Annotated in this window: 114 protein-coding genes and 3 tRNA genes (1 of these 117 running past the window's edge); 41 read left to right on the top strand and 76 right to left on the bottom strand. The window is 42.0% G+C overall.

The features are described 5' to 3' along the window. A protein-coding gene (locus Q4492_RS11475) for a PQQ-dependent methanol/ethanol family dehydrogenase (RefSeq protein ID WP_303418033.1) crosses the window boundary here: on the bottom strand, positions 1–59 show its beginning. 1,768 nt of this gene lie to the left of the window's left edge; only the first 59 of its 1,827 coding nucleotides appear in the window; the start codon lies at positions 57–59; the stop codon falls past the left edge of the window. A gap of 757 nt (positions 60–816) precedes the next feature. On the opposite strand from Q4492_RS11475, the gene pedF reads away from it, so the two are divergent. From pedF to Q4492_RS11450, 5 genes are all read left to right on the top strand, one after another. After that, entirely contained in the window at positions 817–1,260 is a 444-nt protein-coding gene (gene pedF, locus Q4492_RS11470) for a cytochrome c-550 PedF (RefSeq protein ID WP_303418032.1), read from the top strand. Continuing rightward, complete coding sequence (locus Q4492_RS11465; protein ID WP_303418030.1) at positions 1,253–2,173, top strand: ABC transporter substrate-binding protein; 921 nt, start codon at positions 1,253–1,255, stop codon at positions 2,171–2,173. Before pedF ends, Q4492_RS11465 begins: the two co-directional genes overlap by 8 nt. Positions 2,174–2,227: 54 nt before the next feature. Continuing rightward, positions 2,228–2,977, top strand: coding sequence for a quinoprotein dehydrogenase-associated SoxYZ-like carrier (locus tag Q4492_RS11460; RefSeq protein WP_303418028.1), 750 nt, complete (start codon positions 2,228–2,230; stop codon positions 2,975–2,977). A gap of 18 nt (positions 2,978–2,995) precedes the next feature. Next, positions 2,996–3,919, top strand: a complete 924-nt coding sequence (locus Q4492_RS11455) for a quinoprotein relay system zinc metallohydrolase 1 (protein ID WP_303418025.1) — start codon at positions 2,996–2,998, stop codon at positions 3,917–3,919. Between the two features lie 297 nt (positions 3,920–4,216). Beyond that, positions 4,217–5,965, top strand: a complete 1,749-nt coding sequence (locus Q4492_RS11450; protein WP_303418023.1) for a PQQ-dependent methanol/ethanol family dehydrogenase — start codon at positions 4,217–4,219, stop codon at positions 5,963–5,965. A gap of 261 nt (positions 5,966–6,226) precedes the next feature. Here Q4492_RS11450 and Q4492_RS11445 read toward each other — a convergent pair whose 3' ends face one another. Together Q4492_RS11445 and Q4492_RS11440 are read right to left on the bottom strand one after the other, a co-directional pair. Further along, on the bottom strand, positions 6,227–6,886 hold the full coding sequence (locus Q4492_RS11445) for a putative 2OG-Fe(II) oxygenase (RefSeq protein ID WP_303418020.1): 660 nt from the start codon (positions 6,884–6,886) through the stop codon (positions 6,227–6,229). A 139-nt stretch (positions 6,887–7,025) separates the two neighbouring features. Further along, on the bottom strand, positions 7,026–7,829 hold the full coding sequence (locus Q4492_RS11440) for an FRG domain-containing protein (protein WP_303418019.1): 804 nt from the start codon (positions 7,827–7,829) through the stop codon (positions 7,026–7,028). A 376-nt stretch (positions 7,830–8,205) separates the two neighbouring features. Between Q4492_RS11440 and Q4492_RS11435 the strand changes: the two genes are divergently transcribed. The 3 genes from Q4492_RS11435 (at position 8,206) to Q4492_RS11425 (ending at position 10,674) form a co-directional block, all read left to right on the top strand. Then, a complete protein-coding gene (locus Q4492_RS11435) occupies positions 8,206–9,726 on the top strand; it encodes an aldehyde dehydrogenase family protein (RefSeq protein WP_303418017.1) in 1,521 nt (506 codons plus the stop codon). A 208-nt stretch (positions 9,727–9,934) separates the two neighbouring features. Further along, complete coding sequence (locus Q4492_RS11430) at positions 9,935–10,231, top strand: hypothetical protein (RefSeq protein ID WP_303418016.1); 297 nt, start codon at positions 9,935–9,937, stop codon at positions 10,229–10,231. Positions 10,232–10,242: 11 nt separating this feature from the next. Then, positions 10,243–10,674, top strand: a complete 432-nt coding sequence (locus Q4492_RS11425) for a hypothetical protein (protein ID WP_303418014.1) — start codon at positions 10,243–10,245, stop codon at positions 10,672–10,674. Positions 10,675–10,701: 27 nt separating this feature from the next. Here the strand turns inward: Q4492_RS11425 and Q4492_RS11420 are convergent, their stop codons facing one another. Together Q4492_RS11420 and Q4492_RS11415 are read right to left on the bottom strand one after the other, a co-directional pair. Beyond that, positions 10,702–12,102, bottom strand: a complete 1,401-nt coding sequence (locus Q4492_RS11420; RefSeq protein WP_303418012.1) for an FAD-binding oxidoreductase — start codon at positions 12,100–12,102, stop codon at positions 10,702–10,704. A gap of 189 nt (positions 12,103–12,291) precedes the next feature. Continuing rightward, positions 12,292–13,071, bottom strand: coding sequence for a hypothetical protein (locus Q4492_RS11415; RefSeq protein ID WP_303418010.1), 780 nt, complete (start codon positions 13,069–13,071; stop codon positions 12,292–12,294). Positions 13,072–13,191: 120 nt separating this feature from the next. Here Q4492_RS11415 and Q4492_RS11410 point away from each other — a divergent pair, with 120 nt between their 5' ends. Next, positions 13,192–13,581: a YkgJ family cysteine cluster protein gene (locus tag Q4492_RS11410; protein WP_303418008.1), complete on the top strand. Its 390-nt coding sequence runs from the start codon at positions 13,192–13,194 to the stop codon at positions 13,579–13,581. Positions 13,582–13,595: 14 nt separating this feature from the next. Beyond that, positions 13,596–14,246 (top strand): glutathione S-transferase, encoded by a 651-nt coding sequence (locus Q4492_RS11405; protein ID WP_303418006.1) that lies wholly within the window; start codon positions 13,596–13,598, stop codon positions 14,244–14,246. Between the two features lie 80 nt (positions 14,247–14,326). On the opposite strand, the gene Q4492_RS11400 is transcribed toward Q4492_RS11405, so the two are convergent. Beyond that, on the bottom strand, positions 14,327–15,127 hold the full coding sequence (locus Q4492_RS11400) for an ion transporter (protein WP_303418004.1): 801 nt from the start codon (positions 15,125–15,127) through the stop codon (positions 14,327–14,329). A gap of 131 nt (positions 15,128–15,258) precedes the next feature. Next, the gene (gene rarD / locus Q4492_RS11395; RefSeq protein ID WP_303418002.1) at positions 15,259–16,167 is read right to left on the bottom strand and encodes an EamA family transporter RarD; all 909 of its coding nucleotides are present in this window, start codon (positions 16,165–16,167) and stop codon (positions 15,259–15,261) included. 289 nt (positions 16,168–16,456) lie between these two features. Between rarD and Q4492_RS11390 the strand changes: the two genes are divergently transcribed. Together Q4492_RS11390 and Q4492_RS11385 are read left to right on the top strand one after the other, a co-directional pair. Next, positions 16,457–17,365, top strand: coding sequence for a hypothetical protein (locus Q4492_RS11390; protein WP_303418000.1), 909 nt, complete (start codon positions 16,457–16,459; stop codon positions 17,363–17,365). A 286-nt stretch (positions 17,366–17,651) separates the two neighbouring features. Further along, a complete protein-coding gene (locus tag Q4492_RS11385; protein ID WP_303417999.1) occupies positions 17,652–17,846 on the top strand; it encodes a hypothetical protein in 195 nt (64 codons plus the stop codon). A gap of 130 nt (positions 17,847–17,976) precedes the next feature. On the opposite strand, the gene Q4492_RS11380 is transcribed toward Q4492_RS11385, so the two are convergent. Next, positions 17,977–19,248 (bottom strand): DEAD/DEAH box helicase, encoded by a 1,272-nt coding sequence (locus Q4492_RS11380; protein ID WP_303417998.1) that lies wholly within the window; start codon positions 19,246–19,248, stop codon positions 17,977–17,979. A gap of 188 nt (positions 19,249–19,436) precedes the next feature. Between Q4492_RS11380 and Q4492_RS11375 the strand changes: the two genes are divergently transcribed. Next, positions 19,437–19,760: a hypothetical protein gene (locus Q4492_RS11375; protein WP_303417997.1), complete on the top strand. Its 324-nt coding sequence runs from the start codon at positions 19,437–19,439 to the stop codon at positions 19,758–19,760. Between the two features lie 481 nt (positions 19,761–20,241). Here Q4492_RS11375 and Q4492_RS11370 read toward each other — a convergent pair whose 3' ends face one another. From Q4492_RS11370 to Q4492_RS11355, 4 genes are all read right to left on the bottom strand, one after another. After that, on the bottom strand, positions 20,242–20,952 hold the full coding sequence (locus tag Q4492_RS11370; protein WP_303417995.1) for a mobilization protein MobD: 711 nt from the start codon (positions 20,950–20,952) through the stop codon (positions 20,242–20,244). Between the two features lie 360 nt (positions 20,953–21,312). Beyond that, entirely contained in the window at positions 21,313–23,241 is a 1,929-nt protein-coding gene (locus tag Q4492_RS11365; RefSeq protein WP_303417993.1) for a sensor histidine kinase, read from the bottom strand. Further along, the gene (locus Q4492_RS11360) at positions 23,238–25,451 is read right to left on the bottom strand and encodes an EAL domain-containing protein (protein WP_303417991.1); all 2,214 of its coding nucleotides are present in this window, start codon (positions 25,449–25,451) and stop codon (positions 23,238–23,240) included. Before Q4492_RS11360 ends, Q4492_RS11365 begins: the two co-directional genes overlap by 4 nt. Before the next feature lie 417 nt (positions 25,452–25,868). Then, entirely contained in the window at positions 25,869–26,111 is a 243-nt protein-coding gene (locus Q4492_RS11355; protein WP_303417989.1) for a hypothetical protein, read from the bottom strand. A gap of 90 nt (positions 26,112–26,201) precedes the next feature. Here Q4492_RS11355 and Q4492_RS11350 point away from each other — a divergent pair, with 90 nt between their 5' ends. The 6 genes from Q4492_RS11350 to Q4492_RS11325 all read left to right on the top strand — a co-directional run bounded on the left by Q4492_RS11350 (position 26,202) and on the right by Q4492_RS11325 (position 36,796). Then, a complete protein-coding gene (locus tag Q4492_RS11350) occupies positions 26,202–27,119 on the top strand; it encodes a LysR family transcriptional regulator (protein WP_303417987.1) in 918 nt (305 codons plus the stop codon). 303 nt (positions 27,120–27,422) lie between these two features. Next, a complete protein-coding gene (locus Q4492_RS11345) occupies positions 27,423–29,786 on the top strand; it encodes a class I SAM-dependent DNA methyltransferase (RefSeq protein WP_303417985.1) in 2,364 nt (787 codons plus the stop codon). Further along, entirely contained in the window at positions 29,786–31,156 is a 1,371-nt protein-coding gene (locus Q4492_RS11340; protein ID WP_303417983.1) for a restriction endonuclease subunit S, read from the top strand. Before Q4492_RS11345 ends, Q4492_RS11340 begins: the two co-directional genes overlap by 1 nt. Further along, positions 31,153–32,994: a DUF262 domain-containing protein gene (locus Q4492_RS11335; RefSeq protein ID WP_303417981.1), complete on the top strand. Its 1,842-nt coding sequence runs from the start codon at positions 31,153–31,155 to the stop codon at positions 32,992–32,994. The genes Q4492_RS11340 and Q4492_RS11335 overlap by 4 nt, the downstream gene beginning before the upstream one ends. Further along, positions 32,991–36,260 (top strand): type I restriction endonuclease subunit R, encoded by a 3,270-nt coding sequence (locus Q4492_RS11330; RefSeq protein WP_303417979.1) that lies wholly within the window; start codon positions 32,991–32,993, stop codon positions 36,258–36,260. Before Q4492_RS11335 ends, Q4492_RS11330 begins: the two co-directional genes overlap by 4 nt. A 221-nt stretch (positions 36,261–36,481) precedes the next feature. Beyond that, positions 36,482–36,796, top strand: a complete 315-nt coding sequence (locus Q4492_RS11325) for a restriction endonuclease (protein WP_303418082.1) — start codon at positions 36,482–36,484, stop codon at positions 36,794–36,796. Positions 36,797–37,305: 509 nt separating this feature from the next. Here Q4492_RS11325 and Q4492_RS11320 read toward each other — a convergent pair. From Q4492_RS11320 to Q4492_RS11305, 4 genes are all read right to left on the bottom strand, one after another. After that, complete coding sequence (locus Q4492_RS11320) at positions 37,306–37,587, bottom strand: hypothetical protein (protein ID WP_303417977.1); 282 nt, start codon at positions 37,585–37,587, stop codon at positions 37,306–37,308. A 30-nt stretch (positions 37,588–37,617) separates the two neighbouring features. Beyond that, positions 37,618–38,292, bottom strand: a complete 675-nt coding sequence (locus Q4492_RS11315; protein WP_303417976.1) for a response regulator transcription factor — start codon at positions 38,290–38,292, stop codon at positions 37,618–37,620. Between the two features lie 105 nt (positions 38,293–38,397). Beyond that, positions 38,398–38,847 (bottom strand): response regulator, encoded by a 450-nt coding sequence (locus Q4492_RS11310; RefSeq protein WP_303417974.1) that lies wholly within the window; start codon positions 38,845–38,847, stop codon positions 38,398–38,400. Positions 38,848–38,937: 90 nt separating this feature from the next. Beyond that, positions 38,938–39,639: a DNA-binding protein gene (locus tag Q4492_RS11305; RefSeq protein WP_303417972.1), complete on the bottom strand. Its 702-nt coding sequence runs from the start codon at positions 39,637–39,639 to the stop codon at positions 38,938–38,940. Between the two features lie 137 nt (positions 39,640–39,776). Between Q4492_RS11305 and gap the strand changes: the two genes are divergently transcribed. Beyond that, positions 39,777–40,790, top strand: a complete 1,014-nt coding sequence (gene gap, locus Q4492_RS11300) for a type I glyceraldehyde-3-phosphate dehydrogenase (RefSeq protein WP_303417971.1) — start codon at positions 39,777–39,779, stop codon at positions 40,788–40,790. 70 nt (positions 40,791–40,860) lie between these two features. Here the strand turns inward: gap and Q4492_RS11295 are convergent, their stop codons facing one another. The 9 genes from Q4492_RS11295 to Q4492_RS11255 all read right to left on the bottom strand — a co-directional run bounded on the left by Q4492_RS11295 (position 40,861) and on the right by Q4492_RS11255 (position 46,022). Continuing rightward, on the bottom strand, positions 40,861–41,343 hold the full coding sequence (locus Q4492_RS11295; protein ID WP_303417969.1) for a hypothetical protein: 483 nt from the start codon (positions 41,341–41,343) through the stop codon (positions 40,861–40,863). 410 nt (positions 41,344–41,753) lie between these two features. Next, complete coding sequence (locus tag Q4492_RS11290) at positions 41,754–42,332, bottom strand: AAA family ATPase (RefSeq protein WP_303417967.1); 579 nt, start codon at positions 42,330–42,332, stop codon at positions 41,754–41,756. Beyond that, a complete protein-coding gene (locus tag Q4492_RS11285) occupies positions 42,325–42,744 on the bottom strand; it encodes a hypothetical protein (RefSeq protein WP_303417965.1) in 420 nt (139 codons plus the stop codon). The genes Q4492_RS11290 and Q4492_RS11285 overlap by 8 nt, the downstream gene beginning before the upstream one ends. Before the next feature lie 217 nt (positions 42,745–42,961). Beyond that, positions 42,962–43,048, bottom strand: a tRNA-Leu gene (locus Q4492_RS11280). A 9-nt stretch (positions 43,049–43,057) separates the two neighbouring features. Then, positions 43,058–43,131, bottom strand: a tRNA-Cys gene (locus Q4492_RS11275). Positions 43,132–43,152: 21 nt separating this feature from the next. Beyond that, positions 43,153–43,227, bottom strand: a tRNA-Gly gene (locus tag Q4492_RS11270). A 90-nt stretch (positions 43,228–43,317) separates the two neighbouring features. Then, positions 43,318–43,866 (bottom strand): CDP-diacylglycerol--glycerol-3-phosphate 3-phosphatidyltransferase, encoded by a 549-nt coding sequence (pgsA, locus tag Q4492_RS11265; RefSeq protein WP_303417963.1) that lies wholly within the window; start codon positions 43,864–43,866, stop codon positions 43,318–43,320. A gap of 6 nt (positions 43,867–43,872) precedes the next feature. After that, entirely contained in the window at positions 43,873–45,714 is a 1,842-nt protein-coding gene (gene uvrC / locus Q4492_RS11260) for an excinuclease ABC subunit UvrC (protein ID WP_303417962.1), read from the bottom strand. 2 nt (positions 45,715–45,716) lie between these two features. Further along, positions 45,717–46,022: an excinuclease ABC subunit C gene (locus tag Q4492_RS11255; protein ID WP_303417960.1), complete on the bottom strand. Its 306-nt coding sequence runs from the start codon at positions 46,020–46,022 to the stop codon at positions 45,717–45,719. Between the two features lie 77 nt (positions 46,023–46,099). Between Q4492_RS11255 and Q4492_RS11250 the strand changes: the two genes are divergently transcribed. Then, positions 46,100–46,909 (top strand): DUF1853 family protein, encoded by an 810-nt coding sequence (locus tag Q4492_RS11250; protein ID WP_303417958.1) that lies wholly within the window; start codon positions 46,100–46,102, stop codon positions 46,907–46,909. 70 nt (positions 46,910–46,979) lie between these two features. On the opposite strand, the gene Q4492_RS11245 is transcribed toward Q4492_RS11250, so the two are convergent. Together Q4492_RS11245 and Q4492_RS11240 are read right to left on the bottom strand one after the other, a co-directional pair. Further along, a complete protein-coding gene (locus Q4492_RS11245; protein ID WP_269454613.1) occupies positions 46,980–47,111 on the bottom strand; it encodes a hypothetical protein in 132 nt (43 codons plus the stop codon). Between the two features lie 114 nt (positions 47,112–47,225). After that, positions 47,226–48,095: an NAD(P)-dependent oxidoreductase gene (locus Q4492_RS11240; protein ID WP_303417956.1), complete on the bottom strand. Its 870-nt coding sequence runs from the start codon at positions 48,093–48,095 to the stop codon at positions 47,226–47,228. 251 nt (positions 48,096–48,346) lie between these two features. On the opposite strand from Q4492_RS11240, the gene Q4492_RS11235 reads away from it, so the two are divergent. Next, a complete protein-coding gene (locus tag Q4492_RS11235; protein ID WP_303417955.1) occupies positions 48,347–48,850 on the top strand; it encodes a TlpA disulfide reductase family protein in 504 nt (167 codons plus the stop codon). A 73-nt stretch (positions 48,851–48,923) separates the two neighbouring features. On the opposite strand, the gene Q4492_RS11230 is transcribed toward Q4492_RS11235, so the two are convergent. The 4 genes from Q4492_RS11230 to Q4492_RS11215 form a co-directional block, all read right to left on the bottom strand. After that, a complete protein-coding gene (locus Q4492_RS11230; protein WP_303417953.1) occupies positions 48,924–50,105 on the bottom strand; it encodes an alanine--glyoxylate aminotransferase family protein in 1,182 nt (393 codons plus the stop codon). 57 nt (positions 50,106–50,162) lie between these two features. Beyond that, on the bottom strand, positions 50,163–50,915 hold the full coding sequence (gene mtnN, locus Q4492_RS11225) for a 5'-methylthioadenosine/S-adenosylhomocysteine nucleosidase (RefSeq protein ID WP_303417951.1): 753 nt from the start codon (positions 50,913–50,915) through the stop codon (positions 50,163–50,165). Positions 50,916–51,013: 98 nt separating this feature from the next. Then, positions 51,014–52,036, bottom strand: a complete 1,023-nt coding sequence (locus Q4492_RS11220) for a thioredoxin fold domain-containing protein (RefSeq protein WP_303417949.1) — start codon at positions 52,034–52,036, stop codon at positions 51,014–51,016. Positions 52,037–52,073: 37 nt separating this feature from the next. Next, positions 52,074–52,826 (bottom strand): pseudouridine synthase, encoded by a 753-nt coding sequence (locus tag Q4492_RS11215; protein ID WP_303417947.1) that lies wholly within the window; start codon positions 52,824–52,826, stop codon positions 52,074–52,076. A 129-nt stretch (positions 52,827–52,955) separates the two neighbouring features. Between Q4492_RS11215 and Q4492_RS11210 the strand changes: the two genes are divergently transcribed. The 6 genes from Q4492_RS11210 to Q4492_RS11185 all read left to right on the top strand — a co-directional run bounded on the left by Q4492_RS11210 (position 52,956) and on the right by Q4492_RS11185 (position 55,909). Next, entirely contained in the window at positions 52,956–53,636 is a 681-nt protein-coding gene (locus Q4492_RS11210; protein ID WP_067864803.1) for a Bax inhibitor-1/YccA family protein, read from the top strand. A 111-nt stretch (positions 53,637–53,747) separates the two neighbouring features. Continuing rightward, positions 53,748–54,140, top strand: coding sequence for a sulfurtransferase complex subunit TusD (gene tusD / locus Q4492_RS11205; protein ID WP_303417945.1), 393 nt, complete (start codon positions 53,748–53,750; stop codon positions 54,138–54,140). A gap of 3 nt (positions 54,141–54,143) precedes the next feature. Further along, positions 54,144–54,509 carry a sulfurtransferase complex subunit TusC gene (gene tusC / locus Q4492_RS11200; RefSeq protein ID WP_303417942.1) on the top strand — a complete coding sequence of 122 codons (366 nt, stop codon included), beginning with the start codon at positions 54,144–54,146 and terminating at the stop codon, positions 54,507–54,509. A 2-nt stretch (positions 54,510–54,511) separates the two neighbouring features. Continuing rightward, positions 54,512–54,811, top strand: a complete 300-nt coding sequence (gene tusB, locus Q4492_RS11195) for a sulfurtransferase complex subunit TusB (RefSeq protein ID WP_303417940.1) — start codon at positions 54,512–54,514, stop codon at positions 54,809–54,811. A gap of 3 nt (positions 54,812–54,814) precedes the next feature. Then, entirely contained in the window at positions 54,815–55,126 is a 312-nt protein-coding gene (locus Q4492_RS11190) for a TusE/DsrC/DsvC family sulfur relay protein (protein WP_303417938.1), read from the top strand. Positions 55,127–55,345: 219 nt separating this feature from the next. Further along, complete coding sequence (locus Q4492_RS11185) at positions 55,346–55,909, top strand: chemotaxis protein CheW (protein ID WP_303417936.1); 564 nt, start codon at positions 55,346–55,348, stop codon at positions 55,907–55,909. A gap of 43 nt (positions 55,910–55,952) precedes the next feature. Here Q4492_RS11185 and Q4492_RS11180 read toward each other — a convergent pair whose 3' ends face one another. The 16 genes from Q4492_RS11180 to Q4492_RS11105 all read right to left on the bottom strand — a co-directional run bounded on the left by Q4492_RS11180 (position 55,953) and on the right by Q4492_RS11105 (position 68,629). Next, positions 55,953–56,360 (bottom strand): secondary thiamine-phosphate synthase enzyme YjbQ, encoded by a 408-nt coding sequence (locus Q4492_RS11180; RefSeq protein ID WP_303417934.1) that lies wholly within the window; start codon positions 56,358–56,360, stop codon positions 55,953–55,955. Positions 56,361–56,430: 70 nt separating this feature from the next. Next, positions 56,431–57,531, bottom strand: a complete 1,101-nt coding sequence (locus tag Q4492_RS11175) for a malate dehydrogenase (RefSeq protein ID WP_303417932.1) — start codon at positions 57,529–57,531, stop codon at positions 56,431–56,433. Between the two features lie 159 nt (positions 57,532–57,690). Next, positions 57,691–58,590, bottom strand: a complete 900-nt coding sequence (locus Q4492_RS11170; protein WP_303417930.1) for a radical SAM protein — start codon at positions 58,588–58,590, stop codon at positions 57,691–57,693. Position 58,591: 1 nt separating this feature from the next. Further along, on the bottom strand, positions 58,592–59,371 hold the full coding sequence (locus Q4492_RS11165; RefSeq protein ID WP_303417928.1) for a TatD family hydrolase: 780 nt from the start codon (positions 59,369–59,371) through the stop codon (positions 58,592–58,594). 12 nt (positions 59,372–59,383) lie between these two features. Beyond that, positions 59,384–59,734, bottom strand: coding sequence for a PilZ domain-containing protein (locus Q4492_RS11160; protein ID WP_303417926.1), 351 nt, complete (start codon positions 59,732–59,734; stop codon positions 59,384–59,386). 14 nt (positions 59,735–59,748) lie between these two features. Then, positions 59,749–60,744 carry a DNA polymerase III subunit delta' gene (locus Q4492_RS11155; RefSeq protein ID WP_303417924.1) on the bottom strand — a complete coding sequence of 332 codons (996 nt, stop codon included), beginning with the start codon at positions 60,742–60,744 and terminating at the stop codon, positions 59,749–59,751. A gap of 4 nt (positions 60,745–60,748) precedes the next feature. Continuing rightward, positions 60,749–61,384 (bottom strand): dTMP kinase, encoded by a 636-nt coding sequence (gene tmk, locus Q4492_RS11150; protein ID WP_303417922.1) that lies wholly within the window; start codon positions 61,382–61,384, stop codon positions 60,749–60,751. Positions 61,385–61,401: 17 nt separating this feature from the next. Then, positions 61,402–62,427 carry an endolytic transglycosylase MltG gene (gene mltG / locus Q4492_RS11145; RefSeq protein WP_303417920.1) on the bottom strand — a complete coding sequence of 342 codons (1,026 nt, stop codon included), beginning with the start codon at positions 62,425–62,427 and terminating at the stop codon, positions 61,402–61,404. Positions 62,428–62,472: 45 nt separating this feature from the next. Further along, positions 62,473–63,291, bottom strand: a complete 819-nt coding sequence (pabC, locus tag Q4492_RS11140; RefSeq protein ID WP_303417918.1) for an aminodeoxychorismate lyase — start codon at positions 63,289–63,291, stop codon at positions 62,473–62,475. Positions 63,292–63,309: 18 nt separating this feature from the next. Next, on the bottom strand, positions 63,310–64,548 hold the full coding sequence (fabF, locus tag Q4492_RS11135) for a beta-ketoacyl-ACP synthase II (RefSeq protein ID WP_303417916.1): 1,239 nt from the start codon (positions 64,546–64,548) through the stop codon (positions 63,310–63,312). Between the two features lie 109 nt (positions 64,549–64,657). Further along, a complete protein-coding gene (acpP, locus tag Q4492_RS11130; protein ID WP_067864849.1) occupies positions 64,658–64,891 on the bottom strand; it encodes an acyl carrier protein in 234 nt (77 codons plus the stop codon). Positions 64,892–65,071: 180 nt separating this feature from the next. Continuing rightward, entirely contained in the window at positions 65,072–65,815 is a 744-nt protein-coding gene (gene fabG, locus Q4492_RS11125; RefSeq protein WP_303417912.1) for a 3-oxoacyl-ACP reductase FabG, read from the bottom strand. Between the two features lie 24 nt (positions 65,816–65,839). Continuing rightward, the gene (gene fabD / locus Q4492_RS11120; RefSeq protein WP_303417910.1) at positions 65,840–66,772 is read right to left on the bottom strand and encodes an ACP S-malonyltransferase; all 933 of its coding nucleotides are present in this window, start codon (positions 66,770–66,772) and stop codon (positions 65,840–65,842) included. A gap of 116 nt (positions 66,773–66,888) precedes the next feature. Further along, positions 66,889–67,905, bottom strand: a complete 1,017-nt coding sequence (gene plsX / locus Q4492_RS11115; protein WP_303417908.1) for a phosphate acyltransferase PlsX — start codon at positions 67,903–67,905, stop codon at positions 66,889–66,891. Between the two features lie 2 nt (positions 67,906–67,907). Continuing rightward, a complete protein-coding gene (rpmF, locus tag Q4492_RS11110; protein WP_067986107.1) occupies positions 67,908–68,087 on the bottom strand; it encodes a 50S ribosomal protein L32 in 180 nt (59 codons plus the stop codon). A gap of 23 nt (positions 68,088–68,110) precedes the next feature. Continuing rightward, positions 68,111–68,629, bottom strand: coding sequence for a YceD family protein (locus Q4492_RS11105; protein WP_303417905.1), 519 nt, complete (start codon positions 68,627–68,629; stop codon positions 68,111–68,113). 111 nt (positions 68,630–68,740) lie between these two features. Here Q4492_RS11105 and Q4492_RS11100 point away from each other — a divergent pair, with 111 nt between their 5' ends. After that, positions 68,741–69,319 carry a nucleoside triphosphate pyrophosphatase gene (locus tag Q4492_RS11100; RefSeq protein ID WP_303417903.1) on the top strand — a complete coding sequence of 193 codons (579 nt, stop codon included), beginning with the start codon at positions 68,741–68,743 and terminating at the stop codon, positions 69,317–69,319. 82 nt (positions 69,320–69,401) lie between these two features. On the opposite strand, the gene sppA is transcribed toward Q4492_RS11100, so the two are convergent. Next, positions 69,402–70,394, bottom strand: coding sequence for a signal peptide peptidase SppA (gene sppA, locus Q4492_RS11095; protein ID WP_303418079.1), 993 nt, complete (start codon positions 70,392–70,394; stop codon positions 69,402–69,404). Between the two features lie 99 nt (positions 70,395–70,493). Continuing rightward, entirely contained in the window at positions 70,494–71,153 is a 660-nt protein-coding gene (locus Q4492_RS11090; protein WP_303417901.1) for an HAD-IA family hydrolase, read from the bottom strand. Between the two features lie 155 nt (positions 71,154–71,308). On the opposite strand from Q4492_RS11090, the gene Q4492_RS11085 reads away from it, so the two are divergent. Then, the gene (locus Q4492_RS11085; protein WP_303417899.1) at positions 71,309–71,740 is read left to right on the top strand and encodes an Rrf2 family transcriptional regulator; all 432 of its coding nucleotides are present in this window, start codon (positions 71,309–71,311) and stop codon (positions 71,738–71,740) included. A 125-nt stretch (positions 71,741–71,865) separates the two neighbouring features. On the opposite strand, the gene rraA is transcribed toward Q4492_RS11085, so the two are convergent. Both rraA and Q4492_RS11075 read right to left on the bottom strand, forming a co-directional pair. Then, positions 71,866–72,357 carry a ribonuclease E activity regulator RraA gene (rraA, locus tag Q4492_RS11080; protein WP_303417897.1) on the bottom strand — a complete coding sequence of 164 codons (492 nt, stop codon included), beginning with the start codon at positions 72,355–72,357 and terminating at the stop codon, positions 71,866–71,868. A 502-nt stretch (positions 72,358–72,859) separates the two neighbouring features. Then, entirely contained in the window at positions 72,860–75,931 is a 3,072-nt protein-coding gene (locus Q4492_RS11075; protein WP_303417895.1) for an FAD-binding and (Fe-S)-binding domain-containing protein, read from the bottom strand. 150 nt (positions 75,932–76,081) lie between these two features. Here Q4492_RS11075 and Q4492_RS11070 point away from each other — a divergent pair, with 150 nt between their 5' ends. Beyond that, complete coding sequence (locus Q4492_RS11070) at positions 76,082–77,029, top strand: LysR family transcriptional regulator (protein ID WP_303417893.1); 948 nt, start codon at positions 76,082–76,084, stop codon at positions 77,027–77,029. 5 nt (positions 77,030–77,034) lie between these two features. On the opposite strand, the gene Q4492_RS11065 is transcribed toward Q4492_RS11070, so the two are convergent. Beyond that, entirely contained in the window at positions 77,035–77,889 is an 855-nt protein-coding gene (locus Q4492_RS11065) for a PA4780 family RIO1-like protein kinase (protein WP_303417891.1), read from the bottom strand. Between the two features lie 169 nt (positions 77,890–78,058). Here Q4492_RS11065 and Q4492_RS11060 point away from each other — a divergent pair, with 169 nt between their 5' ends. From Q4492_RS11060 to rrtA, 4 genes are all read left to right on the top strand, one after another. Beyond that, positions 78,059–78,790 (top strand): helix-turn-helix transcriptional regulator, encoded by a 732-nt coding sequence (locus Q4492_RS11060; RefSeq protein WP_303417889.1) that lies wholly within the window; start codon positions 78,059–78,061, stop codon positions 78,788–78,790. 185 nt (positions 78,791–78,975) lie between these two features. Beyond that, positions 78,976–80,925 carry a bifunctional diguanylate cyclase/phosphodiesterase gene (locus Q4492_RS11055; RefSeq protein WP_303417887.1) on the top strand — a complete coding sequence of 650 codons (1,950 nt, stop codon included), beginning with the start codon at positions 78,976–78,978 and terminating at the stop codon, positions 80,923–80,925. 140 nt (positions 80,926–81,065) lie between these two features. Then, complete coding sequence (locus Q4492_RS11050) at positions 81,066–83,285, top strand: VIT and VWA domain-containing protein (RefSeq protein ID WP_303417885.1); 2,220 nt, start codon at positions 81,066–81,068, stop codon at positions 83,283–83,285. 18 nt (positions 83,286–83,303) lie between these two features. Beyond that, complete coding sequence (rrtA, locus tag Q4492_RS11045) at positions 83,304–83,933, top strand: rhombosortase (RefSeq protein WP_303417883.1); 630 nt, start codon at positions 83,304–83,306, stop codon at positions 83,931–83,933. A gap of 148 nt (positions 83,934–84,081) precedes the next feature. Here rrtA and ppsA read toward each other — a convergent pair whose 3' ends face one another. Next, positions 84,082–86,445, bottom strand: coding sequence for a phosphoenolpyruvate synthase (ppsA, locus tag Q4492_RS11040; protein ID WP_303417881.1), 2,364 nt, complete (start codon positions 86,443–86,445; stop codon positions 84,082–84,084). Between the two features lie 341 nt (positions 86,446–86,786). Here ppsA and Q4492_RS11035 point away from each other — a divergent pair, with 341 nt between their 5' ends. Then, entirely contained in the window at positions 86,787–87,605 is an 819-nt protein-coding gene (locus Q4492_RS11035; protein ID WP_303418077.1) for a pyruvate, water dikinase regulatory protein, read from the top strand. On the opposite strand, the gene Q4492_RS11030 is transcribed toward Q4492_RS11035, so the two are convergent. From Q4492_RS11030 to Q4492_RS10985, 10 genes are all read right to left on the bottom strand, one after another. Beyond that, a complete protein-coding gene (locus Q4492_RS11030; protein ID WP_303417880.1) occupies positions 87,602–88,957 on the bottom strand; it encodes a B-box zinc finger protein in 1,356 nt (451 codons plus the stop codon). The genes Q4492_RS11035 and Q4492_RS11030 overlap by 4 nt on opposite strands. A gap of 97 nt (positions 88,958–89,054) precedes the next feature. Then, positions 89,055–90,491, bottom strand: a complete 1,437-nt coding sequence (locus Q4492_RS11025) for a rhomboid family intramembrane serine protease (RefSeq protein WP_303417878.1) — start codon at positions 90,489–90,491, stop codon at positions 89,055–89,057. A gap of 277 nt (positions 90,492–90,768) precedes the next feature. Continuing rightward, positions 90,769–91,179 (bottom strand): MoaF N-terminal domain-containing protein, encoded by a 411-nt coding sequence (locus Q4492_RS11020; RefSeq protein ID WP_303417876.1) that lies wholly within the window; start codon positions 91,177–91,179, stop codon positions 90,769–90,771. 5 nt (positions 91,180–91,184) lie between these two features. Further along, entirely contained in the window at positions 91,185–91,352 is a 168-nt protein-coding gene (locus tag Q4492_RS11015; RefSeq protein ID WP_303417874.1) for a hypothetical protein, read from the bottom strand. Positions 91,353–91,416: 64 nt separating this feature from the next. Then, positions 91,417–91,755, bottom strand: coding sequence for a DUF413 domain-containing protein (gene maoP, locus Q4492_RS11010; RefSeq protein ID WP_303417872.1), 339 nt, complete (start codon positions 91,753–91,755; stop codon positions 91,417–91,419). Between the two features lie 200 nt (positions 91,756–91,955). Beyond that, on the bottom strand, positions 91,956–92,174 hold the full coding sequence (locus tag Q4492_RS11005; RefSeq protein ID WP_303417870.1) for a TIGR02450 family Trp-rich protein: 219 nt from the start codon (positions 92,172–92,174) through the stop codon (positions 91,956–91,958). 89 nt (positions 92,175–92,263) lie between these two features. Beyond that, positions 92,264–93,709 carry a deoxyribodipyrimidine photo-lyase gene (locus Q4492_RS11000; protein WP_303417868.1) on the bottom strand — a complete coding sequence of 482 codons (1,446 nt, stop codon included), beginning with the start codon at positions 93,707–93,709 and terminating at the stop codon, positions 92,264–92,266. A gap of 61 nt (positions 93,710–93,770) precedes the next feature. Continuing rightward, the gene (locus Q4492_RS10995; RefSeq protein ID WP_303417866.1) at positions 93,771–94,736 is read right to left on the bottom strand and encodes a DUF523 and DUF1722 domain-containing protein; all 966 of its coding nucleotides are present in this window, start codon (positions 94,734–94,736) and stop codon (positions 93,771–93,773) included. A 43-nt stretch (positions 94,737–94,779) separates the two neighbouring features. Continuing rightward, entirely contained in the window at positions 94,780–95,460 is a 681-nt protein-coding gene (locus tag Q4492_RS10990) for a ChrR family anti-sigma-E factor (RefSeq protein WP_303417864.1), read from the bottom strand. Then, positions 95,457–96,068, bottom strand: a complete 612-nt coding sequence (locus tag Q4492_RS10985) for a sigma-70 family RNA polymerase sigma factor (protein ID WP_303417862.1) — start codon at positions 96,066–96,068, stop codon at positions 95,457–95,459. Before Q4492_RS10985 ends, Q4492_RS10990 begins: the two co-directional genes overlap by 4 nt. Positions 96,069–96,205: 137 nt before the next feature. Here Q4492_RS10985 and Q4492_RS10980 point away from each other — a divergent pair, with 137 nt between their 5' ends. The 3 genes from Q4492_RS10980 to Q4492_RS10970 are packed head-to-tail and all read left to right on the top strand — an operon-like array spanning position 96,206 to position 99,606. Next, the gene (locus Q4492_RS10980) at positions 96,206–97,579 is read left to right on the top strand and encodes an NAD(P)/FAD-dependent oxidoreductase (RefSeq protein ID WP_303417861.1); all 1,374 of its coding nucleotides are present in this window, start codon (positions 96,206–96,208) and stop codon (positions 97,577–97,579) included. Further along, entirely contained in the window at positions 97,572–98,381 is an 810-nt protein-coding gene (locus tag Q4492_RS10975) for a DUF1365 domain-containing protein (RefSeq protein ID WP_303417859.1), read from the top strand. The genes Q4492_RS10980 and Q4492_RS10975 overlap by 8 nt, the downstream gene beginning before the upstream one ends. Next, positions 98,368–99,606 (top strand): cyclopropane-fatty-acyl-phospholipid synthase family protein, encoded by a 1,239-nt coding sequence (locus Q4492_RS10970; protein WP_303417857.1) that lies wholly within the window; start codon positions 98,368–98,370, stop codon positions 99,604–99,606. Before Q4492_RS10975 ends, Q4492_RS10970 begins: the two co-directional genes overlap by 14 nt. A 112-nt stretch (positions 99,607–99,718) precedes the next feature. On the opposite strand, the gene Q4492_RS10965 is transcribed toward Q4492_RS10970, so the two are convergent. The 6 genes from Q4492_RS10965 to Q4492_RS10940 form a co-directional block, all read right to left on the bottom strand. Further along, on the bottom strand, positions 99,719–100,630 hold the full coding sequence (locus Q4492_RS10965) for a diguanylate cyclase (protein WP_303417855.1): 912 nt from the start codon (positions 100,628–100,630) through the stop codon (positions 99,719–99,721). A 133-nt stretch (positions 100,631–100,763) separates the two neighbouring features. Next, entirely contained in the window at positions 100,764–101,051 is a 288-nt protein-coding gene (locus Q4492_RS10960) for a putative quinol monooxygenase (protein WP_303417853.1), read from the bottom strand. Between the two features lie 280 nt (positions 101,052–101,331). Continuing rightward, entirely contained in the window at positions 101,332–102,339 is a 1,008-nt protein-coding gene (locus Q4492_RS10955; protein ID WP_303417851.1) for a zinc-binding dehydrogenase, read from the bottom strand. Positions 102,340–102,377: 38 nt separating this feature from the next. After that, positions 102,378–103,781: a TolC family protein gene (locus Q4492_RS10950; protein ID WP_303417849.1), complete on the bottom strand. Its 1,404-nt coding sequence runs from the start codon at positions 103,779–103,781 to the stop codon at positions 102,378–102,380. After that, on the bottom strand, positions 103,774–106,938 hold the full coding sequence (locus Q4492_RS10945) for an efflux RND transporter permease subunit (protein WP_303417847.1): 3,165 nt from the start codon (positions 106,936–106,938) through the stop codon (positions 103,774–103,776). Before Q4492_RS10945 ends, Q4492_RS10950 begins: the two co-directional genes overlap by 8 nt. A gap of 13 nt (positions 106,939–106,951) precedes the next feature. Then, positions 106,952–108,133, bottom strand: a complete 1,182-nt coding sequence (locus tag Q4492_RS10940) for an efflux RND transporter periplasmic adaptor subunit (RefSeq protein WP_303417845.1) — start codon at positions 108,131–108,133, stop codon at positions 106,952–106,954. 122 nt (positions 108,134–108,255) lie between these two features. Between Q4492_RS10940 and Q4492_RS10935 the strand changes: the two genes are divergently transcribed. Then, positions 108,256–109,197 carry a LysR family transcriptional regulator gene (locus Q4492_RS10935; RefSeq protein ID WP_303417843.1) on the top strand — a complete coding sequence of 314 codons (942 nt, stop codon included), beginning with the start codon at positions 108,256–108,258 and terminating at the stop codon, positions 109,195–109,197. Between the two features lie 28 nt (positions 109,198–109,225). Here the strand turns inward: Q4492_RS10935 and Q4492_RS10930 are convergent, their stop codons facing one another. Beyond that, positions 109,226–110,239: a methyltransferase gene (locus Q4492_RS10930; RefSeq protein ID WP_303417841.1), complete on the bottom strand. Its 1,014-nt coding sequence runs from the start codon at positions 110,237–110,239 to the stop codon at positions 109,226–109,228. A gap of 722 nt (positions 110,240–110,961) precedes the next feature. On the opposite strand from Q4492_RS10930, the gene Q4492_RS10925 reads away from it, so the two are divergent. Beyond that, positions 110,962–111,522, top strand: coding sequence for a hypothetical protein (locus tag Q4492_RS10925; RefSeq protein ID WP_303417839.1), 561 nt, complete (start codon positions 110,962–110,964; stop codon positions 111,520–111,522). A gap of 231 nt (positions 111,523–111,753) precedes the next feature. On the opposite strand, the gene Q4492_RS10920 is transcribed toward Q4492_RS10925, so the two are convergent. From Q4492_RS10920 to Q4492_RS10895, 6 genes are all read right to left on the bottom strand, one after another. Further along, entirely contained in the window at positions 111,754–112,146 is a 393-nt protein-coding gene (locus Q4492_RS10920; protein WP_303417837.1) for a VOC family protein, read from the bottom strand. Between the two features lie 415 nt (positions 112,147–112,561). Further along, complete coding sequence (locus Q4492_RS10915) at positions 112,562–112,915, bottom strand: DOPA 4,5-dioxygenase family protein (RefSeq protein ID WP_303417835.1); 354 nt, start codon at positions 112,913–112,915, stop codon at positions 112,562–112,564. A 234-nt stretch (positions 112,916–113,149) separates the two neighbouring features. Beyond that, entirely contained in the window at positions 113,150–113,632 is a 483-nt protein-coding gene (locus tag Q4492_RS10910; protein ID WP_303417833.1) for a cupin domain-containing protein, read from the bottom strand. Positions 113,633–113,730: 98 nt separating this feature from the next. Beyond that, positions 113,731–114,063, bottom strand: a complete 333-nt coding sequence (locus tag Q4492_RS10905) for a hypothetical protein (protein WP_303417831.1) — start codon at positions 114,061–114,063, stop codon at positions 113,731–113,733. A gap of 99 nt (positions 114,064–114,162) precedes the next feature. Then, complete coding sequence (locus tag Q4492_RS10900; RefSeq protein ID WP_303417829.1) at positions 114,163–114,912, bottom strand: SDR family oxidoreductase; 750 nt, start codon at positions 114,910–114,912, stop codon at positions 114,163–114,165. Between the two features lie 102 nt (positions 114,913–115,014). Further along, positions 115,015–115,284 (bottom strand): hypothetical protein, encoded by a 270-nt coding sequence (locus Q4492_RS10895; RefSeq protein ID WP_303417827.1) that lies wholly within the window; start codon positions 115,282–115,284, stop codon positions 115,015–115,017. Between the last annotated feature and the right edge of the window lie 59 nt (positions 115,285–115,343).

Here is a 115,343-nt window from a genome sequence, read left to right as displayed (position 1 = left end):
AGCGACAAAGTGATCGCAACACATAAAGGCTTGATTCCCGTTCCTATTATTTTTGTCATTTTTATAAACCCTGTAAACGAATAGCGTTTTATTTTTTTGTAAATTGAGCACTGAGATTCTAGTTTTGCCAGCAGAGATGCGGCTACGGAAACAAGCCCAAGTAACATGGGATCGAAGCCCTTCCTTAAGGGAAATATGCCTCTCAATATCGGGATATTTTCGCGAGAAAAAGCGAAAAACTAATACTTTGCTAAAGCGCATAAGTTATTGATAAAGAAACATCCTAATGAATTTGTATGTTTTATTTATCTTGCATTCAGTTGCTGGGTGATAAGTTGAAAGGGCATGAAATATAAGGCTGAGCTGAATGATTACAGTTAAAAGAGGTCATAGAAGGTATCAATATCAATTTGACAGTTTTGTAGAAAAGAGCTCTTCCTCGGCGGGGCTTCCATTCTTTTAGTTTGAATAGGAGGTATAAAACACCATTCCAGTAATGGAGAATCATTCGTATTTATATCTGATAACTTAGAACTTTGGTTCTATTTGTCTAGGCGAGAATATAGTACTTAAGCACTACTGTGTAGATGGTTTGATACCAAGGGAGTAGTTTTTGGAACCCAAAGTACAATTCTTGCTGATTTTGCACTAGCAATATCATATAGGGAGAACGGCTGAAGTGGGTGACTTCTGCCAATAACTAAGAATTCTCGCCGGCTGCGATTAGGAAGATTGCAAAGAGTAGAGCCTGGTCTTTATCGACACAGTGTTATACCAGGCAAGGCGGACCGTATAAAAACTAAGTGGTGAATGAAGATGTCTATCAATAAAAAAATATTAGGATTAACGACAGCGGGAATGCTTACGGCAGTTCTATCTGGCCAAGTAATGGCACACGGTGATGTAACACCACAGGCTGTTGATGTAACAGGTCTTAAAATGCTAGGGGAAGAGTGGTTAGAGTCCAACCCCTATACGCCTGACTATGAAAACCATAAGCTTGCAGTAGAGATCGGTACATCTGCTTACACTCAAAACTGTGCACGTTGTCATGGTCTTGATGCTATTTCTGGTGGTATTGCACCGGATCTACGTTATTTAGAACCAGGCCTTGAAGGCGATGAATGGTTTAAATATCGCGTAATCAATGGTGCTGTACGTGATGGTCGTGTTTACATGCCTAAAATGGCAGACTCACTTAGCCAAGAAGCCTTATGGGCAATCCGTGCATACTTAGAGACTCGTGCTACTGATGAATAAACATAGCCTATTTTGCGCTACTGTTTTCACTTGCGCCAGCCTGCTTAGCAGTCTGGCGCAAGCTCGTTATTATGACGATGTAATAGATAGCGGTTATTTGACGGTTGGTTTTTATCGGGACTTCCCTCCTTATTCTTATATAGAAGATGGAGAGGCTGTCGGTGTTGATGTTGAAGTTGGTAAGCGTATAGCTGAAGGCTTAGGTGTTGATTTCAAGACCCATTGGATTACCCCCGATGAAAACCTTGAAGACGATCTGCGAAATAATGTTTGGAAAGGGCATTATCTAGACAAAAATGAGGAGCAAGGGGCACTAGCACTCAAAAACGTAGCTGATGTAATGATGCGTGTTCCTTATGACCGTGAATTTGCCTACATGCAAGATTCCACTGGTGCTGTTATTAACGACATGGTGGTCATGTTTGGTCCATACCAGCGCGAAAGTTGGAAGGTGACTTACGATAGTCGGAAAATCGAAAACGTCTCAACAATGGCTGTTTTTCAATACCATCCTATAGGTGTTGAAATCGATAGTCTGCCAGACTTTTATCTAACGTCTGCTTTTGGTGGCCGTATGCGAGATAAAACGCATCACTACACAAATGCACGTGAAGCCTTTAAAGGGATGCAAAAAGGTGAAGTTGATGCAGTGATGGCAATGAGGGCAGAGGTTGACTGGTTAGTTAATAAAGCCGGTGATCCTAACTTTAAATTTGCTACAAACAGCTACCCTTCTATGGGTAAACAGAAATGGGATATTGGTATGGCGGTTAAAACTAGTTATCGCCAGTTAGGTTATGCCATCGAAGAGGTTGTTGACAAAATGGTCCGCAACGGTGATATGGCTAAAATCTACCACTCTTATGGTTTAACCTATGAAAAGCCAGCCTTGTACCTAGAGGTTGCTAAATAGTAGGGGACTTGAGTGACGACTTGAACTAATAAAAAAATAATAAGGGGTCTAAATATGAAGCGTAAACTATCAGCCTTAGTGTTAAGTGCTGTCATATCATTTCCAGCCTATGCTGTTACGGACCCCTTAGAGTCCCCTTTATGGGACTATCTTCGAGAAAAATTTATTGGTAATGATAAATACGTATTTGATGATCGTATAAAAGTCGAACTACCAAGCTTTGCTGAAGACCCTACACAAGTTCCTATGACGATTGACGCGAGTGCGTTAAGTGGTGATATTGAACGTATTGTTTCCTGGGCAGATCTAAACCCCATTCAACATATTCTTACCTACTACCCTCATCCTGAAATAGTTCCTAGAGTTTCTTTACGAATTAAAGTGCAGCAAAGCACCGCTGTAAGAGCTGCCGTATTGACTAAAGATGGTGTTTGGCATGTAGGCGGCAGCTATCTAGAAGCTGCAGGTGGCGGTTGTTCAACGCCAAGTATGGCTAATGCAGATCCTTACTGGGAAAGTCATCTAGGTGAAATGAAAAGCCGACTCTTTCCGAGAGAGGAGGGTGGGCGCTATAAATTCAAAGTTATTCACCCAATGGATACAGGGTTAGTTGACGCAATACCTGAATTTTACATTGAAAAAATTGCTGTTCGTGATGCCGAAGGTGAGCAATTAGCACATATGGAGCTATCACCTCCAGTGAGTGAAAATCCGGTTATCTCCTTTGATGTTCGTGATGCCACTAAAAAGCACAGTGTCTGGTTAAGAGACAATGGCGGCAACGAATTTGAGCAAGAACTTTAAAGTTCAGGAGTATTGCTAATGATCAGCAAAAAAACACTTGTAGCAAGTTTATTATTTATAGCTGGGCCTGTGTTAGCGGCACCTTTTAGCTATGATTTAAAACCACAAAAAATAACTGATAATACGTGGGTCTTGCAAGGTAAGCTTGAAGACTTCTCCAATAAAAATGGAGGAAATATTGTCAATACAGGGTTTGTGGTGACCGAAGAAGGTGTTGTCGTTATAGATACCGGCCCTTCGTTAAAATACGGCAAAGAGATGCGCAAGGTCATCGAATCGGTGACGGATAAGCCAATTAAGTATGTATTTAATACCCATCATCACCCTGATCACTTTTTAGGGAATCAAGCGTTTAAAGATCTTGAGATACTTTCGCTTCCTAAAACACAGCAACAGATCAAGAGCGACGGTAATGACTTTGCAGAAAATATGTATAGCTTAGTCGGGGATTGGATGCGATCTACAGAAGTCTTTCTGCCAACAAAAACATTAGACATCGATCATTTGGACTTAGGTAGCCATCGTTTTAAGTTTAGTGCTTTTACGGGGCATACGGGTTCGGATTTGGTTATATACGATGAAAAAACAGGGGTGCTTTTTGCTTCTGACATTGTTTTTTATCAGCGCGCCTTAACAACGCCGCATACACCTGGGTTAGGTGTTTGGATTGATGAAATCAATCAGCTTAAAAATTATAAGTATAAATATCTAGTCCCTGGGCATGGCCCTGTCACTATGGATGACCGTCCGCTGGAGCAGATGACGTCATACTTGAAATGGCTTGATAAAACATTAACTGAGTCTGCTAAGGCAGGTTTGAGCATGACTGAAGTGATTAAGCTGCCAATAAGTGCGGAATTTGACTCAATTAAATTGACTAAACTTGAGTTCATTAAGACGGTTGCCCACCTATATCCCAAATACGAAGACTTGTATTTTTAATTACCCCGGCGCCTTTCCCGTCTATCTATAAAATCCTCCCAAAAGTAGCTTCATCAGACCCTTACCCTATACAGCAGCCGAAAGGCTGCTAACTTATTGTATTAAAAGAAATAAATAAAACAGATTGGTTGTATTTGTATTTCTTGTATTTCTGGTATTACTACTAAGTGATGACAAAACTACTTCCGCTGTTTAATTGTTGAAAAAGCGGTAAAGAAAAACAATGTGTGCATGGATTGGGAATTTTTCCCGACTCTCTCTGAACGCTAATAATAAATATCCGTAGAGGAGCGTACAATGAAGAAATTCACTCTGTCAGCCTTAGTTGCAGCAATGGCTATTGCTGGCACGGCTCAAGCTGGTGTTACTGATAAAGATATCCTTAACGACCAGATGACAACAGGTGATGTATTGACTTACGGCATGGGCCTTCGTGGTCAACGCTATAGTCCAATGGACAAAATCAATACAGAAACAGTTAAAGATATGCGTCCCGTTTGGGCGTTTTCTTTCGGTGGTGAAAAACAGCGCGGTCAAGAATCTCAGCCGATGGTTAAAGATGGCGTAATGTACGTTACTGCATCTTACTCTCGCGTATTCGCTGTTGACACTAAAACAGGTGAAGAGCTATGGGAATACAATGCACGTCTACCTGACGGCATTATGCCTTGCTGTGACGTTATCAACCGTGGTGTTGCACTATATGATGACCTTGTTATCTTCGGTACGCTCGATGCTAAACTTGTTGCCCTAAACAACAAGACCGGTAAAGTCGTTTGGAAGAAAACAGTTGAAGATTACAAAGCGGGTTACTCTATTACAGCTGCACCAATGATTGTAAAAGGTAAAGTAATCACAGGTGTATCTGGTGGCGAATTCGGTATCGTTGGTAAAGTAGAAGCTTACGATGCTAAAACAGGTAAAATTGCTTGGACTCGTCCTACAGTTGAAGGCCACATGGGCTACATCTGGAAGAATGGCAAGAAAATGGAAAACGGCATTTCCGGTGGTGAAGCAGGCAAAACATGGCCTGGCGACCTTTGGAAAAGTGGTGGTGCTGCTACATGGTTAGGCGGTACTTATGATGCAGACGTTGATCTACTGTTCTTCGGTACAGGTAACCCTGCTCCTTGGAACTCTCACCTACGTCCTGGTGATAACTTGTTCTCATCTTCTCGCCTAGCGATTGATCCAGATACAGGTAAAATTTCATGGCACTTCCAGACAACTCCGCACGATGGCTGGGATTACGATGGTGTAAACGAGCTAGTTTCTTTTGATTATAAAGAGGGTGGCAAAACGGTTAAAGCGGCAGCAACAGCTGACCGTAACGGTTTCATGTACGTTTTAAATCGTGAAAACGGTGACTTCATCCGTGGTTTCCCATTTGTAGACGAAATCACTTGGGCTAAAGGTCTAGATCCTAAGACGGGTCGTCCAATTTATGATGAAGCATTCCGTCCAGGTAACCCTGCTGACTCTAAAGATGGTAAGAAAGGTAGCTCTGTACACGCTGTCCCAGGTTTCTTGGGTGGTAAAAACTGGATGCCTATCTCTTACAGCCAAGATACAGGTCTGTTCTATGTACCATCAAACGAATGGGCGATGGATATCTGGAATGAGCCAACAGCGTATAAGAAAGGTGCTGCTTACCTAGGTGCTGGGTTCACGATTAAACCAATGAACGATGATTACATTGGTGTTATGCGTGCGATGGATCCAAAAACTGGTAAAGAAGTATGGCGCTACAAAAACTACTCTCCTCTATGGGGTGGTGTGTTATCTACTAAAGGTAACTTAGTATTCTTCGGTACACCTGAAGGTTACTTGCTTGGTCTAGACGCTAAGAACGGTGAAGTTAAATACAAATTTAACACGGGTTCAGGCATCGTAGGCTCTCCAATCACTTGGGAACAGGATGGTTCACAGTACCTATCTGTAGTTTCTGGTTGGGGTGGTGCAGTACCTCTATGGGGTGGTGAAGTGGCTAAACGTGTTAAACACCTTAACCAAGGTGGCACAGTTTGGACATTCAAACTACCTTAGTAATTCTTCGGAATTACGACTAAGCACTGTAACCAGTGCTTAGCCTGTCCCAGCATAAAAAGCCAACTCATGTAGTTGGCTTTTTTTTGTTTAAAGTACGGCTAATTTAGGCGATAGCAGGCGTGAATATTGCGACTTGTACTTGTGGTTAATAGGTCTGATATCCTAAGTAGAAGCTGCGATTTAAAGAGAAATAATATAAAAAACCGACAGGGTATGACCGTCGGTGATTGGATGGCTTTGCTTAAAGTCTTTTTCTGGTTAAACCAAATCTATAATGCTGTTAAAGGCGACAACTACTCTGTCTTTTTGCCCGAAGTAGGGCAGTGCAGAGTGTTTTAGGTAGGAGGGAAAGATAACTATTTGCCCCTCAACTGGCTCAAAATCCCAAAAGCCCTGTTCACCTAAGTAAGCCGTACCGGCATCGGCATAATGGTCAGCATTAATTCGCGGGTCATAAAAGCGATTAACGCCATTACGAGAGTTTAATTCACACTCGCCAGAGTCCAGATAATAGATTCCGCACCAAGAGCAATTAGGGTGGGAATGAATATCATGGTATCCGCCATTTCTTGTAACGTGAAACCATGATTCAATAATAGTTGCATCACCTTCCGCGCCTTCTGGCCAGCAACCACTGTTTACTTCGGTCGCTACCGCTGAAAGCAGTTCCTCAAGCATTCGACGGGCTTCAATGATTGCCGGAGAATCTGCCTCAAGAAAATTTAACTTGCTTTCAAATAGCTGATGTTTAGCGGTTATTGCTACATGGCTATCAATCGCATGGGATTGGTTTTTTTGATACTCATAGATATAAGCCAACAAATCGTCTTTGATAAATTCATGATCCGGATTTGTAGTGACGAAGAGTGGGGATGTCCATGCGTTAATGGACTCTATATCAGGGGCTTGAGAATACATTGTGACTACCTAATGAGTATAAGTCGCTCTATTGTAAAGAGTGTATATGTATATATCTATTGATATGCGGCGCCTCGGAATAAGTTATTACTTAGATCAAGAAGGCATAGAGAGACTACCGCATAAAAAGCATAGGTGTTTACTGATTTGAATTGGCGCTTGCTGAAGAGCCAACCCAGCTAGCCTCTAGCTCATAAGAGATTGAGCGGGCTAAACCATCCAAATCAGGGAAGAGCGTTGCATGGCTAATATTCATTCGATAGAGCGCTTCCATCGCTTCAGACCTTATCTCATTAGGTATGATGATTTTGGCAAGAATAATATCGTTATAATCGTAATTAGTTAATAACTCAGCGACAGATACATCAATCTTTCCAGGGATAATAAAAGTCCCTGCTTGCGCAACAATACGACGGTCCATAGACCAAGGCTCTCCAGGCCACACCACAGGGTATTGGTTGGATAGGTAATACTTGTGCAGCAGGTCATGGTTACGAGGGTCTATGGCATCTCTTGTTTGCTCAGGAAAGCCCGGTGGGGTTGCTTCATGCCAAAGTGCGGGAGTGTTTACTGCATAGACTGCAGCCGTTGTTGTGCTGGAGTGGAGAGCGAAGTAACTAGCAACATAAGGAGATTTAGTGAAATCTAATAACCTAGTCGGTGCGCCATGATGCTGCATTAGCGCCAAACAACGGAAATCATCATCTAAAGCCGATGTATCATTTAAAAAGTAATGGGCTTTGCGTTTAAATACACGTATTGCTCTTCCTTCTTGCTCTGCCCAGCGATCTTTAGGGACGAATTGTTTAAGTCGTCGAGTCAGCGAACTTTCTAAATCCCAAGAGGCATCACATTGACCGCGAAATGCCCATCCACGAAGTTCTTCCGATTCCACTAAAGCCAAAAACTCTTGCCAGCTTGCTACTTCATATAGCTTTGTCACTTTATTGCTCCAGCCCAAAAAAGGGGTGCCAATTAGGCGTTTATATCCCTGAAAACAGTTAATGTACACAAAGTGCAGTAATGAGCACTAAATCTTAATAAATCATCATATTCTTATTTATAGTGAATAAAAAATATAAAGCAAATTAATAAACTATTATTTATCATATAGTTATGGTTATATTTTGTGTCAAAAAGGTGATGAGCCGCTTTGCGTATGTGGAGCGGGGGCCTCGATAACTACTACCAAATAAGTATTTTTTTGATGCCAAGGAATGATACCTGTGCTTCTTGATGGGTCGCTAATATGGGTATGTAAAAATAACCATACTGTCCAACACTCCTGACAGTAGATAAAAACAAGAGGCATTTAGAAGATGATTTACGCTAAGCCAGGTACAGACGGCGCTGTAGTTTCTTTCAAAGAACGTTATGGAAACTTCATCAATGGCCAGTGGGTTGCACCCATTAACGGACAATATTTTACGAATCACACGCCAGTAACAGGCGAAGCTATCTGCGAAATCCCACGCTCAACGGAAGAAGATATCAATGCTGCTATTGATGCAGCAGAAGCAGCTAAAGGTGCTTGGGGCAAAGCTTCTACAGCAGAACGCTCAGGTGTTCTACTTAAAATTGCTGATCGTATTGAAGAGCACCTAGAACGTCTAGCTGTTGCTGAAACATGGGATAACGGTAAAGCAGTACGTGAAACACTTGCTGCCGATGTACCTCTAATGGCGGATCATTTCCGTTATTTTGCTGGTTGTATCCGCGCACAAGAAGGTTCAATCGGTGAAATCGACGAAACGACTGTTGCTTATCACTTCCATGAGCCTCTAGGTGTTGTTGGTCAGATCATTCCTTGGAACTTCCCATTGCTAATGGCTGCTTGGAAAATTGCTCCAGCGCTTGCAGCAGGTAACACAATTGTTCTTAAGCCAGCTGAACAGACACCTGTTTCTATCCTTATCTTGATGGAATGCATTGGTGACCTTCTACCAGCAGGCACACTAAACATCGTTAACGGTTTTGGTGCTGAAGCAGGCCAAGCGTTAGCATCTAGCACACGTATTGCTAAAATCGCCTTCACTGGTTCTACACCAGTAGGTTCGCATATCATGAAATGTGCTGCTGAAAACATCATTCCTTCTACGACTGAGTTAGGTGGTAAGTCTCCAAACGTATTCTTCAAAGACGTGCTAGCTCAAGAAGATGAGTTTGTTAGCAAAGCGATTGAAGGTGCGGTACTTGCTTACTTCAACCAAGGTGAAGTATGTACTTGTCCATCACGTATTCTTGTTCAAGAAGATATCGCTGATGAATTCATCGCTAAAGTTATTGAGCGTGCTGGCCAGATCAAACGTGGTAACCCACTTGATACTGAAACAATGGTTGGTGCACAGGCGTCTCAAGAACAGTTCGACAAGATCCTAGGTTATATGGATATCGGTCGTGAAGAGGGTGCTGAAATCCTAATGGGTGGCGGTATCGAGAAGCTGGAAGGTGAATTTGGTTCTGGTTACTACATCCAGCCAACATTGATCAAAGGCACAAACGATATGCGTGTCTTCCAAGAAGAGATCTTTGGCCCAGTTGTTGCCATCACTACTTTCAAAGACGAAGCAGAAGCGCTAGCAATTGCTAACGATACTGAATTCGGTCTTGGTGCTGGTGTATGGACTCGTGATACTAACCTTGCATACCGTATGGGTCGTGGTATCCAAGCGGGTCGTGTTTGGATGAACTGCTACCACTTGTACCCAGCTCATGCAGCATTCGGTGGTTACAAGAAGTCAGGTGTAGGTCGTGAAAACCATAAGATGATGCTTGATCATTACCAGCAGACTAAAAACATGTTGGTAAGCTATAGCGCTAATCCTCTAGGCTTCTTCTAAGTAGGAAGCTTTTCGGACGATAGTTTACCTATCGTCCATAGCTATTCATTTAGCTTCTTGCATTATTGCGGCCCTATAAGGGCCGCTTTTTTATGTCTGAGGGTTTATTCAAATAACTCCTACTTTGGTGCTTTTCTTTTTCCCGAAAATCAAGAAAATTGACCTTTAATGTTAAGCTCGTCTCATATTATTAAAGGGAGTCATGATTGTGCGTAAATTGTTATCTATCCTGATTACACTTTTTGCTATTGAAGGCCACGCTGCGGTACAGGACTATCAAGTAATTCGCCTTGTCGCGATGAAATCTGATTGCATAAAGAATGACCTTCTTCGCACTGAACGATCTGACGGGAGTATTGAGTTTTTTATCTCATGTAAAAATTTAAGCCACTACCCTGATGGTCTGCAAGTTACCTGTAGCAACGTTGAAGATGAGCGAAGCTGTAAGATCAAAACAGAAGCTAAACAGTTTAATAACCTTAAATTATTACAAAGCGCTGAGTGAGGAGATTAACTGTGGAACGCAAGTGGCCAGCTCCAATAATTGTACTCGCTTTAACGGGCTCTTTAAGTGCGCAGCTTTATGCAAACCCGATCACTAAAGCCTTTAATCAATGTAAAACTATTGAGGATAAGGATCAGCGGCTTAGTTGTTATGACAGCTTAGTGATTGAAGATTTAATGGTTAGCAATGAGCCCCAGTTTTCCGGTAAACATACTCTCAAAACTGAGCTATTCACCCTTACTGGCCCCACCCAGATTCGCTTTCAAAGTGACGGTTCTATCTTTGTTATGGCGATCTATAACGAAGAGGGCGATGTTGTTGAGAATCTTCATATTGGCGGAGGCGGGGAGGATAGTTATGTTTTAGAGCAGCCCGGACGCTATTATTTACAGGTTAACGGTTCAACAACATGGCGAGTGTGGTTAGAACCCCCACCAGCATAGATAAAGATGATAAAGGTATGCATGAGCCTATAGATCGAAGACTTTACCTGGGTTCATAATATTTTTGGGATCTAAGGCCATTTTTATCGTTTTCATGACATCTATTGATGTTGCATGTTCCAGCTTTAGAAACTCCTTTTTACCTAAGCCAATTCCATGTTCTCCTGTACAAGTTCCACCTAAGTTAAGTGCGGTATTAACTACCTGAGATGATAACTGTTTAGCCCGCTCAATTTGATCACGGCTAGTTGGGTCCATCACTATCAATAGATGGTAGTTACCATCCCCAACATGGCCAACAATAGTACACTGCAGTCCGCTTGCCTCAGCATCTTGCTCTGCCTGCAATATGCTTTTTGCCAATTTAGATATAGGCACACAAACATCGGTTGTAAGTACTTTACTGTTGGCTTGTAACTGCTGAGTCGCATGATAAGCGTGATGACGGGCGCTCCAAAGCAGATTGCGCTGCTCCGTTGTTTCTGCCCATTTAAATTCACTGCCTCCAAATTCACCGCTTATATCTTTAAATAAATTAATTTGCTCAGCTACACTTTGTTCTGTGCCATTAAACTCAATAAAGAGAGTCGGTTTTGCTTCAAACCCTTCAAGCTTTGAATATTGGATACAAGCCTTCATCTGCAGACTATTAAGTAATTCAATTCTGGCCATAGGAATCGCCATCTGCATAGCGTTAATCACTGTATCGACTGCCGATGCCACAGTATCAAAACTACAGACTGCAGCCTTTATTGTTTCGGGGACGGGATGTAAGCGTAACTGCACCTCAGTAATTACTGCCAAGGTGCCTTCTGAGCCTACCAAAAGCTGTGTAAGGTCATAACCTGCAGAACTCTTCCTTGCTCGTGAACCGGTTTTAATCACCTCGCCTGAGGCCATAACGGCAGTTAAACCAATAACCGCATCTTTCATTGTTCCGTATTTAACCGCATTAGTGCCTGAAGCCTGAGTGGCAGTCATACCACCAATTGACGCGTTAGCGCCGGGATCTATAGGAAAAAACAACCCGTCATAACGCAAGGCCTTATTAAGCTGCTCTCGAGTTACGCCTGCTTGAACACGACAATCCATATCGGGCGCATTAATTTCTATAATTTGATTCATTTCAGATAGATCTATAGATATCCCACCTTTAACCGCAAGTAAGTGTCCTTCAACGGAGGAACCTGCGCCAAAAGGGATAACCGGAATCTTATATCTATTACAGAGTGTAACGATCTGAGCGATCTCTTCTGTGCTAAAGGGGTACATCACCGCATCAGGGGGAAGGTTGCCATAGCTGTCATCACCGCCGCCATGTTGTTCTCGTACGGTCTGTGATAAGTGAATACGATCACCGAAAGTAGTCGCAAGCTCATTAATAACTTTTTTAAGGTCAGCTTGAGAATAAGGCTTAATTGCACGCATAGGTGTCGCTTCTATATCTAAGTTAATGTTCTGCTATTAAATCAGGAAGCTTAAAATGATTAAAGTAGGGGAGGAGAAACACTTAGGAGAGAGAAGTTAGGTGGGATGGCAGTCCGTTGCCCGTCCGGCGTTACTTATCCTTGAACATGAGTAAATTATATGGGCTCTATATGACAAAAAAGTGATGATTTAATTGCAAAGAAGTAAATTAAACTCCTCGGAGATAAGTGTTCGAACCTGTGTCGTCAATAAGCCCACTGCTTCAGCGGTTTGAGTCTGCGGCAATAAGTGCTTAATACTTGTTGCCACTAAAGGGTCAAATTGCCGATTATTGCCTGCCCGTGTATAGAACTGATTAACCCAATAGGTTCCAGCAACGGCATCCGCTTCAACCATGAGCATCGCTTGTGCTAGCACACCCTGTTTTATCCCTTTTTTATTAGTCGGAGACACCATTATTTTTTGTGCTGTACCAGTTATTTTTAAGCCACCTATATTTAAATTATATCGACCATCACAATAGGAACCTGGCGTTTCTCCATACTCGGCAGAGAGGTTTAAACGTTGCAAGACCCTTTTAATGGGCTCGCATAAAGCCATATAGATCTCATCAAGATCAAAATCATCATTACCCATTTTAGGGAAGATAATTGAGAAGTTAATAATACCTGGATGTAAAGGCACTGATGTACCACCGCTATCACGAACAATGACCGGCCATCCTTGCTCCTGTAATTCCATACAAGCCTGTTCAAAGAAAGGGAAGCGCGTCTCCTTTCTCGTTACCACTAAACATTGTGGGACCTCCCAGAGGCGCGCTGTTGCACCTCGCTTGCCGCACGCAACCTCTTTTAATAGTTCGCTATCCCTTTTTAAAGCGGCATGGGAACTAGCAGCAATAGGTTCATTAATTAGACGCCAGCGGGATTGCTTGCGGTAAATATCAAGGAAATCGTTATTTAAGCCCATAGGGAGATGTAAACTCTTTACAAAGTGACTCGTGTAATCTTGGTGTTATAAAACTTGTTCAGTTATTGGATAATGCTATGATCGCGCCTTAAACTCCAGCAGAACAACTAAGTGATATCCATGAATAAGCCGATTCCCGCCGCTAATGTCGATGATTTACAAACATGGGTGAAGTACAAAAGTAAAATGTGCGACTCCTGCAAAGGTACCTGTTGCAGCCTACCTGTCGAAGTGCGCTTCGCAGATCTTGTTCGAATGGGTGTGCTTGATGAGTTTGACGTACATGAACAACCTAAACGTCTAGCTAAAAGGTTGATGAAGGAAGGTATTGTTGGTCATTTTAATAACAAAACCGAAGTCTATACGCTCTCACGCTATGCCAATGACGATTGTATCTATTTAGAACAGAAAACCCGTCTATGTATTATCTATGAAAATAGACCCGATACCTGTCGTAAGCATCCAATGGTTGGTCCAAAGCCTAACTATTGCGCATACCAGCCTAAATAGACTAAGCAAAGATAATGACCGAGACTAAACTGCCCATTTTATACTCCTTCCGTCGCTGCCCCTATGCAATGCGAGCTCGGCTTGCTATAGCCTACAGTGGCATAAAGCTAGAGTTACGTGAAATAGTGCTCCGTAATAAGCCTGAAGAGATGCTAGCGATCTCTCCTAAAGGCACGGTCCCCGTTTTACAGCTACCTAGTGGCGAAGTGATCGATGAAAGCATTGATATTATGCGCTGGGCTCTAACTCAACAGGACCCTAAAAGCTGGTATTCCGAACCTTATATATCGACGATTGAGTCATTGATCACAGAAAATGATCAATGCTTTAAGCCTTGGCTTGATCGTTATAAATATGCAGACCGATATCCAGAACAGCCTGAAACGTACTATCGGAACCAATGTGAAGCATGGTTTAAAACATTAGAATCCCTATTAGAGGCTAACAAAGGATTCCTAGTAACCGATCAAATAACTTTAGCTGATATGGCGCTACTGCCATTTATAAGGCAATGTGCCCATGTGGATCTGGCTTGGTTTGAATCAACCCAATATACACAGCTTCAAAACTGGCTAAACCGTTTTAAAGACTCCGAGCTATTCAGCAACATTATGCAGAAATATCCAGCTTGGCAACGAGATGATCCTAAAACCCTTTTCCCTTAACACAGCCATAAAAAAAGCCCGAAATTGACAATCAATCTCGGGCTTATCACTTACGTCAGCGGCTAGATAAAATCACGCTCTTACTTTCGCTGCTCCAGCAGGGTTTTAAGCTCGGCTATCTGGCGAGAAAGATCCTCTATTGTAAGATCGCCATCCGCTATCGCTTTCTCTTTAGCTTCCTCTGCGTGTTCATTTTCCATCACATTGACCACAATACCGATCACCATATTCAAGAAAGCGAAGGTGGTTAAGAAGATAAATGTTAAGTAGAAAAGCCAACTGAAAGGGTAGACCTCCATGGTTTCATACATTACATCGGTCCAATCTTCAAAGGTCATTACCCTAAAGAGCGTTAGCATAGCGATAGAGATATCACCCCATAACACGGGATTAATATCGACAAAAAATGATGAACCGATCGCTGCATAGATATAAAAAATAATAAACATGAGCAAAATCACATAACCCAACTGAGGTAGCGCTTTGATCAATGAATTAAGTAGTAAACGCAATTCAGGGACAATCGACACCATACGCAAAACTCGGAAAATACGAATTAAACGCCCGATCAAGGCCATTTCGCTGTCTTGAATAGGAATAACACTGACCACAACAATCAGGGTATCAAAAATATTCCATGGGTTTTTGAAGAACGTTTTCTTATGGGGTTCACCTATAAACCGTATTGTCAGCTCAATAAAAAAGAAAGCCGTAATGGCGCGATCTAACCAGACAATAATTGAAAGTATATGTGTAGGTATATCATAGGTTTTTGCGCCAATAACTAAGGCGGAAAAGAGTATGACTGCCACAACGAATAGCTCAAAAGCCTTGTTGCTTCTAATTTCAAAAAAACGGGATTGTAGGGTTTCAATATTCATCACAATTTCACATAACTGATAAATTTTGCAGCACTGTACTGTGATTTCGAGATAAAAGGTAGTCGTAAAATTACTCTATTTTAAGCCGCTTTTTAGAGCCATTAAATATGAGCACTTCTAATACCAATCATTTAACCCTTAAGGCGGTTTCTACGACGCTGAAATAAGATTCCTTCGGCACTGAAAAGAGCCAGCGCAATCCAGATAAGTATAAATGTAACTAAGCGACGTTCATCCATAGGTTCATGGTAATAAAAAACAGCAATCAAAAAAGCGATACTTGGGCCAATATATTGGAGTAACCCAATTAAGGTGAGGCTCAAACGGCGAGCGCCAGATGCAAAAGCCAACAAGGGAAGACTCGTGACAAGGCCTGTGCCCAACAGCAACCAAACCATATGATTGTCTACGCTTAATATCTGGAATTCATTATGGCTAAATAGCCATCCCATATAAGCTAATGCGATGGGCAGTAGCCACAAAGTTTCAATAAGTAATCCACTCACAGAATCAACAGGGATCTTCTTACGCAATACACTGTATGCCGAGAAACAACCTGCCAAAGTCAAAGCAACCCAAGGCAACTCCCCAAGTAAAATCACTTGATAAGCAACGGCACCGGCTGCCAAGCAAACCGATACCCATTGAATAGAACGGAGCCGCTCACCAAAAAAAGCCATACCAAAAAGTATATTTATCAATGGGTTGATAAAATACCCTAAGGTAGTCTCTACAATTCTATCTTGTCCGACAGCCCAGATAAAAACGAGCCAATTAAGGGAGATAACAATCGCTGAAAGCGCTAAGGCAGACACAACCTTAGGTTGCCTAAATATACTTAAGAACTCCCGTGAGCGTTTAGTAACAAGAATATATAAAGCAAGAAAAAGAACAGACCAAAGCACTCTGTGCGCTAATACTTCAAGCGCAGAAACTTGATCTACCAATTTAAAATAAACAGGTACAAACCCCCACATAACAAAGGCTGCACTCGCAAAATAAATCCCTTTAAGCTGTTCTGATCTAGACTGTGCGTCCATCAAATTTATATTCCTATAAAAAGCATCCCGTACAGCGGGATACTGAACGGAGCAAATATATTCCTAAGTACCTATTATCTGTCTTAAGAAGAGGAGGGTTGATAGGTCACTGTTTTTACCTATTGGAACGATGTGGTCCATGCTCAATGATACAGAGTGTCGCACTTATGGATGATTGGTTTATGAAACATCAATAAATCAATGAAAAAAGCCTAAAAAACGACCACAAACAGGGGCATACATTTTGCTCTGTGTTTCCCTACAATGACAAAAATAAAGGGAAGACGCCGTGATTAACAAAATATATCAAAAAGTTATCATTTTGCCTTTGGTGCTGCTCATCAGCATTTCAGTACAAGCAAAACCTGAGGTCATCTGGAAAAAACAGGCCGACTATATTGCCATCAATACACTAAACGGAGCAAATAATAATAACCACCCCAAAGAGATTTCCGTTGAGAAGATAGCGCGGTTGCTCAGCCAAGTTCAAGTCAAGAACAGTTCATACAATACAAGTGACTCAATGTGGGATGATGATGCGGAGGTCGCTGTTCGAGTATTTACCGATCGAGAAATTGATCTATTAGGTAACAAGCTTAGCCAAGCTTTTAAACAGGTAAAGTCTAACGAAGTCATTACCTTCTCTGTTTCAGATTTTCGTTCAGCTTATATTGGCCGTAAACGACTCTCAATTAGTGGATCTATTTTTATTAAAAATAATAAATTAAACCTACTCATCGGCGCTATGCATGCGGACTTGATTGCAGAGCAACGGCGTTCGGGAATAACAGGAAATTATGGTCGTCTAAAGAACAATTTAAGTAATGGCGATATTCAGGGAACAAGCTCAAATGAGTGGCAGCTAATCCATTTTAGCGGGGCCGATCTTGTTGATAACAGAACAGACTGGCTATCAATAGATTTACAGAAGACCTACCAATACGCCACGCTTAAAAAAGATAAGCAAAGTGTAGATTCAAAATACCTCACCGAACAGCAGCAAGCGCAATCCAGCGATGCTTTAGAGGCGCGTATTATCCAACTTGAACAAGAAAGAGATCAGTCCACGCATATCAATGATCGTGGAGAAAGTATTATAGAAGGGCGTTTACGGCAGCTTCAGGCCTTATATGATACAGGCGCACTGCCTGAGACCGTCTACCTTGAAAAAGTACGTTCAATCATGGCCGAACTATAATATAAAAAAGCAGCCCTGAGGCCCTATAAATACTAGCCTCAGGGCTTAGTTATACATAAATCAAACATCACCAGATAAGACCTTATCTAGATCTCAATTTAACCCCTGATTTTATTTAAATCTTTTGATGAAAGATATTCGTCTAATCGTAGAGTTACTCTATACTAGCAAAGGATTAAACTTACTTTTTAATCTTTCTTTAATGATTTGTTCATAAAAAAACGTTTCCATATGATGGTCTGTAAACAACAGCAGGCATTGGAAAACAAAAAATCAGGATAAGGTAATGAGCAGCAAATTAAGATTAGGCGAGATTGCGTTTGACGATGATGACTTTGATCACGGTTTTAAAAAGCCAAACACTGCATTGAATTCAAGGAAGAGGGCAGGAAAGACCAAGCGCAAAAAACAGGATTCGGATAATTATTTAGTAGAACGTAGTATGAAGCGTGGGGCAATGGATAGTTCAGAACTGCATTAAACACTCTACCCTGTACGCAAAAACCAGTTTATAAAAAAGAGCGATCGGCTTATACCGCATCGCTCTTTTTTTTATTCCAGCATTATGAATAAGTAACAGCAAGACCCGAGAGTGAGCTAAGTGTTCTAAATTAACGTTTCTTTTTAACATTCCCTATCGCATTGTTTTTCTTTGCCGATTTTTGACCAATTATTTTGGTACGTGTGGCTTTATTAACACGCTTTTTAGGACCTTTTTGACTAATTCGTTTCCGCAAACCTTCACGGCTACCTACCTCAAAGCCCGGCACGTAAACACGACGGATGCTCGCACCAATAAAACGCTCAATATTATCTAAGGCGCTTTCCTCTTCACGGCTCACAAAAGAGATCGCCTGACCTTTAGCGCCCGCACGACCTGTACGGCCAATACGGTGAACATAATCTTCCGCTAAGTAGGGAAGGTTGTAGTTGACCACATGCTCTAAGCCTTTAATATCTAGTCCCCTTGCTGCAACTTCAGTTGCTACAAGCACTTGTACTTTACCGGCCTTAAAATCTGCAACCGCACGGCGGCGAGCCCCTTGGCTTTTATCTCCATGGCAAATGACCGCATCAATACCGTCAAACTTCAGGTCTTTCATTAGCTCATCGGCCTGACCTTTAGTACTGGTAAAAACCAATACTTGAAACCAGTTATGCTTTTTAATTAATTCAGCAAACAGGTCTGCTTTACATTTCTCTTCTACCGGATAGACAACATGATCCACGGTATCGGCAGTAATATTGGCTTTGGCTGCGCTAATGGTCTCATGACTGGTCAGAATCTTACGGGATAGAGTATGCACTGCACTAGATAAGGTTGCAGAGAAAAGCATCGTCTGACGTTTCTTCGCACTCTTTTCTAAGATAGTCATTACATCGCTAACGAAGCCCATATCAAGCATACGATCGGCTTCATCTAAGACAACAAACTCAGTTTGCGCTAGGGATACATTACAAGCAGTAATATGTTCCAGCAAACGACCAGGAGTAGCGATCAATATGTCAGTGCCGTTACGCAGTTTTTTCTTTTGCGTATCGAGCGTAGTACCGCCATAAACCGCAATAATACGTAGATCTAAATACTTGTTATAGCGAGAAATTGTTTCAAAAAGCTGCTGGGCAAGTTCGCGAGTTGGAGTTAATATCACGGCCCGGACTTGCGTCGCATTTAGCTCTTTAGGCTGATCATGTAATTTTTGCAAAATAGGTAGTGCAAATGCAGCCGTTTTACCAGTACCCGTTTGAGCATTAGCTAAGAGATCCTTTCCGCGACGCGCAGGAATAATGGCTTGCTTCTGAATCGGGGTCATTTCTTCATAACCACAATCATCCAATGCTTGCTGGATAGCAGGTGCAAGATCTAAGGCGGTAAACTTCATATATCTCTCTCAATGTGCGCATTAGGCGCGAGTCGCTAAAAGCGGAAATTATAAAGTAATTTAAACGATTAAGTTATAGCTAACTGAATCAGATCGACTATAGCTAAAGTCACAATAGGTAAATAACCGTTTAATAACCTATAGTAGTAACGGTTGTGGGATATTTTTTAGATAATAAGAGTAAATAAATGACAATAACCCAGACACACCTCACGGTTAATTTTCGTATAGAAGCGGGCTGCTTAGGTCCCGAAGGCCCTGCTCATATAGATCAGTTCTGCATATTGGCCCATAAAAGGTTGCAAGCGCTGCATTCAGATTTTATTGATTGGAACTTGACCCCGCGAAGCGACAAAACACTTCCTGAAATTGACTACGCTATCAGTGGGAAAATGCTTAGTCGCGCACAAGCGGCCCGATACTTTACGATATTCGATCAACATATTGAGGATTTTGAAACGGCCGTCTTCGAACAACTCCCCATAATTATTGATCAATATTTTAGTCGTTAAGCACTTTTACCCGCTAAATTCTCTATAAATCAGATCTATCTGTAACCTTTCGAGCCTTATTGTAGGCTCAGTCTCGCCTGTACTTGATACTAGATCATGCTACTATCCTTATATTTGTGACAGTCACAAATATAAACAATGGAGTAGATGATTTACATGAGCAACCCTAAATCGCATCAACCCTCCTCAGCGCGAACAGGCAAAGCAAGACGGGGTCGTAAACCACTGTTCTCTGAAATCAATGTCCGCTTCTGAGCGCAAGGCAAAGCAGAGGAGGGAACAAGATGCACGGATTATGGACCTGTCCGCGTCTGAATGGACAGAATCGGACTGTCTACGCATATTAACAACTAAACGTTTTCAGCCATTTTACGAGTTTGCTTGGAGAAGAATCGGACAAATCAAAGGCTATGTATCTAGTTAGCCTCCGTTGTCCGATTAAGTATAAAATTTTATAGCTCAATACGCCCTAGAGGGAGATCTAATTACTAATACCTGTTAAAACCTCTTTAATAGCTGCATGGCTCTTTTTAAGCCAAACCTTACTACGCTGTCGCTCCATTAGGCTAAGGTGCTTAGACTCACTGTCTTTAACATTAATCGCTCCCCAGAAACTTAACCCTAATTTATCGATTTTATTAATCGTTGACTCATGCAGCGCGGGTAGGGACATTTGACGTAGAACAGGGACTTTAAGTGGGTCAGCATTAAAATGAGCTAACGCTTCAATACCGCTAAAATCATTACCGCAGCCGTAATTTTTAACGACTATGCAGTTTAATTGAGAGCTGTATTTAGCCAGAAAACGATCTAACAAGTTAATAGAGTCGGGGCCACCATCAACGGTATACCAATACACTAAGTCGATACCTACTTCAGAGCAAAGGGATAAAACATCGTTCTCCTCAAACCAGCGCTCCAAAAAGCGCTGACTTTGCGCAGGTAGATCGATCAACAGATGGACATCCTGCTCCATAGCGATCTCCATGATCGTGTCGATGCTCTCAAATAGATCAAGATTGATAGGGCGGGTGTAACCGTCGTAATAACGGGTTAACGTAGGATGGGATTGGTCTGCATCTAAACCTATATAAGCTATATCGTTATCAAGAAAATACTGCGACAAGGTGCGGGAAAGAACTGATTTTCCTACGCCACCTTTTTCACCGCCTACAAAATGAATCGTGCTCATTCTAGCTATTCCTTTAAAGAGACTTTAAGTCATTATTTATGAGTAAATATTAGCAAGCATTAGGCCAAGCAACGAAAGCCTGTTTTATTAGTTAAACCCTTAAGTTACCGTTATCTACTCTGCTTAAACGCTTTTTTATGGCGCAGAAAACAAAATTAGATGCACTCAAATGGGTCAAACATCATACTGCTCAAATACACTAGAGTAACCATAGATTATTGGTGTTTTATTAAACAGAGCTACAGAGATAAAAAAACTAAACTTTTGCAACAAGCCCAGATTGAAATAATGTTTTTTATCAATCAATTACAGTTAAAAGTTAACTGCAGATATAAAAAATAACCACACTGGCATCGCTGTTTAACTCTGGTTACTTTGAATGTTTTTAGGAAGATAAATAACAAAGCGAGTACCTCCCCTAGAGAGTGATTCCATTTTAATTTGGCCATGCATAAGATTTGTGACCCACTGGTGAACTAAATGTAACCCCAACCCAGTGTGTCCAAGACCTCGACCACTAGTCACAAAAGGATCAAATAAGCTCTCCCTTAACTCGGGAGGAATCCCTTTGCCATTATCGCTAACAGACAGCACAACCCACTCTTCATTTAATTCTGCCTGCACGATAATCTCGCCTTGCTGCATACCCTCAGTACCGTAAGTAAGGGCGTTGATAATGAGGTTTTGTAATATCTGAGACACAATACCAGGGTAGCCGGCAAGCATTAGTTCCGTATTAACCTCATTAACAATACGCGTACCTGAATTTTTCAACTTAGGCGTTAAAGTATAGATCAGATCACTAACCACCTGATCAAGATTAAACGAAACAATTTCATCATTAGCACGATCTAACGCTAAGCGCTTAAAGCTCTTAACTAAAGCTGCGGCTCGGGTAAGATTACTTTCGACTAGCTTTAACCCTTCCTCTGTATTACTAATATAGTTATCAAACGCTTGACGGCTAAGCCCCTCATCTAGGGCTTTTTTAAGTGAATCGTGTGAACTCTGCAAAGTTGACTCTGCCATAATAGCGCCTCCAATCGGGGTGTTAAGTTCATGGGCTACGCCAGCGACCATCATGCCTAGAGAAGAGAGTTTACGTGTTTCGACTAGCTCATTTTGCAATAATTGTTGTTTAGATAGAGCATTGTCGAGTTCGCTATTAAGGAATTTTAACTCATTTTTTTCACAGGCTAACCTCAGCGTCATCTTTTGCAAACTTTGCTGCATAGTGTAATCGCGCCATAAGATCCTCCCCCCAATCAAAAGAATACCTATCACCAATAATAATGTAGGTTTTATTGCATTCCATTCAATCTCTTCCATAACCTTTTTAGGCGTACGGACGAGCATATAGATACTTTCAGCAACAGTAGGTGCTTCTGTAAAAGAGAGAGCTATGTGGCGAGTACTAATAAGCTCTCCGTTATGAGGCATTATGATCTGGTTTTCCCCGCTATTTATTTTGGCCCAGAGTAGGGGGTCCAACTGCGTTAGAGAATTTTTAGACTTCCCTAAAATGGCCCCCCATTCCAATGAAGGGTCAGGATGGAGCAGCCAGTTTCCCCAAGCATCAACCCACATTACTTCCGTCTCACCTGAACTTAATGAGCGGATTTTTTTAATTAGATGAGTTAAATCATAATTGATCATTAACAAACCGCGCCGCATGCCCTTTGTTGCAGTGGTTTGAAGACCTATTCTAAATACAGGTTGTAGGGGTTTTACAATCTCACCGTGTTCGATATTTAGATCGATCGGCGAAATATAAATTTCAGGCGGAAATACCTTCATCGCGTTCTGGAAGTAATAACGATTACTTTTATCTTGGAGCATCTCTGCAGGCTCTGCGTGCACCTTTCCATCGACAATATTAATACGCACCTGCTCGTGCCCTGTGTCATCCAGCCAGCGTATCTGTAAAAGATTATCAATAGCTCGGCCAAACTGCTTAAAAATAGTTTTTAAGCGAAGGGTATTAAGCTGATTAAACGGAGATAAACTGCTTAAAATATCACTATCTGTCGATAACAGTCGTACAGTATTCCCTATATCTCCAAGCTCTCGGTTTATATCAATAGCAGCTAAAGTGATTTGCTCCTCGTGTCGCTCCCGTAACTGCGTAATTCGCTCGCCTTTAATGCTGTTATAGAGCATGACACCGCTTAAAACCGCTAATAAAATAATAACTGCACCAAAAACTAAGTACTTACGCTTAAACTTTTGGATATCTTCATCCACGCCATTTTTATGGGCAGAATCTATCTTTTGACGGCGCCAGTTCATATTTTAGGCTGCGCTTGTAACCATTCAACGACATTACTAACAGGCATAGGCTTAGAAAACAGATAGCCCTGTGCAATATGGCATCCTCTATTCACTAAATGCTGACGCTGAATTTCAGTTTCTACACCTTCCGCGATAATGACAAACCCAAATTTTTTACCTAGATGTAACACCATATCGACAACATGGTTACCCGCCGCGCTTTCTCCTAAATGATCGATAAAGCTTTTATCAATTTTAAGTGTGGTTGCCTTTAAATTAGCAACATGGGCTAAAGATGAATAACCTGTACCAAAATCGTCAATGCTAACGCCTATTCCTCGATCGGAAAACTGCTTTAGTACGGGATTAATATATTCATAATTTTGCATGGCCTGAGACTCTGTTACCTCTATCTCAAGCATCTGCCCATCCAGGCCACTTTGAACGATCATATTTAGCAAGGACTCAATATAATCTTTGTGATTCAGATCCGCACAACTGGCATTAAACGAAATCGGAAGGTTAAACCCTGCCTTTTGAAGAGAGGTCGCCGCTTCAATTGTTTGGCGGGCAGCCTCAATATCAAGATGACTAATTAAACCTGCGGTTTCCGCGAGTGGAATAAACCGAGTGGGGGATATGATCTGCCCATCCGGTTTTCTCCAGCGCAACAATGCTTCAAAACCGACGGTAGCCCCCGTTGTCATGTTTACTTTGGGTTGTAAAACAATAAAAAATTCATGATTATCTATAGCGCTGTGCAAATCCATCAATAGATGATGACTAGCGGTGATGGATAGCATAATGTCTGGTTCATAATCGATAATCCGCTGGCCTTTGAGGCGAGCCATATTGGCAGTTGATTCAGATAACTGCAGTATCTGTTCAGCTTTACACTCCATAAGTAGATTTAAATTAACCCTAGCAACCGTTAACCTTAAGCGATGAACCGTATGGTTCAACATCAACCGCTGATCAATGATGTTAAGTAACTGCTCCTCTGTCAGCATACTTTCTTTGTTAAGCAGGATCGCAAAGGTAAAATCTCCAGTACGGGCGATCAAATTATTCGGATGTAAATCACAAATATTGACCAGTAAAGCCGACAACAGCTTTTCACAATATCGCTCACCAAAAGTCACCATCATGCCTGTAAAGTCATTAACAACGAGGATAATCAAACTGCTTTCGTCTTTTTCCTCCGCAGGCATGGTAGATAGTTCACGCAAGAGCCAATTTCGATTGTAGGATTTAAGCACTTGATCACGATAAGCCAAATCAGATAGACGGTTAACCAGTGCAACAGCCGTAAAACCGCTGTTGATATTTTCACTAAACACTTGTAGTAAATTGATATGGCTATCTGTTAGCTTATGGTTAGAGTTAACCAATAATATATAGTGAGTTTCATCTATTTGAGGCGTATCAAAATGTAATACCGTAAAGTCATCATCAAAAAGATGACTGCGCTGTTCCGTTGCGGCAATAAAAGCAGGGTAATAATAAGTAGCTAGTTGAAGATCTGATAATGTTTTTTTTGTAGAACCACTGTAGATACCACTCGCGGCCAATATACGCGCCTCCGGTGAGAAATCTCCACCTTTATAGGCAAAACAAATAATCCCGCCTTCTCGAATACCGATGATACGCTCGATCTCGTTTAACACGGTCTCAGTAAAACTAGTTAAACTTTGTTTGCTGCTGATGCTACGCGCTGCATCAACTACCATTTGCAGTCCCTGTTTAGCCTGAACTAGCTCTGTGAGATAGCGCCAAGTCCTAATATGGCTACTCACCACGGAATGCAGAGTTCCTTTGATTAGATCCGACTTATTCCAATACTCATCAATATCATATTGAACCATCACATCATTACGTGGTGCCATACCTGGCTGACCAGTAACCAAAATAATTCGAATAGTGGAATTACCTAAAACTTCGCGAATAGTGCTCGCAAGTCTTAAACCTGCATCATCTTCTTCCATAACTACATCTAGTAAGATAACGCTAATATCACTATTGCGAGAGATAATATCAGCCGCTTCACTCACTGAATTTGCAGTTAAAATTTGGACGGGACGTTCATAAACAACTAAATCTTGTAGGCTATAAACCAGTGATGCCTGATAAGTGAGATCATCTTCAACACTAAGCACTTTCCATGGTGCTGCAGCCGCTTTATCAACAATAGAACTTTCAGAAAAATGAAACAATTCTAACTCTGACATAAAGAATCCTTTGCTCTAGTCATTATCATAGAAGCTTAGATTAATATTATAAATAAGCAATGAAAATCACAAAAAAGCAGGACTGTTTATTCTATATTTTTATATTTTGAAATCAGTAGATTACAACTAATTCATAAACCAAAAAAAGCTTAGGATTTATGAATATCTGTTCCATTAAAGTAAGGGGGAACATAAAGAGCTATAACAGGTAGGCCGATAAAACCAGTAAAAAATGTAAACAGGAAGTCACGAAAAGAGATTAATATCACCTGCATGAAAATAGGTTACCAACCATTTTCGGAACAATAAAATTAGCTACCTAAAATCAGGTATTTTCCCCAACTAAATAGGTCAGCAAGATGTGTTACATAGTAAGGCAATAATAGTAAAAGCCGTTAAGTTTCCCGGCACAGTCCATTAGTGCTCTTTAGGTTCAACTAAGAACTTAGTTACGACTAAACGAGCAAGAGAACCCACACTAAAAAATAACAACAAGGCGAGGGGAAGCGTTTGGCTTACCGTTGCTATCCACTCATCAAACAAAACTGAATCCGCTGTGGCATTTCGATAAACCACAATTGCCGGCATACCAAGCAGCATAGTCGGTACCATAATGGACATAACTAAAGGTACTTGGAATTTATTAGGAAGCTTCTTCATTTTTAAACCTAGTTGTTTAATTCACAAGTAAACTCTATCATCGGAACGGTCGTTCAAAAACAGGCAATATTGCAAGGTAAGCATGCATATATGAAAGCTAAAGATATGACCAACATCTACTGGTTTTGTCAGTCAGTAGAATCAGGTGGATTTGCAGCAGCAAGCATCAACACCAAAGTATCTGCACCTACGCTTTCAAGAGCGGTAGCCCAATTAGAAGAGACCTTGGGCGAAAAATTAATTCATCGCAATGCTAAGCAATTCCAGCTTACAAAAGCTGGCGATATCTATTATCAAAAATTCTCATCCCTTTATAAGCAGCTAGATACTGAATGGGAAAAGCTCTCAGACAAACAACCTAAATTGGTGGGCGATATTCACGTTTCCTGCCCTGAAACTTTCGCTGAAATATTCCTACAGCAAACCGCTATCGAATTTATGGAGCAGAATCCAGGCGTTAATATTCATATACTATTTTCATCTGATATAGACCATTTTTTCGACGATCAGATCGACTTAGCCATTGTCACACGACCAGCTCAGGCTCCAAACTTAGTTCAACGGCGTTTATTTAATATAGATTTATCACTCGCGGCGGCTCCCAGTTACTTAGATAAAAAAGGCACTCCCGTAACCCCAGAAGATCTTTTAAAACATCACCTGCTTATGGGTAATACCATGCAATTTTGGGAGTTTAAGCAACAAAACAAAATAATCCGCATCCCCGTAAAACCTAAATACTCCATAAATAGCCTGCGCCTATGCATACAAGCAGCTTGTTCAGGCATAGGTATCTGCATGGCGCCTAAAGCCGCCTTACAGCCATATTTAGAACGAGGAGAGTTGCTCTTGCTGCCAGAGATTCAATGCGAATCAGGTATAGTCTATATGGTATGGGCAGATCAAAAATTAGTCCCAGCCCGACTGGCCGCTTTCAGAAACATGATTTTAGAGCGCCTAGATCAACCCGCAGATCTATTATCGCTATTTTCTAATAACGCTCTTTAATGATCTTCCTACCTATAACTTCCAGCCTTGCGCTTAAATTAACATTCGTAATGCGTCGATAACTAAGAGTAAATAGATCAAACGAGCCGTTTTCATTAACCCGTTTGATTAGCTTAGTAAGAGGATAGGGTAAGAACATCTGAGCATGTAAAATCATAGCCCTGATCTATCCTTTTTCACCACTTGATATACCTAAGCTTTGATCCCTGTAGTACACTGATTCTTAATAAAAAAGAGGCAGCGGACGCTTCATATTTTCCCCCGCTGGCTCTGCTAATACGTTTTATAAGGCAAAGCTATTTCATGACTAACTTCTCTCAAACAGCTGCATTTATCTGGTCTGTGGCCGATCTTCTGCGTGGTGATTTCAAACAAAGTCAGTATGGGCGGGTAATTCTGCCTTTCACCTTGTTACGTCGTTTGGAATGCGTACTTGAGTCCGATAAACAAGCGGTTTTGAGCGAATGCGAGAAGGTGAAGGGCATGAACCTGCCTGAGGAAGCCGCTGAAAAGTTAATTCTGCGGGCAACCAGTCAAAACTTCTTTAACACATCCCCCATGTCACTCGATAAGTTGGGTGAAACAGGTATTAAAGACAACCTCGAAAACTATGTTCAATGCTTTTCTAAAGATGCCCGAGAGATTTTTGAATACTTCAAGTTTGATGAGTTTGTCGGCCTGCTGAGTGATGCCAACCTGCTCTACAAAGTGGTGCAGAAGTTTGCCAATACCGATCTGAGTCCTGATGCTATTTCTAACCATGAGATGGGGTTAGTCTTTGAAGAGCTGATCCGCCGTTTTGCAGAAAGCTCGAATGAGACCGCAGGGGAACACTTTACCCCACGGGATATCGTCCGCCTGACCACCTCACTGGTGTTTATGGAGGATGACGACGCGCTGACGAAAGACGGCATTATCCGCACCATCTATGACCCCACCGCAGGGACGGGCGGCTTCCTGTCCAGTGGTATGGAATATGTGCATGAGCTCAATGCCAATGCGGTTATGCGAGCCTTTGGGCAGGAGTTGAACCCAGAGTCTTACGCTATCTGTAAAGCGGATATGCTGATTAAAGGACAGGATGTTAGCCGTATTAAGCTGGGTAACACGTTATCAAACGATCAACTCTACGCCGATAAATTCGACTACATGCTGTCTAATCCACCGTTTGGCGTGGACTGGAAAAAGGTGGAGGGCGACATTAAGGACGAGCATACTCTGAAGGGCTATGCTGGCCGTTTTGGGCCTGGGCTGCCACGGGTGTCGGATGGCTCGCTGCTGTTTCTAATGCACCTGATCAGTAAGCTGCGCGATACCTCGATAAACCAGTCAGGCGTTGTTGAGGGCGGTGGCCGCATCGGTATTATCCTCAACGGTTCGCCTTTGTTTACCGGTGGCGCGGGTAGCGGGGAGAGTGAGATTCGCCGCTATATCCTCGAAGCGGATCTGCTGGAAGCGATTATCGCCTTGCCGAATGATATGTTTTACAACACCGGCATCGCGACGTATGTTTGGGTGCTGTCGAACAAGAAATCAGCCGAGCGCAAAGGTAAGGTACAGCTGATTAACGCCGTCAACCTCTGCGGCAAGATGCGTAAATCGCTAGGCTCTAAACGTAATGAGATGAGCGCTGAGGATATCCGTATGATCACCCGTTGTTTCGGTGGTTTTGAAACTATCGACAATCAATCGCTAGATAAACCCGCTGAACAAAAGAGCAGTCGAGGACGCCAAGCGGCCAACCCCAAAACCGAGAGCGCCAAAACCTTCTCCAGCAAAATATTCGATACCACCGACTTCGGCTATCGCCGTATTACCATCGAGCGTCCATTACGGCTGTCAGTACAGGTCAGTGATGAACGCTTGGAAGCACTGCGTTTTGCGCCGAAACCCTTTAATGCGCCGATGCAGTGGATCTGGCTGGCCTATGGTGCCGACTGGGATGAGACGAATTACGGTGAGCTTGCCGATGTTGCGATCGAAATCAGGGCGGAACTCAAGGTCAGCTACCCTGAACTCAAAGAGAAGCAGATCAAAGATCTACTGGATAGCAAACTCTGGTTGAGCCAAAAAGCTTTGCTGGATAAAGGCCATGAGCTACAAGCGACATTGGGTGCATCAATGGGCTCAAGCATGGTTATTGATCAGCCCTGCGATGACTTTAATCGGTTTGAAGACGCGCTGAAACTTGCCATGAAACAAGCTGGCATCAAGCTGGATGCCAAAGAGAAGAAGCAACTGCTGGATGCGATTAGTTGGAAGAACCCTGAAGCGCAGCCTGTTATCAAAAAGGTTTTGAAAGAGACGGCTCAACCCAAATATGGTGCATTCTCCGTTACTCTGAATGGTAAACCCACCGTGGTGGAATACCAACCAGATGGTGACTTGCGGGATAACGAAAACGTCCCCCTCGATCCCTCACAACCCACCGAAACCCTGATCGAAAGCTACTTCGAGCGTGAAGTGGCCCCCCATGTGCCCGATGCCTGGATCGATGCTAATAAGCGCGACGCCAAAGATGAAGAGATTGGTATTGTCGGCTATGAGATCCCCTTTAATCGCCATTTCTATGTTTACCAGCCACCACGCAGTTTGGAAGAGATTGATGCGGATCTGGATAAGATCAGCGTGGAGATAATGGCGCTTCTCAAAGAGGTGCACTCCTAATGAAGGCCAAATATCAGGCTTATCCTGAATATATAGATGCAGGTGTGGAGTGGCTTGATGTTATTCCAGCCCACTGGTCTGTTCCTTCATTGAAAATGCTTATTGATGTTCGAGATGGAACTCACGATACACCATCATATGTTTCTCCCTCTAAAAGCTCTTTTTACTTAGTAACATCGAAAGATGTTACTTCTGGGCAGTTAAGTTTTGAACAGTGTAAACATATTTCTAAAGACGACTATTTATCTATTATCCAGCGATCTAAAGTAGATGTCGGCGATATATTAATGCCAATGATTGGTACAGTGGGTTCTCCGATCGTAGTCAATGAAAGAGATGACTTTGCGATTAAAAATCTAGCGTTATTCAAAACGTCAATTAACCAGGATATAAACACAACATTCTTGAATTTCTTTTTACAAAGCAGTGAATGTGATTCACAGTTAAGTTTAGAGGCTAGAGGCGGCGTTCAGAATTTTGTATCGCTAGGAACATTACGTGATTTAGGGTTCCTTAGGGCACCGAATGACGAACAAGAAAAAATCGCCAACTTCCTCGACCACGAAACCGCCAAGATCGACACCCTGATCGACAAGCAACAGCAACTGATCAAACTGCTGAAAGAGAAGCGTCAGGCGGTGATCAGCCATGCCGTCACCAAAGGCCTAAACCCCAACGTCCCGATGAAAGATTCAGGTGTTGAGTGGTTGGGAGAAGTGCCAGAGCATTGGGTCTTACCAAAGGTAGCTCATCTATCGAAAGTATCGAATGGAAGCACACCAGATAAAAACAACAAAACTTATTGGCTAGATGGCTCCATACCTTGGCTTGCATCAACTTGTCTTAATGAGACAGAAGTGCTTTCTTCAGTGGAGTTTATTACAGATAAAGCACTAGTAAGTACATCAGTTCAATTAGTACCAGCAAACTCAGTCTTGGTTGGGATGGTGGGCCAGGGTAAAACTAGAGGAAGTTCTTCCGTTCTTAGATTTGATTCCTGTATCAACCAAAATATGGCTGCGATTACACCAAATCAGAATGTACATTGCGATTTTTTGTTCTTTATTTTTCAAGCTATGTATGAAGATTTAAGGGAACTTGGAAGAGGAGGGAATCAAGCGGCATTGAACTGTGAAATAATTGGGGCACTTAGAATACCAACCCCCCAAATAGAAGAACAATCAGAAATTGTTCAGTACCTCAAATCTAAGTTGAAGAAAATTGATAAAACAAATGGCTTTTGTGTTAGGCAAATAAGCCTATTAAAAGAACGCCGCACAGCCTTAATCTCCGCCGCCGTCACAGGCAAAATAGACGTTCGCAACTGGCAGCTCGAACAACCCAAATCCAGCATGGAAGCTACCGCATGAGTAAGTTAGAAAACAAGATAGAAGCAAATGATCGGACTATCCTTGAGGTTTTGGATAACAAGAAATATACGGTTGACTATTTTCAGCGAGAATACAGCTGGCAGCAAAAGCATATTGAACAATTAGTAACGGATTTAACCTCTGCATTCCTTATAGAGTATCAACCGAACCATAGCCGAGACGAGGTTGAAAATTATAATAGTTATTACTTAGGGCCGTTTGTGTTGAGTGAGCGAGATGGCAATCGAAGTATAATTGATGGCCAGCAAAGATTGACCTCACTTACCTTATTTATGATTTATCTAAATAATCTTCAAAAATCTATGGGGATTAGTGAAGCTATTGAATCGATGATATTTTCTGAAAAATTCGGAAAAAAATCTTTCAATATTATTGTAAAAGAACGTATCCCATGTCTGAAGAGCTTGTTCGAATCTGGCGAATATCAATCAAAACCAAATGATGACGAATCTACTCACAACATGGCATCAAGATATGAGGATATAGAGTCTGCTTTTCCTAAAGAAATTGATGCCATTGTTCTTCCTTACTTTATCGACTGGGTAAAAGAACGTGTTGTGTTGGTTGAAATTGTTGCCTACTCAGATGATAACGCATACACGATATTTGAGACGATGAATGATCGGGGGCTAAATTTAACCCCGACTGAAATGTTGAAAGGCTTTGTACTATCTCGATTTAAAGATGATGGACTTAGGCAAAAAGCCAATGATCACTGGAAAAGCTCAATTCAAGCGTTACATGCTTTAGATAAAGACGATGATCAGCGTTTCTTTCAGGCATGGTTACGTGGGAAGTATGCTAAAACTATCCGCCCTGGTTTAGCTGGTTCAAAGAATGAGGATTTTGAGAAGATAGGCACGCGTTTCCATAGTTGGGTAAGAGAAAACCTCTCATTAATGGGCCTTGAATCAGCTACACAAGATGACTTTTCTGTATTTGTGAATGAGGACTTTGATTTCTACAGAAATGCTTATTTATCCATAAGAAACGCTGAGTCAACATTCTTAGAGCCGCTTGAGCACGTTTATTACATTCATCGCTGGGGAATAGCGAACTCCCTAAGTTATCCACTTTTGTTAGCCCCCTTAATTAAAAGCGATGATGTAGATACAGTTAGAAAAAAGATAAATCTTGTTGCCAGATATATTGAAGCTTTTGTTGTTCGGCGATCAGTCAACTTCAAAAAGTTTTCAGCAAGCTCAATACGCTACACAATGTATACGCTGGTTAAGGAAATACGAAATACTGATCTTTCACAACTACAACTTATCTTAGCAAGTAAGTTAGCAGATATGGATCAAACTTGGAGTGGGTTAGATACATTCCGTTTGCATGGCCAAAACCGCCGATTTGTTAAATTCCTTCTTTCACGTATATCCTCTTTTATAGATAAGAAATCGGGTAAAAATGAAACCTTTGAGTCTTACTACCATAGTCCAAATGGCAAACCATTTGAGGTTGAGCATATTTGGGCAGACAAATTTGATCGTCACAAAAATGAGTTTGATCAAAAAGGTGATTTTGAAGAGTACAGAAATCGTGTCGGTGCACTTGTTCTATTACCTCGCGGATCTAATCAGTCATATGGAGCTAAGCCATACAAAGAAAAGCTACCGCATTACATTAAAGAAAACCTTTTAGTACAAACTCTTTGCGAACTTACTTATCACAACAATCCTAATTTTTTGAAAATGAAAGAAGACCTCAAACTGCCATTCGAACCGCATGATTTATTTAATAAAGCCGATATTGTTAAACGCCAGCGATTATACCGAAAAATATGCGAGAAAATATGGAGTTTTGAGAAACCATGAGCAAGCTATCTGACGGCGACAAATCAAAGGAAGTTATCTTTCAAAACGACATCATTGACCAGCTAATCGCTAACGGCTGGTTGCCCGGACAACCCTCGGGCTATAACCCTAAGCTGGCGCTGTATGAAGAGGACCTACTCGGTTTTGTGCAAGAGACTCAGCCTGAACAATGGCAGAAATACGGCAAGCTCTATCCGCAAAATCCGGAACAACACTTTTTGGAGCGGGTGGCTTCTCAGTTATCCAAGGCAGACCCTAACGCGGCGAGCAAAGACCTACGCACCTTTGGCACCTTGGGGGTGTTGCGCAATGAACTCAAAGATCGCGGTACTCGTTTTCGTCTCTGTCAGTTTAAGCCTGATCATAATCTCAATCCTGATACCTTAGTGCGCTACCAGAAGAACCGTCTGCGAGTGGTGCCTGAATTAGTGTATAGCCCTTATGCCACCGAGGCGCATCTGGCTGAAACAGGTAAACAGGCCAAAAAATGGCGCATCGATTTAGTGTTGTTTCTTAATGGCCTGCCTATCGCCACGCTTGAACTGAAATCTGAGTTTAAGCAGGCGGTTAATAATGCGATCAAACAATACAAACTGACCCGTCTGCCGAAAGACCCCGTGACCAATAAACCTGAACCGCTGCTTACCTTTAAACGCGGCGCGTTGGTGCATTTTGCGGTAAGTCAGTATGAAGTTTATATGGCGACAAAGTTGGAGGGGGAGAACACTTTCTTCCTGCCGTTCAACAAAGGCACTGCCGAGGGCGCGGCGGGTAATGATGTTCCTGCTGATCCGAATGAGTATGCCACGGCTTATCTGTGGAATGAGGTGCTGGCTCCCGACAATTTGCTGAAAATTCTAGCTAAGTTTGTTCATCTGCAAATCGAAGATAAAGAGGACTGGCAGGGTAAAAAAAGCAAGAAAGAGACCATGATCTTCCCCCGTTATCATCAGTGGGATGTCGTCAATAAACTGGTCGGAGATGCTCGTGACAACGGGCCTGGCCATAAATACTTAGTGCAGCATAGTGCCGGCTCGGGTAAATCAAACTCTATCGCCTGGACCGCTCACCAACTCGCCTCACTGTATGATGCTAAGGGTAATAAACGCTTTCATTCGGTGATTGTGGTAACCGACCGTACCGTACTCGATGATCAGCTACAGGACACCATCTATCAGTTTGAGCATGCGGATGGTGTCGTCGGGCGGATCAATAACAAAGAGGGTCAGGGTTCTAAATCAGAAAAACTGGCTAGCGCGTTGGAAGATGCTCAGCCGATTATTATCGTGACCATTCAGACCTTCCCACATGTCCTGAAGGCGATTGAGAACAGCGTCAACCTGAAAGCGCGTAACTATGCGGTGATTGCCGATGAGGCCCATTCATCTCAGTCAGGCTCGACTGCGCGTCAGCTGAAAGAAGTGTTGATGACCGATTCGACCGATCCGGTTGACGATGAGTTAACATCAGAAGATATTTTGGATGCTACTATTAGCGCCCGAAAAGGTTCACAAAGCCTCAGTTATTTTGCCTTTACTGCCACGCCTAAATCGAAAACTTTGGAACTGTTTGGCCGCTTACCTGATCCTGACTTGCCTGCTTCATCCACCAATAAGCCTGAGGCTTATCATGTTTACAGTATGCGCCAAGCGATTGAGGAAGGGTTTATCCTCGATGTGCTGAAAAACTACACCAGTTACAAGGTGGCTTATAACCTTGCGGAAAAAGCCCGAGAGCTGGATAAAGAGGTTGATAGCAAGCGAGCCAAGGTCAAACTGAACCAATGGGTGCGGTTACACGATTACAATATTGCGCAAAAAGTACAGGTAATCATCGAGCACTTTAAAGCCAATGTAAAAGGCCTATTAGGTGGGCAAGCGAAGGCGATGGTGGTGACCAGTTCCCGCAAAGAAGCGGTACGCTACAAGCTGGCCTTTGATAAGTACGTTGCTGAGAACAAATACAAAAACATCACGGCGATGGTCGCGTTCTCTGGCGAGGTAGAGTTTAACGAAGATGACCCTAATGCCACGGGGCTTATTGGTGAGAAGTTTACCGAAAGTAATATGAATCCCGCGCTTAAAGGGCGTGATATGCGTAAGGCCTTTGATTCCGATGATTATCAAGTAATGTTGGTTGCCAATAAATTTCAGACAGGTTTTGACCAACCCAAGCTTTGCGCCATGTACGTAGATAAAAAGTTGGGAGGCGTCGAATGTGTGCAAACCTTGTCACGTTTGAACCGAACTTATCCTGGCAAAGCCGAATCAGGTACCTTTGTGCTGGATTTCTTTAACGACCCTCAGGATATTCTCGACGCCTTTCAGCCCTATTATCAAACCGCTGAACTTACCGACGTTTCTGACCCCAATCTAGTTTATGACCTCTGTGAGAAGCTTAAAGCGCAGGGTATTTTTACTTTGAGCGAAGTAGAACAGTTCTGTACTGCTTTCTTTGTTCCCAACAAGAGCAATGCGGCTATCAGTAATATCTGTAAACCTGCCGTCGAACGTTGGCAGAAACGTTACGCTTCTGCGATTGATGCCTACAAGCAAGCCAAAGATATCTTTGAACGGACCAAGCGCACTGGGGATGCAACGCTGATCGCCAATGCCGAAAATAGCTTTACAGAGTGTAAGCAGGAAAAAGATAGGCTAGAGATCTTTAAGAAAGACCTGGGCAGCTTTGTTCGTTTTTATGAGTTTATGTCACAGATCGTCGATTATGACGATAAAGAGCTGGAAAAGCTCAGCCTGTTTGCTAGGCACCTTCGGCCTATGTTGCGGGAGAAAGTCAGTGACGATGATGATGTTGACCTGAGTAACGTCACCCTGAGTCATTACCGCTTATCTAAGATTCGCGAGCAAGATCTGAAGCTAAAAGAAGATGCGCCAGATTACACGCTTGACCCGAATACTGATATTGGGTCTGCGAAAGCTAAAGATAAAAAGGAAGAGTTTCTATCTGTCATTCTAAAGCGGCTTAACGAGCTGTTTATCACAGACAACCTAACGGACGATGATATGCTCAACTACGCTCGTACCATGGCTGACAAAGTAGGGGAGAACGATAGAGTGATGCACCAGATAAGAAACAACTCCTCTGAGCAGGCGTTCTTAGGTGATTTCCCGCAGGCCGTAGATGACGCTGTGATGGATAGCTCTGATGCTCACCAGAATCAGATGATGCAAGTTCTAAGCAATCCACAAGTCGCTAAAGGGTTTGCTAAAGTGGTGTTTCAGATATTAACAAATAATTATAAATAATTATTATTTTCATATAGTTAAAGCACTTACTTGATTTGCCTTTACAGCAAAAAATAACTGGAGACTGGTAATCAGTAAGCCTGAAAAAAAGAGTATCCATCAGTCCACTTATGACCAGATATAGATACCGTCTTCAGTAAAGCGCTAACAGCGTTAACAGTCACACAGGCCATAAAATGATACGGGTGTAAGCGAAATCATGTCTTTGTTCCAAACAAAAGATATATCAAACTACACGTTATGCGAGAAGCAACACGGTAGGACGTGAAGAAGTTCAGAAGTCAGTAGTTTGTTGTTGCTCTGGCTGTCACTCAGTCAAAGGTGTGTTTATTACGGCTTCATCATGCAGCGCTGTTGCAATTGCTTATGCCGAGAGTCTAAACGGTACTACCAATTTGGTTTTGATCAATGGTGAGCAATTGGCTAAGTATATGTATGACTACAGCCTTGGCATGCAAACTAAGCAGCATATCGAAATCAAAGAGATGGATTCTGATTTCTGGGATGGAATGCAGAACGACTCAAAGATCAGCTAAAAAGAAGTAATGGGCAGCGTGCGCTAGGTTGCTCTTTACGACACTTTACCCGCGAAAAAGAATTCTTCGAAGCTCTCCGCACGATCTAATTTAACCCTGAATAAGCCTAAATGCGGAAAAGATTCGACGGTGGTTTTTATACTGACGCTTTAGTACTGACACATGGCGGGGCCGGGGCCTATGAACATTTTCACAAGTACAAACTTTTCTAAATTCAGTTTGGATGTGGACTGGATTGCAAACAGTATCAACCTTTAGGCATCACAGATTCACTAAACTGGACAAAGAGTCATTTGAATCTGAAAACAACAAAAGGGAAAGCGACCTATACCTAGACAATTATCCTATTTAACATAATATATATTATGCGAATATAGCATTATGGCTATATAGGGGACTGCAGATTAGCTAATGCTTACTATTATTTGGATTGATTTGTTTTTTAGCGCTGATTATTGAGCTATTAACTCGCTCAATTTCGCGGCTATGCGTGGTAATTTAAGCTCGCTTTAGGCGTGAGATACTGGTGTATCTGGTGCTTGATAGCTGCACAGTAATGCTGGGTGAAGATTTATAAATTCGCCAGTTATATCTGATTCAACAATGAGCATTGAGGGTTCTGGCGCTACCGCACGAAGCTTGGCGACAACCTCATAAGCTTGGTATTTATGTAATTTAAACGTATTGGATTCATATAGATCGGCGTCTAACATAACGCTATCTCCGATAGATATCTCATTCCATAGAAACTCAGTTTCCATATGCAGCTCAGTAAAATCTAAAACGCTCATGGTGCACCCACCTTATGAGTAGTTATATTTTTAAGCTTGGACGATACCGTGACGAATTGCGAGGTGAACGAGTTCAGAGTTATTACTAATGGATAGTTTTCTAAAAATATTAGTACGATGCGCATGTATAGTTTTAGGGCTTAGGAATATCTCTTCAGCAACCTGTGAAACCGTCCTTCCCTCTGCAAGCAAAGCAAAAATCTGAAGCTCGCGTTTAGTCAGGTTACCAATGGACGCTGCTTCAGTGGAGCCATCACCATTGATTCGGGTGCGCATCTCTTCAGTAATATACTCTTCACCATTATGAATTGCTTTAACGGCAGCTAGTAGCTCATCAGGAGCGCAGCGCTTAGTAAGGAACCCTTTAGCGCCCGCATTAACTACATGCGCAGGAAACGGATCGATCTCCATTGCAGTTAACACAAGCACTTTAGCTTTAGCATCATGGGATATTATTCTGCGAATTGCTTCCAATCCACCATTTAGATTATGGCAAGCCTCATCGCTAGTAGACGAATCGTTAGGCATATTTAAGTCCATAACAACAACATCAGGCGCGTGAGTGGCATACATATCACATGCAGACTGGCCGTTATCCGCTTCACCAACTATCTCAATGCTATCATCAGATATTAGCAAACGTTGAAATCCCGCCCTTACCAAAGGATGGTCATCAACAAGGAGAATCTTAATTGGATCAGTCATCTATTTTCCTGTAATTTACTTCATTATATGCTCTTGCTGTTTTCCAAAAGTACTTATTTAAAAACAACAAATTAGATAATAAACATCAAGCCAATTCTTACAAGATTACACATCCTCATCAGGCAGGATTGCATCCGCCCCTTTGTAGACATCATGACAATTGATATCTAACGCGCCAGCACTTGAAATCTCTTCATCTGAAACACTTGCGGGCAAAGCAACTAACTCATCGCTATACCCGATAAGCTGTATACCTTCATTTTTACAATGCTTCAAAACCTTTTCCAAGGCCTTAATGACGGTAATCTGCCGACTATTAAGCAAACCTGAGCTCAGCGCTTTGTTCTTAGGCTTGCTGGTTACCTGTCTTATCGCGTAACCGCCCTCATCCAGCAGCTGAACGGTAACATTCTTGAGCTTCTCTTTGATTAGTAGTTTCTTTGAGCGCTCAAAAGTCCCCACATCCTGGCAACAGACAGCATCCTCAGAACCGCATTCATGCAGCGCATCCAATATCACTACATCTTCAGCTTCAAGATTTAAAACTATATCCATATTAATTAGATACCTAAGAAAGCCAGAATAGAGGTTAAGTTACGTAGATCAAATACAAGCATATAGATTAACATTCCTCTGAGTTTTGCACTAGCTTATCCCCTGCTTCAGCGCGCTAACCTCTGCATTTAACTGCATATTTTCCATTTGAAGAGATGATTTGTCATTAATCAGCAATTCAATCTGCTTGCTTAGGCGCTTATTTTCCTCTTTGAGAGTCCGATTGCTAACCTGAATTTCAATATACTCATCAATATCTTGCGTACCTTTACTCATAATTTGCTTCTGTTTTAACTCTCGCTCCAGGGTTTCATTTTTTGCTTGAAGCGCAATAAGTGTATTCTCTTGCTCAAACAACCTCCCTTGAAGTACGAGCTTTTGATCAGAGCATTTTTCATTTTCCTGAAGCAATCTAAGGCACTGAGAGCGAAGCTCTTTTAATTCGCTGTTATCCGCTTTCGACGAATTTGTGGCCTGATTGATTTTTTGTCTATATTCGCGCTCAAGATTATCGCGGCGTGCCTCCAGCTCCTTCTCAGCATAAGCAAGCGCCTGAAGCCATAGCTTGCTCGCACTTTCCGCCACAGGGTCCGGCAGCATCGGATGGCTCGTATTTACCTTTAATCGCTCACCTAGCTCCTGCCACCAAGCATTTAACGCTTTATTGATGGTTGTAATAGAGCCGCAACCCATCCGCTCCCTTACATTTTGCTGCGTCGGGCGAATGCCTTCCTGTAGAAGAATATCCGCAGTCTTTTTAGCAAGATCCTGTGTATCGCTCTTTTTTGCCATCTTTTAATATCCAATATGTACTGATTGATACATATTATAGCTAATTTCACCACCCTCACCAGCTTTAATAAATATCTTTTAGCGCCAACCGCCGTTCTGTACTAGGCTGAAAAATAAGACGATAAAGGAGTTTTCATATGAGCATGCGTATAGCAATCAATGGCTATGGCCGTATTGGAAGAAACATCCTTCGTGCAATTTACGAATCCAACCAACAAGGCGAAATACAAATTATCGCCATCAACGACTTATGCGATCCAAAAGTAAATGCCCACCTAACTGAATACGATAGCGTGCACGGACGTTTTATGTATAACGTCACAGCCGAAGATCATTGTTTAGAAATAAACGGAGATCAGATAGAAATCCTTAAAGAAAAATCCATAAGCGCCCTTCCCTGGAAGCGCCTAGAGATAGACATAGTATTTGAGTGCACAGGGCTTTTTACAAATAAAGACGCAGCAATGGAGCACATAAAGAGTGGTGCTAAACGCGTACTAGTATCCGCCCCTACCAAAAATGCTGATGCCACAATCGTTTATGGCGTAAATCACAACACCCTAACTAAAAACCATTTAGTAATCTCTAACGCCTCATGTACCACTAACTGCTTGGCACCTATGGCTCAAGCACTCAATAACACTATAGGTATCAGCTCAGGCCTCATGACAACCATTCATGCTTACACTAACGATCAACACCTAACAGACGCATTTAGTGGTGACTTATATAGAGCGCGTGCCGCGGCAACATCGATGATTCCAACAAAAACAGGCGCAGCAGATGCAGTAGGAATTGTCCTCCCCGAGCTTGCAGGAAAGCTTGCTGGCATGGCCGTACGCGTTCCAACAGCCAATGTATCACTTGTTGATTTAACCTTTACACCCAGCACACCAACAACCGCAGAGACTATCAATAACATTATGAAAGAGGCCTCTAAAGGCTCAAATAATAGCGTGATCACCTACAACGACAAGCCATTAGTATCTGTTGATTTTAATCACCAACAAGCCTCTTGCATCTTTGACTCCACCCAAACTATCTGTACCCAGGAGCAAGCCAAGGTCTTTGCTTGGTACGATAACGAATGGGGGTTTTCAAATCGCATGCTGGACACAGCAAAAGAGATAGCCAAAATTGGAGGCTTTTAAGACCAGAAAAACAGATAGAACCAAACTCACAGGTCGTTAACGAAAAGCAATACTCCTACGGCCTGTGCAACTATTCTGCAGTTTTTATTTTAGAAAGGTAGAGGTCCAAATTGTTACATCTATCCGGCTCGATAATATCTCGCTGCAACTGACGTCTTATACTATCTGGTATTTCATCAACTTCAGTGGCTGTAACAATTTGATCTTGCTCTTGAATTAAATAGGACGGACTGTATCTTGAAACCTGTATATAGGTAATACCTTCCCTATCAATTGATGCATAGCTGATTTCTGAGAAGCGATTATCATTTAAGTCACCCACAATATAACCAGCTTCACATGCTGAGTTTAGCGTTTTTCCTGCCGCAGTAGGCTCAAGAATATCGGTTGGATCCACTCCATTATCCATAGACTCTAGAAAGGCAGCTTCACTTGATGCTGATTCATTAGACGCAATTTTAGTTGATGGTCTAGTATCAAGCGCACTAAAAATTTGGCCACCGACAACACCAACGGCCAATAAAATTAATACCCCTTTAGATAAACCACCCATGCCATTCTCCCTTAGGCCCTTAACACGCTAGGCGATAACCACTCATTCCATTATAGCAGCACATAACGGCTCAGCCAGCTGCTGCAGAGCCCTAATGAATTTTCAAATCAAACCTATATCTAATTGCTAGGATTATAACTTGGTAGCTTAAATAGCATTATTGTACTGAGGTACAAGAGCATAGATACATTAAGACATAATCCCAATAACGACACATCACCCCAAGATACACAGAGACAGAAAAGTTAAAGGCCGCTAAATTCCACACCAACTAAGCTGTAAAAAAGACAACAAAAAAACGGACAGCACTCACTTGCGGGGCTTAAAAACATCAAAAAACGCGGGACTCGAGCCCAAGCCTGAATCGGAATACGAAATAATATGGATAATTGAACTTATGACGCCGCCTGTTATGCGTATAACAAATCTGACGCCCAGGCAGGCAATGGTTTCTTATGCTCAGTGATCGCTTGATTCCGAATAGTAGCTACTTGCTCATACGGACTGCAGCAACTGGAATTATCTAAAATTCTTACATGATCACATAGAGGAAGTACGCTTCGGACATTTGCTAACGTTCTCGGGATACGGGCCTCTACCTTATCATCCGGCACAAAGTGTCCACCTTCCTCTACTCGTTGAGATATTCGAGCTTTATTCAATGAAAGGCTATCAACATGAATAAATACTAAAACAACCTGATAACCCAACGCTTTAGCCTTAGCGACAAAGTCGATTTTGGAGGGATGAGAAAAAACGGTTTCAAAGCAAAAATTAGCACCATCGATCAGTAACTGCTCACGCATTTGCGTAGCTAACTGAGCAGCCTCGTAACTATTGCCTTCTGGATCATCAGGAAAGACTTGCTTTGCGAGCACATCGGCATTAACAAATGGCACACCCTTTGGTTCAAGGTATTTACGGTAGAAGGTGCTTTTGCCTGCACCATTTCCACCAACAAGCATCCATAACTGCTTGGAATTACTCACAAATCACGCCAGCGGATGGGGTAAATTTACCATTTTCGAACTGACCTACAATAACAGTGCCATCTAAAGCAATCTGCTCTAGCATTCCAGGATATTGAGCTGAAGCCTGATATCTTAATGAGCTAGAAGTAATATTATCTTGGAGACAACCCGCTACCCGATCATCTTCCAATATATCAAAGAGTCTATCAGGATCTACAGTTGGACCATCTACCGGCTCTACTTTAACTTTTACCAATCCTGCATAGAGCTGTAGCAAAGTCTCTGGCGTAATTACTTTAGATACACTGCGCCCAATGTCCGCCCAATACTCGATCTGCTCCGCTGTCGAACGGTGGAGATGCTTTCCTGATAGTTTGGCTTGCTCTACTAGGTTTGCATCTAAACGCAACGGGGAATGTGCTTTTGCCATATCGTACGCTCTATCATTTTATTAACTCTTTACTGATTGTAGCAGATCGCTACAAAAAAGAGCTATAGCCTTAAGCTAATCGAGACTTGACTGGCCTATCAAGGCAGCACTCATTCGGCACTCGAGTGGGCTATAAATTACAGGAGCATACATAAAAAAAGACAACAAAAAACCCCGAAAGCGTTAACTTGCGGGGTTTAAAGTGCACCACGAAAAGTGGTGCCCGGGACCGGACTCGAACCGGTACAATCTTACGATCGGGAGATTTTAAGTCTCCTGTGTCTACCAATTTCACCACCCGGGCGAATTTTAATGGAGGCGCGGGTCGGAATCGAACCGGCGTACACGGAGTTGCAGTCCGCTGCATGACCACTCTGCCACCGCGCCTCTATAACTTGATCTAGCATATGGAGCGGGAAACGAGGTTCGAACTCGCGACCCCAACCTTGGCAAGGTTGTGCTCTACCACTGAGCTATTCCCGCTCTGCTGTAACAAGTGGTGCGTATTATAGAGTTCCCCTATTATAAGTCAACACTGTTACGATAAAAAAATTATGCTTAATTATTAACCACTTACATCTCTTCAGATAAAGCGGGCCAAGCAGCTCTAAGATACTGATACATAGACCATAAAGTTAGAATTGCTGCTATATACAACGCCGCAATCCCAGCCCAAGAAATAGTCGTATAAGGCTCAGTAACAATCATCAACATAATGGCCAACATCTGCAAGGCAGTTTTCACCTTACCAATGTAAGAAACCGCAACATTTGAGCGCTTACCTACCTCTGCCATCCACTCACGTAGGGCTGAGATGACAATCTCTCTGCCGATAATAACCACGGCGGGAATCGTAATCCACCAATTTGCGTACCCTTCTACTAGCAATGCAAGCGATATAGCCACCAGTAACTTATCAGCAACAGGATCTAAAAAAGCCCCAAAAGGCGACGCTTGATCCAATTTGCGAGCTAAATAGCCATCGAGCCAGTCCGTAAAGCCGGCGATAGCAAACACGCAACCTGTCGCTATAGGTGCCCATTCATAAGGTAAATAATAAACGAGTACGAATACAGGTATTAGTAAAATGCGTAAGCTTGTCAGTATATTTGGTATTTTCATCAATTCTTATACATCAGGATGAAGTGCCGAGTAGATCTCTTCGGCTATGGTCTGGCTTATGGTAGAGACTTTTGCAATTTCTTCAATACTCGCACGCTCAACTTCTTGTATTCCACCGAAATGACGCAGTAATTCACGCCGTCTTTTCGGGCCAACGCCTGGAATATCCTCTAAAACTGATTTTTTACGAGCTTTACCTCGTCTTGCCCGGTGGCCTGTAATAGCAAAACGGTGGGCCTCGTCTCTAATATGCTGCATTAAGTGCAAGGCCGCTGAATCGCTTTCAAGTACAGTTTCTTCGCCGGTATCACCTGATATTAACACTTCAAAGCCAGCTTTGCGCGTAGGGCCTTTTGCGATACCAATTACAAGCACGCCACTGATCGACAGCTCATCTAATACCTCCATAGCCTGCGTGACTTGACCTTTACCGCCATCAATAATCAAAACATCAGGTAGCTTCCCTTCACCTTTTTTAAGACGGGTATAACGCCGATGTAAAGCTTGGTGCATAGCGGCGTAATCATCGCCGCCGGTAATGCCTTCAATATTAAAATGCCGGTAATCACTTTTAAGAGGGCCGTTACGATCAAACACTACACAAGAAGCAACCGTTGCTTCACCTGAACTGTGGCTAATATCAAAACATTCTAAACGTTGCGGCACTTCTTCAAGTCCAAGAAGCTCTTGAAGTTCCAAATAACGATTATAAATATTCTTTTTATTGGCTAGGAAGCTATTCAGCTGTTGCTCGGCATTTGTATATGCCAATTTTTGCCACCCTGCTCTTTCGCCTCTGACCTGATGGGTTAAGGTGACTTTTTTATCTTTTGCTTTTGCCAACGCGTCTTCTATACAAGATTTATCTGTAACCTCATCAGAAGCAATAACATAAGATGGAATATCTCGAACGCCGCTAAGATACCACTGTGCAATAAACGATGAGAGTATCTCTGATTCACTCTCCTCTATAGCCACTTTGGGGTGATATGATTTACTACCAATAATACGACCACCACGAACAAAAAGCATATGGATACAAACACCGCCAGGCTTTATCGCACAGGCAATCACATCGGCATCACCCTGCTTACCTGACACATATTGCTGTTCCTGTACTTTCTGCAAGCTGATCAATTGATCACGGTAGGTCGCCGCCTGCTCAAAATCCAAGTCATTCGAGGCTGATTCCATTCGGCTCGCCACCTCATCCATGACCGCACTATTTTTTCCTTCTAGAAACATAGCCGCATGACGTATATCTTCTCGATAAGCTTCTTCTGAGATAGCTTCAACACAAGGGGCTGTGCAGCGTTTAATTTGATACTGAAGACAAGGTCGTGAACGGTTTTTGAAGAAGCTCTCTTCACATTGACGTATTTGAAAGATTTTTTGCAGTAAGTTCAAACTATCTCGAACAGCCCCACCGCTAGGAAATGGACCGAAATAACGCCCGCTTTTCCGTTTAGCTCCACGACTAAACTGGACAGCCGGATAGGCGTGCTTATCGGAAATGAAAATATAGGGGTAGGACTTATCATCCCTAAGCAGGATATTGTAGGGCGGTCTATATTGCTTTATTAGGTTCTGTTCTAGCAGCAGCGCTTCGGTTTCACTATTAGTGACCGTTACATGCACATCGGCTATTTTAGCGACTAATGCGGCTGTTTTTATGCTCAGTCCCGTCGCTCTGAAATAGCTACTAACGCGATTCTTTAAGTTTTTAGCTTTACCAATATAAAGCAACTTATCAGCCTGATCATACATCTGATAAACGCCAGGGCGTGTTGTAAGCTGCTTAAGGAAGCCTTTGGCATCAAAGCCCTCTGTCGTATTATCCTGTTGCACGCTTAATTATCTGCCATCGCCTCAAGTTTACGAGTATCCATATATTCATGGGTGGCTATACGATGAATCTCTTCAAGGGTTTCAAGAGTTTCATCAGTAATACCTGCGCCTCTAGATAAAGAAACTTCAAGATAAACGCCAATTTCTGCGTAATAGCAAAGCTGAGCATCAGTGCTGCGCGCTCTACGCAACTTCATAAGTGAAATTTGAGCCCCATTAACTATGATACTGTTAATATCAGAATCAGAGAGCATCACTTCACGGTTTTGCTCATTTAACGGTTTTTTATTGCTATTTGTGCTGCTCATTATTTCTCTCTTAATCCAAATTCGAGTTAAGGCATACTTTAAGCGATTAAAGCCCTATGTGTAACTAGATAATTCATATGATAGACGACCTTTTTTGGATATTAAAATGCCCCTCTTTAATGAAGCTGACCAATGATGAGATCACATCAGCAGTCGACTGGATTAATGAAGCTGAAACCCCATTAGCTTTTGAAACGCTAGAGGTGGCTTCAACCCATAATCGTATAGGTCACTACTACGAGCAACTTGTTAATCAAGTTATCAATAAGCAGATACAACCAATTGAATTAAAAAGAAATATACAAGTCATAGAACAAAAGAAAACTCTCGGCGAATATGACTTCCTAGGCCGAACAGAGCAGTACGATTTTCATCTAGAATGTGCAGTTAAATTCTATCTTTGTGTAGGTGACGGCAGCCAACTTTCTCACTTCATCGGACCTAATAAACGGGACCGATTAGATCGAAAACACCAACGATTATTGAACCACCAACTTCGCCTATCTGATAGCCCTGCTGGTCGCGCTCAGTGCGAGGTGTTAAATATACACCCTTCCAAAAAACTTATGTTGTTACAAGGTTATCTATTTTACCACTTGTCACAACCGTGCAAATTAAGCACCTTACATCCTGAAATCAACCCTGATCACAAAAAAGGCTGGTGGATAAAGCAACAGGAACAACATCTGCTCAGCGAGCAATTTAATTATGCTATTCTCGAAAAACCTTATTGGCTATCACCTAAGGTAAACAGTCTAAAAACACTAAACCAATTTAAACTAGTTATAGACGGCTCGGATAAACCGTTATTGGTTGTTAGGTTTGATAAAACAACAGGAGGAGAAGTCGATCGGGGGTTTATCGTACCTAATCAATGGTGCGAATAAGAGGAAGTATACTGCCCTACAGTAATTCAGGCAGACTAACCATTGTCAGCCTGCCTGACAAAATTACAACTTATTTTTCTGCAGAAGCAGCGTCTTTAGCTATAACTTTTTTAAGGGTTGCGATGCCAACCACTGTGCCAATAATCATCGCGGCAACAATAACTAAGCTTGGTGCAACAGAGATCAAACTATACTTATCCATAGAACGGTCCTTGGTATTCTTTAATAATAATTTTGAGATCGACTTTATTATATAGTTTCAAATGATGATGTCTATCCGCATCTAGGCCACAAAAACCATACTAAACAAGGGGTTTTATTTATCCGTTTCTAATCGCTTCAGCAAACTTGAGGTATCTAAACGCCCACCTCCCATCGCTTGCACGTCCGCATAAAACTGATCCACTAATGCGGTAACAGGTAAACGAGCGCCATTTTTACGAGCTTCAGAAAGCACTATATCAAAATCTTTCCGCATCCAATCGACAGCAAAACCAAATTCAAACTCATTATTAATCATCGTTTGATGGCGATTAGCCATCTGCCAAGAGCCCGCAGCACCATGCTGAATTACATCGAATACTTGCTCAGCATCCAGACCTGAACATTTGGCAAAATGAACCGCCTCAGAAAGGGCCTGCACCAATCCACCTATACAGATCTGATTAACCATTTTGGCTAGCTGTCCTGAGCCTACCTCTCCCAGTAAACGTATAGATTTTGCGTAAGCCTCAATAACTGGCGAGGCTTTTGCGAACGACGTTTCATCGCCACCAACCATGACACTTAATACACCATTTTCTGCACCTGCCTGACCACCTGAAACGGGCGCATCAAGAAAGCCAACATTTTGTCCTTGAGCGATTGCATAGATATCTCTAGCCACTTCTGCTGAAGCGGTTGTATGATCAACGAGTATCGCGCCCGCTGAAATACCTTTGAGAACGCCGTCTTCACCACAAATTACATCACGCAAATCATTGTCGTTACCTACACAAACAAATATGATCTCTGCGCCTATTGCGGCCTCTGCTGGCGTAATGCCGTAGCTACCTTTGTGTTCCTTCACCCAGCTTTCAGCTTTACTTGTTGTTCGGTTATAGACTTTAACCTGATGGCCAGCTTTAGATAAATGCCCTGCCATTGGGTATCCCATAACGCCTAAGCCAATGAATGCTACGTTCATAATCATCCTATAAATTGCTGGTTAAACTAATGAATTGGTACTAAAAAAAGCCACATGACGACTTAAAAGAATCAACAGTTAAGCAAAAGCATCTCTTTTTTTCTAGTTGTTTATAAAGTTTAAGTAAACATTGGGCCGCCAAGCATTAGCTAAAAATATATCTATAAGATTAAGGTAACAATAAGCAGCATAAGGTAAAACAACCCTCACTAATTTGTTAGAATGATTGAAAATCATTAGTAGGTAATCAAATGAAATTCCGTAAAATTATTGGCCTTATGCTGATGCTATTTATTACCTTCAGCATGACTCTTAGCGCACATGGGGAAACAGGCTCTGACCTTTATAAACTCAGCCTAAAAGATGCAGATAATGAAACGGTGAACCTTGCAGATTATAAAGGAAAAATAATACTCCTTAATTTCTGGGCCACATGGTGTCCGCCTTGCGTAAAAGAGATGCCATCCATGCAGCGGTTAAAAGAGCATTTCTCTGAGCAACCTTTTGAAATAATAGCGATCAATATTGGTGAAAGCTCAACAGCAGTTTCTAGCTTCTTACTTGAGCTTGAGATAGAACTGACCTTCCCCATCTTACTTGATGAAGAGGGAGAATCTTATCAACGATTTGGTATAAGAGGTTTGCCAATGACCCTTCTTCTGGATAAAGAAGGTGAGTTAATTTTACGAACCTTGGGCGGTAGAGATTGGGATAGTGATGACTCCATCCAATTAATAAACAAAGCTCTCCATTAAAAGACAAATAGATCATTAACGCCTAATAAAAAAACCGGCTTACAAAAGCCGGTTTATCTTTAGATAACTCACGTTATTCAGCCGCAAATACGGCCGCAGCCGCTTGCGCTGCAACACCTATATTAATAGGTGCTTTCATATCAACTAAAGTGTTTTCCAATGCATCTAAGCAAAGCATAACATTACGTTGCGTTGCCGCTGAGCCCATCAAACCTATGCGCCAAACTTTACCAGCTAAGGCGCCGAGACCGGCTCCGATCTCAAGATTGTAGTTTTGCAGTAATGCGGTACGTACCGCTGCATCATCAACACCTTCAGGGATATAAACTGAATTCAGTTGCGGTAAACGACTATCTTCCTCAACTAAAAAGCCGATTCCCATAGCCTCTAAACCTGCGCGCAGCGCTTGATGATGCTTTTCATGCCGAGCCCAAGCATTTTCTAAGCCCTCCTCCTCAAGCATAACTAACGACTCGTGAAGCGCATATAAAGAGTTTACCGGCGCAGTATGGTGATAAGCGCGCTTACCGCCCCCTCCCCAGTAACCCATCACTAAGTTTGTATCTAAAAACCAGCTTGGAACAGGCGTTTTACGGTTTTTAACTACATCGACCGCCTTATCACTAAAGCTAACCGGCGAGATACCCGGAGGACATGACAAACACTTCTGCGTACCTGAATAGATCGCATCAATACCCCAGCCATCCACATCAAGTTCAATACCACCTAATGAGGTAACTGCATCGACAATAGACAGTGCATTATTAGCATGGGCGATGGCGCAAAGGGCCTTAGCATCCGAGCGAACACCCGTGGACGTTTCTGCATGCACAAAAGCCAAGGCTTTAATATTTGTGTGCTCCGCAAACGCAGCTTTTACTTTCTCTACGCTAACCGGAGCTCCCCACTCATCTTCGATAAGAATGCACTCACCACCGAAGCGAAGGACATTTTCCTTCATACGTCCACCGAATACACCGTTTTGGCAAACAATAACTTTGTCACCAGGCTCAATAAGGTTAACAAAGCAGGCTTCCATTCCAGCGGAACCTGGGGCCGAAATAGGCATAGTTAACTCATTGTTAGTTTTAAAACAGGTTTTGAGCATCGCTTTCACTTCATCCATCATACGGATGAATTCAGGATCAAGATGCCCAATCGTTGGTCGCGCCATAGCGGCAAGCACACGAGGACTTACATCAGAGGGACCAGGGCCCATAAGTGTACGTACAGGGGGGTGAAAAGAAGTTGTCATTATAGAGCCTTATTTAACGCTTGCTAAAGCTGGTAAATTATTAAGGCTCTATTTGTATCAGTTGACGGCTAACTCATCAATCATTGCAATGATCATTTCTGCAGAATGTTTAGCGGCGGTTGTTAAAAACTGATCGAAGGAAACTCCTGACTCTTTACCGGCAATATCAGAAAGTGCGCGAATAATAATAAAGGGAGTTGAAAATTGATAGCAAGCTTGTGCTATAGCTGCAGCTTCCATCTCGACCGCTTTCATCGTAGGAAATAGGCTACGCTTACGCTCAACTCGAACGGGATCGTTCATAAATTGATCGCCGGTAGCGATCAAACCACGTACCGTTTTGACTCCATCCATACGAGAGATACAGCGTTCAGCGACAGCGGCTAAGGTTTCATCGGGCATAAATGAAACAGGCTGTTGAGGGACTTGTCCATAAGCATAACCAAACACGGTAAGGTCAACATCATGATGACGAACCTCAGACGAGATAATCACATCGCCTACATTCAGCTCTGGATCGAAACCACCAGCAGAACCTGTGTTTATGATGCAATCAGGCTTAAACATTTGCAGTAAAATAGTCGTGCCTATAGCCGCGTTTACTTTACCTATGCCCGACTTGAGTAAGACAATATCTTTGCCGTGTAATTGCCCTGTATGTATATGATATCCGGCAACGGTGTGATCCTCTCTATTTTCAAGAGAGGCCTTAAGCAGTTTCACTTCTTCATCCATTGCACCGATGATTCCGATGCGTACATTACCGCTTTTCTGCTTAAGCAGATCAGCCATATTTTGATCTGTGCTCATTAGAGACTGTTACCGTCGTTTTATTATATAAAGTATGTTGAGAATCCGTCGCGGATTAGATCACAGCTGTCAACAAAAAAATAGCATTGAAGTCTTGCTTATTCGACGATTACGACCTTTTTCTTCATCTCTCGTAAATTATCCGCACGTTCATTGATATAGCGCTGAAATTCGGGCTCTCTTTCATATATTTTTTGACTTACATATTCCAAAGCCGCTTGGAAATGAAATGACCTTACATAACTATCAATCCTAAAACGCTCTTGATGATTTGTATCAAATAACACGAGACTAGGGAAATAGGTTAAGCCTAGATCATCCGCCCACTGCTTAGCTGTTTTAGGCGTTTGATCCGGTAGCGCAAGTAGCGTTTTTTCATCAGACAGATCAACTCTTAACGCTTGATAAGACGACAGTAGCTGATGGGTATCTTTACGCGATAACACCGTTTTATGAAGCTGTTCACAATCCGCACAGCCAGGGTATTCAAATAGTATAGCAACGGGCTGATCTGTATTTAATTGGGATGATGTTTTTAGCTCGTTAAAAACCGAGGAAGGGTAAAGCTCAACGCCATTCGCTTTACTGATAATCTGTTGGGCTAAAAATGGTTCTTGTGAACCGCTAATCACATAGTCCATAATTTTGGCGAGCATCGCTTTACTACGATAACCATCAATTCTTAGACTAGGTTCTGGATCCCCTGTAAAAAAGACAAGCGTTGGCGTAAATTGTACTTTCCATTTAACCGCAAGCTCTTTCTCTGTAAATACTTCACCGCTAGGTAATGTTATCTCTCGATCTCCCCATAAATTAAGGGCAATAACATCAAAATGCTCCTGAATAAAGACGCTTAACTGAGGATCCAAAAAGGTTTGCTGCACTAAGTTATAGCAATAAGGGCAACCAGCCTGATGAAAATAAAGTAATAGGCTTTTCCCCTCCTCGTCCGCTTCTTGAATATCATCGGCAAGGTCTAAAAAACTGTCTTTAAACCAATAAGGCTCCTCAACTACAGTACCTGAATAGTTAATGATCTGAGTACCCACCTCAGGCTCATCGGCATAAGCATTGATTACACCTAAGCTTATTACAACTAAAAACATCAACCATTTATGCATTTAACCACCTGCGCTTATCCAATCTGGATACTTGTCTTTAAATGAGTGTTTGTTCCGAGAGGTACAATCCATCCCAAGCAAACTTTTTAAATAATTGATCTGTATATTGATCAACTGGTGCACTAATATCCATCATCTGCTGGGTGACAGGGTGCTCAAATTTAATATTGGATGCCATTAACATTAAACGCTGTAAATCGAAGTTCTCACGAAACGATTTGTTATGTTTATTATCCCCATGATTTGTATCACCAATAATGGGATGGAAGATATGTTTCATATGACGACGAATCTGATGCTTTCTACCCGTTTTAGGCTTTACCTCAACCAACGAATAGCGTGACTTTTCATATCGACCAACTGGAATATCTAACTCTACCGTCGCTAATCGTCGATATTCTGAAACAGCCTCTTGCGCCTCTTTATCTTTACTAGCGTGCTTATCCGCGATCTTATCTAGCTCCTCTTTCAACGCGTAATCGATCAGATCTGCTTCGGGAGTATAGCCTCTCACCATACAGAGGTAAGTTTTTTCAACGTTTCGCTCGGCAAAGAGTAAATTCATTTTTTGAGCGATCTCTTTATTTTTACCAAACAAAATCACCCCCGATGTTGGCCGATCTAATCGGTGAATTGTGTAAGGGCTCCCCCCATTAAAATACTCTTTAAGCATTGAGGCTAGATTTGGCGTGCCCCGCGGCGCTATCCAACTAGGATGAACTAATAAACCTGAGGGTTTATTTAGGGCAATAATGTCATCATCTTCAAAGAGTATATTTAAATTATTCATGCTTATTTCATCTGTTTGGAGGACGGCTGATTCTACGTGAGCGTAAAACTATGTAAAGAGACCTTGAAAAACCCAGTAAAATGCTTATATATAGAGGTATATTAAACAAGGATTTTCTTCGAGGATAACATGCGTAACGTAAACACTTATGATGTTCAGTCTGAACAATCAGTTTTACAAACGAACAAAGTAATTCGAAATACCTACATGCTACTTGCTATGACGATGGTCGTTAGTGCAATTACAGCAGGCATTTCAATGCTGCTACAAATGCCAATGATCGTTTACTTAGGCAGCTTTATACTTAGTTTTGTTATGTTATTCATTTTGAATAAAAAGCAGAACAGTGCTGCTGCTCTTCCGCTAGTCTTCCTTTTTACCGGCATGATGGGCTTTGGACTAGGCCCAGTCATTAATAACTACCTTGCCATGGCAAATGGTGGGCAGATTGTGATGACAGCGCTTGGCATGACAGGCTTAACCTTTTTTGGTTTATCCGCTTATGTACTGACAAGCAAAAAAGACTTCAGCTTTATGGGAGGCTTTTTAGCAGCAGGTATGATGGTCGCGATTATTGCCATGGTTGCCTTATTTGTATTGCCACTTTTCGGTGTACAGCTAGGCGCCCTACATTTGGCATTCTCCGCTCTTGTCGTATTGCTGATGTGTGGTTTTATCCTTTATGACACAAGCAATATCGTAAACGGTACTTACACAAACTACATTATGGCGACCGTTAGTTTGTACCTAAACATCTATAACCTATTCATTCATCTGCTTAGCCTTGTTGGCGTGCTTAGCGATGACTAATTAAAGTAATAGTATAAAAAAGCCCCGCTTTCTTTGATAAGATAGCGGGGCTTTTTATTTTGTAACTGATGAAAAATAGCGCCTAACTCAGACTTCCAACCAGCAGATACTATGAAATTCTCTTTAATCGTCCATGCCTCACCCTTTAGTGCGCAAACCTCCTCAACCGCTTACCGCTATGCGAAATGCTTGTTAGAGGAAGGTCATCAAATATTCCGTATTTTTTATTATGGTGATGGCGTGCTCGTGGCTAATCAACAGATTGCCCCTCCTCAAGATGAAACTAACCTTTTAAGCTCCTGGCAGTCGCTTGCTAAAACACATAACTTAGATCTTGTGGTATGTATTGCCGCTGCAGTGAAACGCGGTGTTTTAGACGATAATGAAGCCCAACGATACGATAAAGAAAATGCTAATCTTGCTCTAGGGTTTGAACTATCTGGACTAGGCCAGCTTGCTGAAGCCATTGCGGTTTCAGACCGTGTTATCACTTTTGGGAATTAAGAGATGATTGATAAAAAAAGCATATTAATTATCAACCAATCGGCGCCTTATGGATCAAGCAAGGCAAGAGAGTCTCTTGATGTTGCGCTAACCTGCTCTATTTTTGAAATGCCGGTATCCCTTCTTTTTATCGGTGATGGCTTGTACCAACTCATCAACAACCAATCCCCTGACGCCTTGAGCATGAAAAAACATGAAGCAATGCTCAGTGCTCTACCTATGTATGATATTGAAAATATCTATATAACCGAAGAAGACTTAGAAAGCATAGGCTTAACTGAAAACGATTTAGCTATACCGGTAACACTTATCCAAAGAGATGCTATTGCATCACTTATCCAACAAAATGATTCTGTACTGACTTTTTGATTATGACTTTACATGTAATTAACAAAACACCCCAGAATAGGTCGCTATACCTAAATATGTTAAATGGCCTCTCCTCTGGCGATGCCGTACTACTTATTGAGGATGCGGTTTATAGCGCCTTAGAAGCTCATCAAAGCATTTTTAAAGCTTTATCGCCTGATGATATTCAACTAAGCGCACTAGAAGCTGACATCCAAGCACGCGGTCTAGAAGATAAGCTCTCACCTAGATTTAGCAGCGTTAATGACCAAGGCTTTGTTAAACTAAGCTGTGAACACGACAAAATTGTCAGCTGGTACTAAAACATGCCGATAGAATTTGATGATGAGGGTTATTTGCGTGATTTAAGCGATTGGTCTCCTGAAATGGCTATACAAATTGCTACTACAGAAGGCATTAGCTTAACCGACGCACATTTAGAAATTATCAATGTTGTAAGAGAGTTTTATCAAACTTATCAGCTTTCACCCGCTATGCGTCCGCTAGTAAAAGCCGTTTCCTTGAAACTTGGAAAAGATAAAGGCAAGAGTATCTACTTGATGAAACTATTCCCGGGAAGCCCCGCTAAAATCATTGCCAAGATTGCCGGCCTACCTAAGCCTGACAACTGTATTTAATTAACCCACAAATTATTAGATAAGCTGAAATCCACCCCTGTTTTTTCCATATCTGCGGTTTTCAGCCCCGCTTAGCTAGTCTATGCTTAACAAAGTATATTTCTAAGCTTTTCAATAGTATCCAAGCTATGGGATACTCGAATAAAAGTATAGGACCTTTTTAAAAAGTCATTTTTTAAAGAGACCTTTTGTGTAGTGAATTTGGATGGGTAGAACACCATGGGTTTAGAATCAGCAGCTGAACACCTTCGGAGCTTACAAACAGACCAAGCTTTTCAGCAAAAAGAATCATCTGAGAGCAGACGAAGCAATCAAGAGGAAGTGGTCTACCATCAACTAGCAACATTCAAGGTTGATAATGAGCTTTATGGCATAGATGTAGTCCAAGTTAAGGAAGTTTTGCGTTACAGCGAAATAACTCCCGTTCCCGGCTCTGATGATTATGTCCTAGGTATTATCAATCTACGCGGTAACGTAGTCACGGTTATTGATACACGACTTCTATTTGGGATAGCCGCCCACAAACCAAATGATGATACGCGTATTATCGTGGTTGAATATAACGAACAGGAAGTTGTCGGCTTAGTGGTCGATAGTGCCGATGAGGTTATTAATCTGCCGCAAAATGATATTGATCGAGCCCCTAATGCAACCGGCGAAGAAACCACAAAACGCTTTGTAATGGGTGTGTGCTATTACAATAATATTTTGATTATTTTGTTAGATATATTCAAAATGCTACAAAGCATTACCCCTTTAGATGAAAATGAAGAGGCCTTCTAAACGCCTTTTTAATATATTAAAGGCTGCCAAAGGTAGCCTTTAATTACTGACCTATATGAACAGCTATTTCCCTCCTACTACCCGCATGACGATGCTCCCAACAAAACACACCTTGCCACACGCCTAAGCACAATCGCCCATTTTTAATCGGTATAGAAAGAGAACTTGCGGTTAAAGCTGCCTTTATATGCGCGGGCATATCATCAGCGCCTTCAAAGATATGAGTATATAAACTATCACCTTCAGGTACTAAGCGATTAAGCCATTTTTCAAGATCCGCTTGAGCGCTAGGATCTGCATTTTCCTGAATAACCAAACTCGCACTTGTATGCTGAATTAAAAGATTACAGATACCATCAGTTACTTTTGAGCGCTCCACTAATAGCTCTAAATCCGATGTAAATTCATATAAACCTTGGCGGCGCGTAATAACCCTAAGCATGTCGACCATAAAAAATGCCCCTTTTTAAAAGGGGCATTTTAGCAAGAATATTGAGTCTATGGCGGTGAGGAATCTACAATCACATAACCCGGTTGGTTGTCATAAACTTACTTTCTACATCAGGGCCTGCATTATCCGCATACAAGGTAACCCCTGAACGTAAACAGATCGATAAATTCTGATGTGATTCTTCTGTTTCTTTAGGTAGAAGGTGCTCAACGATCTCTTTCTCATCAAGCAGCTCTTGCTCAGTCGCTGTCAGACGTTGGCGACTAAACTCCCCTACTTCAATATCATGAACGATTTGATAACGACCATAGTTACAGCGAACAGGGAAGGAATAGAAAATACCTTTAGCAATCCCATAACTACCATCACTTAATATACCCATACTGATAATCTCGCTTGGGTCAGTTCCTAATACCCAATCACGCATCTGGTCAACAATAGCCTGTGCGGCTGAGGCAGCACTTGAAAGCCCGCGAGCTTCGATAATTTCTCCACCACGCTGCTGTACTTTAGGTATAAATTCATCTCTATACCACGCAGTATCAATCTGAGACATAGCGGGTTTACCAAGAATTGTCGCTTGGTGTAGATCTGGATATTGTGTTGGAGAATGGTTGCCCCAAATCATGATGCCACCTATATCACGCGTAGTCGCACCACAGTGATTGGCAAGGATCCCTTTTGCGCGGTTATGATCTAAACGCGTCAAACATGTAAATTGTGAGGGGCTTAGGTTAGGCGCGTTACGACTGGTAATCAACGCATTCGTATTTGCAGGGTTACCTGTAATTAAAACCTTTACGTCACGGTTAGCAAAATCATTTAACGCTTTGCCTTGGCGAGCAAAGATCGCTGCATTTTCTTCAAGGAGGTCACGTCGTTCCATGCCTGGGCCTCGCGGTTTGGCACCGACTAAAAGCGCATAATGTGCGCCTCTGAAGCCCCCTTCAACATTATCATGGAGTGTAATCGTGTGGAGTAAAGGATAAGCACAATCCATCAGCTCCATCGCAACGCCGCGTAATGAATCCATTGCGTGAGGTAATTCAATTAATTGAAGGATAACGGGTTGATCTTTGCCCATCATCTCACCAGCGGCTATTTTGAATAACAAGCTATAACTTATTGCACCAGCTGCTCCAGTGACCGCAATACGAACGGGACGTCTCATACCTTATAACCTCGTAGAATATACTTACAACAAATCATTATACTTAATACCAAAGTATAACAATTTGGAGCGGAAATGTAATTAATTCACCTTATAGATAGAAAATATAGCGCTAATCGTCGCTGAAAAGCCAGCAATAAGGATATTTCTTGAAGTGGCTTATAAGCCACGAGAAGACTCGGAACGAAGTGGTATATGATTATCTAGAGAGAGCGCACTATTAATCATGGATAACAATTTCTCCTTATCCCGATTAAGAACCCCCTTTAACACTAAATAATTTGAAGCATGATCGCTTCTGAAAATGGTTTGTTCTAACTCAAGATTGGTTATAAATTGTTCCATCTCTTGTATAAGCTGACGTTGGGATGCCATGACAAAATCATCACCAAATGCTGAAATAAAATCCTCTTCCCCTTGATGAAAAAACAGTACAAGAGTAGCCAAATAGTCTGGCTGAGTCTCATTGACGAGTCTTGCTGAATCAAAAGCATGCTGCTCAGTGTAATTAATGCCACCCATACCATTGATGATCATTACCGATGATTTGATAGCCGCCCCTTTAATTTTATGCAGCGCATCAACTGTTGTTTGGAATGTTTCCCCTTTGTCTATTTTTGAAAGAATCTGATCATTACCGCTTTCTGCACCAATATAAAGTAGCGATAAGCCTAAACGTTTAAGCTCTGCTAGCTCTTCAACACTCTTATTTTTCAGGTTACGAGGCAAGCAATAAGAGGAAACTCGACTAACCGTTGGTAAGTACTCTTTTATCGCCAGCAGAATGTCTTTGAGGCGTTCAAAGGAGAGCGCCATTGCATCACCATCAGCTAAAAAGACACGCCTTACGCCCGCGAGGGATTGCGCACAACGCTTAAGATCCTCAACGATCTCTTGCTGGGCTTTAGGTTTGAACTTCTTCTGGGGCTGTGTATACATTTCACAAAAAGTACACCGATTCCAACTGCACCCATTTGTTACCTGCAATATTAGCGAATTGGCCTCACTCGGAGGACGAAAGACAGGTTCTATATAATTAATGGGTGGATATAGATGCATTTTATCTCTGTGCTTGATTAAACAAGGTATAAAAGTTTTCGCGGGTGGCTTCGGCTACCGCTTCCACGCTAATGCCTTTCAAATCCGCTACACATTGAGCAACCTCAACAACGTACTTAGGCTCATTTTTCTTACCGCGGTGAGGAACTGGCGCTAAATAAGGCGAATCTGTCTCGATCAGGATACGATCCAGAGGCACCGCTTTAACGACTTCACGCAAATCGGCCGCATTTTTAAATGTAATAATGCCCGAAAAAGAGATCATATAATTTAGATCAAGCGATGCTTTTGCCATCTCCAAGCTTTCGGTAAAGCAATGCATCACCCCAGCAGAATCTAAATTACCATGAGCCTTAATCAAAGAGATGGTGTCTTGTTGAGCTTCTCGAGTATGGATAATAGTGGGAAGCCCCAATTGACCTGCGGCAAGCAGATGATTTTTGAAACTCTCTTGTTGCGGCTCTTGTGTATCTTTTTGGTAGAAATAATCTAGACCCGTTTCACCAATAGCTATGATCTTTTCACGCTCTGCTCGCGCAACAAGATCACCAATACTTACCTGCTCTTCAGATGCACTAAGCGGATGAACACCAACCGAAGCGTAAACCTGCTTATATTTTTCAATAAGGGAATACATAGCATCAAAATTGGCAAGATCAATGGAAACACAAAGCATCTTTTCGACTTTGCGGTCACTTGCCGCCTGAAGCATCTGGGAAAAATCATTGCTGTACGGGGACAGGTCTAGCCTGTCCAAATGGCAGTGCGAATCAATAAACATAGGGAGGGTAACTTAAAGTGCGTTAGTCTTTCGCTCAGAACTTAAAGAGCCTGCAAGGTAGTTTTCAATTTTGTTTATCAACGTTGAATCATCAGTCGATAGCTGAATACCTATACCGGGTGTACGACCACCTTGAGCGCCTTTAGGGGTAACCCAGATAACTTTACCCGTTACCGGTATCTTATCACCCTCTTCCATCAGCTCCAGTAGCATAAAAACTTCTTCACCAAGGTGGTAGGAGCGCAGTGTAGGTATAAATAAACCGCCATTAACAATGTACGGTAAATAAGCCTCATACAACTCTTCTTTGGTTTTTATCGTTAACGATAAAATACCATGGCTTAAACGTGGCACTGCGACCATAAAGCGTTTTCTCCTTAATTGAGCAGTGCAGCCCACTCCAGTAGGATGCATTCAAGCAATAATTGCTTATTAGGGTTTTGCCTTAACAATATAGCTTTGCGCTCTTCATGAACTTTATCTGCTAACTTGAAGATTCTAACGGGGTTAGTTTTTTTAGCAACTGCGTTGATCATATTACGAGCATCATCTTGACGAACAAACTCACTTGATTCACATACAGCCCCTCTCGCGGCGTCAATCAGCAAGCTATAGAACCAGCCTAAAATAAGTTCAATGTTTAGTTTATTCCAGCTTTGTGCGACTTCAAGTGCGGTACGGCGTTGCTTAAGTATATCGGCCAAACCTCTAACAAGCTGCGCCCTCTGCTCATTTAAACCATTATCAATATAAGCTAACGCCTCCATAGGCGCACCTAAATTAATATGAAGTATATTTTTAGCACGCTCTTCATCTAACTCCGCTGCATTCATTAACCAGCTAATCGCTTCAGCTTCAGCTGGAGGATGGCACTCAACATGCTGACAACGACTTTTAATGGTTGGCAATAGCTGTCCCATTTTTGAGGTGATCAGCAAAATCAGCGTATCCCTGCCCGGCTCTTCAAGCATTTTTAATAGAGCATTTGCAGATGCGATATTCATTGAATCCGCAGGGTTAAGCACAACAACTCTATACCCGCCTTGCTGTGCCGTACTGTAAATAAATTCGTTTAATGCTCGAACTTGATCAACTTTTAATTGCTTACCTTGCTCTTCAGGTTCTAGCAAATACAGGTCCGGATGACTACCAGCTAGGTTCAACTCACAAGGCTTACAATGCCCACAAGCTTTACCATTTTCAGGGCTCTGACAAAGTAGATAGTGAGCAAAGGCTTTAGCAAAATCGACTTTACCTATACCTGACATACCATGCAGTAAAAGCGCATGAGGAAGCCGTTTATCTTGATGTAACTGAGCAAGATGTCGAAAGCGATCATTAAACCAAGGATGAATTGATACAAGCTCAGACATAAATCTAATTACCCAAGTACAAACTGACTGCGGATGCTATCTGCTGCTGAACTTCAGGCAATGGAACTGACGCATCAATAATAGCGAAACGCTGAGGCTCATTTTTAGCTCGCTGAAGGTAAGCGTCTCGAACTTTGCTAAAAAAGTCGATTTTTTCTTGTTCAAATCGATCGGGTTCGCTACGCGCAGAAGCGCGCTTCAAACCGACGTCAACATCCAGATCCAATAACAAGGTTAAATCCGGATGAAGACCATGCTGAACCAGTTTTTCTAATAGGCTTATATGCTCGTAATCAATGCCACGTCCACCGCCTTGATAAGCAAAGGTCGCATCAGTGAAACGATCACTGATCACCCAAGCACCTCGATCTAATGCGGGACGAATGACGTTTTCTATATGCTGAGCCCTAGCGGCAAACATCAGTAAAAGCTCAGTATCTTCGCTTACACGCTCATCACGTGGACTCAGTAAAAGTGCGCGCAACTCCTCAGCGAGTGGTGTACCACCCGGCTCTCGCGTCAACACAATCTCGATCCCACGCGCTTTCAGAAGGTTGCATAGGAAATCAATATTCGTCGATTTACCAACCCCTTCCGTACCTTCAACAGTGATAAAGCGGCCTCGCTGAACTCTAGTCATATATTCCTGTTTATTATTTACGGTGATGAACGATAATCTTTACGACGCGACAACTGGTACTTTTTTACTGCATTATTGTGTTCTCTAAGCGTTGAAGAAAAGTAATGGCTTCCATCACCTTTTGCAACAAAATAGAGTGCTTTGCTCTCTTTAGGGTGAAGTGCCGCAGTAATCGCATCAGGCCCAACCATAGCAATAGGCGTTGGCGGCAGTCCTGAAATAGTATAGGTATTATAAGGTGTCGGCTTACGTAGATCTGAACGACGTATATTACCTTTGTAATTATCGCCCATACCATAGATAACCGTAGGATCCGTCTGTAAACGCATACCTATATTTAAACGACGCACAAACACACCGGCAATAATTGGCCTTTCATCAGCACGTGCCGTCTCTTTTTCAACAATCGAAGCCATGATCAAGGCTTCATACGCTGATTTATAAGGCAGCTTTTTATCTCGAGACGCCCACTGTTGCTCTAACCGATCAACAAGCATTTTATGCGACCGTTTGAGTAATGCAAAAGCTGAACTGTTTTTTTCAAAACTATAGGTTTCAGCAAGAAAGAGGCCTTCAAGATGTTTATATTCTGTATCTAGCTGCTCGAGTAACTGTTCTGGCGAAAGCCCTTCAATATCGTTATTTAAATATTGATTTGACTGTAGCGCAGCCAATAGCTGCTTATAATTACTACCTTCGACAATTGTGAAATTGTAATTTATCGAGCGCCCTGAGGTTATTTTCTTCAATAACATGACAGGCGTCATATCGGAGGTTAAGTGGTATTCGCCCGCTTTAATTTTTCTGCCAAGCCCTGTTTGACGAGCATAGAGCTTAAGATAATAAATATTTATATTATCATTTTTAGCTTTAAGTTTATTGACCAAGCCATTGAAAGATAATCCTTTATCTACGACAACAACTTCATTCTCAGAAAAATTCAAAGGCGTGGCGATATAAAGTTTAAAATCACTATACAACCAATATGCAGCAGCAACGGCAATCAATAGTACGCAAGCAATAACAGATAATATTTTTCTCAACTACTTAACTTCCTGAGCTAATAAAAGGCGAATAATCTCTCAAATTCAATCTAACTCTCGAGCAAGAATTGATTGCAGCTTTCGAGTCATGGAACCGATCTTATAATGATTACGATCTAAAGCAATAATTGGCCAGATACCAATCAGACTATTACAAACAAATGCTTCACTCGCTTCACTCAAAACAGATGGGGCAAAGCGCCCTTCCACAACCCTTATATCTTCTCTCTGCAATAGAGAGATAATATGATCGCGCATCACACCTTTAACCCCACAACGATCAATAAGCGGTGTCTGAAGCTCTCCTGTTGCGGAATTCAACCAAAATAGATTACTCATTGTACCTTCAACCACAAACCCTTCTGAATCTAACATAATGCCTTCTGCAATATTAGGATCATGCCACTCATTACGGGCCATTACTTGATCTAAACGGTTCAGATGCTTTAATTGCGCCAACGCAGGGTTGAGAGGCAAACGATAGTTACACAACCGGGTAGCAATACCTCGATCAGCCCTATCATTATTTATCACTCGATCCGTTAGCGTCACAACACGGGTCGCTGAAACCTCTTGAGGGGGCATATAACCGCGAATCCCATCTCCCCTTGTCACGATCAACTTGAGTGTTTGATCTCCCTCAAACGGCAGTAGAGCAAGATCTGATTCAATTGCAGACTCTATTCCTTCGGGAAACCCTAGCCTTTCTAAGCTAGAACGCATACGGCTTAAGTGCTGAGACAGAAGCTGTGGGCGCCCATCTACAACAGCAATCGTTTCAAATACCCCATCGCCGTAACACAATCCCCGATCAGCAACTTTTATCTGATCGGTAGAAATACCATTTACCCAAGCAGCCTGCATAACTTACCTAATAAACAATTAAATTTTCTTAAAGAGTAGTGATGCGTTAGTCCCGCCAAAGCCAAAGGAATTGGATAAAGCAGCCTCTATAACACACGCTTGCGGCGTATGAGGCACATAATTCAGATCACAGCCTTCAGATGGTTGATCTAAATTAATAGTTGCAGGTGCGATTTGATGCTTCAATGCTTTTATACAGAATATAGCTTCAACAGCGCCCGCAGCACCGAGTAGATGCCCTATCATTGATTTTGTTGAACTCATCCGAACACTATCAGCCGCACTCCCTAAAACCTGTTTAGCTGCATTAGATTCAGCCACATCCCCTGCGGGAGTCGAAGTGCCATGCGCATTAATATAATGGATTTTATCTAATGAAATTTTAGCATCAGCAATTGAGTTGCTCATCGCTAATGCAGCCCCTTCTCCCGATTCAGGCGGCGCGGTCATATGATATGCATCATCACTCATACCAAAACCAGCCAACTCGCAATAGATCTCTGCGCCTCTCCCTTTAGCATGTTCATACTCTTCAAGAACAAGTATGCCAGCGCCATCCCCAAGAACAAAACCATCACGATCTTTATCCCAAGGACGACTAGCCGCTTCAGGATCTTCATTACGCGTCGATAAAGCTCTAGCCGCTGAAAAACCAGCAATGCCTAGAGGTGTTGTCGCCATCTCAGCACCGCCGGCCAACATAACATCTGCATCGCCATATTGAATCATACGCATTGCCTGACCAATATTGTGCGTTCCTGTTGTGCAGGCCGTTGTAATTGCGATATTCGGCCCTTTAAAACCATACTTAATGGCCAAGTTACCGGAAATCATATTAATAATACTACCGGGAACAAAAAAAGGAGAAACTCGACGAGGGCCAGACTGACCCAGTATATCAATGTTCTTCTCGATCATTGGTAAACCACCAATGCCCGAGCCTATTGCGCATCCTATACGCCCAGCATTTTCCTCCGTAACTTCGAAAGCAGCGTCTTCAATCGCTTGTATCCCTGCAGCCAACCCATACTGGATAAAAAGATCCATTTTACGCGCTTCTTTTTGGCTCACATATTGAGTTACATCGAAGTTTTTAACTGAGGAAGCGAAACGTGTCCCATAGGAGGATGCATCGAAGTGAGTAATGGGTGCCGCACCACTTTTACCTAATAATAACTGAGACCAAGTTTCAGCGACGGTATTACCTATTGGCGTTAACATGCCAATTCCAGTGACAACTACACGCCTATGTGCCATTGAATATCTCCATACACGGAATACAGATGTATAAAATAAGACTGACAGACAAAAGAAAAGCCGCGCTATCTAGGATAGGCGGCTTGTCAGAGATTCGTGCTATTAGCGATTACTGGTGTGCGTTGATGTAATCGATTGCTAGCTGAACTGTAGTGATTTTCTCAGCTTCTTCGTCTGGGATCTCTGTTTCGAATTCTTCTTCTAGAGCCATTACTAACTCAACAGTGTCTAGGGAGTCAGCGCCCAGATCTTCAACGAAAGAAGCTTCTTGAGTAACTTCTTCTTCTTTAACACCCAACTGCTCTGCGATGATCTTTTTTACGCGCTCTTCAATGCTGCTCATATCTCTTCCTATCTTCTTATTAACACCATATACCGATTTAGCATACGGAAAGAAATTTTATTAAAAGCATTTCAGCCAACCAAGTTAACTTAAACCTAACTCAGCTAAAATGAAAACATTCTCTACCTGACGGCACATTATCAACATTTCGAGGAAAAAAACAATTCCCCTAGGCCGCTTTTAGCCCATATACATGCCACCATTGACCTGAATCGACTCTCCAGTCACATATCCACCACTTTCGCTGGCTAAAAAACCAACAACTGATGCAATTTCTTCTGGTCGCCCAAGACGATTCAGAGGAATCTGTGATTTCAACGCTTCTTTATGCTCATCAGCAAGCCCACTGGTCATATCTGTATCGATAAACCCAGGCGCTACACAGTTTACCGTAATGTTACGGGAACCTACTTCTCGAGCCAAAGCACGGGTAAAGCCTTCCATGCCTGATTTAGCGGCCGCATAGTTAGCCTGCCCAGCGTTACCCATAGATGCAACGACTGAACTGACGCTTATAATACGCCCCCAGCGAGCTTTAGTCATGCCTCTTAGGCAGCCTTTGACCAAGCGAAAAACAGAATTAAGATTAGTATTTAAAACTGAATCCCATTCATCGTCTTTCATACGCATTAAGATATTATCACGAGTAATACCTGCATTATTAACAAGTATCTCGATTGTACCGAAATCTGTTTGTACTGTTTTAAGCACATCGGCAACGGAGTCACTACTTGCAACATCCAAAACTAAGCCCGTACCTTTAATACCCGATTCGGATAGATACTCGCCAATGGATGTAGCGCCATTTTCACTTGTTGCAGTGCCAATAACAACCGCACCCTGCTTACCCAGCTCGAGCGCAATCGCTTTACCTATACCGCGTGTTGCGCCGCTTACAAGCGCTACCTTACCTTCAATACTCATTCTTATTATTCCTTGCTCGTACGATTATGCATTAAGCGCTTTTTCAAGGCCCGCCGCATCATTAATCGCAGCTACGATCAGAGGTCTATGAATCTTTTTGTTCAGACCCGATAATACTTTACCTGGCCCACATTCTAGTGCGTTTTCAATACCTTGCGCGACCATATTTTGAACACTTTTGGTCCAAAGTACAGGGCTATACAGCTGACTTAACAGATTTTCTTTTAGCTCATCCACTGATGAGGGTACTTTCGCCGTCGTGTTTTGTAAAACCTGAATTTTCGGCATACGAACTTCAATATTTGATAGTTCAATCGCCATCTGCTCAGCGGCAGGTCTCATTAAATCACAATGAGAGGGAACGCTTACAGGTAAAGGAATTGCTCTTTTTGCACCCGCTTCTTTACAATTCACGATAGCGCGAGCAACGGCATCTTTATGACCTGCAATAACAACCTGACCTGGACAGTTGTAATTTACAGGAGAAACTACTTCACCCTGCTCCGCATCTTTACAAGCACGCGCAATAGCAGCATCTTCAAGACCAAGAATGGCAGCCATAGCACCGGCGCCCGCAGGAACAGCCGTTTGCATGAATTCACCGCGCATTTTCACAAGTTTCACGCCATCCGCAAAACTAATAGCACCAGCACAAACCAATGCTGTGTACTCTCCTAGACTATGACCCGCAAGAACAGTAGGCATTTCACCCCCCATCTCCTGCCAAAGTCGCCACAAAGCCACACCAGCCGTTAACAACGCAGGCTGGGTTTTATCTGTCCGATCTAGATCTTCTGAAGGACCATTCTGAACAAGCTCCCATAGGTCATAACCTAGAACCTCAGATGCTTCAGCAAAGGTATCGGTAATCACAGGATGAGATTCTGCTAATTCAGCAAGCATTCCCTGTTGTTGGGAGCCTTGTCCCGGAAAAACAAAAGCGAGTTTTTGCGACATGATTTCCTCAAATCGACAATAAAATTAATAGCAAGCCTGCGGATTGATAAAAGAACACAGGCCAAAGGGGCGTAGTTTACAACATTACGAGGTAATTAAAACCGCTATAAAGCGAATCAAGCAAGCTTATGCTCAATTTCATTGCATATCTTACTTGGAAGGTTTTGCTCTACTTCGGCTACAGCTTGATCTAGAGCATAACCAAAACAGGTTTTATTAGCTGCCCCATGACTCTTGATAACAATTCCTTGCAAACCTAACAAGCTTGCACCATTGCGTCGTGATGGATCCAGCTGCTGCTTTATTTCACTTAAAATCGGACTAGCAAGAAAGGCTAATACTTTACGATACAGGCCTTTTTTAAAACTCGATTGGAATTTATGGCTCATTAATCGCGCTAAGCCTTCACTACTTTTAAGCGCTATATTACCGACAAAACCATCACAAACAACAACATCGGCTTTGCCTTTATATATATCGTCCCCTTCAATGTAGCCTATATAATTAAGACCACCCTTCTCCTCAATTAAGCGAGAAGCAAGCTTAACCTGCTCATTACCTTTAACTTCCTCGGCACCTATATTGAGCAAGCCGATTCTAGGCTCAGTTATACCATCCACCGCTTGCACCATCACTGACCCCATTATAGCAAACTGAAGGAGGTGTTCAGCACTGCAATCAACATTAGCGCCAAGATCAAGCATATGGCAATGCCCATCAGCAGTCGGAACAGTTGAAGTAATAGCGGGTCGATCCACATTAGGCAATGTGCGTAATATATACCGCCCCAAAACCATCAAAGCTCCAGTATTCCCAGCGCTGACACACGCCTGCGCCTGCTTATCAGCAACTAACTGAAGGGATTTAAACATTGAAGACTCTTGACCGTTACGAATCGTTAGCGAAGGTTTCGCGCACATTGAGATAGTCTCAGCCGCATGAACAACATCAAGACGACAGGCAATTTCAGAGCTTAATTGGGTCAAAAGAGGGGTAATAGCTTCTTGATGGCCAACAAGTTTGACCGAAAGATGCGGGTAACGTTTTAATGCGTCGATTGTAGCGGGGATCGTAATGCGGGGACCGAAGTCCCCGCCCATCACATCAACTGCAATGGTGTAGTAGGCTGACAATATTACTCGTCATCCTGCTTAATTACTTGCTTGCCACGGTAGAAACCGTCAGCAGATACATGGTGACGAAGGTGCGTTTCACCTGTAGTTGCTTCTACAGATAGAGTCGGGTTACCTAGCGCATCGTGTGAACGACGCATATCGCGACGGGAACGTGACTTCTTACTTTTCTGAACTGCCATGACTAAATAGCTCCTGGTTCTTTCTATTTGTTATTGGCTTTTAATTGCGCCAACACACTAAATGGATTCGGTTTATCGTTGTTTTCTGCCACTGCCCCGGCATCGCCGTATGAAGTTTTGATCGAGCAATCTTCATGATAAGCATCATGAGGAAGGCTTAAAATCAACTCTTCTTCAACCACAGAAAGCAACTCAATCTCTTCATCCCCTACTATCAGAGGATCATAAATGCGAGGAAGCTGTTTTGCAGCATCCTCACTGGCAGCAAGGCCAAGATTAAAATCTACCTCTACGGCAACCTCTACTGGATCTAAGCAACGTTGACATGTCATGAAAACATGACCTTCAGCGCTGCCAGTAATGGTACGAATACGCTGTTCATCAACAGCAAACTGGAGATCGACATCAATAGAGCCTTCTGTACCAATCAATGATTGGCAAAGTATAGGCATCCTATCTAAGGCGACTGCACCTGTTATCCGCACTTCCCGCTCAGCAAGTTTTCGCGGGTCTACTTTGTTAGGTAATGGACCGTTTGACATAAGCGCGCAATTCTAGGGCTCGAAAACCCATCTGTCAAAGACTTTGGGGTTTAATTATGTAATAAAACCGCTAATATTCGAGCCTTCATACATTAACGGTTAAAAAAAGACATGAGAAACCTGATTTTAGCATCTAGTTCACCGTTTCGTCGTCAAATTTTAGACAAACTACAGCTTAAATACGCCTGTATTTCTCCAGATATAGATGAATCACCTCTAGCTAATGAAACACCCGAGAATCTCGTTGCACGATTAGCCATAGAAAAAGCACAAAAAGTAGCCAAAACTGAGCCCGATAGTTTAATCATAGGCTCCGACCAAGTCGCTGTTTTAGGCAATGAAATTTTAGGCAAGCCCCATACTCATGAAAATGCAGTCAAACAGCTACAAAAACTATCAGGCCACACCGTTACTTTTTTAACAGGCCTAGCCCTGATTAATTCAAAAAGTGGCAAGGTTCAAAGCGAAACGGTGCCATTTAAAGTTGTTTTTAGAACATTAACTGATGAGATGATTGAACATTACCTGCACGCAGAGCAACCCTACAATTGCGCAGGCAGTTTTAAATCAGAGGCACTCGGCATCGTATTATTTGAACGTTTAGAAGGCGAAGATCCGAATACCCTGATCGGCCTACCGTTAATTCGTTTAGTGCGTATGCTGGAAAAAGAGGGATTCAATGTCCTGTAATGCTAAAATTTAACTGCTAACAGAGTGTTAGGTAAAAAAAATGGAGGGCTTAGCCCTCCATTTTTTCTCATAAGCCCGCTAATTAGCGTAGCTGCGCACCCTGACTTAAGCCCAACTGTGTACTTATCGCCTTGGTAAAACTAACACCAAGCTCATCCACAATCTGCTTCCATGGTTGACGTTTTGGTGTGTAGTCGACAAGCTTTTCAACTTTAACGACTTCTCGTGCCACTGAACTCGTACTACCTAAGCCATCAATAAGCCCTAAGTCAACGGCCTGTTCACCCGTCCACACAAGCCCACTAAACAAACGTGGATCGTCTTTTAAGCGATCACCACGCCCCTGCTTAACTTGATCAATAAACTGCTTATGCGTGGTATTAAGTACGCTTTGCCAAAATTCTTTTTCGGCTTCATTACTTGGAGAGTAAGGATCAAGAAAAGCCTTATGCTCACCTGCAGTATAAAGACGGCGTTCAACCCCTACTTTATCCATAAGGTCAACAAAACCAAATCCACCTGCCACAACGCCAATAGAGCCTACTAAACTTGCTTTATCTGCATAGATAGCATCCGATGCCGCCGCTATATAATAAGCCCCTGACGCACCAATATCCGCAATAACAGAATAGAGAGGCTTCTCTGGGTGCATCGTGCGAAGACGCTTAATCTCATCATAGATATAGCCTGCTTGAACAGGGCTACCGCCAGGACTATTTATACGCAAAATAACCGCTTTTGCATTATCTTCATCAAAAGCTTCACGAAGTGACCAAATAATCGCATCGGCACTCGCCTCATCATCAGCACTAATTGGCCCTTTAACTTCTATAACGGCAGTATGTGCTTCAAACGAGGAGCTTTTTTCTAAATCATTATTAAAAAGTAGAAGCCCCATCAACGCAAACAGGTACCCAAAAGTCAGAAATTTAAAGAAGATCCCCCAGCGGCGAGCTCTACGCTGTTCAACAAACATCCCATTTAAGAGTTTCTCTATAAGCTTCCACTCTTTTTTACTTGAGGAGTCCTGTTTAGCATTCTCTACCGCTTTACCTAATTTACTATTCGCATCTATATCAGATTGAGTATCACTTACTGAATCATTAATAGCTTCGGCCTCTGACGCTTGGCCTTTTTTTTCATTCCATGGATTATCAGACACAAATCACTCCTGTTAGGCAAAAGCGCCTTTACTATCTAACCAATGCTCCAGTTCTGGAAAGTTGTCCACCTCCAAAACAGGATCAAAACCTTTTAAACGATCAATATGATGCGCACCATAACTTACCGCAATCACATCCATACCTGCTCGTTTACCCATCTCGAGATCATATTCCGTATCGCCTATCATTATCGCTTCAGAGGCAAGCACCCCTGTTTCAGCTAATATCTCTTCCAACATAAGAGGGTTAGGTTTAGATATAGTTTCATCCGCACAACGCGAAATTTCAAAAAGGTAAGCCAGACCCGTTTGAGCAAAAGCTCTATCTAAACCACGACGACTTTTGCCCGTTGCAACCGCCATACGCATCCCCTTAGCATGCATACTCTCTAAAGTATTTTGCACACCCGGAAACAAAGGGGTTGGGGTTTCATTAACGCCTAAGAAATGATGACCATACTGAACACGCATCAGCTCAATACCAGAATCATCTATATCTGGAATCAGTATTCTGATCGCCTCAGGTAAGCCTAGGCCGATAATATTCATCACAGAAGCACTGGATGGCACGGGAAAATCACAATCAAGCGCTGCCGCTTGCATGCTAGAAATGATACGTGCAGTTGAATCAATAACCGTACCATCCCAATCAAAAATCAATAACTTATACACAAAACTCCCTTGAGCCATCTTAATTAGTGAGAATACATCTATATATAGGACTGAGCGTAAACTTCAAGCAAACTTATTAATTCTTGACCTATATCTTGCTTTACTTAAGTGACGTAACGTATATTTTAGGAACTTATCCCTAAAAAAAGTTAAAAATGCAATTAAGTCGATTTACCGATTATACACTTCGCGTGCTTTTCTATGCTGCTATTCATAATGACCGTCTCGTCACACTTTCAGAGATAGCTAACTACTATGATATATCTATTGAACATCTTAGAAAGGTTGTACATGCTTTAGCTAAATCGGGCTACTTAGCCACATTTCGCGGAAAAAAAGGCGGCATAAAATTAGCGCAAGCAACAGCAGAAATAAACCTTGCTGACATTGTTAATCAATCAGAAGGCTCACAGCCGTTAATTAACTGTGCGGAACAAACCTGCTGCCTGACCAATCAATGCTCACTCCAAGAGGTCTTAGTAGAGGCCCAGCAAGCATTTATAAAAGTATTGGAAAAATACACCCTTGAAGATCTGTTAACTAATCCTAAAATGCGCACACTTCTCATTGCTCGCAGCGCAGGGTAACTCCCCTCTCAAACAGTTAAACATTGACCACGCAAAACACTAAGGCCATAAAAATAAACCTAGAAAAAAGCCCAAGCTTGAAATAAAAAAATCTCAAACACGGGCTTTTAAAAATAACTGACAACTTAGCCTTCTGATACGTCAAGCTTTTCAGGTGAGATCAATACGCCATTGTTATCAGCATATACATACTCTCCAGGGTGGAACGTTACACCGCCAAAGGTTAGGCTTACATTAAGTTCACCCAACCCTTTTTTATCAGTTTTCATCGGATGTGCCCCCAACGCCTGAACTCCAATATTAAGATCAGCAATCGCGTTAACATCACGGATACAACCGTAGATAATAATGCCTTCCCAGCCATTAACCGTCGCTTTTTCAGCTAGCATGTCACCCAACATGGCTTTACGCATAGAACCGCCACCGTCAACAACGAGCACTTTACCTTTACCTGGAAGCGCAACCTGTTCACGAACTAAAGAGTTATCTTCAAATGCTTTTAGCGTGACAATTTCACCCCCAAAACGCTCTTTACCACCAAAATTACCAAACATTGGCTCTACGACCTGTACCAGGTCTGGGAATTGATCACATAGTTCAGGTAATAGATCTTCCACGGTTAGCTCCTTAATTGAGTTTTGTGCGCAGCAGCTATACTGCATAGCTTAAAGTAAAAAATGTATATTCGCCGATTCATTGTGCAATTGCACTACAACTTAGGCAGGAATTTAAGGGTCATTAGTTGAAATAAGCTTTAGAAGAATAAAATCACCCGCTGCTCATTCGGCCATAAGCAACCTCAACTTTACAGTTCAATACTTACTAAAAAAGCAGCAACCTAGACCCTGCCATTGTGCACTATGCACAGAATCTACGATAAATATGATCTCTTCTTCAATCGTAAAAAAACAACTTAGCAAAATTCATTTATGACCAAGCGAAGGTTTTTAATGACGTAAAACCCCAATAATCACTGACCACAAACAGGAGATTAGGCACTCTCAATCAAAACCCTCTCGCACATGCAAAATCAGTACAAAGGCAATCAATATAGGTTCAAATAAAATAAAAAAACGCAGCTCAATTAGCTGCGTTTTTTATACGGCAAGAAAATCACTACTAATGTTTAGTTTTCAACTGAGCCAGTAACATTTGAATAGGATGAGGAATAACTTGCTCATCTATTCGCTTAACTTGGCTACGACACGAATAACCGGTAGCAACCAGCTTATTCTTATTCTCAGGCGCATTTACCACATCGGACCAACTCAATTGGTAGATCGTCCTAGAGGTCTCTGCATTTTGAGTCTCATGACCATAAGTCCCCGACATGCCGCAACAGCCGACCGCTTGGATACTTAGCTTTTGCCCCATAGCTTCATAAATTTCCTGCCAAAGGCGAATAGATGGGGCTTCGGAGGTTTTTTCTGTACAGTGCGCAAGCAACTTAAATTCAGCGCTCGGCAAATTGGCTGAATTATAGGATTTAAGGCGATCAACATGTGTTACCAACCACTCCTGAATCAACTGAACCTTAGGTAGATCTTTTTCAGGTATAACATACCCATACTCTTGACGGTAAGTTAAGGTCATTGAGGGATCAACACCAATCAAAGGTACACCGGTTTCATCTAAAGCCTTAAGCATGCTCCCATTAGATTCAGCAGCTTTCTCAAACGCTTTCATAAAACCATGCACATGTAGTGGCTTGCCGTTGGGTTTAAAGGGTGCCATCAGCACATAAAAACCTAGGCCCGTTAAGAGATCAACTAGATCCAAGACAAGTTGAGATTCAAAATAGCTCGTAAAAGCGTCCTGTACGATAATAACGGCATTATCACGATCCTCCGCACTTAAATCTTTTATAAGATCAGGCGTCGCAAATTGAACCCCCCGAGCTTTCATGCCAGAAATAAGACTATTGGTACAAATAGCTGGGCTATCAACCATACCTACATGTTTACGGAAAATAGCTTTAAGCGCCCTATTCTTCATAGCCCAGTTGTAAGGTGCCGGAAACTTAGCCAGCCATGGAATCATGTATTCCAAACTGCCCACCATATAATCTTTAGCTGGACGCAAGTAACGCCCGTAGTACACCTCTAAAAAGCGCGCTCTAAAATCGGGAACATTAACCTTAATGGGACACTGACCAACGCAAGATTTGCAAGCCAAGCAAGCCATCATGGATTCATGTACTTCGTGAGAGAAGTCATATTCATTATCTTTTGTTTTTGCCAATGTATTTTTAATACGACTCGGCAGTGAAGCGATAAACGAACGGGTTTTCACTTTAGCTGATTCAGCTTGTAAGTCAGTACCTGTTTTTTCCACTAAACGAAGCCACTCTCTAATTAATGACGAACGGCCTTTAGGGGAATTAATACGTTGACGCGTGCCTTTCCAAGAGGGACACATAGCGTCATTCGGATCATAGTTAAAACATGCACCATTGCCGTTACAGAACATGGCAGAGTCATACTCTTCCCGTACAGCAGCACTGATCTGACGATCAAATTGACCACGGGTTGGCACTTGATCAATTTTAAGCAGTTCAGCCCCGTCAATTGCAGGGGTAGCAATCTTGCCAGGGTTCATTTGATTTCGTGGATCAAAGGCGGCTTTAATTTTTTGCAGCTCAGGATAGAGTTCACCAAAAAATTCAGGTGAATATTCCGACCGAACCCCTTTACCGTGCTCCCCCCACAAAAGCCCTTTATATTTAACCGTGAGTGCCACCACTTGGTCAGTAATCTCACGAATCAGCGATTCTTGCCGCTCATCCTTCATATCGATTGCCGGACGAACATGTAAAACACCCGCATCCACATGACCAAACATGCCATATGGCAGATCTCTATCATCTAAGACCTTACGGAACTCCATAATAAAGTCAGCAAGGTTTTCTGGTGGAACCGCGGTATCTTCAACAAAAGGGATAGGACGCTCTTGGCCTTTAGCGTTGCCTAATAAGCCAACCGACTTTTTACGCATGGCCCAGACTTTGTTAATTTCCGTCGCGCCATAGACCACCGAGAAACCAAAGCTTTTACCCTCTTCACCTTCAACGGTCTTTAAATGGGCTTCTAACTTTGCAACATCTGCTTTTAATGCGGCCTCATCATCAGAGGTGTATTCAACTAAGTTGATCCCTTTTATATCAGGCTCGCCCGCTTCGCTTGGAAAATAAGCACTGACTGTATCCCAAATAATATCGCCCATTGCCAAGTTAAGTACTTTAGAATCAATAGTTTCTATAGATGTTGGGCCAAACTCCATTAAGTCTGTCGCGTCACGCAATGAGGTTTCAAAACTATCGTATTTGATATTAACCAGCGCTGCATATTTGGGAATAGATAAAACATTAAGCTTCGCTTCCGTAATAAAAGCGAGAGAGCCTTCACCACCACACAACACAGAATTTAGATTAAAAAGACCGTTTTCATCGCGAATATGTGCAAGATCATAACCGGTAAGGCAGCGGTTAAGCTTAGGGAATTTCGCATCAATAAGCTCTTTCTTTTCAGTGAAAATCGCATCAATTTGGCGATGCACCTCGCCTACTTTGTCGTCACGCTTTTTGATCTCAGCCAGTTCGTCATCCGTAATAGGCTTAGATGACCAAACCTCTCCGCCGAGAAACACTGAGTTAAGCTCAAGCACATGGTCACGGGTTTTTCCGTACATAACAGAGCCTTGACCACTGGCATCGGTATTGATCATGCCCCCAATGGTTGCACGGTTACTGGTGGATAGCTCGGGTGCAAAAAACAAACCATACGGCTTTAGAGCACGATTTAATTGATCTTTAACTACACCGCCCTGAACACGGACCCAGCGTTCCTCTGCATTGATCTCTAGTACCTGATTCATATGCTTGGAAACATCAACGATCAAACCGTCTGTTAAAGATTGACCATTAGTCCCTGTACCACCGCCACGGGCACTTAGTTTCACCTCGGCAAACCGCGTTTCATCCGCCAACTTAGCAATAAGTACCAAATCCTGTTCTGATCGCGGGTAAAGCACCCCTTGCGGTAACATCTGGTAGATACTGTTATCCGTAGATAGCACAATGCGGTTCGCGTAATCGGGGTTTAGATCACCGGAAAAACCGTTTTGTTTAAGTGCATCAATATAATCAAGATACAGGGCGTTAGTGGTTTCGACTTGCGAAAGACGAGGGATCATCTTTTAGGACCTCTATAGGCAACCGCAGCACTGATCTGCTCAAAAATCAGGCTTATATCGCGGTTGTTGCTCAAATTTGTGATATTGGGTGCTATGATGCAGAATTGTTATTTATCAATCAAACGATAAAATTCTATTAATTAATTGATTATGTCGAATAATATATCTATACGCCATCTACGTGCTTTCACTGAAATTGCCAAAAGTGGTAGTTTTACGCGGGCTGCCGAAAACCTGCACCTGACTCAATCAACACTTACCGCCACCATAAAACAGCTCGAAGAGCAGGTGGAATTGAAGCTGTTTGACCGCACAACCCGCCGCGTGATGCTAACCGGCGAAGGGGAAAACTTCTTCCCAGTGGCTGAAAAGCTAATCTCCGATTTTGATACTGCCTTTAATGACCTAAAAGCAACCACCTCTCAACAAAAAGGTAAGATTGGTATTGCGGCCTCGCCCTCAATGATCGGCAGAATGCTACCCGAGATTATTAAATCCTACCATCAAGCCTATGCCAATATAGGGCTTTATCTGCGTGATGATAATGCGAGTGGCATCGAACAACGGGTATTAGAAAATGATGTGGATTTTGGCTTAGGAGGTAATCATTCGAATCAACCGGAATTAAACTATCAACCGGTTTTAATGGATCAGTACGGTATTGTTCTCCCCTCAAACCACCCTATGAGTAAAGCGACACAACTCAGTTGGGCACAGGTGAGCTCACTACCAAGAATCCATTTAACCACAGATACCGGCACCCGTTCACAGTTATATAAATTAGAAAGGGAAAACAATCTGGGATTAAACACCCAAAGCCCATTGATTGAAGTCTCAACCCCAGCGGGACTGGCAGATATGGTAAAAGCGGGGCTAGGTGTTTCTATACTTCCGGCACTTGCGGCCAGCACTAGCGCTTTTTCAACGCTAATATTTGTGCCTTTACAATCACCTGAACTACAACGGAAAATTTACATTATTACCCGTAAAGGTCGCGCGCTAAGTCCTGCCGCAGAAACAATGATCATTATGCTACAGGACTATTTTAAAACGACTCAATTACCCAATCATGTAACTAAAGCGGCTCCCTTAACCTAAATCAATCAAGACTCTTCTGAGTCGTTTATACGCGCAAGGCGCTCTTGCTCTTCAGCAAAGGCTTCTTTGATCTCAAGTAGAACTGAATCAACATCAGCGGCTTCGCCACTCTCTTCAAATAACCCAGTTAATTCAGTATCGGGGGTTAGATCGCCCTCTTCATAGAGTGCCCAGATCTCTTTAGCATACTGCGTATTTAATAGCTCCGGCGCGTACTGCCCATAATAGCTACGCATATTATTAACATCACGTTCCAGCATCCACTGGGCGTGATTATTCGCTGCCGCATCAACCGCCTGAGGAAGATCAATAATAACGGGGCCGTAGGCATCAACTAGCACATTAAATTCAGATAGGTCACCGTGAACTAAGCCGGCACAGAGCATTCTAACGATATCGCGAATCACAACCGCATGATCCGCTAAGGCCTGCTCGGCACTCATCGCCACATCATTAAGACGTGGTGCGACTTCACCATTATCGTCCGTAACTAATTCCATCAGCAAAACGCCGTCGAAACAGCCATAAGGCTCAGGAACTCTAACCCCTGCCGCAGCTAAACGGTAAAGAGCATCGACTTCAGCATTGTGCCAAAGAGTTTCCTGCTGGTCTCGACCAAATTTAGAACCTTTTTCCATGGCGCGCGCACGGCGACTATTCCGCACTTTTCGGCCTTCTTGGTACTGTACGGCTTGCTTAAAGCTACGTTTTGCCGCTTCTTTATAAACTTTGGCACAACGGATCTCTGATCCACAACGTACCACGTACACTACCGCCTCTTTGCCACTCATTAACTGCCTGAGAACTTCATCGACTAGACCATCATCAACAAGTGGTTGTATTCTTTTAGGGATTTTCATGGTGCCCTTATACATGGATTAGAGTACATATGAAACTATATGAAATAAAAAGAAGCAATTTTATCCGCCGATCTTTTTAACAAGAGTATTCGTTAAACGCTTACTGACGCGCAATTATTGTTTCAGATAAGATAACAACCCGATCTCCTTTCTATTTAAAGGCTTATTTATGGCACAAGCAGGACCACTGATTGATACTCTAAAGCGCGAGTTGAAGGCACAAGGAAAAACCTATGTGGATGTTGCTAACGCTCTAGAACTGAGTGAAGCATCAGTAAAGCGCCTTTTTGCAGATAAAAACTTTACCTTAGAACGCTTAGAGCGCATTTGCGATATGCTAAATATCGAGCTATCCGAGTTAGTACAACGGATGAGTAAAGCGCAACATCAACTCATACAGCTAACCCGAGAGCAGGAAAAAGAGATCGCTAACGATTTAACCCTTCTGCTAATCACTGTAAGCGTTATAAGCGGTATGTCTTATGACGATATTATCTACACATATGATATCCCTGAAACTACCTGTATTCAAAAGTTAGCACAGCTTGATCGATTAAAAATTATAGATCTACTACCCAACAATAGAGTCAAACTTTTAGTCGCCCCTAATTTTCACTGGTTACCAAATGGTCCCATACAGCAGTTCTTTCAAGAGAAGGTAGAACAAGACTTTTTCAATTCTCGTTTTGATAAAGCTAACGAAAAACTCATCGTCACCAACGCGATCCTTACCGATAGCTCTAACGCCCGCTTACAAAAAAAGATGGAGCGCTTAGCCGCTGAGTTTAATGAACTGATGCAAGAGGATCATGCAGCACCAAGCCAGCAAAAAAATGGCACAACTATGGTTTTAGCCATTCGCCAATGGCAGTACTCTCTATTTAAGAAAATGAGTAAGTAAATATCCCTTATAAAAACAGAAAACGGTTAGCGCTAACCTTGTTCAACAAAACGCTACTGGAAGGAATGCGAATCTAGGAATACACTTACAAAATCAATTAAGTATAAGTTAACTACACTTACCGTAGGCTCTGGTCGTTTTTTATCTGACATAAAAAGTGTTTTTTATGTTAATGGAGTTTGATATTGCGTTCCTGTAATCATAAAGTTGAACTGAATGATCGATTAGAGTTTCTCTATCGGAGTTCCTATGCAGGCTTTCTAATAATGCTAGCCGCTGCTTCAGGCTTAGTCTTTTGGTTTGATTCAACAAGCCATGCATACGTAAGACTGGGCTGGTGGGTAGCTGTATTGTTATTGATGCTATGGCGACTATTCCACAGTTACACTTGGTGTGTTAAGTCAAAACAAGGCGAACTAGGGACATCCAGCGACCTCTTACGGTTCCGCATAGGCGCATTACTTACCGCTTCACTCTGGGCCTTTTATTGTATTTACTTTTATTCCGACTCTGATCTTTATCAACTTTGTATATCAATGGTTATTGTTGCAACCTTAGCAGGCGGCGCATCCACCGTTTTATCCGGAGATCTACTGCTTGCAATCCTCTACCCGCAAATTTTACTCGTCCCCTATTCACTACTATTAACTTCATCAAGTACGCCTGAGCACCAACTACTAGGGGTTTTAGGCTTAATCTTCGCTGGCATTATATTCTTTAGTGCGTATAAATCGGCTCGATTCACTTTAGACTCCATCAGGCTCCGCTATCAACACACTCTACTGCTCAAAAACATGCAAAGTGAAGTTGAATCAAGAACAGACAAGATCATTGAATTAAGTCAGCTAGACTCACTCACTAAGCTCTTAAACCGACCCGCCTTTATCGAAGCAGCAAATGAGCAGATAAAACATACTGCCAAAGACAAACATCTATCTGTATTTTTTATTGATTTAGACAGTTTTAAACCAGTGAATGATAATTTCGGACATCATGTGGGAGATACTCTTCTTAAACAATTGGCATCACGTTTAAAAGAGAATTTCGATAATAATGCCTTAATCTGCCGTTGGGGTGGCGATGAATTTATTATCCTTGCTAAAACAACTAACAAAAAACAAGTCGAGATAATTGCCAATAAAATCAATACCCTGATTGAATCTACCTTTATATTTGATGAGTATAAAATTGACTTAAATGCATCCATTGGCGTATCTATTTTTCCCAGCCATAGCCAATCTATAGAGGAATTGATCTCTTTCGCCGATGTCTCAATGTATGAAAATAAACATACACAAAAAACGGACTATGTGCTTTTTAGCAAAGATCTAGCAGAAAAGGTACAACGCGACTTTGCACTCTCTTCCGCTATCAGAAAGGCAGTTTCTAGAAAACAGCTTAACCTTGTGTATCAACCTATCATTGATACTAGAAATGGTGAATGCCACGCTGTGGAAGCCTTGCTGCGATGGGAGCATAAAGGAAAAGCGATTCCCCCTGATGTGTTTATCCCTTTAGCAGAAAAACATGGCGCTATACGAGAGATTGGCTATTGGGTGCTTGAGAAAGCGATACAACAGCAAAAATTAATGATGCAAGATGGCTTAAATATAAAAATCTGTATCAATGTCTCTATCGTTCAATTTGAAGATGCTGAGTTTGTAAACATCGTTAGGAATATGATAGATAAGTACCAAGTTGATACTAACCTCTTCCATATCGAGATTACAGAATCAGTTTTCTCTAGTGATAAGCCAAAGCTTTTACAGGCAATTAAACAGCTACAAACCTTAGGTTTTTTTATCTCCGTCGATGACTTTGGAACCGGCTATTCATCATTATCAGTTATTCAAGACCTAGCGGTAAATATTGTTAAGATTGATCGCTCCTTCGTCAACAAACTAGATTCAAATGGAGCGACTATTATTAAAGCAGTAATGCTAATGGCCAATGAACTTAACTATAAAGTTGTTGCTGAAGGTGTAGAAACAGTTGAGCAAAAAAACACACTAAAAACGCTCGGCGTTCACTATTTACAAGGCTATTTATTTAGCAAACCCCAAAACTATATGGATCTCACAAATCAATTTGGCGCCTCCTTTCAATCCATTGCTGAAACCACATCAATGCAATAAGCGTCTTACTCAACCAAAAACAAGTTATGGTATTGAAATATAATACCTAAAGTTCAATATCTCGTAACTTTACATAGAAACGTATTAGTTAAAAACAAATTCCATCAATCTTTCCCTCGTTCATTCACGAGGGAAACATAATGACTAACTTAACAAGCACACACAAAACAGCACTCTTAACAGCGTTAGGTCTAAGCTTTGGTTTAAGCTCATCCCTATTCTATTCACCTTCCATAGAAGCTGCGGGCTTACTCAAACCCCATAATGCAAATTACACTGACTTACAGATCAAAGAACACCACGTTAATGTTGTTATCGAAGATATGTATGCCACCACGACCATCGAGCAGACCTTCCACAATCCCAACAGCAATGACCTCGAAGCGATCTATTCGTTTCCTGTGCCAGAAAAAGCGGCTGTTGGCGAGTTCAGCTACTGGATAGATGGTAAACCGGTCACTGGCGAAGTCGTCGAAAAGCAACAAGCACGACAGGTTTATGAACAACAGAAAGCACAAGGCAATGAAACAGCTCTTGTGGAAAAAGATAAGTATAAAACTTTTGATATCTCCGTTTTTCCAGTTAAAGCAAACCAAGACGTAAAAATAAAACTGGTCTATCTACAAAACACTCAAACGGACACAGGTATAGGTCGTTATGTTTATCCACTTGAAGATGGCGGTGTAGATGTTGAAAAACACAGCTTTTGGAGCCGCAATGAAACCGTTGAAGAAGCGTTTACCTTTAATGTAAAACTGCGTACAAGCTATCCAGTCGATGGGCTGCGCATGCCTCAACATCCAAATGCCCAACTACAACAAGTCGCTCCTTATGAATGGCAAGCTGCGCTCATTAACCAAACCGCTACACAGGTACACAATAGGATTGATCACACTATCTCACCGGACCTGGAAACACCGGACACGAATACGCCCACTCATTTAGACCTTAACGATGAAACAGATACAAAAACACTTAACCAACCAACAACACTGACACAATTAAATAAAGATATTCTTCTCTACTGGAGGCAAGCTGAGGGGCTTCCTGCCAGCGTCGATATGATTAGCTATAAAGAGGCGAATAACAGTAAAGGTACCTTTAAGCTAACCTTAACACCGGGTACTGATCTACCTCTTGTTACACAAGGACGAGACTGGGTCTTCGTCTTAGACATATCCGGCTCAATGCAAGGTAAATTCTCAAGTTTAGTAGAAGGTGTACGTCAGGGACTGGGACAGCTACCGCCTCAAGATCGTTTTAAAGTCGTTCTCTTTAATAATCAGGCACAGAATTTCACTCAAGGTTATCAACCCGCAGATAAACAGACCATTAAGCGCGTTATGACCCAGCTTGATAATGTACAACCCGGAAATGGCACCAACCTATATGCAGGATTAAAAAATGGCATTGATCAACTAGATTCCGACCGTAGCACTGCGATTATCCTTGTTACTGATGGTGTTGCTAATGTTGGTGAAACTGAGAAATCAAAATTCCTTAATCTCCTAGAAAAACGTGATGCGCGCTTATTTACCTTTATTATGGGTAATAGTGCCAACCGCCCTCTACTAGAGGAGATGACACGGGTATCTAATGGCTTTGCTATGTCAATCTCTAATGCTGACGACATTATGGGCCAATTAATGCTAGCAAAGGGCAAAATGTCTCATGCAGCTATGCGCGATGTCAGCCTAAAAGTATCAGGCGTACGTAGTAAAGAGATCGTAAAACCTCGTTTAGCGAACACCCTTTATCATGGTCAGCAGTTAACTGTCTTTGGTCACTATTATCAGCCTGGCGAAGCTGAAATCACATTAACAGGTACTGTTAATGGCAAAGAGAAGAGCTACAAAACACGTTTTATGCTTCCAGAACAATCCACTCAGCATCCAGAACTCGAACGTTTATGGGCTTATGCAGCAATTGAGGAGCTACAAGCAAAGATTGATTATTTAGGAACAGATAAAGACGCCGAGCAAGCGATAACGGATACGGCTATTGAATATGGTTTAGTAACAGATTACACCTCAATGATTGTGGTACGAGATGAGGTATTTAAAGCATTAAACATTCAACGTAATAATCAGCAACGGGTAGAGAAAGAACAGAAAGCCCGCGAGTTACGTGCACAACAACCCGTTACGGCACAGCAAAACCGCGTTGATCAACAACAGCCGATGTTTATTGACTCGTCCTCTGCTCAACCCAACCAAAGTCAGCAGCGTGCATCCGTATCGCCTAGCCGCTCTGGATCCGGAGGTGGCGCCATATCCCCTTGGTTGGTTATCTTGATGGCCGCCAGTATTGCATTAGTTCAATTAAGTCGCTCTCATTCAAACCGCTCTAAAGACGTTTAATAGCAAGGTATGATGATTATGCGTTCCTTATTTAACGACACATTCACAGCCTCCCCAAGGGGGGGGCTTTCGCCTCATAAAGGCTCCACCCCCTATGTAACTCTTATAGCCTGCGCAATAATGTTGATTTTAGGTGTTCTACCCAACAGCTTAGTAGGGCTTCACTCATTAAGTTTTGATTACGTCGCCATTATCGAACAACAACAGTATTGGCGGCTGATAACCGGCCATTTAATACACAGCTCGTGGAACCATCTGTTATGGGATTTAACAACCTTTTCTGTTGCCGCATTTTATCTCGAAAAGCAAAGCCCTAAGCTTTTAATATACGGAATAGTTGTCTCCGCTACGGCGTTAGATCTGTACCTACTTTCACCTCTTTCAAGCCTTGAAAGCTATGCAGGAATCTCAGGTGTTCTATATACAGTGATCACCCTCACCGCTCTGTTTTGGTATAAAAAAGAACCATCCCTACTGGGCCTTGTTCCTTTGCTTATGATTCTCATTAAAACCATCGTAGAACTAACGGCTCAAAACGCTCTATTTGTCACAGAGGGATGGAGCCTATATCCACCCGCTCATCTAATTGGCGCAGCAATTGGCATTGCACTATGGTGCCTATATAGACGAAACCGATCGGCGAAATAACGATTAAAAAGCAAAAGAGTATTCACTTAAGGCGAGCGTTTACGCTCAAAAAGACAGGAGGATAAGCCTACAGGTAATGCGCTATAGAAAACCCGCTTGGCGGAAGATCACTCGATAAGTAATCTCCCTTAAACCAAGCGGTTAAGCTTTATTTTTCGTTATTAGCTAAGAAAAACCACGTATCTAACACTGAATCTGGATTTAAGGAAATTGTATCAATCCCCTGTTCCATCAACCAACGCGCAAGATCAGGATGATCTGATGGGCCTTGGCCGCAAATACCAATGTATTTACCTTGTTTTTTACAAGCAGAGATCGCCATAGAGAGTAGTTTTTTAACCGCTTCATCTCGTTCATCAAAAAGATGGGCAATAACGCCAGAATCTCGATCGAGCCCTAATGTTAACTGAGTCAAATCATTTGACCCTATAGAGAAACCATCAAAATGCTCTAAAAACTCTTCAGCCAACAAAGCATTGGAAGGTATCTCGCACATCATAATGACACGTAAGCTATTTTCTCCTCGTTTGAGACCATTAGCCGCAAGAAGATCAACCACTTGCTTAGCCTCTCCTGGGGTGCGCACAAATGGGATCATCACTTCCACATTGGTTAGCTGCATCTCATCACGAACACGCTTAAGCGCTCGGCACTCTAACTCAAAGCAATCACGAAATGATTCTGATATATACCGAGTAGCCCCACGAAACCCTAACATAGGGTTTTCTTCGTTTGGCTCATACATATCACCGCCAATCAGGTGTCCGTATTCATTGGACTTAAAGTCCGACATACGCACTATCACTTTCTTTGGATAGAAAGCCGCTGCCAAGGTAGATATACCCTCAACAAGACGGTCAACATAAAAATCGACGGGGCTTTTATAACCAGAGATACGACGTTTAATCGTTTGCTGTAATGAAGGAGCTTGCTGATCAAAGTTCAACAAGGCTTTAGGGTGTATACCAATCATGCGATTGATAATAAATTCCAATCTCGCAAGACCGACTCCAGCACTAGGTAACGCCTGAAAATCAAACGCCCTATCCGGATTTCCAACATTCATCATAATTTGGAAAGGTAACTCCGGCATAGATTCGACACTATTAGATTGATGCTCGTAATCTAACTTGCCTTCATACACTCGCCCAGTATCACCTTCAGCACAAGATGCTGTCACCAACTGACCATTAACAAACTGCTCTGTCGCATCACCACAACCAACAATTGCAGGAATACCTAGTTCACGGGCAATAATCGCCGCATGACAAGTACGCCCACCACGGTTAGTAATGATTGCAGCGGCGCGTTTCATAACAGGTTCCCAGTCAGGGTCTGTCATATCCGTAACAAGTACTTCACCGGGTTGGACCTTATCCATTTCGCTAAGGTCATAGACAATACGTACTTTGCCGGAGCCAATTCGGTGGCCAATAGAGCGACCCTCAACTAGAACTCGGCTTGTTTCTTTCAGTAAATAGCGTTCAATCACAGCCTGATTACTGCGGCTCTTCACCGTTTCAGGGCGTGCTTGTACAACAAATATTTCACCTGTATCCCCATCCTTCGCCCATTCAATATCCATAGGACGCCCGTAATGGGATTCTATTTCTAGAGCAATCTTAGCAAGCGTTTCCACATCGCCATCATCAATAGAGAAGCTACAGCGCTCTTCTGGGCTAACCTGAACAGTAGAAACGGGGCTCTCGGAACCGGGTTCGGAATAAACCATCTTGATCGCTTTAGAACCTATAGTTCGGCGAATAATCGCAGGCGCACCCATTTTAAGCGTAGGTTTATAAACATAGAACTCATCGGGATTTACCGCACCTTGCACAACGGTTTCACCTAACCCATAGGCAGCAGTAATAAAGACCACATGGTTAAAACCGGACTCAGTATCTAAGGTAAACATAACACCTGAAGCACCGGTCTCACTTCTAACCATTCTCTGAACACCGGCAGATAAGGCCACTTCGCTATGTTCAAAACCGTGATGAACGCGATAGGAGATGGCTCTGTCATTGTACAGCGATGCAAACACCTCTTTTATCGAGGCTTTAATATCCTCAAGCCCGCGAACATTAAGAAAGGTTTCCTGCTGGCCGGCAAAGGATGCATCTGGAAGATCTTCCGCTGTTGCAGATGAACGGACAGCGACCGCAATATCTTCGCCATTAGACATTTCTGCCCAAGCGGCTTCAATCGCGCTATTAAGTTGCGGTTGAAACTCAGCACCCATAATTAAGGCACGAATTGCTTTTCCTGCCTCTTTAAGATCTTGGATATTATTCGTATCCAGTTGCTCTAGCTTATCCTTAATTTGGTCTTCTAAGCCGCCATAAGTTAAAAAATCTTTGTAGGCAAGCGCGGTCGTTGCGAAGCCGTTCGGGACTTTAACATTTGCCCCCGCCAGCTCTTGCAACATCTCCCCTAGAGAAGCGTTTTTACCACCCACTTTCTCTATATCATTCATACCTACCTGATCAAGGCGCAGTACATAGTTCTGCAACGGTCTATCTCCTACTCGGCTGTCGTAACTGTTTATCAACCCCATGGGGATCTATCAGCATTACATTTTGCTGACCTTTTCCTACTTATTATAATGTGATTAAACGTCGAAAAGAGCGCTAATCTGACTTTGATCTTACTTGAGTGAAAACAAAAAATCCTTACCAAGCCCAGTTTAAATGATTTAAAACAGGCGAAAATCGCAGAGCCCGAATGCATTTACAGACTTAAAACTCTATTTATAGTGTTTTTCAGATCTACTTAAGCCGGATCAAAATCCCTCTACTTTAGCCAATCTGTTATAGTGCTCACTCTATTGTCCGCTATATTTATAAACCAATGATGAAACGAACAGCTTTTTTTATCTCTGATGGCACCGGCATTACCTCTGAAGCTTTAGGACACAGTCTTTTAGCCCAATTCGATAGTATAGAGTTTGAGCAGATAACACTTCCTTACATAGATACGCCCGAAAAAGCGCAAGAAGCGGTATCTCGTATCAACAATGCAGCAACTAAAGATGGCACAAGACCGCTTATTTTCGATACAGTAGTTAATGAAGATATTCGCGCCATTATTGCTGAATCTGTCGCATTCAAAATTGATGTTTTTTCAAGCTTTTTAAAACCACTCGAAAGCGAACTCAATGCCCGCTCGAATTACTCTGTTGGTAAGTCCCACGGTATTGTTGAGCAGACGCGTTACAAAGATAGAATTGATTCCGTCAACTTCGCAATAGACAACGACGATGGTGCCAGAACACGCCAATATGCAAATGCCGATATTATCTTAGTGGGTGTATCTCGATGCGGTAAAACACCCACCTGCCTTTATATGGCGATGCAGTTTGGAATCAAAGCGGCCAACTACCCTCTCACAGAAGAAGACTTAGAATTCAATAAGTTACCTGATGTTCTTGAAAAATATAGACATAAGCTATACGGCTTAACAATTGACTCATTTCAGTTAGCGGCAATACGGCATGAGCGCCGCGCTAACAGTAAATACGCTTCTCTAGACCAGTGTGATTTTGAAGTGCGTGAAGTAGAGAAGCTATTTAAGAAACTTAATATTCCCAGTATTAATACAACCAACTTCTCTATAGAAGAGATATCTACCCGAATTATGGCGCAAGCAGGGCTCAATCGCAGGATGAATTAGTCCTGCGTTGAGGCTTCTTTTAACTGCTGCACTAATCCACGAAATTTTTCGGCTTGATGCTTTTTATTCGGAAGATCATCGAGTGCTTTAGCCATCAGCTCATATGCAGGTATAAGCTCCTTATAATCAGGAAAATCCCGGTGTAAACCATTCAGTAATTTCACAACAAAAAGGGATTTTCCCGAATCAAAGCACCCTAGGGCGAGTTGATAACGCACTTCAGGTGATGCCGGTACATATTGCTTATCGAGCAGCAAAATACGCTGATAAACCGTTGTTAATAGATTCTCCCGACCATAGTTTTTTAAAATCGCTAAATAATCGACTAAGAGATTATCGATCTCCTTGATTCTCTTTATGCCACAAAGAAAATCAAAGAAACGGCTATAAAAATCATAATCATTGATGACGACTTTAGTCCCCTGCTTAAACGTAGCCAGCGCCCCTTCAAAGTCACCCTCTTTGGTAAGAATATCAACTTTAGACAACACTCTATTTTTCTCAGAGCGTTGATCTGAAGGTGTCGATGATTCTAAACGGCTAGAAAAACCTAATGCTTTTTGTTTCTGAAAAATGAGATAACCCATTAAGTGGAATATCACTATCAGATAATAGTAAGAGACGATGCTCTGTAAAACCGCCGAGAAAAAATAGAATTGCTCGTCTAATATCTCATGCAAGGTACCAACCGAAGCCATCATGATCGTAATAAATAATAGTAAGAGCAGATAAGCACTACCTAGCGTCACAACCAATCGCCCAATCTCAATGGGATTAATCGCTGGGCCTATATCCTCAAACCGCGCATAGTTAATAAAAACAGCAGGCAAACAGACTATCCAAAAGATCAAAAATAAGACGGCAACAAGCCCCCCAAAGACTCTTTCAACACCTGAAATCATTAAACTGATAACAATCAATATCACAATAATATGCCATATGATTTTAAAGCCGCCGGAAAACGCTTCATTCATATCAGGTGCTCTGAGAACCCCCATTGTCGTGCCTTGTAAGCACAGAAAACTGTATTTGGTTGTGATAGCTGTTATTGCGAGAGATATACAAAAACCCGTTATCCCGCCAATAAATGCACCTATAGAGGTGAGAACCGATGCAATCATGATCAATAATATAGTTTGTTTATTCATTGGATATTGAAAAGCACTATCCAACCTCCGCCAGAAAGGCGCGATATCGGCAGAACCTAAACTATCAACCTCACCCCCACAGACAAAACAGCGCGGCTCGGGGTATTCAGGATCATCATCAATACAGTGATCGCATAAACTGATCTGACAATGTTCACAATGATAGGTTGCTGCAGTTAGTGGATGGTATTTGCAATACTCCATATTGCATTTAACTCCTACAAGCGGTTGTTAAACCGATAAAAACTCGGCGTATTAAATCACCCATATCACTTAATGAGTCATCCTAGCTCTATAACATTTAATATCTACGGCATCGTTCATAGATCTCAACAGCCGCTTTTTCATATTTTACTTTTTTCGCCTCATGCTCTCGCTCACCAAAGCCGATGGAAAGCTTTCTTGCAAAGTGGCTCAAGGTCTCATTTTTGATCCCGTTAGAATAAAGATAAATAAAAATCTGTTCAGAGGTCATTAGGCTAGGCAAGGCTGACAAGCGCCAGCCTAGCTGAAGAACCTCATCATTAGACATGCTCTGTTTCAGGCTTTCATTATCTAACCAAAGTGTTTCCACCCTTTCCAACTGGTTAAGATTGAGTTTTTCCATATTCAATAGCTTGATAAGTGCGGCTTCCTGCTCTGGATCTTCACGTCCTTTTAATATTGAGTATTTCAATTTCAGCAGGTCAAAATCTTCGCCATAAGTATCAATAAACTCATCTAACGCTTTTAAAGCCGTATCAAAAGAGAAACGGCCTAAGGCTTTATAAATTTTATCTAAATCTCTCTGCTTTGGAGACTCAACCTCATCCTCTGCCAGATATTCCTCATCCAACATTTTTGGATCGACCAGCAATGCAGTCAATATCAAGATAGCCCCACTAATAAAGCCCCCTGTATGAGCCATAAAGGCAACATTAGAGTCCGTATAAGTGAGATAGTTATAGAGCTCATTTGCTATATAGAGCGGGAGAATAAACAGTGCTGGGGCTCGAATAAAACCAACAAAAACAAAAAACCAGTAAAAAAACTCTATCTTCCTAAAACGAAACACACCTAAATACATAGCCATCACTCCGGAAATAGCACCGGAGGCACCCACCAGCGCATTTGGACTGTATTGATTGACCATGACAAACAGAACGCCACCAGCGATACCGGAGACAAGGTAAAACAGAAGAAACCGAAAGTGCCCTATAGCTGCTTCAACAGCAAAACCGAAAATAACGAGGAAAAACATATTTCCAAATAGGTGCATAGGACTACCATGCAAAAATTGATAGGTGACTAATTCAGCAAGACCAAGATCTTTAGGCTTTAAACCGAAACCATAAAGGGCGGTTGATTCAAATTCATCGTGTATTTGCCGCCTATCTTTCCAATAATCCCCTTTTGTAGGTTCTTGAAAACTAACCCAGTGGGCATTTAAATAGTCAAGAAAGTGAAAATCGCTAAGGATATAAAAACTAAGCTGCTGGTGATGGCCTTGGTTATAAAGTGTTTGGTAATCGGAGATAATAGCTTCAGGAACATCATTACTTTGAAGATAATCAAGATAGACAGGCCACTCTGTTTCAAAGTATTCCAACCTGTCATAACGATCTAAAGCACCTTGAAGCTTTTTTTCATCTCCTCCTTGATATACAAAGAAAACAATCACATTGGTGAGCACCAAGATGAACAGCATGATTGGAGGGCGCTTCCAATCAAATCGTTTTTCCGTTGGTATAATGACCATAACGCGTCAGATCCATCCTCTGATCTACAGTTATCATTTATCTTATTATTATCAGTCTTTAGGAAAGACTAGCACGGTTAAAAGCTTATGCCTGCCTTTCTATGAAAATTAATCAAAAACAGAGAGTTAGAAGACTTACTCAAAACCAATTAAATCCTAACTGACACAAGTTAAGCCTATATCGCTGATAAGATACCCCATCGAACAATGGGGCATATAGCCTGTAATCAGTGGTTTTTATAACTATTATCTTAATCTGCTAACCACAGATAAAGACTCAAGGCTTAGCAACCTCCACAAGCTCAGCTTTATGAAAGTGCACTTCGTTTCCACCTATAATGGCACTGCCATGTATAACGTTTTTATCAAAATTAATCAGCAAGGTAACGTAATCACCGTAGCCTTTCTCAAACCAGGAGGCAAAATAAAGATTATCTTCCACCTCCATTGCTTGATATGGAAAAGGCCCCCACCACACATCCGGTTTTGAGCCTGTCAGATAGCGGTAGCTAACTCCCTTCTCTTCAAACTTCACATTATATGAACGGCCACTCGAGTACATATACGTGATTTGAGTTCCATTCAGAACTCGAGTCGTTTCAGAAGCGTCGCCATAAGTATTTCCAACCGCGAATAGTAAACAAAAGAATGGTAAAACGAGTGAATAGAAGCCGTTTGCCTTTTTCATAATAGTTACCATTTTAGTCTTGGATTAGATCTCAGATTGAGATTAAAGAGCAACGATCGGGTCGCTTCGCCAACAGCTGATGCATCATTCTGTTTAGACGAACAAAACAATACATCGACGTAGTTATACTGGTATTTTAGTGCTGACTGTTTGAGTACTTTATCAAAAGACATTATGAATAGCGCCTCTAAGCGTTATAAAGGCTTAGAGGTGCTGTTTTTATAAAGGTTAAAACCCTTAATCGTCATCATCGGAGGTATCATCATCCGATACAGAAGGAATACTCGCCAAGGTATAGCAGTTTATTTTACGGTTTACTTTATCTTGGTAACGCTTCCAAGTTCGCTCATGGAGAGATTCTGCGTCTTTATCACCTTTGCAGAACGCCATAAACGATTGCTCTTGATCACATAAAGGGGCGCGTGCGCCTGATGCTAATTCAATATAAGCATGACCATGATTCTCAATTAACTGGGCTTGCTCACGCGTGAACTCACCACTGCGTGCAAAACCGTAAGGAAAGTTTTTAGGATCTCTAAATAATTTATCTGACTTGAAAGCGTCATCAAGTTGCATCTACATGCTCCCCAAATCTATTAAGTAATATCGCTGACAATAGAAAAATCGAGTGGTTCTCTTTAACCTTGAGGAAAGATTTAGATGCTAACAGCCTCATTCACAACGGCTTTAACACACACCACCGATCAGTTTTTTTGCGATAATAATCCTAAAAGATGACGAATAGAAGTATTTAAAGAAGCAAAATATTGAGGTTTTTATATCCAGCCTTGCAACCATCGATTTTGGTCTTTCAACTCATTAAAATCCATAGGGAATTGTTGTTTATTGATCACCGCTTCTAAGACACAACCGATGACCTGTTGTTCCAACTCATCCTTAACAAGCTCAGTGACAATAAAGTGTTTCCTTTTCTCGACCGGCTTAACCGCCGTCCACTTGGAAAGCAGGAGTTTATTAGGATTAAATTGATTCATTTGATAAATTCTGCCCAATTAATAACGAAGGTTATAACCATAAATATTAACCCGCTAGCCTAGATCAGCATTAAGGTACGTTTAAATACTTACTGGTACTCTTCAATACTACGCCTACGTTCAGCTGCATAATCAATAATAGGTTGAGGTCGTTGGCCTAAATCAGAAGGCAAAGCATCACCCAATAGATCAGTATCCATATTGGTGTCGCCTGGATGGCCCAAGTCCAACCACTGCTGAGAATAAAGGCCTTTTGCATCAAAACGATCAGCCTGTCGCATTGGATTAAAAATCCTAAAATAAGGCGCTGCATCAGCACCAACCGATGCACTCCACTGCCAACCACCTAAATTAGAAGAAAAATCACCATCAATTAAATGCTGCATAAAAAAACGCGCACCTAAACGCCAATCTTGACGCAGTAGTTTTGTTAAAAACGAAGCCGTTATCATTCTCACACGATTATGCATCCATCCTGTTTCTAACAACTGCTTCATCCCTGCATCAACAATATCAAAGCCTGTTTCACCCTTGCACCAAGCATCAAATTTGGCTTTGTCATGCTGCCAAGCTATTTTCTTTTCTATATCAGGTTTAAAGGGTTTCCAACGGTTCATTTCAGGAAAAAGAATTAAAAGATGACGATAGAATTCCCGCCAAATAAGCTCAGTAACCCATTGATTATAAAACCATTCAGGATCATCTGAATAAGCTTGCACACCTGCAATACACTGCCTTGCTGTTAGTACACCAACACTTAAATAAGGTGAAAGTGAGGAGGTTCCCGTTTGCGCAGGAAAGTCCCTTAACTGGCTATAATCGGTTAACTGCTCTGACACAAACTGCTGTAGCTTCCGATGCGCACTTTCTGTACCTGCTGGCCAGATCTGTTTATTCCAGTCAGCTCCAAGCCTTAGGCCATAACCTATATCCTCTGGAATATTATCCGTTTCAATAGCAGTATAAACCTTAGACGACAAAGGCTGGGGAGCGGGTAAAGGCCCCTGCTCACTCTGTATAAATTGTTGTCGCCAAGCCTTACTGAATGGTGTGAATACTTTATAAGGCAAGCCTTGTTGGTTAAGCACAGACCCCGCTGGAAGCACTAGATCTGATTCAAAACGATGACAACCTATCCCTTGCTGTTGAAAAAGTTGTTCTACTTGCTGATCTCGTTGCTGCTCATATTCTGGTACTTCATCGTTAAAATAGAGAGCTTTTACATTATATTGCTTAGCTAATCTAAGTAGCTGCTGTGGGATCTCTTGATTAGTCTCTGCATGAATAAGCTTTAACGGAATATTAAGCCCAGCCAACTCATCCTTTAATGAATGGAGATTAGCTAACCAAAACTGAACTCGACTCTTAGATTCATCTTGCAGCATCCACTGTTTAGATGAAATCGCAGCAACGGCAATAACACCCATTTCAGCGCTACTTGTGCTCTGAGCAACATGCTCACAGGCCGTATAAAGGGCACGATGGTCACGGGTACGAAGGTCATTTCTAAACCAAACTAGTTTTATATTTTTCACGACATCTCAATAAAAAAGTTTAAACGCAGCTCTTAAGCCAGTTCCATAGGAAAGAACCCTGTTAGATATAATTTCTTAACCCAAGCTCATGGGGGTAAGGATCAAGATAAGCTTGGGATTTAATATAATCAGAGCCATGTCGTTTTAAATAATGTTTGAGTAATGCTAAAGGAACAACTAAATGCACTTTATTGGTTCTATATTGCTCAATCGCTTCTAATAGATCCTGTTTAGTTTCGGCATCAATCTCTTTTTTGAGGTAGCCCATAATATGCATAAGCACATTGGTATGACTTTTACGGTCCGCTTTTTTGGTCAGATAGGTCATCAGATCAAGAATATATTTTTGTACAACCTCATCTACAGACTGCTTACATGCTTCATCCGCTAGATACTTACCTAACTGCTTATACCCCTCATAACTATGCGCCATTAATTGATACTTATGACGGCTATGGAACTGAATAATTTTATGTAAGCTAGGATCACTCATAACCTCCTGTTGCCAGTTATAGTAAACAAAGACCCGCGTAATAAAATTTTCCCGCAGTACGGCATCATTTAAACGACCATCTTCTTCCACCGGTAAGGCTGGATTATGCTTCATTAATCTTGCCGCATAAGCGCCGCTACCGGATACATTAGGCATCCCATTTTCATGGTAAACCTTGACTCTTTCCATGCCACAACTAGGCGAGCCCTGCATTAATATATAACCACAAAGGTCTTTCTCTGTACTGCTCACTTGATCAGCATAAGCCGTAAGCCGATCAGTCACATCAAGTGTAGGATCCTTAACCCCAACAACACGTGGAGCCTCAGCACTGCCGACTAAACGTATAGGTTCACGGGGAGTACTCAATCCTATGGCAACTTCCGGACAAAAAGGTTTTAGATCGAAACATTCACTCAATACATTCAAGCAATACTTGGAACGCTTATGACCACCGTCATAGCGAACTTTGTGCCCAAGAAGACAAGCACTAACACCGACAGGAATTGAGAGTTTAAGCTCACTAATTTCCATTCCAACACCCTCTAAATACTTAATTATTCGGCTCAAAGACTATTTAAAAACCGGTCATCGGCTGAACAATCTTTCCTAGTAATGTACTAAATTTGAGTGGTGCATCCGTTGCAATTAAACAGATACAATCCACATCACTATCCACCAGCGGCTGATGCTCCACTTCACTATCAAGGTCAGCGATATCACCCACTGTAAAGCGGCCAATTTCATCAGAAAAAGACCCCTGCAATATTAAGGTTAGTTCATTACCATCATGACTGTGAGGCAACATAGCCTTGCCTGGGGCAATCCGTAGCAATCGTGATACACCGCCCCGCTCGCTTTTACAGGGAAGATCATGAAAATACACACCTGGGACTATTCGTTTCCATTCAACATTTGCCAATGAACCACCAATATAATCCCCTAAGGCTGTTGGGATACCTTTATCACTGTGATCTTTATGAGGCCTATTGATATCAGGACGATCCAACAGCACCGCCTCTATATCAGATTCCTCATCAATACAGGCTAATAGCTTCTGTAGTGAATCCTCAGCGACCTCTGCTGGTGGTAAAGCATCTAATATAACACCTCCCATTGCTTCAGAGTGAGCTAATCGTTCACGACACTGGGGGCACATAGAGAGATGACAAGCGGTCACTAAAGCCATTGCTTGGGACATTGAGCCCGCGGCATAGCTAACTAATGTTGCCTCATCAAGATGATGCTTAATATTCATACACCATCCCTCCACATAGTTTTTAACTTTTCAGATGCCAACCTAATTCTTGATTTGACGCTACCTAAAGGCACGCCTAGACGATCAGAGATATCTGCGTGAGATCGCCCTTCAAAAAAAGACATATAGATAACCTGTGCTTGGTTTTCCGGTAAAGTGTTAATCGCACTATTCATCCTGTCAGAAATAACCCCTTGCTCACATGGGTTATCCTGATGATCTGGCTCTTCTTGCCACTCTTCCAGATCGTATTCTGGATATTTCTGCTTACGCATTAAGTCGATACTTTTGTTTCTAGCCAAGGTGAATATCCAAGTGCTCGCGGCAGCTTTATTACTATTGTAAAGATGAGATTTACGCCAAACAGCGAGCATGGTCTCCTGCATTAACTCTTCTGCAACTGTATCCACAAGCCCTAGACGTATAAGGTAAGATTTAACTCTTGGCGCAAAATGCCGAAACAACGCTATATACAGCGTTTTATCTTTACTCTCCGCTAAACGAGATAGCATCTCGCTCCAATCGGGATCTGCACCGCTTAGACGGTTTGACATCGATGGCATAGCTACAACATTTTCCACATCTTCACCTGGTGGTTTATTTTCCATACTATCCCTTACGATACCTTACAAAGATTGGATCACCCCAAATCATATAACTGAAAATATATATGCATAGTACATGATCTTTTTTTCTTCACCCTGCGTAACAAACGATGAATATATAATTAAATATGGATCATAAAATGAATATTGCCTCTATTCGTCCAAAAAGAATTGCAGTGATCGGTTCTGGTATTTCAGGACTAAGCTGTGCTTGGCTATTAAACAAGGCACACGATGTAACACTGTACGAAAAGGACGATCGACTAGGTGGGCACTCAAATACAGTCACTTGTGATATTCAAGGTAAGCAGGTGGATGTAGATACAGGCTTCATTGTTTTTAACCCTCCAAATTACCCGAACCTAGTGAAGCTTTTTGAAACACTAAAAATCAATACCTGTGAAACGGACATGTCTTTCGCTGTATCGATTAACCAAGGTGCACTGGAATATTCTGGTACAGGTTTATCCGGTTTACTCGCGCAAAAGCGCAATATGATAAAGCCTAGTTTTTGGCAAATGGTTCGTGAGCTGCTTAGATTTTATAACGATGCAAACACAATGCTAGCTCAGTCAGATATCAATGAACTGACCTTAGGAGAGCTTTTACACCAGCATAACTATGGTGATGCTTTTATTTATAATCACCTACTACCTATGGGTGCCGCGATCTGGTCAATGCCTGTAGAAAAAATGTTGAACTACCCGGCCAGCAGTTTTCTCCGCTTCTGTAAAAACCATGGACTGGCTCAGCTTAAAGATCGCCCTCAATGGAAAACAGTAATTGGCGGAAGTCACTGCTATGTTAATAAAATAGCCGATTCCCTAGAGAATAAAATCCGCTTAAATAGCCGTATTCACAAAGTTATTCGTTGTGACGATCATGTGATTATTGAAGATCTACACGGTAAACGTGAATACTACGATGATATAGTGCTAGCCTGTCATTCGGATCAAGCCCTCGCTTTATTAGAGGCGCCAACGGATGATGAGAAACGCCTGCTTAACCACTTCCCATATCAGCGTAATAAAGCATATTTACATACAGATCCATCCTTAATGCCAAAACGTAAAGCGGTTTGGTCAAGCTGGAACTACATATCCACTGGACAACGGGATCAATCTCAAGAGGTATCAGTAACTTATTGGATGAACCAATTACAACCGCTTAACACTGAGCAGCCTCTATTTCTTTCACTTAACCCGCTAAAAGATCCTCAAGATGGAAGCATCATTCGCACCTTTTTTTATGACCATCCTGAGTTTTCTCAAGGTGCTCTTAATATGCAAAAAGAGTTATGGCAACTACAAGGCAAAAAGCGAACTTGGTTTTGTGGTGCTTACTTTGGCTATGGTTTCCATGAAGACGGGTTGCAAGCGGGTCTCGCCGTAGCTGAACAGCTTGGCGGTATACCTCGACCTTGGACACTCGAAGACAAAAATAGTCGCATTTTTGTTAGCAAACCACAAAGTAGAGAAACAGCCCCAGCTGAACAGGTTAAAGCCCATGGTTAAATTAAGCTCTTGCCTCTATCAAGGGGCCGTTATGCATCATCGTTTTCGCCCTGCAAAACACCGATTTATCTATAAGGTTTTCTCACTTTGCCTAGATATAGATGAGCTACCCCGTTTAGACCGATTTAGATGGCTCTCTATTAACCGTTTTAATCTTTTTTCATTTAATGAAAAAGATCATGGTAGCGGTCACGGCAACTTAGCTGAAAACATCCGTCAGTTACTAACTCAACGGGGTTATAACCAAGCAACACATCGAATACGCCTACTCTGTTACCCACGTATTCTAGGCTATGCTTTCAATCCACTTAGCGTGTATTTCTGTTACAACCAAGATGATCAATTAGACGTGATCCTCTACGAGGTCAGTAATACATTCGGCTCGCGACATACTTACCTGCTTGAGGCTGATAGTAAAACCGATCAAATACGGCATTCCTGCAATAAAGAGATGTATGTGAGCCCCTTTATACCTATGGATACAGCCTACTCTTTTCGTATCTCCCCACCTTCAGATAAGGTCGCCGTCAGCATTCGACAAACAGAGCAATCAACACTAGGAGCAAGGCAACCTATTTTGCAAGCGACATTTACGGGAACCCAAAGCGAGTTAACGGATAAAACCTTACTAAAAGTGTTTTTTAAATACCCCCTAATGACCTTAAAAGTCATTCTAGCTATCCATTGGGAAGCACTCAGGTTATGGCGCAAAAAACTAAGTTTACAGCCTAGAGATACGCGACAAAAACACAGTATTAGCTGGCAGGACAAAAGCGGAGTGACCCATTATGAAAGCTTATGAGCAGCAAACAACACCCCTTAAAGCTCCCTATTCTCAAGCCACTTGGTTTGAAAAAAAGCTCCTTAGTCTATTCCATAAAAAACTGAATGGTCATCAAGGCACACTTCGCCTAACGCTACCAAGTGGTTTTACATGCAAGATTGGTCATAGTCAGCCAGAAGCCGATATCCAATTAAACAACTTTCGACCACTCTATCGCCTATTTTTTGGCGGTATCAATGGTGGTTCAGAAAGCTACCTAGCGGGAGAATGGGAAAGTTCAAATCTTACAGAGTTAGTAAAATGGGCGCTCGCTTATGAAAGCTCCCTAGCGGACCTATCTAAAGCACGCATAGTGACAAGTACACTCCACAATATCTATCACTGGACGCGCGACAATACACTGACGGGAAGCCGGAAAAATATCGCAGCCCACTACGACTTAGGGAATGATTTTTACAAACACTGGCTTGATAGTTCTATGACCTATTCTTCTGCGTTATATAGTCACTCAGACGAACCCCTTCTATCAGCTCAACAAAGAAAAAACGCGCGCATTCTCGAACTACTCAATGCCCAACCGGGTGAGCATGTGGTCGAGATAGGCTGCGGCTGGGGAGGTTTTGCAGCCCAAGCAAGCAAAGAGCATGATCTAAAAATTCACGGCATAACCTTATCCCAAGAACAACTAAAATGGGCTAAACAACGTATTAAAGATGATAATCTTACCGATAAAGTCCATCTGAGTTTAACCGATTACCGTGACCTCCATACCCAATATGATGCGGTGGTTTCTATTGAGATGTTTGAAGCGGTCGGTGAAGCCCATTGGGATACTTATTTTGAAACGTTAAAACGCGTATTAAAACCTGGAGGCCAAGCTGTACTGCAAGTGATAACCATCGAGGATGAGCGCTTCCATAGCTACAGAAAACAAGCCGATTTCATCCAACGCTATGTGTTCCCTGGCGGTATGCTACCTAGCGTATCAGCCTTTAAAGAAAAACTAAGCGAACATGGCTTTATACTTAAAAAACATCAACTATTCGGTAAAGACTACGCCAGAACTATACGCGAATGGTATAGCGATTTTGAAAAATCCTGGGGAGATATTAAAGCACAAGGGTTTGATGAAACCTTCCACCGTTTATGGCGCTACTATCTAGCTTACTGTGAGGGAGGTTTTGAACATGGTTCTATTGATGTAGGACTCTATGTATTAGCCCACGCGGACGATAAGCTTTAAAGCCCACAAGAGAATGATCTTAGCTGAATAATGCCATATGGGCTGCTTAGCAGCCTTGAGGCGATGCTTAATCATGTTGATTCAGAAGATCAACACATCATATTTTTATCGCCTAACATTCAACTCTATTTCTACCCTGATCTTTCGCTTTATATAGCATGCTGTCGGCTTTGCTAATCAACTCTTCCTCATTACAACCTAAGTGGGGAACCATCTCAGCTAAACCCACACTGGCCGTTAGGTACTTGTTGATAGGTGAATCACTATTATTGATATTTAGAGCAAGAATTTCCTCCAACAATCTATTTGAAAGCGTTTCAGCCTGTTCAAGCGAAGTCCCTCCCCATACCAAAGCAAACTCTTCACCGCCGTATCGCGCACAAATATCGCCGGGTCTACTAGCAAACTCTTTCAATAAGGCACCTATCTTGATTAAACACTCATCACCCGATTGGTGCCCATAGATATCATTGAGAAGTTTAAAATGGTCTAAATCGACTATTGCTAAACTGATAGGTTGTTTTAATCTTAAACATCGCCGCCACTCATTATAAAGAAACTCATCAAAAGCTCGGCGATTAGGAATATCAGTAAGCCCATCAAGCCGAGCAAGATTTCTTACCTCTTCTTCAGCCAATTTTCTCTCGGTAATGTTTTGGTGTGAAATAACAAAGTAATCCTGACACGACATCTGCAGCGCAGTTACTCGCATCATAAACCAACGTTTTTCATCCGGACTATGACAGGGGTATTCAAAGTAAAACGCGGGCGTCTCTTTGTTAATAACACTTAAAATACCATTTCTTGCCTTTTCTCCGAAGTCATCCCCCATTGCCGCAGCTTTATCACATTCATCAATGTAATTAATACCCCGCCAATTTTCACCAACGGAGCAAGCATTGTTACTACCAAAATCCGACCAACTTTTATTGGCATACTGAATCGTTCCCATATCATCAATAACAACAATATGTTCAGTAATTGAATCGAGAATCAGCCTTAAAGCTTCATGGGAATTTTCCACTTATTCACCTACTCACTAGAATATGCATAAGGATCGCTATAACTGATTACTAGTTTCGAGCTGCTATTAAAAACATCTCTTAATGTAGCATACTAATACTTCACACAACCTATATGCCTACTGACGGACAAGCCTACACAGAAACCTCTTCACTGATTTGGTAATGCCTTTCAACACCTTGAGTCACCTCCCCCCATATAGAGGATCGAACTCTGGCTTGGTGATGATCAAAAGCCATACGACTCACGAACTCTTCATAAACATTAAATTTATTTCTATTAACTAGATCAGGAGTCACCATAAAAACTAAACAACCGGATTCTTCTAAGGTGAGTTTTTCATGCTTTGGCAGCTCACGTTTAACTCTCTCAAGATCGGAGTCAGGCACAAGAATAAACCCTTGCAGTATAACTTTAGGCAAAACTTCCCCTCTAAAACAGACAAGGTCAGCTTAACAAACTGGACTATCACTAGCGTTAAAGCAACAAAATTCACAGAATATAAACAAACAGGAGAAAGGACTTTCAAGCTTATTTTTGCAGATATAAGCTGTGTAGGCATAAGATTTTCTAGGCAGAGCTTTACCTAAAATCACGCTTTCAAGTTGCCTACCACTTTAAAATGGACGCTTAGTAACGGAGGATAAAAGACGGCAACGTTGAGGATCAAGCAGAATCACTTCAAGCAAACCAAGTAAGGTTTTACTGAGTCGGAACTTGCACTACCTGCTTGCCAAAAACACAACCTTTTAGCTGCTGTTTTAAAGCTTGAGTAATTTCCTCAGCCTCAAACGAAACAGGAATAATGCTAGGCGCTTTAATACTGCCATCATTAACGCTATTCATTAACAAATTACCCATAAAGCTCATCTTTTGTTGAGCACATAAGCTTTCGGTTAACCAAGCGCCACTTAAAGAAACAATATTAATAACCGGGGCTTTATAAAATAACAATGAGGAGGGTAATTCAGGCAAACCATTTAAACAGGCAATTCTTCCGCAAAAACGTAATAGTTCTATATTACGAATAGTATTTGCGCCACCTACAGTATCAACAACAGCGTCAAATTGACTATGCCCTAATGCTAGCTTGAATTTTTTAAGTAAATTTTTATCGTTATAATCAAAACACTTATCAGCGCCTATTTTTTTCAAATAAGCATGAGTATTTTTAGCTGAGACAGTAAAGACCGTAGCACCACGCTGTTTCGCAAATTGAATAGCAAATTGACCAACCGCTCCCGCACCTGCATCTATCAGCAAGTTCTCACCCTCTTGGATTTGCAATTTATCTAGAGCGAAAATAGCTGCCATTCCGGCACAAGGCAGAGCAGCAGCAACTTCAGGTGCGAGTCCTTCAGGTAATTTAGAGACTGCAAAATTAGGTACTGCAACATAGTTTGCTAACATCCCCTGTTGCTTAATATTGGCATGCCACATCACTCGATCACCAATATTAGGGCTTACACCGACAGGGGCATCCACCACGGTACCTACAGCGTCTAAACCCAAAATATGCGGATATTGCCAATCAGGGAAACCATGTTTAGCTAACTTTGCATCAATGGGATTAAGGCCAACATATTCAACACGAATCAGCAGTTCACTTTCTTTCCGCTGCGGCGTGGGCATCTCCTGCTTTACCAAAGAAAAGTCATCCCCGACTTCTCCCAAGGTGATTGCTTGCATCGTGCTGGCTATGTTAACCACAATTATTACCTTTTCTTTTTTCTTAATATAAACACCAGTTACAACACTAGTGTTCTACTCCAACCACCACTAAACGCTTTGTAAGTAGAGATTTTAGCGAGCATAAAGGCGATTTTTGCATCAACCGCTGCTTGTTTAGCAACTAAGGCATCTTGACGAGCTGACAATAAATCTAGATAAGGCATCTGCCCCTCTTCATACATTGCCTTGGCCTGTTCATGTGCAATTTCAGCGTGATGTAGTCTTTTTTCTGCAAACTCATGCAGGTTTTTTGACTGCTTCATGCTAACCAACGCGGTTTGTGATTCAGCAATAATGCTAACAATCGTATTTTCATAATCAGAAAATGCAGCTTGGCTTAGTGAACTTTGAGCTCTTGCCTGCGCCTTTAATGCGGGCCAGCTTAAAATTGACCAGCTTAGCTGAGGCGTCAGCGACCAAGCATCGTCATTACTCGATAATTGACCGCCAATAGGATTAATTAGCCCAACAAAGCCCGAGATAGAAATATCCGGATACAAGGCCGCTCTTGCGGCATCCGCCAGCGCACTTTGCTCAAGTAGCTGATAGCGGGCAATGCTAATCTCAGGACGTAGACTCACCGCTTTCTCTGGCTGAGTTAAAGCTACCGGCTGGATTAGATTACTGTTAATTAGATCTGTTTCAAAACTCAACTGTACTTGTTCAGGCGTCTGTCCTAACAAAACCGCCAATGTTGCCTTATTTTGATACAGTGCAGTTTCTATCTGTGGCAACAGTGTTTTTTGCTCATTTAACTGAGCATAGGTCCGATTAATATCTAGCTTAGAAGCAAAACCTTCATCAACCCGCGCTTGTAATACATCGATACTTTCCGTTAACGCGCTAATTTGTTGATTTACAATTTGCAATTTTAACTGATTACCTTGCCACTCAAAAAAGCTTCGGGTCACGCCACTAACGATCTCTGCCACTAACTGTGTTTTTTGCTCTTGTGCTTGAAAGCTCTTGGCCTCAGCACCTTTAATCAAAGCGGAGATTCGCCCAAACAGATCAAGCTGCCAACTAAAATTGGCACCTAAACTAGCATTACTTTCAATTACGCCCGCAGTTGATTCACGGTTACCTAATGCGGTTACATCACCTTGCGGTAAATATTGAGCTTCTTCGTAACCAAGTTGTTCCATGGACGCTTTTAGGCGCTGTTGAGCCGCTTGTAAATTACGATTAGATTCCAGTGCTTGCTTAACAAAAGCATCTAATTGCTGGCTTTGGTAGGTTTCCCACCATTGATTATTTGCACCACTTTCAGTCAATTCAGCGGCATAACTTTGAGCTGCAAAAAAAGCCTCTTTTTCTAAACTACTTTCTCCAAGGTTAGAGCTGCTTGCGCAGCCCGCCAAGGTTATAGCCACCGCTAATGTAGAAAGCTTAGCGGTTGATGTTAAGTTCAACTTAAACATGCGCGTCTTCCTTCTTGTCACTAATCTCAGTCGCTGACTTTTTAGCAACTAAAGCATAAAAGACAGGCGTAAATAACAAGCCAAAGAGCGTCACACCGATCATGCCAGAGAATACGGCAATCCCCATAGCTTGACGCATTTCAGAACCCGCACCCGTAGCGAGTACCAGAGGAATAACACCGGCAGTAAAGGCGATGGAGGTCATTAATATTGGACGCAAACGCATACGACCAGCATGAATAATAGCCTCTAAACGTGTCAATCCAGCCTCTTGCTCCTCCTTCGCAAACTCAACCATTAATATGGCATTTTTACAGGCCAAGGCCACCAGCACGATTAAAGCTATTTGGGTGAAAATGTTGTTATCACCACCAATTAACCAGACCCCACACAGAGCGGAGAATATAGTCATCGGCACAATCAAAATGATAGCTAATGGTAAACGTAAGCTTTCATATTGAGCAGCCAACACCATAAACACTAGCAGCACCACTAATGGGAAAATATATACCATTGTGTTACCTGCGAGAATTTGCTGATAAGTTACGTCAGTCCACTCATAAACAAGACCTTCAGGTAAGTTTTCAGCTAACACTTCTTCAATCGCTTGCTGAGCTTGGTCCGAACTGAAGCCCGCACCTGGGCTGCCGTTTAGTTCAGCACTAGGGTAACCGTTATAATGCATTACACGGTCTGGGCCTGTCGTTGGAGTCGCACTCAATACAGCACCCAGCGGTACCATAGCACCTTGGCTATTACGCACTTTTAAATTCAAGATCTGCTTAGCATCTAATCTAAAGTCACCATCCGCTTGGGCATTTACTTGGTAAGTTCGACCAAACATATTGAAATCGTTTACATACAGTGAACCAAGATATATTTGTAATGCATTAAACACTTCATCTAACGCAATACCCTGTAACATCGCTTGTTCACGGTCAATTTCAATATCCATTTGCGGTACTTGAATACGGAAACTTGAATACAGACCCATCAGTTCAGGGCGTTTTCTTGCTTCATTAATAACCGTTTGTAATGTATTAAATAAGGTTTCAAAGCCTAAGTTTGAACGATCTTCAAGTTGCAGTTTGAAGCCACCCGTTGTACCTAATCCACGAATAGGTGGTGGCGGGAAAACAGCAACAAAAGCTTCATCAATCACTGAAAAGCGTTTATTCAACTCCCCTGCTATAGCTGCAGCCGACAATCCAGGCCCTTGACGTTCAGAGAAGTCTTTAAGGGGTGTAAAAACAACTGCACTATTTGGACTGTTAGTAAAACCATTAACCGACAAACCAGGGAAAGCAACAATGTGTTCAACACCCGGAACCTCTTGTGCAATGGCCGACATCTCTCTAACAACGGCTTCGGTTCTATCTAGGCTTGAAGCATCAGGCAACTGGGCAATAGAAACCAGATATTGCTTATCCTGTGCTGGAATAAAGCCACCGGGCACTGTATTAAACAGACCGGCAGTCGAACCTAATAAGGCAATATAAATGATGCCAACAATAACGCTAAAACGAATTAGCTTTTTAATTACCGCTTGATATGCCAATGAACCTTTTTCAAATAGACGGTTGAAAGGTCGGAAGAGAAAGCGTCCAAAAATAGCGTTTAAGATTCGCGTTAAAAGGTCAGGTTTTGCACCGTGCGGTTTTAATAGCAACGCCGACAATGCTGGGGATAATGTTAACGAGTTAAACGCAGAAATAACGGTCGAGATTGTAATCGTTAAGGCAAACTGCTTATAGAACTGCCCTGTTAAGCCAGTAATAAACGCAGTCGGGATAAATACCGCCAGTAATACAAGTGCAATCGCAATAATAGGTCCGGTCACTTCGCTCATTGCAACGCGAGACGCTTCAACAGGCGATAACCCTTTCTCTATATTACGCTCAACATTTTCCACTACAACGATGGCATCATCTACCACAATACCTATGGCCAATACGAGACCAAAGAGAGATAAGGTATTGATACTCACGCCCAACCACTGCATTACCGCAAAGGTACCAATGAGTGAAACGGGCACCGCGATTAATGGAATAATCGATGCGCGCCATGTTTGCAAAAACACGATAACCACGATAACCACAAGGGCAATCGCTTCTAATAAGGTGGTTATAACCGCTTCGATAGATCCACGAACGAATACTGTTGGGTCATATACAATGTCATAATTAACACCGGCAGGAAAATCTTCCGATAGTCTTTTCATTGTTTCACGAACTTGGTTCGATAATTCTATAGCGTTAGAACCCGGACGTTGGAAAACCGGTATCGCTACCGCAGGCTGACCATTTAATAATGAGCGCAACGCGTAAGTATCTTGCCCAACTTCGACGCGCGCAATGTCGCCCAGTCGAGTAATTGCCCCACCTTCGTCAACCTTAATAATAACGTCTTCAAACTCTTCAACACTCGTTAAACGACCTTTGACGTTTAACAGTACTTGAAACTGTGCTGAATTAGATGCGGGCTGAGAGCCTAGGGAACCGGCAGCAACTTGTTGGTTTTGTTCACGTAGTGAGTTAACAACATCGGTTGCCGTTAACTGACGTGAAGCTAAGGCATCTGGATTTAACCAAACACGCATCGAATACTTACCACCACCAAATACGCGCACTTCACCTACACCGCCAAGACGGGCTATTTGATCTTTTACGTATAAATCGGCGTAGTTAGATAAATAATCTGCTTCTCTAATTTTCTCTTTCGAAAATAGATGCACCACCATAGTTAAATCAGGGGATGCTTTTTTCGCAACAACACCTAAGCGCTGCACTTCCTGCGGCAAACGCGGTAAAGCACTATTGACACGGTTTTGCACACGAACTTGGGCACGATCTAAATCAGTACCTAATGCAAATGTGACGGTCAGTGTCATACGACCATCGCTAGTCGCTTGTGAAAACATATACAGCATGCTTTCAACACCGTTAATCTCTTGCTCCAGTGGTGTTGCAACAGTTTCCGCTATAACTTTTGGGTTTGCACCGGGGTAATTCGCAGTTACAACAACCGTTGGCGGTGTAACTTCTGGGTATTCACTGACCGGTAATTGAAACAGTGAAATGGCACCACCGATAAAAATAACCAATGATAATACGGCAGCAAAGATCGGCCGTTTTATAAAAAAATGTGAAAAATTCATGAGCCGCTTCTTATCACTTAGCCGTTAATAGAGTTTGGGTTTTTGGTGCGCTTAAGGTTGACCCGATAGCATCAGCATTTAGCTGAGTTGTTCGTGGTTCAATTGGCATACCGGGTCCAACTTTAGCTGGGCCATTCACTGCAATAATATCGTTTTCACCTAAACCAGCCGTGATTGCGCGAAATTCACCATAACGATCACCCACGCTAATTGGGCGATACTGTAATGTGTTTTTATCATCGACAATTAATACAAAACGGTTTTTCAGATCCGTGCCTATAGCTCTTTCAGGAATCAAGACCTGCTGTTTTGCTTCTTGGCTCGCTAGACGAATACGGGCGAATGCACCGCTACGCAGCTTATGATCATCATCAATAAAAGTGGCACGTACACGCAATGTACCTGTAGAGGTATTGATTTGATTATCAATAAAGTCTACATGGCCTTTATAAGTAAACTGTTCACTACCTAACAACTGCATAACAACAGGTAAGTTGTCGCTGGCTTTAGCCTGTTCAAAGTTGCTATTCCATGTACGCTCATCAATATCAAAGTACGCATACATTTTTTGGTTAGAGACAATGCTGGTTAGTGTGCTTTGATTAGCATTCACCGTGTTACCACGAGTAATCTCAGCACGTGAGATAATGCCATCAATAGGTGCGGTAATTTTCGAAAACTCTAAATCAAGCTGAGCCGCCTGAAGCTGCGCTCTTAATGCAGAGATTTGCGCTTGTGCTTTTTTAGCAGCGGTCGCTCTAGATTCAGCTTCTTCGGAAGAGATCGCATCACGTTTACGTAATCGTGTTGCCCTTGCCGCTTCACTTTTAGCTTGTTGATATTCCGCCACCGCACTAGCTACTTGAGCATTTAAGCTTGCGACTTGAGCTTCAAATGGACGTGGATCAAGACTAAATAATAGATCGCCCTGTTTTACCTGCTGACCTTCAACAAAATCAATTGTATTCACAACACCGGACACACGTGGTTTTAAAGCAACCTGCTGAGGTGCCTCTAAACGTGTCGTGTAAGTAAACCAAGTTTGAACTGGCTTATAAATGACTTGTGCTACATCAATTTGCGTCAAAGGCCTTTGTGCAGGCGCTTTTGCTTGTTCTGCCGGCTCACTACAAGCGACGAGTGCACTAAGCAAAACACTTATAGTAATTATTTTGCTGTGTTTATTGAATGACATAGCCTATCCCTCTAAATTTAATTGCAATCATCATAAAGGTTATGAATGTGTTAAAATAGAATCAATTTATCATTTGATTAGTGCAAAAATAGCACCAATAGACTTTTGAGAAGAGAGATCCAATGGATACAACGAGTCGTTTGCTAATGTTTCTAGATGTTGTAGAGCTCGGTAACTTCGCAAAAGTTGCTGAATCTCACCGTATCGATCGTTCAGTTGTTTCCAAACAGATGAATAAATTGGAAGAGGAGTTAGGCGTACGTTTACTTAACCGCTCTACTCGCACTATCTCTTTAACCGCCGCAGGCGCCGAGATGGTCAAAAAAGCCACCGAAATGCGCTTTTTATTAAGTGAAACTATACAAATTGCCGAAAACTATCACACTGAACCCCGCGGCCTCTTAAAAATAACCAGTTCAGCGATTATTGGGCGCCGCTATTTACTACCCGTAATAAACGATTTTCAAAAACGCTTTCCGCAGGTAGAAGTCGAATTAAACTTAGAAGATCGCATGGTCGATGTAGTCGGTGAAGGTTATGATCTTGCTTTTCGTATCGGCCAACCTAAAGTATCAAATTTAATTTCACGCCAACTCGCTCGCAACCGCCTAGTCATTTTAGCCACACCGGAATTCCTACAAACTTATGGTGAACCTGCAACACTTGAAGAGCTCGCTAAATTACCTGCGGCAAGTTATGCCAGCAACACCTTACGTATAGATGAAGTTAGTTACATCAACGACCAAGGTGCAGAAGTTGCGGTACCTATCCATAGTACCTTCCGATCAAATGATGGGGATGCGATTCGCTTAAAAGCCCTATCTGGAAGTACCTACTTTTTAACACCTGCCTTTTTAGTCTCAGATGAAATTAAACAAGGTCTATTAACACCTATTTTGACTCATATTAAATTACCTGAATTTAATCACCTTTATGCCATCTATCCACATCGCGAACTACCAGTACGTACACAACTCTTCTTTGATGCCGTGCGTGAATTCATAGGAAAAGACAAACCCATTTGGGAAAATAACATCCCTGGGTTTGACTCTATGTATCAATAGCCCGTTATGGGAATAGGTTATAAAACATCTACGATGGCAGCTGCACCTCAAGTACCGATAGAGGTGTAGGTGTTTCGATAATAGCGGATAGAGTTAAACCTACTTGGCTAAATAGTTTCTCAAACTCCTCTTTATCACGTTCCTGCCCGCCCCAGGTCATAAGAAAAGCTTCTATATCTTTTGAGAAATGTGGGACATTTCCTTCAGGTACAATAGCGTCGATCACATAAAGTTTACTTTCAGGCGTCATTGCGGCTTTGACTGTTTGCAGTATTTTGCAGCAATCCTCATCACTCCAATCATGTAGAATCCGTTTAAGAACATAAGCATCCGCTCCGGAAGGGATCTTCTCAAAAAAGCTGCCATGGCTCTTATCAAAACGTAAGTTAAGTGCAGATTGCTCTTCTATATGAGTGGCTTGATTGACAATATGTGGCTGATCAAACAAGGTACCATTAAGCTGTTCATTTTGAGAAAGAAGCGCTTTAATAAAGCCTCCTTGCCCTCCTCCTACATCCACTAATGTTTTCGCATCGCTCAGAGGGCAGCATTCAGCAATAACAGGATTCTCTAACTCTGCATAATTATGCATAGCTCTGGCAAACTGATTATTCTCTTCAGCGTCTTCATCTAAGTACTCAAAAACACCTTTGCCAAAAAGTTCTGTATAGCTATCTTCACCCGTGCATACGCTATGCTCTAAATGGCCGTATGCCTCCCACATAGATTTTGTAACCATGTGCGCGGCATTACGAATCGAAAACTCACCGTCGCTACTAATTGAACTTGAGAGCGGTGTAGCCAAAAACATTCCTTTATCGGTCTCTTCAAAAATCCCATAAGAAGCCAATAAGCGCATCAACCGATAAAGACGATCTTCATTCAATGATAAATGTTTAGCTATATCTTTTGCATGGACAGCCGTGCCGCTTACATGGTCAGCAATACCTAATTTGGCTGCCACATGAATAGCTCTAGAGATAACAAAACCCCAATAAAGCTCATTGATTCGTTGAGTAGGATTAGTTTCAGATGATGACATAGAATGCTTTACGCCACAGTCGGCGTACCCCTTTACTTATTATTGTTAGGCAAGATCAAAAGCAAACTATATGCCATAGACATAATTTATTGTTTATAAAGGATATTTAAAATATAGACAGCTGCATGTAAACCTATATGATTCACTTTTAGCGACAGTCTGTTTCATCCCTTTTCCACCAGCCCTCCAATAAAAGGCAGACAGACATATCCCTCAGCAAGGATAAACACTTCTATATAGTGAAGATAAAACAGGCGGATAAAGGAGAATGCAGTTCTGGGTATAAAGGGTGAGTTCCTACCTCCTAAAGGTCTTTTGTAGGAGGCCAACCTTTGGCCGAAACCCCGTCATCGCAACGTTTTTCAGCTACATCATATGCACAACACCAATCATGAAGCAGATATTGATTAACGAATCGCAAACTGAGACTCTTACAGGTATGAATATAGCTACACCTATCCTTGGAGAATAAAGTTGAGACTATTTAGTTTTAATCGCAATATCGTTCATGTCCTTTCCTCTGTTTGCTTGGAAGTGGACTAATTCTTTTTGAGGAAAGCGATATTCATGATGTACACGATGCTAATAAAAAGAAGAGGAAACAACCTAGGCTCTGACTAATCAGCGATTTAACCTGCTTCTGGTTGGAGAAACTTAGCTTTAGTTTTAACCCTTTGATCGACAGATATACTGATATGTAAATATTAAGTTAAGGAATGACTATGAACTTAAACAAAGAAGAGTTTGAGAAAGTTTACATTAGGCGCATGTACCCTCACATCACTGTCTATTACGCAGACAATCATATTTTGCTTATTAATAACTTATACCTATGGGTATACCCAGTTTTATTGTCAGCCGCTACGCTCACCTCATTTTGGTGGGCCTATCCTACATATACTTTTTTAGCGCTTCTGGGCTTAAAATTTTATATTGACATGTCCCAGAACCCCTTCTTTGATAAGAGAGTCGCAATTTATAAAAACGGTGATGTAAAAGTTCTATCCTTTAATAATAAGATTAAAAATAAAGAGCCTCTAGGGGAGATAGAAGAAATCGACATATCTGCTGCAGGTGTAGCTGAATTATTTAGTAAGCCTAGTGGACGAGTCTACGAACTATCGATTACAGGTAGCAATAGAGATCTTACAATTATTGCATCACCTGATCGTAACGGGGATATTTTCTGTCAACTTAAAGTGGATCTCGAAGACTTTTTTAACTGTAAAGAGAAGAAAAGCGTATATAAAGGACCTGCTTGTTATAGGAAACCGATCTGGTAATAACAATGATTATAAGCCACTTTCCCCTACCCTTGGCCATTAATGATCACAGTTGGATACAGATAAAAAACTAGTTTAAAGGGCTAACCCCTTTCATTTTGAGTTGTTTTTGCCCTCAAATAGTCTATCAATATCGAAGCTATTAAATGAGAGGGCTGGGCCTTGCTGAACATATACTTCGCTAGCCCCAGCACCTAGAGCAAGCTCTTTAAATGCCCTTGTTAGGCATAGCTAATCGCAACGGTACATGCCACAAATTTTATGACCATCTGGGTCTAAGAAATAACACAAATGCTTTTTCCCCGTTGTGTTATTTCGCAAACCTGGAGGACTTTCAATACTCGTTCCTCCATTTGCTACGGCAACGTCATGTAACTCTTTTACTTGCTCTGACGAATCGCATGTAAAACCAATAGTGGAACCATTTGCTGCACTCATTGGCTTACCGTTTATTGGCTCAGTTACGCAGAAAATCGAATCATTATGAATATAGAAAAGCCGTGTCTGCCCTGTGTCGTTAACATTGACAACGGGCTCTTTTACACCCAGAACTCCAAGTACTGAGTTATAAAAGTTCTTTGATCTTTCAATGTCATCTGATCCAACCATTACATGACTAAACATTCCATACTCTCTTATGTGTGAAGAACTTAAGGGTAAGATCTTACATTGTGCGGATTGCCTCTGGAAGTTAAGCGATATAACACACCTGAGAACTCAATTATTAGCGGTCGTGACATAATTCACACGCCTTGTGAAAGTCTATCAAAAATCACAATAATCAACTTAAAAGAATATGGCCCTAATTAGGTATCAGTGACCTATATGCACGATGCAAGAGCTGCCCCCTCCCTCTGCAAACAAACTTATCTAAGCGCATTAAGGTCATTATATAAATCAGGTTAATACTCATGGACCTTTCGCTCTCAGGGTGAGCTCTTACATCAGAGTCTCCCTTGAAGAAGGCCAACCTTTGGCCGGAAGTCGGCCACGGAACTAAAAGCATCAGCCGACGCAATTTATTTCGTATGTTTTTTTGTTAGTTTTTAAATATAGATAAATTAAGTTCTGCCGGCTTTCCTAACCAATAAGCATAATCCGTATGATCTTTTAGGTTATTACCGGTTAGTGCATGGACCAATACGGTTAAACCATGACGTTCTTTCTCTAACCATGGAATAAATAAATCAAACTCACTGGATGAGAAGCTTATTTGACAGCTCCATTTAGGATGAGGCCCCACATTTTTTTGGTGAGCCCTACCAATCGATAAGCCAAACCGTTCACCTGCTTGTTCACATAGCTTTGTGGCAAAGGCTAAGGTTTCCTGTTCAAAATACACATGGGCATGATAGTAATCATGATGATTAACAGGAGCGTTTTCTATACCCATTAACGGACCTTTTTATATAGAGAGATTCAAATTTTAATTAAAGCCGAGCACAATTAACACTATAAGTGGTTGGTATTGCTTACCCCCCATTAGACGCATTCATCGGCTATTAACCTTTCGCTTTGGCACTTATTAAGCATTCGGCTGACTTCCTAATGATAACCTCCCTAGTAGGAGGCCAGCCTTTGCCAAAGCTTCAAGTGTGGTGTAGAAAAAAGCGTCGCTCCCCACTTATTATTTTTTACCTGCATTAGGCTCATCAATTTTATCAATATCGACGAGGTTCCACGGCATATTTTTATGCCGATAAATACGCTTATTCAGTTTTGGGTAATCACCCACATCATGATCAAGACGCTGCCCGACTACAATACATTTTAATACGATCGAATCACTAATATTTCTCAGTGCATGAGCTTCGCCACCTGCTCGATAGCCTATAAAATCCCCCGCTTTTACTGAGTATATTTGCTCGCCTATCTGAGCTTCAGCGACACCTTCCAAAATATAAACGCACTCATCCTCATGGTAGTGCTTATGAAACTCTGTAGATTCATGGCTGGGCTGAATTTCAATTATATGAAACCCAAAGCCCGTTAAGCCGGCGAGATCACCAAGAGACTTATTAGTTCGTTTCGCGTTTTCGTTCAGAAAATGAGTTTTAGATATACCTTCAAATTGATCAATTTCTTCTTTAGTGATTAGGTATTTATCCATAACTCTCTCCGGAGACATCGCCCACATAAAAGGCGAGCGTTAGCGAGTGCAGCCCACGTTTTTTTGTGGTCGATTTTTAATGTGTTTGTTATGTGTTTTCATTTTCCTAAAGCCTCACTTGAAGACATTGCAGGCTCTGTATTACCAAACACTGGTGACCTTTCACCAGAGTAAGGTTTGAAATTTACCCAGCTTTGGATTATATTTTTTCCATTCTCAACAAATACAACCGATTTCAAGCTATGGACTGTGTAACGTATCGGGTTTTCTTCAGAACCTAATACTCCGACACCTCTCAATCTATCCCAGCCATGATCATCCACACGCTGACCGACAAAGAGTGTAGGAAAAGGTGACTCTGACTCAAACGAAACTACTGGCTCATGAGTGCCAGAGGTATCACAGAAAAATAACTGGTATTCTGATTTCATTGATCATTCTTCATTACACATAACACCGCTATAAAAGGCACGCGTTAGCAAGTCCAGCCCACGTTTTATGGGCGATTTTTAATGTGTTTATTAGATGTTTTACCGTCCACCTGCAACATCTAGTAAAGCACCATTTACATACGATGCTTCATCAGAAATTAGCCATACTATAGAGTTAGCCACCTCTAATGCAAAACCGGCACGTTGCATGGGTATAAATTTTTTCAATTTTTCAGGTCTATCTTTATCGCCAGCATCAGCATGCATATCAGTAGAAATAAGCCCAGGACGAACAGCATTGACTCTAATGCCTTGTGATGCCACTTCTTTAGACAGCCCTAAAGTTAAAGTATCTATTGCGCCCTTAGATGCTGCGTAATCAATAAACTCATTAGGTGAACCAATTCTTGCAGCGGCAGAAGACAGGTTTACAATAGACCCACCTTGGCCCCCACTATTACAGGACATTCTTTTTACCGCTTCTTGCGCACAAATAAAGGCTCCAACAACATTAGTATTAAAGACGTCACGGATTCTGGAAGGTGGCATATCGACGAAAGAAGATATAGGAGTAATTACAGCAGCATTGTTTACAAATGCATCCAAACGGCCAAACTTTTCATCAATAGTTTTAAACAAATCGTAAATATCTTGCTCATTACTTACATCAACCTGAATGGCCAAGGCGCTACGACCGAGCTGTAATATTTTATCAACAATCGATTCAGCTTCAGAAATTTGATTGCGATAAGTAATAACAACATCCCAACCTTTTTTGGCGGCCAATAGTGCAGACTCTGCCCCTATGCCTCGACTACCACCCGTTATTAACACTAATTTTGATTCCATTTCACACCCAGTATAAGTACAGAACGTCTACAGCAGAATCGCGAGCTTGCGAGCTTGCGAGCATCCTGCTGCCTGTTTTTATTAGGCCAACATGCGACACATTTAGACCGTTGTAACTGATTGACCATCCAGTCCCTCGAACCCCATCGCTGGTGCCTCACTGAGAACATCGTAACCTAGTTGAGCGAATATTTGTGGATTTCCGATCTCTTTAATCGTGCTAATAGTTACTTTCCGTTTTTCTCGAATATCTACCATGACCAAAAGCCTAACGCTGAGCTCAGTTGCAAAAATACCTAGCGCTATATTTTGCGAAGCAAAATTCGTGGCAGGTATTTTTGTCAATTGCAGCGACTTGTGTACGCCCAGCATGGGCATGAACTAATGAGGTGAAAGTCCTCTGTAGGAAGGTCACCATCCATAGCGATTTA

Source organism: Neptuniibacter sp. 1_MG-2023, assembly GCF_030547185.1.
GTDB lineage: Bacteria > Pseudomonadota > Gammaproteobacteria > Pseudomonadales > Balneatricaceae > Neptuniibacter.
The sequence above is the reverse complement of the archived record's forward strand: the minus strand, read 5'-3'. Positions and strand labels throughout refer to the sequence as shown.

What these genes read in the sequence shown, in the direction of transcription:
- fabG (WP_303417912.1), bottom strand. Translation starts at nt 65,815, where the DNA reads ATGAGTATTGAAGGTAAGGTAGCGCTTGTAAGCGGCGCAACACGCGGT.
- Q4492_RS11245 (WP_269454613.1), bottom strand. Translation starts at nt 47,111, where the DNA reads ATGGATAAGTATAGTTTGATCTCTGTTGCACCAAGCTTAGTTATTGTT.
- Q4492_RS11415 (WP_303418010.1), bottom strand. Translation starts at nt 13,071, where the DNA reads ATGGGCTTAAATAACGATTTCCTTGATATTTACCGCAAGCAATCCCGC.
- Q4492_RS11050 (WP_303417885.1), top strand. Translation starts at nt 81,066, where the DNA reads ATGACTAACTTAACAAGCACACACAAAACAGCACTCTTAACAGCGTTA.
- Q4492_RS11315 (WP_303417976.1), bottom strand. Translation starts at nt 38,292, where the DNA reads ATGACTGATCCAATTAAGATTCTCCTTGTTGATGACCATCCTTTGGTA.
- maoP (WP_303417872.1), bottom strand. Translation starts at nt 91,755, where the DNA reads ATGCAACTTGATGACGCTTTCAAGTCAGATAAATTATTTAGAGATCCT.
- rarD (WP_303418002.1), bottom strand. Translation starts at nt 16,167, where the DNA reads ATGGACGCACAGTCTAGATCAGAACAGCTTAAAGGGATTTATTTTGCG.
- Q4492_RS10950 (WP_303417849.1), bottom strand. Translation starts at nt 103,781, where the DNA reads ATGTTTAAGTTGAACTTAACATCAACCGCTAAGCTTTCTACATTAGCG.
- Q4492_RS10920 (WP_303417837.1), bottom strand. Translation starts at nt 112,146, where the DNA reads ATGTTTAGTCATGTAATGGTTGGATCAGATGACATTGAAAGATCAAAG.
- Q4492_RS11370 (WP_303417995.1), bottom strand. Translation starts at nt 20,952, where the DNA reads ATGAGCACGATTCATTTTGTAGGCGGTGAAAAAGGTGGCGTAGGAAAA.
- gap (WP_303417971.1), top strand. Translation starts at nt 39,777, where the DNA reads ATGAGCATGCGTATAGCAATCAATGGCTATGGCCGTATTGGAAGAAAC.
- Q4492_RS11305 (WP_303417972.1), bottom strand. Translation starts at nt 39,639, where the DNA reads ATGGCAAAAAAGAGCGATACACAGGATCTTGCTAAAAAGACTGCGGAT.
- Q4492_RS11310 (WP_303417974.1), bottom strand. Translation starts at nt 38,847, where the DNA reads ATGGATATAGTTTTAAATCTTGAAGCTGAAGATGTAGTGATATTGGAT.
- Q4492_RS10910 (WP_303417833.1), bottom strand. Translation starts at nt 113,632, where the DNA reads ATGGATAAATACCTAATCACTAAAGAAGAAATTGATCAATTTGAAGGT.
- tusB (WP_303417940.1), top strand. Translation starts at nt 54,512, where the DNA reads ATGACTTTACATGTAATTAACAAAACACCCCAGAATAGGTCGCTATAC.
- Q4492_RS11020 (WP_303417876.1), bottom strand. Translation starts at nt 91,179, where the DNA reads ATGAAAAAGGCAAACGGCTTCTATTCACTCGTTTTACCATTCTTTTGT.
- rrtA (WP_303417883.1), top strand. Translation starts at nt 83,304, where the DNA reads ATGCGTTCCTTATTTAACGACACATTCACAGCCTCCCCAAGGGGGGGG.
- Q4492_RS11365 (WP_303417993.1), bottom strand. Translation starts at nt 23,241, where the DNA reads ATGAACTGGCGCCGTCAAAAGATAGATTCTGCCCATAAAAATGGCGTG.
- Q4492_RS11250 (WP_303417958.1), top strand. Translation starts at nt 46,100, where the DNA reads ATGATAGACGACCTTTTTTGGATATTAAAATGCCCCTCTTTAATGAAG.
- mtnN (WP_303417951.1), bottom strand. Translation starts at nt 50,915, where the DNA reads ATGAGCACAGATCAAAATATGGCTGATCTGCTTAAGCAGAAAAGCGGT.
- Q4492_RS11085 (WP_303417899.1), top strand. Translation starts at nt 71,309, where the DNA reads ATGCAATTAAGTCGATTTACCGATTATACACTTCGCGTGCTTTTCTAT.
- Q4492_RS11340 (WP_303417983.1), top strand. Translation starts at nt 29,786, where the DNA reads ATGAAGGCCAAATATCAGGCTTATCCTGAATATATAGATGCAGGTGTG.
- Q4492_RS11230 (WP_303417953.1), bottom strand. Translation starts at nt 50,105, where the DNA reads ATGACAACTTCTTTTCACCCCCCTGTACGTACACTTATGGGCCCTGGT.
- Q4492_RS11255 (WP_303417960.1), bottom strand. Translation starts at nt 46,022, where the DNA reads ATGAGCAGCACAAATAGCAATAAAAAACCGTTAAATGAGCAAAACCGT.
- Q4492_RS10895 (WP_303417827.1), bottom strand. Translation starts at nt 115,284, where the DNA reads ATGCTGGGCGTACACAAGTCGCTGCAATTGACAAAAATACCTGCCACG.
- fabD (WP_303417910.1), bottom strand. Translation starts at nt 66,772, where the DNA reads ATGTCGCAAAAACTCGCTTTTGTTTTTCCGGGACAAGGCTCCCAACAA.
- Q4492_RS11360 (WP_303417991.1), bottom strand. Translation starts at nt 25,451, where the DNA reads ATGTCAGAGTTAGAATTGTTTCATTTTTCTGAAAGTTCTATTGTTGAT.
- Q4492_RS11465 (WP_303418030.1), top strand. Translation starts at nt 1,253, where the DNA reads ATGAATAAACATAGCCTATTTTGCGCTACTGTTTTCACTTGCGCCAGC.
- pedF (WP_303418032.1), top strand. Translation starts at nt 817, where the DNA reads ATGTCTATCAATAAAAAAATATTAGGATTAACGACAGCGGGAATGCTT.
- Q4492_RS11170 (WP_303417930.1), bottom strand. Translation starts at nt 58,590, where the DNA reads ATGCATCTATATCCACCCATTAATTATATAGAACCTGTCTTTCGTCCT.
- rpmF (WP_067986107.1), bottom strand. Translation starts at nt 68,087, where the DNA reads ATGGCAGTTCAGAAAAGTAAGAAGTCACGTTCCCGTCGCGATATGCGT.
- Q4492_RS10925 (WP_303417839.1), top strand. Translation starts at nt 110,962, where the DNA reads ATGAACTTAAACAAAGAAGAGTTTGAGAAAGTTTACATTAGGCGCATG.
- Q4492_RS11025 (WP_303417878.1), bottom strand. Translation starts at nt 90,491, where the DNA reads ATGGTCATTATACCAACGGAAAAACGATTTGATTGGAAGCGCCCTCCA.
- Q4492_RS10905 (WP_303417831.1), bottom strand. Translation starts at nt 114,063, where the DNA reads ATGAAATCAGAATACCAGTTATTTTTCTGTGATACCTCTGGCACTCAT.
- Q4492_RS11445 (WP_303418020.1), bottom strand. Translation starts at nt 6,886, where the DNA reads ATGTATTCTCAAGCCCCTGATATAGAGTCCATTAACGCATGGACATCC.
- Q4492_RS11070 (WP_303417893.1), top strand. Translation starts at nt 76,082, where the DNA reads ATGTCGAATAATATATCTATACGCCATCTACGTGCTTTCACTGAAATT.
- Q4492_RS10930 (WP_303417841.1), bottom strand. Translation starts at nt 110,239, where the DNA reads ATGTCATCATCTGAAACTAATCCTACTCAACGAATCAATGAGCTTTAT.
- Q4492_RS11330 (WP_303417979.1), top strand. Translation starts at nt 32,991, where the DNA reads ATGAGCAAGCTATCTGACGGCGACAAATCAAAGGAAGTTATCTTTCAA.
- Q4492_RS10945 (WP_303417847.1), bottom strand. Translation starts at nt 106,938, where the DNA reads ATGAATTTTTCACATTTTTTTATAAAACGGCCGATCTTTGCTGCCGTA.
- Q4492_RS11165 (WP_303417928.1), bottom strand. Translation starts at nt 59,371, where the DNA reads ATGTTTATTGATTCGCACTGCCATTTGGACAGGCTAGACCTGTCCCCG.
- pgsA (WP_303417963.1), bottom strand. Translation starts at nt 43,866, where the DNA reads ATGAAAATACCAAATATACTGACAAGCTTACGCATTTTACTAATACCT.
- tmk (WP_303417922.1), bottom strand. Translation starts at nt 61,384, where the DNA reads ATGACTAGAGTTCAGCGAGGCCGCTTTATCACTGTTGAAGGTACGGAA.
- Q4492_RS11185 (WP_303417936.1), top strand. Translation starts at nt 55,346, where the DNA reads ATGGGTTTAGAATCAGCAGCTGAACACCTTCGGAGCTTACAAACAGAC.
- Q4492_RS11345 (WP_303417985.1), top strand. Translation starts at nt 27,423, where the DNA reads ATGACTAACTTCTCTCAAACAGCTGCATTTATCTGGTCTGTGGCCGAT.
- Q4492_RS10975 (WP_303417859.1), top strand. Translation starts at nt 97,572, where the DNA reads ATGGTTAAATTAAGCTCTTGCCTCTATCAAGGGGCCGTTATGCATCAT.
- Q4492_RS10990 (WP_303417864.1), bottom strand. Translation starts at nt 95,460, where the DNA reads ATGAATATTAAGCATCATCTTGATGAGGCAACATTAGTTAGCTATGCC.
- Q4492_RS11210 (WP_067864803.1), top strand. Translation starts at nt 52,956, where the DNA reads ATGCGTAACGTAAACACTTATGATGTTCAGTCTGAACAATCAGTTTTA.
- Q4492_RS11220 (WP_303417949.1), bottom strand. Translation starts at nt 52,036, where the DNA reads ATGCATAAATGGTTGATGTTTTTAGTTGTAATAAGCTTAGGTGTAATC.
- Q4492_RS10940 (WP_303417845.1), bottom strand. Translation starts at nt 108,133, where the DNA reads ATGTCATTCAATAAACACAGCAAAATAATTACTATAAGTGTTTTGCTT.
- Q4492_RS11285 (WP_303417965.1), bottom strand. Translation starts at nt 42,744, where the DNA reads ATGGCAAAAGCACATTCCCCGTTGCGTTTAGATGCAAACCTAGTAGAG.
- Q4492_RS11455 (WP_303418025.1), top strand. Translation starts at nt 2,996, where the DNA reads ATGATCAGCAAAAAAACACTTGTAGCAAGTTTATTATTTATAGCTGGG.
- Q4492_RS10935 (WP_303417843.1), top strand. Translation starts at nt 108,256, where the DNA reads ATGGATACAACGAGTCGTTTGCTAATGTTTCTAGATGTTGTAGAGCTC.
- Q4492_RS11215 (WP_303417947.1), bottom strand. Translation starts at nt 52,826, where the DNA reads ATGAATAATTTAAATATACTCTTTGAAGATGATGACATTATTGCCCTA.
- Q4492_RS11350 (WP_303417987.1), top strand. Translation starts at nt 26,202, where the DNA reads ATGAAAGCTAAAGATATGACCAACATCTACTGGTTTTGTCAGTCAGTA.
- Q4492_RS11410 (WP_303418008.1), top strand. Translation starts at nt 13,192, where the DNA reads ATGAATAAGCCGATTCCCGCCGCTAATGTCGATGATTTACAAACATGG.
- Q4492_RS11405 (WP_303418006.1), top strand. Translation starts at nt 13,596, where the DNA reads ATGACCGAGACTAAACTGCCCATTTTATACTCCTTCCGTCGCTGCCCC.
- Q4492_RS10995 (WP_303417866.1), bottom strand. Translation starts at nt 94,736, where the DNA reads ATGGAAATTAGTGAGCTTAAACTCTCAATTCCTGTCGGTGTTAGTGCT.
- fabF (WP_303417916.1), bottom strand. Translation starts at nt 64,548, where the DNA reads ATGGCACATAGGCGTGTAGTTGTCACTGGAATTGGCATGTTAACGCCA.
- Q4492_RS11065 (WP_303417891.1), bottom strand. Translation starts at nt 77,889, where the DNA reads ATGAAAATCCCTAAAAGAATACAACCACTTGTTGATGATGGTCTAGTC.
- Q4492_RS11060 (WP_303417889.1), top strand. Translation starts at nt 78,059, where the DNA reads ATGGCACAAGCAGGACCACTGATTGATACTCTAAAGCGCGAGTTGAAG.
- Q4492_RS10980 (WP_303417861.1), top strand. Translation starts at nt 96,206, where the DNA reads ATGAATATTGCCTCTATTCGTCCAAAAAGAATTGCAGTGATCGGTTCT.
- Q4492_RS11435 (WP_303418017.1), top strand. Translation starts at nt 8,206, where the DNA reads ATGATTTACGCTAAGCCAGGTACAGACGGCGCTGTAGTTTCTTTCAAA.
- Q4492_RS11355 (WP_303417989.1), bottom strand. Translation starts at nt 26,111, where the DNA reads ATGAAGAAGCTTCCTAATAAATTCCAAGTACCTTTAGTTATGTCCATT.
- Q4492_RS11420 (WP_303418012.1), bottom strand. Translation starts at nt 12,102, where the DNA reads ATGCGTGCAATTAAGCCTTATTCTCAAGCTGACCTTAAAAAAGTTATT.
- Q4492_RS11160 (WP_303417926.1), bottom strand. Translation starts at nt 59,734, where the DNA reads ATGGTCGCAGTGCCACGTTTAAGCCATGGTATTTTATCGTTAACGATA.
- Q4492_RS11105 (WP_303417905.1), bottom strand. Translation starts at nt 68,629, where the DNA reads ATGTCAAACGGTCCATTACCTAACAAAGTAGACCCGCGAAAACTTGCT.
- Q4492_RS11005 (WP_303417870.1), bottom strand. Translation starts at nt 92,174, where the DNA reads ATGAATCAATTTAATCCTAATAAACTCCTGCTTTCCAAGTGGACGGCG.
- Q4492_RS11100 (WP_303417903.1), top strand. Translation starts at nt 68,741, where the DNA reads ATGAGAAACCTGATTTTAGCATCTAGTTCACCGTTTCGTCGTCAAATT.
- Q4492_RS11240 (WP_303417956.1), bottom strand. Translation starts at nt 48,095, where the DNA reads ATGAACGTAGCATTCATTGGCTTAGGCGTTATGGGATACCCAATGGCA.
- Q4492_RS11375 (WP_303417997.1), top strand. Translation starts at nt 19,437, where the DNA reads ATGACAATAACCCAGACACACCTCACGGTTAATTTTCGTATAGAAGCG.
- Q4492_RS10900 (WP_303417829.1), bottom strand. Translation starts at nt 114,912, where the DNA reads ATGGAATCAAAATTAGTGTTAATAACGGGTGGTAGTCGAGGCATAGGG.
- Q4492_RS11380 (WP_303417998.1), bottom strand. Translation starts at nt 19,248, where the DNA reads ATGAAGTTTACCGCCTTAGATCTTGCACCTGCTATCCAGCAAGCATTG.
- acpP (WP_067864849.1), bottom strand. Translation starts at nt 64,891, where the DNA reads ATGAGCAGCATTGAAGAGCGCGTAAAAAAGATCATCGCAGAGCAGTTG.
- Q4492_RS11075 (WP_303417895.1), bottom strand. Translation starts at nt 75,931, where the DNA reads ATGATCCCTCGTCTTTCGCAAGTCGAAACCACTAACGCCCTGTATCTT.
- Q4492_RS10970 (WP_303417857.1), top strand. Translation starts at nt 98,368, where the DNA reads ATGAAAGCTTATGAGCAGCAAACAACACCCCTTAAAGCTCCCTATTCT.
- pabC (WP_303417918.1), bottom strand. Translation starts at nt 63,291, where the DNA reads ATGCAGGCTGCTTGGGTAAATGGTATTTCTACCGATCAGATAAAAGTT.
- Q4492_RS10985 (WP_303417862.1), bottom strand. Translation starts at nt 96,068, where the DNA reads ATGGAAAATAAACCACCAGGTGAAGATGTGGAAAATGTTGTAGCTATG.
- Q4492_RS11450 (WP_303418023.1), top strand. Translation starts at nt 4,217, where the DNA reads ATGAAGAAATTCACTCTGTCAGCCTTAGTTGCAGCAATGGCTATTGCT.
- Q4492_RS11400 (WP_303418004.1), bottom strand. Translation starts at nt 15,127, where the DNA reads ATGAATATTGAAACCCTACAATCCCGTTTTTTTGAAATTAGAAGCAAC.
- Q4492_RS10915 (WP_303417835.1), bottom strand. Translation starts at nt 112,915, where the DNA reads ATGGGTATAGAAAACGCTCCTGTTAATCATCATGATTACTATCATGCC.
- Q4492_RS11295 (WP_303417969.1), bottom strand. Translation starts at nt 41,343, where the DNA reads ATGGGTGGTTTATCTAAAGGGGTATTAATTTTATTGGCCGTTGGTGTT.
- tusC (WP_303417942.1), top strand. Translation starts at nt 54,144, where the DNA reads ATGATTGATAAAAAAAGCATATTAATTATCAACCAATCGGCGCCTTAT.
- tusD (WP_303417945.1), top strand. Translation starts at nt 53,748, where the DNA reads ATGAAATTCTCTTTAATCGTCCATGCCTCACCCTTTAGTGCGCAAACC.
- Q4492_RS11015 (WP_303417874.1), bottom strand. Translation starts at nt 91,352, where the DNA reads ATGTCTTTTGATAAAGTACTCAAACAGTCAGCACTAAAATACCAGTAT.
- Q4492_RS11180 (WP_303417934.1), bottom strand. Translation starts at nt 56,360, where the DNA reads ATGGTCGACATGCTTAGGGTTATTACGCGCCGCCAAGGTTTATATGAA.
- Q4492_RS11175 (WP_303417932.1), bottom strand. Translation starts at nt 57,531, where the DNA reads ATGAGACGTCCCGTTCGTATTGCGGTCACTGGAGCAGCTGGTGCAATA.
- Q4492_RS11190 (WP_303417938.1), top strand. Translation starts at nt 54,815, where the DNA reads ATGCCGATAGAATTTGATGATGAGGGTTATTTGCGTGATTTAAGCGAT.
- Q4492_RS11035 (WP_303418077.1), top strand. Translation starts at nt 86,787, where the DNA reads ATGAAACGAACAGCTTTTTTTATCTCTGATGGCACCGGCATTACCTCT.
- Q4492_RS11030 (WP_303417880.1), bottom strand. Translation starts at nt 88,957, where the DNA reads ATGGAGTATTGCAAATACCATCCACTAACTGCAGCAACCTATCATTGT.
- Q4492_RS11155 (WP_303417924.1), bottom strand. Translation starts at nt 60,744, where the DNA reads ATGTCTGAGCTTGTATCAATTCATCCTTGGTTTAATGATCGCTTTCGA.
- Q4492_RS11320 (WP_303417977.1), bottom strand. Translation starts at nt 37,587, where the DNA reads ATGAGCGTTTTAGATTTTACTGAGCTGCATATGGAAACTGAGTTTCTA.
- Q4492_RS11235 (WP_303417955.1), top strand. Translation starts at nt 48,347, where the DNA reads ATGAAATTCCGTAAAATTATTGGCCTTATGCTGATGCTATTTATTACC.
- Q4492_RS11460 (WP_303418028.1), top strand. Translation starts at nt 2,228, where the DNA reads ATGAAGCGTAAACTATCAGCCTTAGTGTTAAGTGCTGTCATATCATTT.
- Q4492_RS11385 (WP_303417999.1), top strand. Translation starts at nt 17,652, where the DNA reads ATGAGCAGCAAATTAAGATTAGGCGAGATTGCGTTTGACGATGATGAC.
- Q4492_RS11335 (WP_303417981.1), top strand. Translation starts at nt 31,153, where the DNA reads ATGAGTAAGTTAGAAAACAAGATAGAAGCAAATGATCGGACTATCCTT.